103 protein-coding genes and 1 pseudogene are annotated in these 96,845 nt (G+C 71.6%); 40 read left to right on the forward strand and 64 right to left on the reverse strand.

Annotated features, from left to right (window positions below; genetic code table 11):
• From ACFQBR_RS27175 to ACFQBR_RS27190, 4 genes are all read right to left on the reverse strand, one after another.
• Nucleotides 1-4,262: nSTAND1 domain-containing NTPase (locus tag ACFQBR_RS27175; protein WP_378554759.1), on the reverse strand; the 4,262-nt coding region annotated here is incomplete at its 3' end.
• Entirely contained in the window at nucleotides 4,259-4,597 is a 339-nt protein-coding gene (locus ACFQBR_RS27180; protein ID WP_344181267.1) for a CU044_2847 family protein, read from the reverse strand. The genes ACFQBR_RS27180 and ACFQBR_RS27175, both read right to left, overlap by 4 nt.
• A gap of 440 nt (nucleotides 4,598-5,037) precedes the next feature.
• The gene (locus tag ACFQBR_RS27185) at nucleotides 5,038-6,102 is read right to left on the reverse strand and encodes an outer membrane protein assembly factor BamB family protein (protein ID WP_378554762.1); all 1,065 of its coding nucleotides are present in this window, start codon (nucleotides 6,100-6,102) and stop codon (nucleotides 5,038-5,040) included.
• A complete protein-coding gene (locus ACFQBR_RS27190) occupies nucleotides 6,099-6,833 on the reverse strand; it encodes a DsbA family protein (RefSeq protein ID WP_344181271.1) in 735 nt (244 codons plus the stop codon). The genes ACFQBR_RS27185 and ACFQBR_RS27190 overlap by 4 nt, the downstream gene beginning before the upstream one ends.
• 275 nt (nucleotides 6,834-7,108) lie before the next feature.
• On the opposite strand from ACFQBR_RS27190, the gene ACFQBR_RS27195 reads away from it, so the two are divergent.
• Nucleotides 7,109-8,287 carry an oxygenase MpaB family protein gene (locus tag ACFQBR_RS27195; protein ID WP_344181272.1) on the forward strand — a complete coding sequence of 393 codons (1,179 nt, stop codon included), beginning with the start codon at nucleotides 7,109-7,111 and terminating at the stop codon, nucleotides 8,285-8,287.
• Nucleotides 8,288-8,489: 202 nt separating this feature from the next.
• Here the strand turns inward: ACFQBR_RS27195 and ACFQBR_RS27200 are convergent, their stop codons facing one another.
• On the reverse strand, nucleotides 8,490-9,335 hold the full coding sequence (locus ACFQBR_RS27200) for a helix-turn-helix domain-containing protein (protein ID WP_344181273.1): 846 nt from the start codon (nucleotides 9,333-9,335) through the stop codon (nucleotides 8,490-8,492).
• Between the two features lie 135 nt (nucleotides 9,336-9,470).
• On the opposite strand from ACFQBR_RS27200, the gene ACFQBR_RS27205 reads away from it, so the two are divergent.
• The 3 genes from ACFQBR_RS27205 to ACFQBR_RS27215 all read left to right on the forward strand — a co-directional run bounded on the left by ACFQBR_RS27205 (nucleotide 9,471) and on the right by ACFQBR_RS27215 (nucleotide 11,243).
• The gene (locus ACFQBR_RS27205) at nucleotides 9,471-9,905 is read left to right on the forward strand and encodes a hypothetical protein (protein WP_344181275.1); all 435 of its coding nucleotides are present in this window, start codon (nucleotides 9,471-9,473) and stop codon (nucleotides 9,903-9,905) included.
• Nucleotides 9,906-10,000: 95 nt separating this feature from the next.
• Nucleotides 10,001-10,462 carry an SgcJ/EcaC family oxidoreductase gene (locus ACFQBR_RS27210; RefSeq protein ID WP_344181277.1) on the forward strand — a complete coding sequence of 154 codons (462 nt, stop codon included), beginning with the start codon at nucleotides 10,001-10,003 and terminating at the stop codon, nucleotides 10,460-10,462.
• 205 nt (nucleotides 10,463-10,667) lie between these two features.
• A complete protein-coding gene (locus tag ACFQBR_RS27215) occupies nucleotides 10,668-11,243 on the forward strand; it encodes a YciI family protein (RefSeq protein WP_344181279.1) in 576 nt (191 codons plus the stop codon).
• Between the two features lie 123 nt (nucleotides 11,244-11,366).
• On the opposite strand, the gene ACFQBR_RS27220 is transcribed toward ACFQBR_RS27215, so the two are convergent.
• Nucleotides 11,367-11,921, reverse strand: coding sequence for a GNAT family N-acetyltransferase (locus tag ACFQBR_RS27220; RefSeq protein WP_344181281.1), 555 nt, complete (start codon nucleotides 11,919-11,921; stop codon nucleotides 11,367-11,369).
• A gap of 145 nt (nucleotides 11,922-12,066) precedes the next feature.
• Here ACFQBR_RS27220 and ACFQBR_RS27225 point away from each other — a divergent pair, with 145 nt between their 5' ends.
• The 3 genes from ACFQBR_RS27225 (at nucleotide 12,067) to ACFQBR_RS27235 (ending at nucleotide 13,531) form a co-directional block, all read left to right on the forward strand.
• Nucleotides 12,067-12,225: a hypothetical protein gene (locus tag ACFQBR_RS27225; protein WP_378554767.1), complete on the forward strand. Its 159-nt coding sequence runs from the start codon at nucleotides 12,067-12,069 to the stop codon at nucleotides 12,223-12,225.
• 52 nt (nucleotides 12,226-12,277) lie between these two features.
• Nucleotides 12,278-12,721 (forward strand): nuclear transport factor 2 family protein, encoded by a 444-nt coding sequence (locus tag ACFQBR_RS27230; RefSeq protein ID WP_378554769.1) that lies wholly within the window; start codon nucleotides 12,278-12,280, stop codon nucleotides 12,719-12,721.
• 204 nt (nucleotides 12,722-12,925) lie between these two features.
• Nucleotides 12,926-13,531: a TetR/AcrR family transcriptional regulator gene (locus tag ACFQBR_RS27235; RefSeq protein ID WP_344181285.1), complete on the forward strand. Its 606-nt coding sequence runs from the start codon at nucleotides 12,926-12,928 to the stop codon at nucleotides 13,529-13,531.
• A 138-nt stretch (nucleotides 13,532-13,669) separates the two neighbouring features.
• Here the strand turns inward: ACFQBR_RS27235 and ACFQBR_RS27240 are convergent, their stop codons facing one another.
• The 4 genes from ACFQBR_RS27240 to ACFQBR_RS27255 form a co-directional block, all read right to left on the reverse strand.
• A complete protein-coding gene (locus ACFQBR_RS27240; RefSeq protein WP_267944735.1) occupies nucleotides 13,670-14,386 on the reverse strand; it encodes an ABC transporter permease in 717 nt (238 codons plus the stop codon).
• Between the two features lie 75 nt (nucleotides 14,387-14,461).
• Nucleotides 14,462-15,346, reverse strand: coding sequence for an ABC transporter ATP-binding protein (locus ACFQBR_RS27245; protein WP_344181287.1), 885 nt, complete (start codon nucleotides 15,344-15,346; stop codon nucleotides 14,462-14,464).
• Nucleotides 15,347-15,564: 218 nt separating this feature from the next.
• On the reverse strand, nucleotides 15,565-16,443 hold the full coding sequence (locus ACFQBR_RS27250; RefSeq protein ID WP_378554772.1) for a cytochrome c oxidase assembly protein: 879 nt from the start codon (nucleotides 16,441-16,443) through the stop codon (nucleotides 15,565-15,567).
• Nucleotides 16,383-16,877 carry a DUF2243 domain-containing protein gene (locus tag ACFQBR_RS27255; protein ID WP_344181291.1) on the reverse strand — a complete coding sequence of 165 codons (495 nt, stop codon included), beginning with the start codon at nucleotides 16,875-16,877 and terminating at the stop codon, nucleotides 16,383-16,385. Before ACFQBR_RS27255 ends, ACFQBR_RS27250 begins: the two co-directional genes overlap by 61 nt.
• A 251-nt stretch (nucleotides 16,878-17,128) precedes the next feature.
• Here ACFQBR_RS27255 and ACFQBR_RS27260 point away from each other — a divergent pair, with 251 nt between their 5' ends.
• A complete protein-coding gene (locus ACFQBR_RS27260) occupies nucleotides 17,129-17,875 on the forward strand; it encodes an SDR family NAD(P)-dependent oxidoreductase (RefSeq protein WP_352986216.1) in 747 nt (248 codons plus the stop codon).
• 145 nt (nucleotides 17,876-18,020) lie between these two features.
• On the opposite strand, the gene ACFQBR_RS27265 is transcribed toward ACFQBR_RS27260, so the two are convergent.
• On the reverse strand, nucleotides 18,021-18,413 hold the full coding sequence (locus ACFQBR_RS27265) for a VOC family protein (protein WP_267944740.1): 393 nt from the start codon (nucleotides 18,411-18,413) through the stop codon (nucleotides 18,021-18,023).
• Nucleotides 18,410-18,721 (reverse strand): ArsR/SmtB family transcription factor, encoded by a 312-nt coding sequence (locus tag ACFQBR_RS27270; RefSeq protein WP_267950409.1) that lies wholly within the window; start codon nucleotides 18,719-18,721, stop codon nucleotides 18,410-18,412. The genes ACFQBR_RS27265 and ACFQBR_RS27270 overlap by 4 nt, the downstream gene beginning before the upstream one ends.
• Before the next feature lie 266 nt (nucleotides 18,722-18,987).
• Between ACFQBR_RS27270 and ACFQBR_RS27275 the strand changes: the two genes are divergently transcribed.
• The 3 genes from ACFQBR_RS27275 to ACFQBR_RS27285 all read left to right on the forward strand — a co-directional run bounded on the left by ACFQBR_RS27275 (nucleotide 18,988) and on the right by ACFQBR_RS27285 (nucleotide 21,023).
• A complete protein-coding gene (locus ACFQBR_RS27275) occupies nucleotides 18,988-19,791 on the forward strand; it encodes a hypothetical protein (RefSeq protein WP_344181295.1) in 804 nt (267 codons plus the stop codon).
• Nucleotides 19,792-20,086: 295 nt separating this feature from the next.
• Nucleotides 20,087-20,818: an alpha/beta fold hydrolase gene (locus ACFQBR_RS27280; RefSeq protein ID WP_378554776.1), complete on the forward strand. Its 732-nt coding sequence runs from the start codon at nucleotides 20,087-20,089 to the stop codon at nucleotides 20,816-20,818.
• 22 nt (nucleotides 20,819-20,840) lie between these two features.
• Nucleotides 20,841-21,023, forward strand: coding sequence for a hypothetical protein (locus tag ACFQBR_RS27285; RefSeq protein WP_267944743.1), 183 nt, complete (start codon nucleotides 20,841-20,843; stop codon nucleotides 21,021-21,023).
• A gap of 125 nt (nucleotides 21,024-21,148) precedes the next feature.
• On the opposite strand, the gene ACFQBR_RS27290 is transcribed toward ACFQBR_RS27285, so the two are convergent.
• From ACFQBR_RS27290 to ACFQBR_RS27315, 6 genes are all read right to left on the reverse strand, one after another.
• A complete protein-coding gene (locus ACFQBR_RS27290; protein WP_344181298.1) occupies nucleotides 21,149-21,910 on the reverse strand; it encodes a hypothetical protein in 762 nt (253 codons plus the stop codon).
• A 499-nt stretch (nucleotides 21,911-22,409) separates the two neighbouring features.
• Nucleotides 22,410-22,970, reverse strand: coding sequence for a hypothetical protein (locus ACFQBR_RS27295; protein ID WP_267944745.1), 561 nt, complete (start codon nucleotides 22,968-22,970; stop codon nucleotides 22,410-22,412).
• 17 nt (nucleotides 22,971-22,987) lie between these two features.
• Nucleotides 22,988-25,636, reverse strand: coding sequence for a hypothetical protein (locus tag ACFQBR_RS27300; protein WP_344181299.1), 2,649 nt, complete (start codon nucleotides 25,634-25,636; stop codon nucleotides 22,988-22,990).
• Nucleotides 25,633-26,004, reverse strand: coding sequence for a DUF6507 family protein (locus tag ACFQBR_RS27305; protein ID WP_267944747.1), 372 nt, complete (start codon nucleotides 26,002-26,004; stop codon nucleotides 25,633-25,635). The genes ACFQBR_RS27300 and ACFQBR_RS27305 overlap by 4 nt, the downstream gene beginning before the upstream one ends.
• The gene (locus ACFQBR_RS27310) at nucleotides 26,001-26,327 is read right to left on the reverse strand and encodes a cell envelope biogenesis protein TolA (protein WP_344181301.1); all 327 of its coding nucleotides are present in this window, start codon (nucleotides 26,325-26,327) and stop codon (nucleotides 26,001-26,003) included. The genes ACFQBR_RS27305 and ACFQBR_RS27310 overlap by 4 nt, the downstream gene beginning before the upstream one ends.
• Before the next feature lie 522 nt (nucleotides 26,328-26,849).
• The gene (locus ACFQBR_RS27315) at nucleotides 26,850-27,707 is read right to left on the reverse strand and encodes an NmrA family NAD(P)-binding protein (RefSeq protein ID WP_344181303.1); all 858 of its coding nucleotides are present in this window, start codon (nucleotides 27,705-27,707) and stop codon (nucleotides 26,850-26,852) included.
• Between the two features lie 159 nt (nucleotides 27,708-27,866).
• On the opposite strand from ACFQBR_RS27315, the gene ACFQBR_RS27320 reads away from it, so the two are divergent.
• Nucleotides 27,867-28,463 carry a TetR/AcrR family transcriptional regulator gene (locus ACFQBR_RS27320; protein WP_267944750.1) on the forward strand — a complete coding sequence of 199 codons (597 nt, stop codon included), beginning with the start codon at nucleotides 27,867-27,869 and terminating at the stop codon, nucleotides 28,461-28,463.
• A 213-nt stretch (nucleotides 28,464-28,676) separates the two neighbouring features.
• Here the strand turns inward: ACFQBR_RS27320 and ACFQBR_RS27325 are convergent, their stop codons facing one another.
• The 5 genes from ACFQBR_RS27325 to ACFQBR_RS27345 all read right to left on the reverse strand — a co-directional run bounded on the left by ACFQBR_RS27325 (nucleotide 28,677) and on the right by ACFQBR_RS27345 (nucleotide 34,724).
• A complete protein-coding gene (locus ACFQBR_RS27325; protein WP_267944751.1) occupies nucleotides 28,677-28,850 on the reverse strand; it encodes a hypothetical protein in 174 nt (57 codons plus the stop codon).
• A 37-nt stretch (nucleotides 28,851-28,887) separates the two neighbouring features.
• Nucleotides 28,888-31,506, reverse strand: a complete 2,619-nt coding sequence (locus ACFQBR_RS27330) for a DUF7824 domain-containing protein (protein ID WP_344181306.1) — start codon at nucleotides 31,504-31,506, stop codon at nucleotides 28,888-28,890.
• Nucleotides 31,503-32,897 carry an SWIM zinc finger family protein gene (locus ACFQBR_RS27335; RefSeq protein WP_344181308.1) on the reverse strand — a complete coding sequence of 465 codons (1,395 nt, stop codon included), beginning with the start codon at nucleotides 32,895-32,897 and terminating at the stop codon, nucleotides 31,503-31,505. The genes ACFQBR_RS27330 and ACFQBR_RS27335 overlap by 4 nt, the downstream gene beginning before the upstream one ends.
• Before the next feature lie 429 nt (nucleotides 32,898-33,326).
• On the reverse strand, nucleotides 33,327-33,932 hold the full coding sequence (locus tag ACFQBR_RS27340) for a hypothetical protein (RefSeq protein WP_378554782.1): 606 nt from the start codon (nucleotides 33,930-33,932) through the stop codon (nucleotides 33,327-33,329).
• Nucleotides 33,933-34,115: 183 nt separating this feature from the next.
• Entirely contained in the window at nucleotides 34,116-34,724 is a 609-nt protein-coding gene (locus ACFQBR_RS27345; protein ID WP_344181310.1) for a dihydrofolate reductase family protein, read from the reverse strand.
• Between the two features lie 563 nt (nucleotides 34,725-35,287).
• On the opposite strand from ACFQBR_RS27345, the gene ACFQBR_RS27350 reads away from it, so the two are divergent.
• Together ACFQBR_RS27350 and ACFQBR_RS27355 are read left to right on the forward strand one after the other, a co-directional pair.
• Nucleotides 35,288-35,686, forward strand: coding sequence for a hypothetical protein (locus ACFQBR_RS27350; RefSeq protein ID WP_344181312.1), 399 nt, complete (start codon nucleotides 35,288-35,290; stop codon nucleotides 35,684-35,686).
• Between the two features lie 17 nt (nucleotides 35,687-35,703).
• Entirely contained in the window at nucleotides 35,704-36,450 is a 747-nt protein-coding gene (locus ACFQBR_RS27355) for an SAM-dependent methyltransferase (protein WP_344181314.1), read from the forward strand.
• 153 nt (nucleotides 36,451-36,603) lie between these two features.
• On the opposite strand, the gene ACFQBR_RS27360 is transcribed toward ACFQBR_RS27355, so the two are convergent.
• Together ACFQBR_RS27360 and ACFQBR_RS27365 are read right to left on the reverse strand one after the other, a co-directional pair.
• Entirely contained in the window at nucleotides 36,604-38,019 is a 1,416-nt protein-coding gene (locus ACFQBR_RS27360; protein WP_344181316.1) for a DUF6177 family protein, read from the reverse strand.
• A 148-nt stretch (nucleotides 38,020-38,167) separates the two neighbouring features.
• Nucleotides 38,168-38,734, reverse strand: coding sequence for a hypothetical protein (locus ACFQBR_RS27365; protein ID WP_267944760.1), 567 nt, complete (start codon nucleotides 38,732-38,734; stop codon nucleotides 38,168-38,170).
• A 201-nt stretch (nucleotides 38,735-38,935) separates the two neighbouring features.
• Between ACFQBR_RS27365 and map the strand changes: the two genes are divergently transcribed.
• Nucleotides 38,936-39,712 (forward strand): type I methionyl aminopeptidase, encoded by a 777-nt coding sequence (gene map, locus ACFQBR_RS27370; protein WP_267944761.1) that lies wholly within the window; start codon nucleotides 38,936-38,938, stop codon nucleotides 39,710-39,712.
• A gap of 211 nt (nucleotides 39,713-39,923) precedes the next feature.
• A complete protein-coding gene (locus ACFQBR_RS27375; protein WP_267944762.1) occupies nucleotides 39,924-41,204 on the forward strand; it encodes a hemolysin family protein in 1,281 nt (426 codons plus the stop codon).
• 235 nt (nucleotides 41,205-41,439) lie between these two features.
• Here ACFQBR_RS27375 and ACFQBR_RS27380 read toward each other — a convergent pair whose 3' ends face one another.
• The gene (locus ACFQBR_RS27380) at nucleotides 41,440-42,198 is read right to left on the reverse strand and encodes an SDR family NAD(P)-dependent oxidoreductase (protein WP_344181319.1); all 759 of its coding nucleotides are present in this window, start codon (nucleotides 42,196-42,198) and stop codon (nucleotides 41,440-41,442) included.
• 148 nt (nucleotides 42,199-42,346) lie between these two features.
• On the opposite strand from ACFQBR_RS27380, the gene ACFQBR_RS27385 reads away from it, so the two are divergent.
• Together ACFQBR_RS27385 and ACFQBR_RS27390 are read left to right on the forward strand one after the other, a co-directional pair.
• Nucleotides 42,347-43,000, forward strand: coding sequence for a TetR/AcrR family transcriptional regulator (locus tag ACFQBR_RS27385; RefSeq protein ID WP_344181321.1), 654 nt, complete (start codon nucleotides 42,347-42,349; stop codon nucleotides 42,998-43,000).
• Nucleotides 43,001-43,229: 229 nt separating this feature from the next.
• Nucleotides 43,230-43,706 (forward strand): hypothetical protein, encoded by a 477-nt coding sequence (locus tag ACFQBR_RS27390; RefSeq protein WP_267944765.1) that lies wholly within the window; start codon nucleotides 43,230-43,232, stop codon nucleotides 43,704-43,706.
• Between the two features lie 432 nt (nucleotides 43,707-44,138).
• Here ACFQBR_RS27390 and ACFQBR_RS27395 read toward each other — a convergent pair whose 3' ends face one another.
• The 5 genes from ACFQBR_RS27395 to ACFQBR_RS27415 all read right to left on the reverse strand — a co-directional run bounded on the left by ACFQBR_RS27395 (nucleotide 44,139) and on the right by ACFQBR_RS27415 (nucleotide 47,224).
• Complete coding sequence (locus ACFQBR_RS27395; protein ID WP_344181323.1) at nucleotides 44,139-44,900, reverse strand: ABC transporter permease; 762 nt, start codon at nucleotides 44,898-44,900, stop codon at nucleotides 44,139-44,141.
• A 10-nt stretch (nucleotides 44,901-44,910) separates the two neighbouring features.
• Nucleotides 44,911-45,717 (reverse strand): ABC transporter ATP-binding protein, encoded by an 807-nt coding sequence (locus tag ACFQBR_RS27400; protein WP_344181325.1) that lies wholly within the window; start codon nucleotides 45,715-45,717, stop codon nucleotides 44,911-44,913.
• On the reverse strand, nucleotides 45,714-46,100 hold the full coding sequence (locus tag ACFQBR_RS27405; RefSeq protein WP_344181327.1) for a DUF1048 domain-containing protein: 387 nt from the start codon (nucleotides 46,098-46,100) through the stop codon (nucleotides 45,714-45,716). The genes ACFQBR_RS27400 and ACFQBR_RS27405 overlap by 4 nt, the downstream gene beginning before the upstream one ends.
• A gap of 2 nt (nucleotides 46,101-46,102) precedes the next feature.
• The gene (locus ACFQBR_RS27410) at nucleotides 46,103-46,432 is read right to left on the reverse strand and encodes a PadR family transcriptional regulator (protein ID WP_344181329.1); all 330 of its coding nucleotides are present in this window, start codon (nucleotides 46,430-46,432) and stop codon (nucleotides 46,103-46,105) included.
• Nucleotides 46,433-46,834: 402 nt separating this feature from the next.
• Nucleotides 46,835-47,224, reverse strand: a complete 390-nt coding sequence (locus ACFQBR_RS27415) for a VOC family protein (protein ID WP_344181331.1) — start codon at nucleotides 47,222-47,224, stop codon at nucleotides 46,835-46,837.
• 108 nt (nucleotides 47,225-47,332) lie between these two features.
• Between ACFQBR_RS27415 and ACFQBR_RS27420 the strand changes: the two genes are divergently transcribed.
• Nucleotides 47,333-47,785, forward strand: a complete 453-nt coding sequence (locus ACFQBR_RS27420) for a pyridoxamine 5'-phosphate oxidase family protein (protein ID WP_344181333.1) — start codon at nucleotides 47,333-47,335, stop codon at nucleotides 47,783-47,785.
• A 251-nt stretch (nucleotides 47,786-48,036) separates the two neighbouring features.
• Here the strand turns inward: ACFQBR_RS27420 and ACFQBR_RS27425 are convergent, their stop codons facing one another.
• Nucleotides 48,037-48,726, reverse strand: a complete 690-nt coding sequence (locus ACFQBR_RS27425; protein ID WP_344181335.1) for a nitroreductase — start codon at nucleotides 48,724-48,726, stop codon at nucleotides 48,037-48,039.
• 99 nt (nucleotides 48,727-48,825) lie between these two features.
• Between ACFQBR_RS27425 and ACFQBR_RS27430 the strand changes: the two genes are divergently transcribed.
• The gene (locus tag ACFQBR_RS27430) at nucleotides 48,826-49,416 is read left to right on the forward strand and encodes a TetR/AcrR family transcriptional regulator (RefSeq protein WP_344181337.1); all 591 of its coding nucleotides are present in this window, start codon (nucleotides 48,826-48,828) and stop codon (nucleotides 49,414-49,416) included.
• A 210-nt stretch (nucleotides 49,417-49,626) separates the two neighbouring features.
• Here ACFQBR_RS27430 and ACFQBR_RS27435 read toward each other — a convergent pair whose 3' ends face one another.
• From ACFQBR_RS27435 to ACFQBR_RS27445, 3 genes are all read right to left on the reverse strand, one after another.
• Nucleotides 49,627-51,546, reverse strand: a complete 1,920-nt coding sequence (locus tag ACFQBR_RS27435; RefSeq protein WP_344181339.1) for a S9 family peptidase — start codon at nucleotides 51,544-51,546, stop codon at nucleotides 49,627-49,629.
• 136 nt (nucleotides 51,547-51,682) lie between these two features.
• Entirely contained in the window at nucleotides 51,683-52,423 is a 741-nt protein-coding gene (locus ACFQBR_RS27440) for a MerR family transcriptional regulator (protein ID WP_344181341.1), read from the reverse strand.
• The gene (locus ACFQBR_RS27445; protein WP_344181343.1) at nucleotides 52,410-52,730 is read right to left on the reverse strand and encodes a hypothetical protein; all 321 of its coding nucleotides are present in this window, start codon (nucleotides 52,728-52,730) and stop codon (nucleotides 52,410-52,412) included. The genes ACFQBR_RS27440 and ACFQBR_RS27445 overlap by 14 nt, the downstream gene beginning before the upstream one ends.
• 235 nt (nucleotides 52,731-52,965) lie before the next feature.
• On the opposite strand from ACFQBR_RS27445, the gene ACFQBR_RS27450 reads away from it, so the two are divergent.
• Complete coding sequence (locus tag ACFQBR_RS27450; protein ID WP_344181345.1) at nucleotides 52,966-53,736, forward strand: hypothetical protein; 771 nt, start codon at nucleotides 52,966-52,968, stop codon at nucleotides 53,734-53,736.
• Here the strand turns inward: ACFQBR_RS27450 and ACFQBR_RS27455 are convergent.
• Nucleotides 53,733-54,470 (reverse strand): annotated as a pseudogene (locus tag ACFQBR_RS27455) (transposase); the annotation flags it as partial. The gene ACFQBR_RS27450 and the pseudogene ACFQBR_RS27455 overlap by 4 nt on opposite strands.
• A gap of 132 nt (nucleotides 54,471-54,602) precedes the next feature.
• Here ACFQBR_RS27455 and ACFQBR_RS27460 point away from each other — a divergent pair.
• The 3 genes from ACFQBR_RS27460 (at nucleotide 54,603) to ACFQBR_RS27470 (ending at nucleotide 56,025) form a co-directional block, all read left to right on the forward strand.
• Complete coding sequence (locus ACFQBR_RS27460; RefSeq protein ID WP_378554795.1) at nucleotides 54,603-54,899, forward strand: hypothetical protein; 297 nt, start codon at nucleotides 54,603-54,605, stop codon at nucleotides 54,897-54,899.
• Nucleotides 54,899-55,249 (forward strand): hypothetical protein, encoded by a 351-nt coding sequence (locus tag ACFQBR_RS27465; RefSeq protein ID WP_344182707.1) that lies wholly within the window; start codon nucleotides 54,899-54,901, stop codon nucleotides 55,247-55,249. The genes ACFQBR_RS27460 and ACFQBR_RS27465 overlap by 1 nt, the downstream gene beginning before the upstream one ends.
• Nucleotides 55,250-55,380: 131 nt before the next feature.
• Complete coding sequence (locus ACFQBR_RS27470; protein WP_344182705.1) at nucleotides 55,381-56,025, forward strand: hypothetical protein; 645 nt, start codon at nucleotides 55,381-55,383, stop codon at nucleotides 56,023-56,025.
• On the opposite strand, the gene ACFQBR_RS27475 is transcribed toward ACFQBR_RS27470, so the two are convergent.
• The 10 genes from ACFQBR_RS27475 to ACFQBR_RS27520 all read right to left on the reverse strand — a co-directional run bounded on the left by ACFQBR_RS27475 (nucleotide 56,018) and on the right by ACFQBR_RS27520 (nucleotide 64,769).
• Complete coding sequence (locus ACFQBR_RS27475) at nucleotides 56,018-56,743, reverse strand: GIDE domain-containing protein (RefSeq protein ID WP_267944779.1); 726 nt, start codon at nucleotides 56,741-56,743, stop codon at nucleotides 56,018-56,020. The genes ACFQBR_RS27470 and ACFQBR_RS27475 overlap by 8 nt on opposite strands.
• Nucleotides 56,744-56,797: 54 nt before the next feature.
• On the reverse strand, nucleotides 56,798-57,151 hold the full coding sequence (gene mnhG / locus ACFQBR_RS27480) for a monovalent cation/H(+) antiporter subunit G (protein WP_267944780.1): 354 nt from the start codon (nucleotides 57,149-57,151) through the stop codon (nucleotides 56,798-56,800).
• Complete coding sequence (locus ACFQBR_RS27485; protein ID WP_267944781.1) at nucleotides 57,148-57,405, reverse strand: MrpF/PhaF family protein; 258 nt, start codon at nucleotides 57,403-57,405, stop codon at nucleotides 57,148-57,150. The genes mnhG and ACFQBR_RS27485 overlap by 4 nt, the downstream gene beginning before the upstream one ends.
• Nucleotides 57,402-57,782 (reverse strand): Na+/H+ antiporter subunit E, encoded by a 381-nt coding sequence (locus ACFQBR_RS27490; protein WP_344182702.1) that lies wholly within the window; start codon nucleotides 57,780-57,782, stop codon nucleotides 57,402-57,404. The genes ACFQBR_RS27485 and ACFQBR_RS27490 overlap by 4 nt, the downstream gene beginning before the upstream one ends.
• A complete protein-coding gene (locus ACFQBR_RS27495) occupies nucleotides 57,779-59,323 on the reverse strand; it encodes a monovalent cation/H+ antiporter subunit D family protein (RefSeq protein ID WP_344182700.1) in 1,545 nt (514 codons plus the stop codon). Before ACFQBR_RS27495 ends, ACFQBR_RS27490 begins: the two co-directional genes overlap by 4 nt.
• The gene (locus ACFQBR_RS27500) at nucleotides 59,320-59,628 is read right to left on the reverse strand and encodes a sodium:proton antiporter (RefSeq protein ID WP_267944784.1); all 309 of its coding nucleotides are present in this window, start codon (nucleotides 59,626-59,628) and stop codon (nucleotides 59,320-59,322) included. The genes ACFQBR_RS27495 and ACFQBR_RS27500 overlap by 4 nt, the downstream gene beginning before the upstream one ends.
• The gene (locus ACFQBR_RS27505; RefSeq protein ID WP_344182698.1) at nucleotides 59,625-62,450 is read right to left on the reverse strand and encodes a DUF4040 family protein; all 2,826 of its coding nucleotides are present in this window, start codon (nucleotides 62,448-62,450) and stop codon (nucleotides 59,625-59,627) included. Before ACFQBR_RS27505 ends, ACFQBR_RS27500 begins: the two co-directional genes overlap by 4 nt.
• A gap of 271 nt (nucleotides 62,451-62,721) precedes the next feature.
• Entirely contained in the window at nucleotides 62,722-62,850 is a 129-nt protein-coding gene (locus ACFQBR_RS27510; protein ID WP_344182696.1) for a hypothetical protein, read from the reverse strand.
• Nucleotides 62,851-63,226: 376 nt separating this feature from the next.
• A complete protein-coding gene (locus ACFQBR_RS27515) occupies nucleotides 63,227-63,850 on the reverse strand; it encodes an NADPH-dependent F420 reductase (RefSeq protein WP_344182694.1) in 624 nt (207 codons plus the stop codon).
• Nucleotides 63,851-64,034: 184 nt separating this feature from the next.
• Nucleotides 64,035-64,769 (reverse strand): SDR family NAD(P)-dependent oxidoreductase, encoded by a 735-nt coding sequence (locus ACFQBR_RS27520; RefSeq protein ID WP_344182692.1) that lies wholly within the window; start codon nucleotides 64,767-64,769, stop codon nucleotides 64,035-64,037.
• Between the two features lie 138 nt (nucleotides 64,770-64,907).
• Between ACFQBR_RS27520 and ACFQBR_RS27525 the strand changes: the two genes are divergently transcribed.
• Nucleotides 64,908-65,549 (forward strand): TetR/AcrR family transcriptional regulator, encoded by a 642-nt coding sequence (locus ACFQBR_RS27525; protein WP_344182690.1) that lies wholly within the window; start codon nucleotides 64,908-64,910, stop codon nucleotides 65,547-65,549.
• Between the two features lie 417 nt (nucleotides 65,550-65,966).
• Here the strand turns inward: ACFQBR_RS27525 and ACFQBR_RS27530 are convergent, their stop codons facing one another.
• The 7 genes from ACFQBR_RS27530 to ACFQBR_RS27560 all read right to left on the reverse strand — a co-directional run bounded on the left by ACFQBR_RS27530 (nucleotide 65,967) and on the right by ACFQBR_RS27560 (nucleotide 73,543).
• On the reverse strand, nucleotides 65,967-66,458 hold the full coding sequence (locus tag ACFQBR_RS27530) for an SRPBCC family protein (RefSeq protein ID WP_344182688.1): 492 nt from the start codon (nucleotides 66,456-66,458) through the stop codon (nucleotides 65,967-65,969).
• A 211-nt stretch (nucleotides 66,459-66,669) separates the two neighbouring features.
• Nucleotides 66,670-67,581, reverse strand: coding sequence for a MerR family transcriptional regulator (locus tag ACFQBR_RS27535; RefSeq protein WP_344182686.1), 912 nt, complete (start codon nucleotides 67,579-67,581; stop codon nucleotides 66,670-66,672).
• 175 nt (nucleotides 67,582-67,756) lie between these two features.
• The gene (locus tag ACFQBR_RS27540) at nucleotides 67,757-68,185 is read right to left on the reverse strand and encodes a hypothetical protein (protein ID WP_344182684.1); all 429 of its coding nucleotides are present in this window, start codon (nucleotides 68,183-68,185) and stop codon (nucleotides 67,757-67,759) included.
• Nucleotides 68,186-68,311: 126 nt separating this feature from the next.
• A complete protein-coding gene (locus tag ACFQBR_RS27545; RefSeq protein WP_344182682.1) occupies nucleotides 68,312-68,704 on the reverse strand; it encodes a hypothetical protein in 393 nt (130 codons plus the stop codon).
• A gap of 49 nt (nucleotides 68,705-68,753) precedes the next feature.
• Nucleotides 68,754-72,374: a DNA/RNA non-specific endonuclease gene (locus ACFQBR_RS27550; protein WP_344182680.1), complete on the reverse strand. Its 3,621-nt coding sequence runs from the start codon at nucleotides 72,372-72,374 to the stop codon at nucleotides 68,754-68,756.
• A gap of 222 nt (nucleotides 72,375-72,596) precedes the next feature.
• Complete coding sequence (locus tag ACFQBR_RS27555) at nucleotides 72,597-73,118, reverse strand: hypothetical protein (protein ID WP_344182678.1); 522 nt, start codon at nucleotides 73,116-73,118, stop codon at nucleotides 72,597-72,599.
• Between the two features lie 50 nt (nucleotides 73,119-73,168).
• Complete coding sequence (locus ACFQBR_RS27560; RefSeq protein ID WP_267944791.1) at nucleotides 73,169-73,543, reverse strand: DUF6507 family protein; 375 nt, start codon at nucleotides 73,541-73,543, stop codon at nucleotides 73,169-73,171.
• A 494-nt stretch (nucleotides 73,544-74,037) separates the two neighbouring features.
• Here ACFQBR_RS27560 and ACFQBR_RS27565 point away from each other — a divergent pair, with 494 nt between their 5' ends.
• The 4 genes from ACFQBR_RS27565 (at nucleotide 74,038) to ACFQBR_RS27580 (ending at nucleotide 78,662) form a co-directional block, all read left to right on the forward strand.
• On the forward strand, nucleotides 74,038-75,555 hold the full coding sequence (locus ACFQBR_RS27565; protein ID WP_344182676.1) for a DUF6177 family protein: 1,518 nt from the start codon (nucleotides 74,038-74,040) through the stop codon (nucleotides 75,553-75,555).
• Nucleotides 75,556-75,812: 257 nt separating this feature from the next.
• Nucleotides 75,813-76,280 carry a hypothetical protein gene (locus ACFQBR_RS27570; RefSeq protein ID WP_344182674.1) on the forward strand — a complete coding sequence of 156 codons (468 nt, stop codon included), beginning with the start codon at nucleotides 75,813-75,815 and terminating at the stop codon, nucleotides 76,278-76,280.
• A 719-nt stretch (nucleotides 76,281-76,999) separates the two neighbouring features.
• Nucleotides 77,000-77,596, forward strand: coding sequence for a TetR/AcrR family transcriptional regulator (locus ACFQBR_RS27575; RefSeq protein WP_344182672.1), 597 nt, complete (start codon nucleotides 77,000-77,002; stop codon nucleotides 77,594-77,596).
• 331 nt (nucleotides 77,597-77,927) lie between these two features.
• Nucleotides 77,928-78,662, forward strand: a complete 735-nt coding sequence (locus ACFQBR_RS27580) for an SDR family NAD(P)-dependent oxidoreductase (RefSeq protein ID WP_344182670.1) — start codon at nucleotides 77,928-77,930, stop codon at nucleotides 78,660-78,662.
• A gap of 388 nt (nucleotides 78,663-79,050) precedes the next feature.
• Here ACFQBR_RS27580 and ACFQBR_RS27585 read toward each other — a convergent pair whose 3' ends face one another.
• Nucleotides 79,051-79,521 carry a MarR family winged helix-turn-helix transcriptional regulator gene (locus ACFQBR_RS27585; RefSeq protein ID WP_344182668.1) on the reverse strand — a complete coding sequence of 157 codons (471 nt, stop codon included), beginning with the start codon at nucleotides 79,519-79,521 and terminating at the stop codon, nucleotides 79,051-79,053.
• Between the two features lie 119 nt (nucleotides 79,522-79,640).
• Between ACFQBR_RS27585 and ACFQBR_RS27590 the strand changes: the two genes are divergently transcribed.
• Nucleotides 79,641-80,519, forward strand: a complete 879-nt coding sequence (locus ACFQBR_RS27590) for a dioxygenase family protein (protein ID WP_344182666.1) — start codon at nucleotides 79,641-79,643, stop codon at nucleotides 80,517-80,519.
• A 79-nt stretch (nucleotides 80,520-80,598) separates the two neighbouring features.
• Entirely contained in the window at nucleotides 80,599-81,534 is a 936-nt protein-coding gene (locus tag ACFQBR_RS27595) for an NADP-dependent oxidoreductase (RefSeq protein ID WP_344182664.1), read from the forward strand.
• Between the two features lie 103 nt (nucleotides 81,535-81,637).
• Here ACFQBR_RS27595 and ACFQBR_RS27600 read toward each other — a convergent pair whose 3' ends face one another.
• From ACFQBR_RS27600 to ACFQBR_RS27610, 3 genes are all read right to left on the reverse strand, one after another.
• On the reverse strand, nucleotides 81,638-83,200 hold the full coding sequence (locus tag ACFQBR_RS27600; protein WP_344182662.1) for an MFS transporter: 1,563 nt from the start codon (nucleotides 83,198-83,200) through the stop codon (nucleotides 81,638-81,640).
• Nucleotides 83,197-83,754 (reverse strand): TetR/AcrR family transcriptional regulator, encoded by a 558-nt coding sequence (locus tag ACFQBR_RS27605; RefSeq protein WP_344182660.1) that lies wholly within the window; start codon nucleotides 83,752-83,754, stop codon nucleotides 83,197-83,199. The genes ACFQBR_RS27600 and ACFQBR_RS27605 overlap by 4 nt, the downstream gene beginning before the upstream one ends.
• 315 nt (nucleotides 83,755-84,069) lie before the next feature.
• Nucleotides 84,070-84,288 (reverse strand): hypothetical protein, encoded by a 219-nt coding sequence (locus tag ACFQBR_RS27610; RefSeq protein ID WP_344182658.1) that lies wholly within the window; start codon nucleotides 84,286-84,288, stop codon nucleotides 84,070-84,072.
• A gap of 875 nt (nucleotides 84,289-85,163) precedes the next feature.
• On the opposite strand from ACFQBR_RS27610, the gene ACFQBR_RS27615 reads away from it, so the two are divergent.
• The 5 genes from ACFQBR_RS27615 to ACFQBR_RS27635 all read left to right on the forward strand — a co-directional run bounded on the left by ACFQBR_RS27615 (nucleotide 85,164) and on the right by ACFQBR_RS27635 (nucleotide 88,433).
• The gene (locus ACFQBR_RS27615) at nucleotides 85,164-85,373 is read left to right on the forward strand and encodes a hypothetical protein (protein ID WP_344182654.1); all 210 of its coding nucleotides are present in this window, start codon (nucleotides 85,164-85,166) and stop codon (nucleotides 85,371-85,373) included.
• A 166-nt stretch (nucleotides 85,374-85,539) separates the two neighbouring features.
• A complete protein-coding gene (locus ACFQBR_RS27620; protein ID WP_344182652.1) occupies nucleotides 85,540-86,727 on the forward strand; it encodes an FAD-dependent monooxygenase in 1,188 nt (395 codons plus the stop codon).
• Nucleotides 86,728-86,737: 10 nt separating this feature from the next.
• Nucleotides 86,738-87,340: a TetR/AcrR family transcriptional regulator gene (locus ACFQBR_RS27625; protein ID WP_344182650.1), complete on the forward strand. Its 603-nt coding sequence runs from the start codon at nucleotides 86,738-86,740 to the stop codon at nucleotides 87,338-87,340.
• 409 nt (nucleotides 87,341-87,749) lie between these two features.
• A complete protein-coding gene (locus ACFQBR_RS27630) occupies nucleotides 87,750-88,004 on the forward strand; it encodes a hypothetical protein (protein WP_344182649.1) in 255 nt (84 codons plus the stop codon).
• A gap of 12 nt (nucleotides 88,005-88,016) precedes the next feature.
• The gene (locus ACFQBR_RS27635) at nucleotides 88,017-88,433 is read left to right on the forward strand and encodes a P-loop nucleotide/nucleoside kinase family protein (protein WP_344182647.1); all 417 of its coding nucleotides are present in this window, start codon (nucleotides 88,017-88,019) and stop codon (nucleotides 88,431-88,433) included.
• Nucleotides 88,434-88,553: 120 nt separating this feature from the next.
• Here the strand turns inward: ACFQBR_RS27635 and ACFQBR_RS27640 are convergent, their stop codons facing one another.
• The 3 genes from ACFQBR_RS27640 to ACFQBR_RS27650 are packed head-to-tail and all read right to left on the reverse strand — an operon-like array spanning nucleotide 88,554 to nucleotide 91,028.
• Complete coding sequence (locus ACFQBR_RS27640; RefSeq protein ID WP_344182645.1) at nucleotides 88,554-89,837, reverse strand: glycosyltransferase; 1,284 nt, start codon at nucleotides 89,835-89,837, stop codon at nucleotides 88,554-88,556.
• A 1-nt stretch (nucleotide 89,838) separates the two neighbouring features.
• A complete protein-coding gene (locus ACFQBR_RS27645; RefSeq protein ID WP_344182643.1) occupies nucleotides 89,839-90,453 on the reverse strand; it encodes a TetR/AcrR family transcriptional regulator in 615 nt (204 codons plus the stop codon).
• A 32-nt stretch (nucleotides 90,454-90,485) separates the two neighbouring features.
• Nucleotides 90,486-91,028 carry a hypothetical protein gene (locus ACFQBR_RS27650; RefSeq protein WP_344182641.1) on the reverse strand — a complete coding sequence of 181 codons (543 nt, stop codon included), beginning with the start codon at nucleotides 91,026-91,028 and terminating at the stop codon, nucleotides 90,486-90,488.
• Between the two features lie 218 nt (nucleotides 91,029-91,246).
• On the opposite strand from ACFQBR_RS27650, the gene ACFQBR_RS27655 reads away from it, so the two are divergent.
• Together ACFQBR_RS27655 and ACFQBR_RS27660 are read left to right on the forward strand one after the other, a co-directional pair.
• Nucleotides 91,247-91,708, forward strand: coding sequence for a GbsR/MarR family transcriptional regulator (locus ACFQBR_RS27655; protein ID WP_344182639.1), 462 nt, complete (start codon nucleotides 91,247-91,249; stop codon nucleotides 91,706-91,708).
• The gene (locus ACFQBR_RS27660; protein WP_344182637.1) at nucleotides 91,705-92,931 is read left to right on the forward strand and encodes a glycosyltransferase; all 1,227 of its coding nucleotides are present in this window, start codon (nucleotides 91,705-91,707) and stop codon (nucleotides 92,929-92,931) included. The genes ACFQBR_RS27655 and ACFQBR_RS27660 overlap by 4 nt, the downstream gene beginning before the upstream one ends.
• A gap of 150 nt (nucleotides 92,932-93,081) precedes the next feature.
• On the opposite strand, the gene ACFQBR_RS27665 is transcribed toward ACFQBR_RS27660, so the two are convergent.
• On the reverse strand, nucleotides 93,082-93,465 hold the full coding sequence (locus ACFQBR_RS27665) for a YybH family protein (protein WP_344182635.1): 384 nt from the start codon (nucleotides 93,463-93,465) through the stop codon (nucleotides 93,082-93,084).
• A gap of 63 nt (nucleotides 93,466-93,528) precedes the next feature.
• On the opposite strand from ACFQBR_RS27665, the gene ACFQBR_RS27670 reads away from it, so the two are divergent.
• A complete protein-coding gene (locus ACFQBR_RS27670) occupies nucleotides 93,529-93,885 on the forward strand; it encodes a winged helix-turn-helix transcriptional regulator (protein ID WP_344182633.1) in 357 nt (118 codons plus the stop codon).
• A gap of 129 nt (nucleotides 93,886-94,014) precedes the next feature.
• On the opposite strand, the gene ACFQBR_RS27675 is transcribed toward ACFQBR_RS27670, so the two are convergent.
• Nucleotides 94,015-94,962, reverse strand: coding sequence for an MmyB family transcriptional regulator (locus ACFQBR_RS27675; RefSeq protein WP_344182631.1), 948 nt, complete (start codon nucleotides 94,960-94,962; stop codon nucleotides 94,015-94,017).
• A gap of 118 nt (nucleotides 94,963-95,080) precedes the next feature.
• Between ACFQBR_RS27675 and ACFQBR_RS27680 the strand changes: the two genes are divergently transcribed.
• Nucleotides 95,081-96,298 (forward strand): MFS transporter, encoded by a 1,218-nt coding sequence (locus ACFQBR_RS27680; protein WP_344182629.1) that lies wholly within the window; start codon nucleotides 95,081-95,083, stop codon nucleotides 96,296-96,298.
• 92 nt (nucleotides 96,299-96,390) lie between these two features.
• On the opposite strand, the gene ACFQBR_RS27685 is transcribed toward ACFQBR_RS27680, so the two are convergent.
• Together ACFQBR_RS27685 and ACFQBR_RS27690 are read right to left on the reverse strand one after the other, a co-directional pair.
• Nucleotides 96,391-96,567: a DUF397 domain-containing protein gene (locus ACFQBR_RS27685; RefSeq protein ID WP_344182627.1), complete on the reverse strand. Its 177-nt coding sequence runs from the start codon at nucleotides 96,565-96,567 to the stop codon at nucleotides 96,391-96,393.
• On the reverse strand, nucleotides 96,560-96,845 hold a 286-nt coding region (locus ACFQBR_RS27690), incomplete at its 5' end, for a Scr1 family TA system antitoxin-like transcriptional regulator (RefSeq protein WP_378554814.1). The genes ACFQBR_RS27690 and ACFQBR_RS27685, both read right to left, overlap by 8 nt.

A 96,845-nucleotide genomic window follows, 5' to 3' on the forward strand; every position in this document is an offset into this window, starting at 1 on the left:
AGGGTGCGTAGCTCTTGGCCGGTCTCGGGGTCCCATACCCGCACCGTGCCGTCGTCGCTCGTGCTGGCCAGCTGGTTCCCGTCCGGGGAGAACACCACGGACCTCACCCAGTCGTCGTGGCCGGTGAGGGTGCGTAGCTCTTGGCCGGTCTCGGGGTCCCATACCCGCACCGTGCCGTCGTCGCTCGTGCTGGCCAGCTGGTTCCCGTCCGGGGAGAACACCACTGACGTCACCGTGCCGTCGTGGCCGGTGAGAGTGTGCAGCTCTTGGCCGGTCTCGGCATCCCATACCCGCACCGTGCCGTCTGCATTCGCGCTGGCCAGCTGGTCCCCGTCCGGGGAGAACACCACGGACCTCACCCAGTACTCGTGGCCGGTGAGAGTGTGCAGCTCTTGGCCGGTCTCGGGGTCCCATACCCGCACCATGCCGTCGTCGCTCGTGCTGGCCAGCTGGTTCCCGTCCGGGGAGAACGCCACTGACGTCACCGTGCCGTCGTGGCCGGTGAGAGTGTGCAGCTCTTGGCCGGTCTCGGCATCCCATACCCGCACCATGCCGTCTGCGTTCGCGCTGGCCAGCTGGTTCCCGTCCGGGGAGAACACCACTGACGTCACCGTGCCGTCGTGGCCGGTGAGAGTGTGCAGCTCTTGGCCGGTCTCGGCATCCCATACCCGCACCATGCCGTCTGCATTCGCGCTGGCCAGCTGGTTCCCGTCTGGGGAGAACACCACTGACGTCACCGTGCCGTCGTGGCCGGTGAGAGTGTGCAGCTCTTGGCCGGTCTCGGCATCCCATACCCGCACCATGCCGTCTGCATTCGCGCTGGCCAGCTGGTCCCCGCCCGGAGAGAACACCACCGCATTCACCCTGTCATCGTGGCCGGTGAGGGGACGCAGCTCTTGGCCGGTATCGGGGTCCCACACCCGTACGGTGCCGTCGTCGCTCGTGCTGGCCAGTTGGTCCCCGTCCGGGGAGAACACCACCGACCACACCGTGCCGTCGTGGCCGGTGAGGGTGCGCACTTCCTGGCCGGTCTCGGCATCCCATACCCGTACGGTGCCGTCGTCGCTCGTGCTGGCCAGTTGGTCCCCGTCCGAGGAGAACACCACCGCATTCACATTCACCCATTCGTCGTGGCCGGTGAGGGTGTGCACTTCCTGGCCGGTATCGGGGTCCCACACCCGTACGGTGCCGTCGTCGCTTGCGCTGGCCAGTTGGTCCCCGTCCGGGGAGAACACCACGGACCTCACCCAGTACTCGTGGCCGGTGAGGGTGCGCACTTCCTGGCCGGTCTCGGCATCCCATACCCGTACCGTCTCGTCGTCGCTTGCGCTGGCCAGTTGGTCCCCTTCCGGGGAGAACACCACGGACCTCACCCAGTCGTCGTGGCCGGTGAGAGTGTGCAGCTCTTGGCCGGTCTCGGGGTCCCACACCCGTACGGTGCCGTCGTCGCTTGCGCTGGCCAGTTGGTCCCCTTCCGGGGAGAACACCACGGACCTCACCCAGTCGTCGTGGCCGGTGAGGGTGCGCAGTTCTTGGCCGGTATCGGCATCCCATACCCGTACCGTGCCGTCGTCGCTCGTGCTGGCCAGTTGGTCCCCTTCCGGGGAGAACGCCACCGACAACACCGACCCGCCGTGGCCGGTGAGAGTGTGCAGCTCTTGGCCGGTATCGGCATCCCATACCCGCACCGTGCCGTCTGCGCTCGCGCTGGCCAGCTGGTCCCCTTCCGGGGAGAACACCACCGACCTCACCCAGTCGTCGTGGCCGGTGAGAGTGCGCACTTCCTGGCCGGTCTCGGGGTCCCACACCCGCACCATGCCGTCTGCGCTCGCGCTGGCCACCTGGTCCCCGCCCGGAGAGAACACCACCGACAACACCGGGCCGTTGTGGCCGGTGAGGCGGTGCTGCAGGCCCAGGCCGCCGGCGCGCAGCAGGCTGCCTCGGGCCTCGTCGGTTTCAGAGGTGCGGTAGGCGTGGACAGCCAGCAGGGAGGCCGTGTCGGGGTCGCGTTCGATCAGGGCATCGGACTGGGCGGCGAGCTGGCGCGACTGCGCGGCGGCTTCACTGGCCTGTGCCTCCTCCCGGGCCTGTTCGGCGTTTTGCCACTGCCACACCGACAGCGCCCCGGCGACCAGGACCAGGACCAGCAGGCCGGCCAGGACCGTGTTCAGACGTCGGGATCGGCGGGCGGTGGCGTGCTGGTGGCGGTCGCTGGCTTGAAGGAACGCAGAGATCCGGGCGGGAAGGGGCCGCTGCGTGGCCCATTCGGTGCCCTCGGCCAGGGCAGTGCCCGTCAGCAGGTCCCCGGGTTTGTCGCTGTCGGCGTGGATCTTGGCCTGTTTGAAGGCCTCGTGCCGCCATACCTGGAACTTGCGGTCCTGGTCCACCCAGGTGCGTAGTCTGTGCCAGTCGCGGATGAGCGCGTCGTGGATCAGTTCCGCGACGGGTTCGTCGGCAGGGTCACCACTCGGGTGGGCGGTTGGGCTGGTGGTGGTGATGATGCGGGCCCCGCTCAAGAAGACCAGGACCTGGTCGAAGCCGGTGCCGGCGGCGCTCTGGGGGGCGGAGGTGTCAGCTGTCAGTTCTCTGAGCTCGGAGAGGGGGACTTGGCGGCGGGTGGCGGGGATGGCCGAGTCCTCGTCGGCCGGGTGCACCAGCGCTGTCAGTATCCGTTGGGCAATCGGGCGCTGGTCCTTCGGGAGCCGTGCCATCGCGTTGTCGCACCAGGCCGTCAGGCTTCCCGAGACCTTGCCGATGCGCTCGTAGGCCTGGTGGGTCAGGCGCCCGTGCTCGCGCTGGTCCCAGAGCTGTTGCAGTGCCAGCTGCAGCGGCGGCAGCAGGGTGGCCGCCACCCGGCCCTCCGTGCTCGCTTGGCGCAGGTCCTCGATGATGCGCGCGGGCAGGCCGTCCTCGAAGCGGGCGCCGGCGTCCTGGGCGGGCCGGGTGATGATGGCGTCCAGCTCGTCGGTGGCCAGGTGGGCGGGGATGTCCACCGTTCCGGGTTTGGCGGCCTGCAGTAGCCGGGGGGCGGCTTCGGCCAGGCGGTGGTAGAAGTCGTTGCGCATGATCAGGACCACGCTCAGGGGCAGGTCGTCATCGGCGGCCTCGAGGAGTTCTTCCACCAGGTCCAGCCCGGGGGCGGGACCGGCCTGGTCGCCGGGGTTGGCGGGTGTGTGGGTGAGTAGTTCCTCGAACTGGTCGATGACCACCACCAGGCGCTCACGGCCCTGCTCGACGTGCAGGCGGCGTTGCACCGCGGCCTTGAGCCCGCCCTCCTCCTGCCGGGTCAGGCCGGCCCGGGCCAGCTCCGCTCCCAGGTCCCGTCCCGGGCGGAGCAGGAGGGGCAGCCACCGGTCGCTGCGCGGCAGCCGGCCCTGGGCCAGGGCCGGTAGGACACCGGCCTGGATGAGGGAGGACTTGCCCGCCCCGGAGGGGCCCAGCAGCAGCACCAGCCGTTGCCGGTCCAGCTTTTCCAGGACCTCGGCCACCGTGCTGTGGCGGCCGTGGAACCAGTCGGCGTCGGCGGCGGTGAAGGAGTCCAGGCCCGGGTAGGGGGACAGGTCCTGCTCGGTCAGCTCCGGAACGATGTCGAGCAGTACATCGGCTGGGGTGGCATAGGCGATGCCCTGGCCCCGCTGGTAGCGGTCGGGTCGGGTGATCTCGGTGACCATGCCGATGACCAGGCCGGTGACCTTGTCCAGCACGGGTGCGCCGCTGAAGCCGGTGGTCAGGTCGTTGGCGCCGGTCAGCTGCAGGCGCGGGCCCGTCTGCGCGTCGGGCAGCAGGTCCCCGGCGGTGGCGTAGCCGTAGTGCCCGCCGGCGGGGGCCTGGTCGGGGAACCCGTAGGAGGACACCTCGTGCCCCTCACACCCCTGTGCGCTGCCCACCCCCAGAGGCTGCGCTGCGGCCGGTACCTGTCCCAGTAGGCGGATCGCGGCCACGTCCTCGCTGTCCCGGTCGCGCCAGGCCTCGGCCAGGACCTGACCCTGGACCACCGGGGCGCCGGGTTGATGGACAAAGCACAGGTCCACCGGCCCACCCCGGGTGCTGCCTGCGCCCTGGACCACGTGGGCGCAGGTCAGTACCAGGTCCGGGCCGGCCAGGAACCCCGTCCCGGCCACCAGGCCCCGGCTGTCCAGGACCTGGACCACCCCGGCGAGCACCTGTTGGCCCGGCAAGGTGCCCGGAGCCGCGCCCCCGCCACGGTGGCGGCCCGTGCCCGCACCTTGTGATTGCGGGTCGTGCGGTCCGGGTGTGCTCACGCCTGGTCCTGCTTCCAGAGCACGCGCACCCTCAGGTTGGCCTTGCCCTCACCCCGGGTGATGACGGCGTCGACCTTCGCCGACAGGTCCACCCCGAAGGTCACCTCGACCTCGGCAGGTTTGGCCTCGCGCAGCTGTTCCAGGACCGTTTCGGCCATCTCCCGCACCGGCTGCAGCATCTCCACCAGGCTGTGCGGCAGTTCACCGACCGCGTCCGATATGCGCCCGGCCTTGACCGGGCCGCCCCCGACCAGCTCTTCTGCTTCGGCCAGCGGGGAGGCTTCGAACAGGATTTCCCCGCCGCTGCCCAACGGCAGACGTGTCACCGATTCCATCGGCCCTCTTTCCCGTCGAAGAATGGGTCACCCATTACAGCAGGCCAGTTTCTGTGATAGCCCGAACCCGGATGACAACCGGCCCGGGCCCGGTTCTTCCCAGACCCGGGTCGCATCCCCAGATGCCCTGCGGGGCCGGCCTTGCCTCGCGTGCGACCGAGGGCGACATTGGCACAAATGCGCTCTTTGAGCAGGTATTTTCCCTCGACCAGCAGCGCACAGCACCCCGGGGGTTGAGAAGAGCGGAGTACGATAGCAGCGGGCGTGGTCGGCTGCCAGGTGTTTCCCGCCTTTCCACCTGCTCGGCCACATGTGGCCGGATGGCTCGGGAAACCCCGACCGGGCGAAACGAAGCGGGAAAGAAGAAGCCGCCGCGCGCCGGCACAGAGCACTTTTCAGGTGAGGGGTAACCACAAAACATGGCTTACGTCTCCCGCGTATCAGGCGGTGAGCCCGGTGCGCCGCGCGAGGCGGTCGAACAGGTCCTTGGCGTTGGCGTAGCTCATCGCCCGTCCGTGCTCGTCGCCCACCGACACGGGCGGAGCCCCCGTGAGGGGCTCCGCCAGGGCGCGGCCGTCCCTCAGGTCGTGGACGGTGAACGCCGTGGTCTCCCCCCGCTCCCAGGTGATGACCGCCCACGGGGCGGAGCCGCTGGCGGGACGGGGTCCGTAGGTGAGGGAAATCTCCCCGGGTTCCCCTTCCAGGGTGTCGGGGACGGGCAGGTCGGCGTGGTGCCAGAGTTCGTCCCCGGAGCGGGCGTCGACCGCGCGCAGCGCGCCGTCGCGGTGGAGGACCACGGTGCCCTGGTACTCGTGCAGGACCGCCCCGCCCCGGCTCTCGTCCGCGACGACCTCCCCGGTGTCCGCGGACAGGGCGACGGCGGGGCCGGTGTCGGCGCTCATGACGGTGTGGGCGACCTGCGCGAAGACCAGCCCCGGCCCCACCCAGGTGCCGGGCACCTCCGTGGGGCCCCACACCCTGCGTCCGGTGGAGGGGTCCAGGGCGGCCGCGGTGGTCCGGGCGGCCAGGAGTCCGCGGTCGGGGGCCGCGTCGCTGTCGAGCAGCACGACTAGGTCGTCGCCGCCCTGCGTGCGGGTGAGGGTGAACCCGGTGCAGCTCGGGTTGCGTTCGGTGGTCCAGCGGGTGCGCCCGTCGGCGTCCGTGCCCACGAAGTGGAGTTCGCCGCCTCCCTCCGGCGTCACGGGTCCGACGAACCCGGTGTCGGTGCCGCGGGGTTCGGAGGAGTAGGGCGTGGCCCGTCCGGCCGCTCCGTCGAGGACGCCGGGGAGCAGGTCCGGCTCCACCGGCGCGGCCGGGGCCGGGCCCCCGTCCAGGGGCAGGGCGTCGGCGGGGTCCGCGAGTTCGGGCCTGCCGCAGGCCGCGAGGGCCAGGAGCAGGCAGAGGGCCGCGGCGGCGGGCGGGCGGCGGACCGCCGTCCCCCAGCGGGGCGGGGCCGCGTGGGAGGGGCGGCGCGGGCGGCGGGGGCCGTCCACGACGGGGCTCACGGCCGGCGTCCCGCGTCGCGCAGGGCGAGGTCGACGGCTCCGGTGAAGGACTCCAGCGGCTGGGCCCCCAGGACGGGGTCGCCGTTGACCAGGAAGGCGGGTGTGCCGCTGATCCCCATCGCCTGCCCCTCGGCGAAGTCCTCCTCGACCGCCTCCTCCGCGTCGGCACTCTCCAGGTCCCGTGCGAAACGCTCCGTGTCCAGGTCCAGCTCCCGCACGGCTCCCTCCAGCCGTGTGCGCAGGGCCGCGTCGTCCCCGGTGAACTCCCGCGGGGCCTCGTAGACGAGGGCGTGGTACTCCCAGAAGGCGTCCTGCTCGGCGGCGGCCGCGGCGCCCAGGGCCAGGAGGCGGGAGTCGTCGCCCAGGTAGGGGAACTCCCGCCACTCGATGCGCAGCAGGCCCTGCGCGACGTAGGTGTCGGTGAGCTCGGGCTGGACCCGGCGCACCCATTCGCCGCAGTAGGGGCACAGGTAGTCGGAGTAGGCGACCATGACGACCGGTGCGTCCACCGCTCCCATGGCGCGGGGGTCGCCGGCCTGTCTGCGGGCGAGCTCCTCCCCCGCCTCCCTCATGTCCTCGCTGACGGTGGCCGCCGGTTCCCCGTCCTCCCCCGCGGAGGGGTTCCGGAGCAGCTCGGCCCTCACGAACAGGAGGACGAGGGCCAGGGCAACGCAGGCCGCTCCGGTGAGCACCAGTGCCGGTGCGATCGGGCGTCCGGACCGTTCCGGCATGGAGGGCACCTCCGGTGTCGCGCGCTGGCGCGGGGTCGCGTGGTTCTCGTCCTGAGTGGTGCGGCTCCTCCCGCACCACGCTCTTCTATGGAAGATAGAAGTTATTCTATGCAGGATAGAGAGAGGATGGAACAGCGGGGACCGCTCCCCCGTACGACGGGGCCGGTCCGCCCCCGAGCCCGGGCGGGCGCGCCCCGGGGAGCCCGCCTCCGCCGGGGAAGGGGGGATCGGCAGGCCGTGGCTGCCTCCGGGCACGGGAGGATAGAAACGACCTCATGACCGATGTGAACCACACCCAGTCCGTGCCCGAGCGGCTCGTCGACCTCGCCGCCGCGCGGACCCGCCACGGCGACCGTGTCGACTTCCTGGTGCCCATGCTGCAGGTGGGCGACCCGCTCGCCGACGCCGTCGTCGCCGAGTTCGACGAACACGGCCGTTCCGCCCGCGCCGCCCTCCAGCGCGGCCTCGCCGAGGGCCGTGCGAGCGTGCCGGACGCCCCGCCGGCGGTCGACGCCCTGCTCGCCCACGCGGAGACCGTGCCCGCATGGGTCTCACAAGAACTCCTGGAGCAGGGCGACCGGCCCTCGCTCGCCGTGCCGTTCCACTGGAGGAGCCTCGCCTTCTCCGTCGGATCGCTGACCCACACCTACAGCTCCCCCTCGATCGCGCGACTGCTCGTGGGCACCGGCCGGCTGACCTCGACGGCGCCGCGCCGGCTCGCCGAGACCGGGTTGTGGAACGCCTCGGCGATCCTGCCCGGCGGCCTGCTCCACGGCGCCTCCGGCCTCGTGCAGACCGTGCAGGTCCGGCTGCTGCACGCACGCGTCCGCGCCACGGCCACCAAGCACGGCTGGGACTCCGAGCGGTGGGGGGTGCCGATCAACCAGGCCGACGTCGCACGCACATGGCTCGACTTCACCGTCGTGCCGTTCAAGCTCCTGGAGGGCATCGGCTACCGGCTCACCGAGGAGGAACAGTCCCTCCTCTACCGCTACTGGTGGTACGTGGGCCGCCTGCTGGGCCTCGACGAGGAGTTCTTCCTCGGCATCGAGGACCACGAGCAGGCCGGCGAGCTGCTGGACCTGCTCGACTCGACCTCCGCCGCACCGGACGAGAACAGCAGGCAACTCGTCGGGGCTCTGTTCGACGCCGCCGGCGCCAATCTCGCCTCCGCCCCGCAGTCGCCGATGGACGGGGCGGGCTGGCGCGACCTGATGCACGCACTCGCCCACCGTTTCCACGGCGAGAAGGCCACAGCCATGGGCATCCCGGAGTCACCCCTCACGGCGGTGCTGCCGTTGATCGCGGCGGGCGAGGCCAAGGCGCGCAGCTACCAGCTACAGGTCCCCGGAGCGTTGCGGCAGGCCGAGGAGGTCGGCATCTCCGCGATCCGCGGCCTCGCCGCCACCCTCACCGACAGCACCGCCTACCAGGACCACGTCTCGCCCTCCTGAGCCGTGGCGCCGCGGCCGGGGGCGTCGACGGCGTCCCCTCGAACGCCGCCACGCTCCCGCCCGGCGGATCAGGCGACCCTGTGGTGGGGGCTCGAGGACGTCCCCGCGGTCGGCGGGCCCGGCGCCGCGGCTCAGGCGCGGGTTCCCGGAGCGCACCCGGCGGCGGTGCGTTGCCGGTGCCCCGTCACGACGTGTCGTCGGGCTAGGGGAACACGTTCTCGGGAGCGGCGGAGTTCTTCGAGGACGCCGGCGCCAGGGCGCGCAGTGTGTCGGCGGTGAAGCCGTCCAAGGGGTAGAACAGCTCGATCGCCAGCTCCGACAGCGTCACGTCGGCCGGTGCGCCGAAGGTGGCCATGGTGCTGAACAGCGCCAGTTCTCCGAAGGGGGTGCGCAGGCGCAGCGGCACCCGGATGGGGTTCGGCCCGTCCGCCGGACCGGTGCCGGCGTCGGCGGGCTCCTCGGGGGCGGGATAGCGCGACACCTCCTCGTAGAGGGCCCGGAGGTCGGCGTCGGCGGTGGTGTTGACCTGGTGCAGCAACCGGTCGAGGAACAGCTCGCGCACCTCGCCCAGGTTGACCAGGCGCGCGGCGAGGCCCTCGGGGTGCAACGCCAGTCGGAACACGTTCGGCCGGGGCTCCGACAGGTGCGCGGGAACGCCCTCCATGAGGACGGACATGGCGGAGTTGCCCCGCACCACGTTCCACAGCCGGTCCACGACGACGGCCGGGTACGGCTCGTGCGTCGCCAGGACGGTCTCCAGGGCCGAACTGACCGAGGCCATGTACGCGTCGTCGAGGCTGCTCTCCCGGTAGGCGGGGGCGTACCCTCCGGCCAGCAGCAGGGTGTTGCGCTCGCGCAGGGGGATGTCCAGCGCGGCCGACAGCCGCAGCAGCATCTCCCGGCTCGGGCGGGCCCGCCCGGTCTCCATGTACGACAGGTGCCGCGCGGAGGTGTCGGCCAGCAGGGACAGGTCGAGCTGGCTGAGCTTGCGGCGTCGGCGCCAGTCCCGCAGCAGGGGGCCCGCGGTCGACGGCTCTCGCGTTTCCATGCCCGGAAGCATAGGTCCTCGGTCTGCGGGGGAGCCGCCGCCATGACCTCGGAGGTTATTGAGGCGCTGAGCGGACGGTGGGAGTCTTTCTCCCCACGCGGCCCGTACGGGCCGCACGAAGGAGAAGGAGCCGGTATGAACGCATCGATCGTGGCGGGTTCTGCCGCGCGCACGGCGATCGGCGGCAGGGCGGCGGAACAGCTGCGCACCGTCCTGCGGATCGACGGCTGGAGCACCGCGGTCTTCGGTGTGGTCCTGCTGGCCGCCGGTCGGCCGTTCGTCGAGGTGCTGGGACTCCCGCTCGCCTGGTCGGTCCCGTTCGGTGTCGCCATGCTCGGCGGCGCCGCCGCCCTGGGACTGATCGCCGGTTACCCGGCCGTCCCGGTCCGGTACACCGCCCTGGTCGTCACGGGCAACGCGCTCTCCTGCGTGGCTCTCGTGGTCCTGGTATTCGCGGGACCGATCCCGCTCACCGGTCCGGGGACGGCGTTCCTGCTGAGCGGAGCGGTGGTCGTGGCGGTCTACGCGGGACTGGAGTTCCTGGCTCTGCGGAGGGCCATGACGCGGTGACCGGCAGGACGCCCGCGGAGGCCCCGGCGGATCCACCGTCGGGGAAGCGCACAGGACGGCCCCCTCGGAGGGCCGTGGACGGGAGGAGAACGATCATGACCACGGAGGAGGAACGGCCCGTGCGAGGAGACGACGCGCAGGAGGCGGCGCGGGAGGAGTTGCGCGGCCTGGTGGCGGCCCAGCAGCGGGCCTGGGCCGCGGGCGACGGGGCGGCGTTCGCGGCGGCCTTCACCGAGGACGCCGACTTCGTCGCCGTCGACGGCTCCCACCTGCGCACCCGGGCCGGGATCGCAGCAAGCATGCAGGAGGGGTTCGACACCTTCATGGCGGGCACCCGTCTCACCGACCCGCAGGCATGGCACATCCGTTTCGTCGGTTCCGACCTGGCGGTGGTCGTCACCAGCGGTGTCTGCGTGCTGTGGCCGGGCGCCCGCACCGGCCGGCCCGAGGACCTGTCCGTCCAGACACGCGTGGCCGTCCGCGAGAGCGGAGCATGGCTGTTCACCTCCTTCCAGAACGGCCGCATGCGCCCGCCGGAGCCGCCCCCGGCCCGCTGAGCCTGCCCCGGTCACCGGTCACCGCGGACGGTGGCCCCGTACCGGCAGGGAATCCTGACGTGGCGCGGGGCCGCCGTCCGATCGCCTTCGGGCCGGTCGGTCCCGTCCCCGCAACGCGGGCGCCCGGGCACCGGAGTCGTCAGCGCGGGCCGCCGGCCCTGCCCCGGCCCGCTGCCCTCGGGGGGCGTGCCGGTACCTTTCACCCATGCTGTTTCACGTGCACGCCGAGGACCGCCCCGGGCTGGGGTCCGAACTGTACGACCTCGCGGAGGAGCACTGGTCCTACATGGACCGGTTCGAGGACCGGTTCGTCCTGCGGGGCCCCACCCTGGACGATGACGGTGAGGAGCACACGGGGAGCGTCCACGTGGTCGAGGTCCCCGACCGCGCCGCCGCGGAGCGGTTCGCGACCGAGGAGCCCTACTGGTCGGCCGGGCTCTACGCCGGGTACACGGCCCTCCGCGCGGTTCTCCTGTTCGACCACGGGCCGGACACGGATGGGGCGGAGGCGCCCCACACGCTGGTCACCGGTGCGTGGGCCCCGAGGCCCCGTTCGGGGGGCGGGTCCGACCTGCTGCCGTCGGATGCCGGCCCAGGTGGCCGCCTGCTCTTTGCGGCGCTCCTCGTCGACGACGACGGGACCGCCACGACCGGGATGATCGCGGTCGTGCGGGCTCTGCCGGACGAGGCGGTGGAGGTCGTGCGGCCGTTCGCGGATCGGCTCGCGGACGCCCCTGCCGCGCTGTCCGCACAGCGCTGGTGCCGCGGCGGACGCAACTAGGTCCCGGGTTGTTCCGGGCCCGCTTCCACCGGCGAACTTCCCCTCGCCGCGCCTCCGCGCCCGTGAAGCCCGGACGGGCTGTACACCGCACGTCGTCGTGCGAGTGATCGCCCGGACGACCGCTCATCGACCGAAAGCCTTCGGAAAGCACTCCCCGGAGCCGGGGGAGGTCAACGGCATGTGGAAACGGGTGTAGGTCGGGAACTCCTCGACCGGGGCGAATCCGAGCCTGCGCAGTACGGCGGCGCTCGGGTCGTTGCCATGGGTGACGCCCGCGAACATGTCGGTGGCGCCCAGGAGGGTGAAGGCGCTCCCGATGAGAGCGGCGCAGGCCGCGCCTGCCCGGCCCTTCCCCGTGGCGGCTCGGGCGAGCCAGTAGCCCAGGCCGTAGTGCGGTGGAGCGGCCGCGATGATGCCGACCTGGCCCACCAGGCTCTCGCGCAGTCGTATGCCGTAGGCGCGTTCCTTCCCGGCGGAGTGGGCCAGTGCCTCCTCGATCTCCTCCACGGAAGCCCGGACCTGTGCGGTGAAGTCGCCGTGGCGGGTCAGATGGGCGGTGTCGGCCTGCAGGAGGTCCCGGATGTCGGTGGCGTCCGCGGGGGTGAGCACGCACAGGGACACGTCGGGGATCCGGGTGGGCAGCGTCTCCGGCAGAGTCTCGAGCGGGGGGTGGATCATGGCGGCCACGATAGAGGGGCCCGGGTCCACGAGCGACGGGATATCGTGCGGGCCCGCTCCCCTGTCGGCGGGTGCGCGGTGACGACATCCTGGGACGTCACCGGTGGGGGCGGCCCTCTCGGGCCGGGGCTCCGTGGGAGGAGCGATGGCGCCGACCACGCGCGACGGCGGGTTGCGGGTTCTGGAGCCACCGGCCGACAGCCGTGCGCGACCGGGGGTCCGCCTGGGCGCCCCGTCCGGGAGCGGGCCGGGGCAGCCCCGGGCCCCGGTCGTGGAGAGTTCGATCGTCCTCGCCACGGGCTAGGTTGGGGCCTTCGCCGCCCGAGCAGGAGGCGGTCCCTACGGAGGAGCCGACCATGTCGACAACAGCAACCGCGAACACCCGTGCAGCGGTGGAGGAGTTGCTGCGCAGGATCGGCGAGGGCGACCCCGAGCGCATCGCCGAACTGTACGCCGAGCGGGGCGACTGGAAGCTGAGCTGGCCGCAGGCCGAGCACGGCCGCGCCGCCACGCCCTGGATCCGCCACCGCTCCACCCGGGCCGACGCGGCCGCCCACTACCGCGAGATCGCCGAGCACCATGTGCCGGAGCAGGTGGGGACCGAGATCGAACGCGTCCTGGTCGACGGGGACGACGCGGTCGTGTTCGGGGAGATCCGCCAGACCGCCCGTCCCACCGGACGCGCGTACCGCGCCCGGTTCGCCATGCACCTCACCTTCGAGGACGGCCTGGTCACCAGGCACCACGTCTACGAGGACAGCCTCGCCGTCGCCGAGGCCTTCGACGCCGACGACCGGTGAGGGCCGCCCGTGAGGGCTTCCGTCGGAGTCGGCCCCTGACGTAGGACGCCCTTTCCGGGGCGCGGTGCGGGCGCCCGCCCACGCGGGCGCGTCCGCGCCGGTACCGCCCGGGCGGCACCGGCGCGGGGCCGGGCGGAGGCCGGGGGCCCGCCCGGCCGCGGCTCCTCGCCCCGGGTTTCTGTACCGACCGGTTAGGATCGTGGCATGGGTGTTTCCCGGAGTACTGTCATCGGCCGTCCCAGGGAGTTCGACGTCGACGAGGCGCTGGAGTGCGCCATGCGCGTCTTCTGGGAGAGGGGCTACGAGGGGGCGAGCCTCGCCGACCTGACCGGTGCCATGGGGATCACCAAGACGAGCATGTACGCGGCCTTCGGCAACAAGGAGCAGCTGTTCCGCAAGGCCCTGGAGCGCTACACCGAGGGGCCGGCCTCCTACGCGACGCGCGCCCTGGAGGAGCCGACCGCCCGGCAGGTCGCCGAGGCGCTCCTGCGCGGCTCGGTGCGGACCACGACCCTCCCCGAAGGCCCTCCCGGGTGCCTGGGCGTGCAGGGCGCGCTGGCGTCGGGCGAGGGGGGCAGGCCCGCGCACGACATGCTCGTCGCCTGGCGCAACGACGCGACGCTGCGCGTGGAGGAGCGCTTCCGGCGGGCCGTCGACGAGGGCGACCTCCCGGAGGGCGCCGACCCGCGGCGCCTCGCCAGGTACATCATGACGGTGGCGTTCGGCATCGCCGTCCAGGCCGCCAACGGCCTCGGCCGCGACGAGCTCCAGGACAGCGCCGACATGGCGCTGCGGAACTGGCTGCCGTAGCGGGCGCCCCTCCGCGGCGGGCTCGCGGGCGCCTGCCCGAACGCTGCCGCTCCCCCACCGTTCCCGGTGCGGACGCCGTCCGCGGCCCGCAGCGCCGCCCCTCGGCGTCCGCCGTCCGCGCGCCCACGGCTCCTCGGCTCAGCGGCGCGGTTCCCACCGGAAGATCCGGGTTGCCAGGGTGACGGCGACGACGACCCAGGCCAGGGTCGGGGCCAGCAGGAACAGCGACTCCGAGAGCGGGACTCCGCCGTTCCAGGCGTTGACGACCAGCTCGGAAGCCGCACCGCCGGGGAGCAGCCGCTTGAGCAGGGTGAGCTCCTCGGTGCCGGTGAACCCGACCCAGCCGGACACGGCGAGCACGCCGATGAGGACGGGCAGGGTGGTCACCTGGGCGTGCTCGGGAGAGTTGGTCACCCCGGCCGTGGCCAGCGCCAGTCCGATCATCATGACCACCGTCGCGAGGGTGGCCGCCCCCGTGAGCAGGAGGTCGGCCGGCGGGTCGGCGACGACGGACAGCACGACCAGGACCACGCCCACCTGGGCCAGCGTGATCGCGGTGACCGGGAGCAGCAGCCCGGCGAGGATGCGGGTGTCGTCCACCGCGGTGGAGCGCAGCCGCTTGAGGAACAGGTTCTGGCGGCGGGAGGCCAGCGTGGTGACGGCGGTGGTGTAGAGCCCCATCGTCACGACGAGGAACATCAGCACCGCGGCGACGGCCCCGAGGTCGAGGGCCGGGATGCGGTCGTGCAGGTACATGTAGAAGGCGCTGGACGCCGCGGGCATGACGAGCATGGTGACCAGGATCAGCCGGTTCCGGAAGATCTGGATCAGCTCACCGTGAGCGATCGCGAGCATGGCGGGGATCCTTTGACTGGAAGTTGCGGAAGAAGGGCGGCCGGCGACGGCCGGGTCCGGGAGGGACCGCACGGCCTACTCGCTGCCGATGGCGCGGAAGACGTCGTCGAGGCGGGTCGGCCCGGCCTGGAGGTCGCGCAGTTCCGCCCCGTGGTCGTGCGCCCAGTTCAGGAGCGCGCGCAGGTCCTCCTGCAGGCCGGTTGTCTCGACGAGGAACGTTCCGTCGCCCTGGGGCACGGCGGGCAGCGGCAGCGCCGGGGCGGAGGGCGCGAGGGAGAAGCGGACCGTGGCGGGCAGCGTGCGCGTGAGCTCGGAGACCGTCCCCTCGCGGTGGAAGACGCCCTGGTGCATGAGCCCGATCCGGTCGGCGCGCTGCTGGGCCTCCTCCAGGTAGTGCGTGGTCAGGACGACGGTGGAGCCGTCCTCGCGCAGCCGGTCCACGGCCTCCCACAGGGCGTCCCGGGACTGGATGTCCAGGCCGGTGGTGGGCTCGTCGAGGAAGACCAGCTCCGGTGTCCCGTAGACGGCGGTGGCGAAGTCCAGCCGGCGCTTCTCGCCGCCCGAGAGCTGGGAGACCTTGGTGCCGGCCTTGCGGGTGAGGTCGACGACGCCGAGCAGGCGGTCGACGCTGTCCGTGCGCCTGCTGAGCCGGCCGATCAGGCGGACCGACTCCCGGACCGTGAGGTCCGGGGAGAAACCGCTCTCCTGGAGCATGATGCCCGTGCGGGGCCGTACGCCGCGGCGGTCGCGCGGGTCGCTCCCGAAGACCCGCACGGTGCCGGACGTGGCGGGGCGGTGGCCCTCGACGGCCTCCAGGGTCGAGGTCTTTCCGGCCCCGTTCGTTCCGAGCAGCGCGTAGAGCTCCCCGCGCCCCACGTGGAAGGACAGGTCCTTCACGGCGTGGAAGTCGCCGTACTTCACGTTCAGGTGCTCGACTTCGATGACTGGTTGCGTTGGCATGTCCCCATTCCAGCCGTCGGCGCCGCCGTCCGGCAGTCGCACCACGTCACTGATGCACCATGACGTTCGTACGGGTGGGGATGTGACGTGGTGTCACTGTCGGCGCGGAGGGACCGGGAGGAGGGCGGGCCGGGCACAGCCGTCGGCGGCGGCCGACCCCTCGTGTCCGGGGCCACCGTGCCCGAGGCCCCGGACGCGTAGGCGCCCCGGGCACGGCGTCAGGTGACCTGTGCGGAGCCGATCCCGGGACCGTCCGAGGCCCTTCGGCGCGGCAGGATCCAGGGGCGGCACACCAGGAAGATCAGCGCGATCTCCACCGGCGCTCCCGCGTAGTACATCAGTTCCGCGCCCGCGCGGGCCTGCTCGGCGGGGACTCCCCCGGGCGGGGCCGCGTAGAGGGTCTTGGCGAGGATGTTGTGCGCGGCGATCGCCAGGACCAGGGCCGCTGCCCGCCACGGCGGGGAGGGGCGGTGCGGCGCCGGGTCGGGGCCGCCCAGGACGGCGAAGGCGAACAGGTACCCGGCGGCGAACACGTGCGCGTGGACCAGGGCGTGCAGGAGCGGGTCGGTGTGCGTGAGGGCGTACAGGCCGGTCCGGTAGAGCGCCCACAGGCCGCCGACGCTGAGCGCACCCGCCACGAACGGGTCGGTCAGGACGGCCGCCGGGGGCGAGGACAGTATTCGGGCGAGGGGACGGGCCGCGCGCACCGGGAGGGTCCGCAGGGCCAGGGTGGCCGGGGCCGCCAGGACCAGCAGGAGCGGGCCCAGCATGCCCAGCAGGACGTGTCCGGCCATGTGGGCGGTGAAGTCGTGGTGGGCGCGTTCGGCCAGGGGGCCGACCAGAGCGGCGCCCGCGCACAGGCACCCGGCCGCCCACGACGCGGTGCGGGACGCCGGCCAGGCGGTACCGCGCCTGTACAGGGCCGACACCGCGGCCGGGTAGGCCGCCAGGGCGGCCACCAACAGGATCGCCGTCGCCCACCCGCCCGGGCCGAGCAGAGCGGCTTCGGTCCCGTGGTGTCCGTGGTGGTGCATGCTCAGGCCCCGGCCCCGGTGGTTGCGGCGGACCGGCCCGCGCGTCGTGCGGTCACGGTCCACAGCACGATCCCGGCCACGAGCAGGACGGCGGCGACGGCGTTCCAGGTCACGTCGTAGGGCACCAGGTCCACCCCGTAGCGGATCTGGTGCAGCCCCAGGACCTTGTGGTGGACCAATCCGTCGTAGAGCTGGAAGAACCCCGCCCCGGTCAGCCATCCCGCGGTGAAGGCAGCGCCCCGGAAGGCGCGTTCGCGGCGCAGTGCGGCGACCATCAGCAGCGAGGCGACGGTGGCGAACCAGCTGAAGGCGTGGAACAGCCCGTCCGATACCAGGCCGACGTCGCTGGTGGACAGGTCGTAGAAGTGGTGCCAGTGCAGGAGCTGGTGGAAGACCACCTCGTCGACGAAGGCGACGGCGCCCAGCCCGAGCAGGATCCCGGCGGTCAGGTTGCGGCCGTGGCGCGGGCGCGGCTGCGCCCGTGTCGGTGTGGACATCGGCTCCCCTCCCCCGGCCCCGGTCGCGCCTCTCGGTGGGCCTCGCGCACACGACTACCCGGCGGCCGGGGGCGAAAACGCAGGTCCGCCGCGGCCCCGCCGACCGGGGCCGGCGGGTCGGCACGGACATGGGGACGCCTGGTCCTTCCCCGGCTCCGAGCCGTCGACCCGCACCATTGGTACCAATCGGTACAGAAGTGCTAGGGTCTGGTTCTGTACCACTCGGTACCTAAATTTTCGGGAGAGCACCCATGGGACAGCTGGAAGGCAGAACCGCCGTCGTCACCGGCGGCGGCACCGGGATCGGCCTGGCCACCGCCGCGCGGTTGGCGGCCGAGGGCGCCCACGTGTTCATCAGCGGCCGGCGCGAGGACGTGCTGGCGCGGGCCGCGGAGTCGATCGGCCCCGCGGTGACCGCGGTCGCGGGCGACATCTCCGACCCCGCCGACCTGGACCGGCTGTACGACGCGGTCCGGGAGCGCGGCGAAGGCCTGGACGTGCTGTTCGCCAACGCGGCCGCGGTCTCGTTCGCACCGCTGGAGAAGGCCACCGGGGAGCAGTTCGAGCGGACCTTCGGCGTCAACGTCCGGGGCACGCTGCTCACCGTGCAGAAGGCCCTGCCGCTGCTGGGCGAGGGCGCGTCGGTGGTCCTGAACGCCTCGATCCGCGCCGACGACGGCTGGGAGGACTACGGCCTGTACGCGGCGTCCAAGGCCGCGGTGCGTTCCCTGGCGCGGACCCTGGCCAACGAGCTGAAGGGCCGGGGCATCCGGGTCAACGCCGTCTCGCCGGGCGCCATCGACACCCCCGGCATCGACGGCGCCGTCGGCGAGGAGAACGCCGCCGCCGCCAAGGCGGGCCTCGCGGCGGGGGTCCCCCTCGGCCGCATGGGGCGCCCGGAGGAGGTCGCCGCGGCCGTGGCCTTCCTCGCCTCCCCCGACAGCAGCTTCATGCTCGGCACCACCCTGTACGTCGACGGCGGTGAACACCAGTTCTGACGCCCCGGGCACGGGACCGGGCAGGGCCGCGGGCGGGTCGCCGCCCGCGGCCCTGCGCACGCGGCGCACCGGCCCGCCCCCGCCACGGCCCGCCCGGCCGCCCGGAGGCCGATCAGGCCGGCGGGCGTCGCACGCGGATCGCCGCCTACTGCGGCACGGTCGCGATCTGGATCAGGTTGCCGCAGGTGTCGTCGAGGACGGCGGTGGTGACCGGGCCCATCTCCAGGGGATCCTGGGTGAAGCGGACGCCGAGGCCGCGCAGGCGCTGGTATTCCGCCTGCACGTCCTGGACGGCGAACTGGGCGAGCGGGATGCCGTCCTTGACCAGGGCGTCGCGGTAGGTCCTGGCGGCCGGGTGGGCGGCGGGCTCGAGGAGGAGCTCGGTGCCGTCGGGCTCGTCGGGCGAGACGACGGTCAGCCACCGGTCGCTCTCGCCCACCGGGACGTCGTGCTTCTTCACGAAGCCGAGGACCTCGGTGTAGAACTGCTCGGCCTGGGCCTGGTCGTCGACGAAGACGCTGGTCATGTGAATCTTCATGGGGTGTTCCCCTCCGGTCCGGATGCGTCTGGCAGGGGCCACCGCTCGGCGATGTGCCGCAGCGGGGCCGTGTTCAGGTCGTGGAACTTGTAGCGGCCCTCTCGCCTGGTCTCGACGAGCCCTGCGGACTCCAGCACGGCGAGGTGCTGGGAGACCGCCTGGCGCGAGATGCCGAGCCGGTGCCTCATGCTCAGCCGCGAGCAGATCTCGAACAGCGTCTGCCCGGACTTCTCCGTGAGCTCGTCGAGGATGGTGCGGCGAGTCGGGTCGGCCAGAGCTTTGAAGAGTTGGTCGGCCACGGCCACCATAATAGGCAAGTAACCACTTGCTTGTCGAGTCGGGGCGGCGTGTCCCGTATCGGCCTGCCCTCCGAGTGCGCAGGTCAACCCGGTTGTGGTCGTGTGCGGCCCTGGATCCGGTGTCGGCCGGCGACACGACCGCTCCTCGCCCGCAGCACAGCGGACGCCTTGCGAACGGGGCTCTCGACCGGTGGCCACGAGACCGTCGGGGAAGCCGTCGTGACGTGGGTCCGTGCGATCCTGCTCCGCCCACCGAAAACCCCCAGGAGGCGAACGTGTCCCACTACCAGGTCGTCGTGGTCCTGCCGAAGCCGCCCGACACCTCGGCAGGCGCCGCCCCGGGCGAGGCGCTCCTGCGGGAGCTGCTGCCCCTGCTGGGGGAACCCGACTACGCGGGCGAGGACACGGACCCGCCCGGCCGCTGGTGGGACCGGTGGATGATCGGAGGCCGGTTCGAGAACGCGTTCCTGTGCACGGACCCCGACGACCCCCGGGTCCTGCCCGCCGAGGACGGCGCCCCCCGCATGGTGACGGCGGCGCCCGCATCCCTGCTCGACCTCGACGCGCAGCGCGAGGCGGCGGCCGGGAGGGCGGCCGACAGGTGGGACCGCGCCACGGGGATACTCCGGCGCCACCCCGACGCCGAGACGCTCCGCGCGTTCCTCCTGCGGGGCGGGGAAAGGACCGAGCGCACGCGTCCCGGGGCGACGGCCGCGCACGTCCGGACGCCGGCGGGGAGGACCGCCCAGGCCGAACGGACGGCCGCCATGAAGGCCTACCACGCCCAGGACGCCGTCCGGGAGCTCACAGGAGCCGGACTCACGCACTTCGCCGGGTGCGCGGTCGAGCACTACTCCACGCCCCGGGAGGAGTTCGTGGAACAGGCACGTCGGGGCGCGGTGCCGGGATGGGCCCTCATCGACACGGACGGAACCTGGTACGCCGTGGAACACCTGCCCGGGGCCGGTGACGACCCCGCAGCACGGCAGGCACGGCGCGAGTACCTGCGCCGCACGAACGCGCTCCTCGACGCGTTGCCCGGCGACGCCTACCTGGTCATGGCCGACCTTCACGCGTGAGGGGTCGACGGGAGCGGCTGTCCGCCCCGGAAGGCGCACGACCGGACGGGCCCCGGCCAGTGCCTGCGTCGGCGCCCCCGCGGACGGCGGCCCGGGCCATCACCACGTCCACGGGACCGTACCGGTCCTCCGGGCACTCCTTCGAGGGGCGAACGCCCCCTCGTGATCAGAACTCGGGACAGGTCCTGGTCCGGCAGTGCGGCTCCGACGCGATAATGGCCGCGACCTTCGAGCCCGGCGGATCACCCCCGGCGCCCGACCGCTCCGCCCTCCGGGAATGAGAACGCACGTGTACATGAGGACATTCGGCCGCGTAGAGGACAGGCCCGTGCTGCTCCTGCACGGCGGCGGCGTCGCAGGGTGGATGTGGGAGCCCCTGAGAGCGCACCTGGACCCGGGGCTCCGGCTCCTCGTACCGGATCTTCCTGGACACGACCGCAGCGCCGACACGGCCTACCGCTCGCACGAGCAGGCGGTCGCCGAACTGGCGTCGCTGCTCGAGAAGGAGACGGCGACGCCCGCCGCGGTCGTCGGGTTCTCCCTCGGCGCGCAGTTGGCGGTCCTGCTCGCCGCCCGCCGGCCGGACCTGGTCGACCGGGTCGCGGCCGTGAGCGCGCAGGCCGTCCCCTCACCGGCGCCACGCTTGCTCCTCGCCCTGCTCGGTGCGACCGCCGGGCTCGCCAAGCACGAAAGGTTCGCCCGGCTGCAGGCGAAGGAGCTCTTCATCCCGCCCGAGCTCCTCGACGACTACCTCCGCACCTCCTCGACCGTGTCCAGGGGCACGCTGCTCGCGGCCGTCGGCGAGAACATCCGCTTCACCGTGCCCGCGGGGTGGTCGGCCTTCCCCGGTGAGTCGCTCCTCCTCGCCGGGGCCGGGGAGCGCACTCTCATGAAGAAGTCGGCCGAGACGCTGCGCCGGGCCCTCCCCCGCAGCGAGCTGGAGATCGTCGAGGGATGCGGGCACGGTCTCCCGCTGCAGAACCCCGCCTGGCTGGCGAACCGCCTGCACACCTGGCTCGGACTCTGAGGGCCGCCCGCGATCAGTGGTCATGCCGACGAACCCGGCCGTGCGCGACGCGGGGCACGACGAGAGGAACAGCGGCACATCCTACGAGCAGGAGGCCTGCTCCTACCCGTGGTGCAGGTCCACCGCACGGACGCCCCCGGTCGAGGACCGAGCTGCCATCGGCAACGGAGAGCCGTGGAGTTCGGAGCAGGCCCGCGCGGCCTGAACCCCTGGCCACCCCTGAAAATCAATATCCCAGGACCAAGACCCAACCTCAATGGGATCACGAAACAGCTCGCCCACCATTCACCTTCCACCTTATGGGCATGCCTGCGGATATAGGAGAGTTAACTATCCGTTCGTGGCCATCTCCCACCACCAGTGACTCACGGGAACGCCTTCGGGGACCGCGGTGCCAGCACCTCGCACGCCTGACAGGTTCGTCCGGAGCTCCTCGTCGGTGTCGTCAATGTCTTCGGCGTCCAGCAAGGTGAAAGTCAGACTGCCGAGATAGATCTCGAACAGGTTCTCCAGAGCCGAGCGATACAGGCAGGCTCCGTACCAGCCCTCTCCCTCGGACATCAGCGCGTAGGTGTCGGTCTGGCCGAGGTAGGCGTTGATCTCCCCCGTTCGAGCCGCGGCGAGTTCGGCAATGCGAAACCTCTCGCCCTGGGTAGGCGTCCCTCCCTGGAGCGTGGCTCCCCAGAGAAGGAGAAGTGCCCGGTCGAGCGGGACGTGTTGGTCGGCCAGATCGGCTGCGGCTTGGAAGATCAGCTCGTGTCCGCTTCCGCTGAAGGTGTGCACGGGCTCGGTGGGGGGCGCCGGCCAGCCGTAACCGTCCAAGTTGGCCGCCCCGTCGGTCTCCACGCGCACCCGTGCCGACAAGGTCACGGCAGCCAGCTCGGTGTCGGCCGCCGCTCGGTGGAAGGTCAGGACGCGTGACCCGTGGGAGTCCGCAATGTCGCTGACCACAGCTCCTTCTCGCACTGTTGTGGACGCCGACGCGTGGAATGCACGGACGGGCGTGCCGTCCCTGCGTTCCGTAAAAGGCAGTTCAACAAGTCGGCGTTTGGTCTGCGTCGCGGCGTTGACGGGGGAATCGAACGTCAGCATGTTCGCGTAAGAACGAAGCTTCTCACACACAGCAGCCGAATCTGCGTCGGATTCTATACGCACTCCGCTACGTCCGAGCGTTGCTATCGCAGCCAGATCCTGGTCCAGACGTCGCTGTACCAGGCTGGGGTCTGCACGCAACCGCGCAGCGGCGATCTCTCCGGGAGTGGGGTCAGAAGACAAGGAAACTCCTGAGCAGTAGAAGGTCTTCGATCACAGCGGCGACTTCTCATAGTGGCGCCTACAGAGCTGTTCCGGTTCGCTCAAGACCTGGAGTGCGGGCATACCACCAACAGGGTGATCCAAGCAATCAATCGAGGGTCTCATCTGCGCAGATGGAAGGTGACTACGATAAATATCGTACGCATCCTTACTCTCCGATACGTCTGCTCCGCGCTGAATATTTCGATATGACTTCACCTGCACCGACCTCAGACCGGGGAACACCAAAAGAGAGCAGGAAGAAAGGGGATAAAATTCAGAGAAAAATCAGACATTGTCATTCATCGTACACACCATCGAGATGGTCATATTCAAGCCGTGTTCTTTTTTCTTCTTCACTCATATCTTGTCGAACTGGGGAACTCCACCACCAGTACCCTTCGGGAACCCAGTCTGGAATATCCGAACTCCGCACAGGCGGAGCTTCATCAGAAACATCCTTGATAATTTCATCTATATCTTCAAGATCCTCATGGAAGGTAACTTCTACACTTGTTGGACCAACACTATCCCAATCCATGAACTCATCGTCGAGTATTTGCAGCACAGAGCGCATCCAGCACGCCACTTCAAAACCATCTAGGCGACCACGCTCGGCATAGTTGGAACACTTTCCAACATAGGCCCTCAAGCCCCCTAGGTTATCCTCATTCACCAAAAGCCTGGAGAAGGAAGCCCTGAAGCCTTCTGAAATATCAACAGAAACGGGACTACTCTTCAATTCGACATAGACAGAAGGCAGAGAGTCGAGCACCGAGCCGACTTCCAACACCGCCTCTTTTTTGCCTTTTTTCTTTTCAAGTTTTTCAATAATTTTTATCATGTCTTCTTGAGACATAAACTCCCCCAGTTGAACTAGTCTTTGAAGACCGTGTTGCCGTATGTCGGCATGACTATAGAACCGTCTTCCTTGACAATCACTATCGCCCTCAAGAATACTTCTTTTTTCTTTCTCTTGTCGATTGCCTGATTCCCGTCCAAGTCAAGCTTCGGTCTTACTATTTCCAATCTCTCACCACCACCGTCAAGTGGCTCCCGGCTACGAATCTCTCCGTTCCGGATCGTCTCCTCCGCACTGTCCATATAGTCATCTACAATACTACCTCCCTGCTCCCACGGCTGAATCTCATCATAGTGCTTCCGCGCATGGTAGGCAGTGGACGTCTGGTGACCCATGCCGATATTGCCAGCCTGACCTCGGATTGCCTGCTCGAATTCTTCGGGCGGCAATTCTGTATCTACTCGAGCTGGCTGATCGGGCCTTTTCTGTTCGACCGCAGCATGGTCCTGCTCCAGGCGTTGAGCAACAAAATCATCTGTCATCTCGGACGCCACATTTCTCTGCGAATCCCTCTTGCTTACTCCACTTTCCTGGAGTTCAGTTGCCAATTCGTCAAAAGTGGCCTTGAAGTACTCGTATCGATAGGCGAATTCTCGCGGGTTTTCGGCGCCCTCCATGGCAAAGCGAGTGGCTCTCGGATGCATATCGTTTGCCACACCTCCCCCAAACTTCTGACTGAGAGCCGATGCGACACGCTGCCACTGGTCTCCATCACGGGGATGATCTCCACGGAGGGCAAGAATCTCCTCTTCAGACAAATTCGCATCACGAAGACCATTCTCGGCTTTTTCTGCCTTATCGAGCCTTCTTTCCAAGTCTGGATCAGAGGGAGGAGAAATATTCTCCTCACCTGAGTCAGCATTTTCGCCATCATCCCCACCGGTGGCGGTGCGGTCCCGGGGCGGCTGGTCTCCGCCGCCCTCACCACCGCCGGTGGCGGTTTCCGGACGTGCGGGTTCTTCACTCGGAGCGTCGTCACGCCGCACGGGGCGGTCGTCGCCCTGACCGTCGGTTCCTTCATCGTCCGTACGACTCGTAGGACGCTGTTCGGGACCGTCCTCGGCTCGTTGCTCGGCGTTGTCGCCGCGCTGTCCTTCGGTGTCCGGGAGGGTGGTCGGCGCGAGGGCTTCGGTGTCCTGGTCAGGCCTTCTGGGAGTGTCCGTGTCCTCGGCACGGGGGCGGTCGGGCGAAGGGCCCTCTCCCTGACCCTGCGGGGTGTCGCCGCGCTGGTGTGCGGTCGGGGAGGGCTGGTCGCCGCCGTCGCCGACCACCGGCCGGTTCGGGGACGGGGAGGGCGCATCCGGCCGGGGTGCGGGCGTGTTGCGGTACTGGTCAGGGTCCAGGAGCGATTCCCGGAGCAGGGTGAGGTCATGCCGGAAGCGCTCGCCGATCGGCGTGCTTCCTTCTTCCAGGCGCTGGGGCAGCGGGCTGCTCGGGCCCACCGGGAGGCGCCCGCCGGTCTGGGAGGACTGGCCGTTGCCGTCGGAATAGGAGCCGTCCCGGTTGGAGGGGGTGATCGCCTCTCCGCCCGGCCCGAGCGTCAGCACGGTCGTGCCGATCTTGAGCGGGATGCCCACGGTCATCAGCGCGGTGTTGAGGACGCTGGTGGAACCGGTGTACTCCGGGTCCTCCTCACGCCTGGACCAGGCCGTGTGCCCCTCCACCGCTTGGTCCCAGCTGGCGCCGATGTTGGTGGTCCAGCGGTCCCACCTGGTGCCCTCGGCGCCATCGGCCACCCATCCCTGTTCGTCGTGGACGCCGATGAAGGTCATCGCGTCCATCCATCCGTCCTTGACGGTGTTCTTGGCGTTCTCCCAGCGCCCGCTGGGGGTGATCTGCCATCCGCCCTGGGGGTGCCACAGGCCGGACAGCGAGGCCAGCCCCACCGCAGACCCCCACAGTCCGTCGACCACGAGGATGTCCCAGGCGGCCTGGTCGGTGCTGTTGGAGAAGCTCGCCATGGAGGGGTGGAATTCGGTGCCCAACCACGCGGTGAAGTCGTTGGCCGGGTCCATGAAGGTCTCGTCGAACCCCGGGGCCTCGCGCTCACCCGCGTCGGTGGGCAGCCCGTAGACGAGCACGTCGTCCCCGCCCGCCTGATCGGGCGAGGCGTAGGAGGGTCCGCCGAAGAGGGCGGAGATCCGTGTGGCGCAGGCGTTCTCGGCCTCGTTGAACGCAGCCCAGGCCGTGTTGACGCCGTCCTTGAGCCGGATGTTCTCCTGGAGGGCCCACTCGTCGGTCTCGTCGTCCTTGTCCAGCCACCACACCTTCTTGTCGTGGTGCTTGTTCCAGAACGACTGCGCCTCGATCCTGAGGGTGTTGAGCGAAGAACGCGCCGTCGAGGCGGCCTCGGCCAGTTCCTCCAGGGCGTCGGCGACGGTGGCCAGGTCGCTCTGGATGTCCTCGCCGCGGGTCACCACCGGGTCCATGGCGGCGAAGAGCGTCTCGCTCTCCGGCGCGACGTAGTGGGCCTGTAGTCCTGCCCAGGTGGAGTGCATGTCCTCGGCGCCGCCGAGGAGGTTCTCCCCGCCGGTGCGCAGTGTCTCGGCGGCGTAGTTGAGCGACCAGACGTCGGTCAGGGGGTAGGGGATGGCCTCGGGGTCGATGAGGGTGAACATGTTCGGGTCCACCCCGTCCTGGGGCTGGGTGGGCTCGAAGGTCACCGCGGTCCTCCGGGGGTGGCGGGGGCGTCGGGTCCCAGGTCGAGGTTGAAGCCGGTGCCGGCCTGGCTCTGGGCTTCGGCGGCCATCTCCTCCTGTCCCTGGTCGTAGGCGAGGGTCGCGTCGTTGGCGCCCTGCAGGCAGGAGAGGCTGCGGGTGAACATGGCGTTGGTCTGGGTCGTGAAGTGGCCGAGGAACCCGCCCAGGGCCGCTTCGACCGGGGGGCTCTTGGCGTTGGTCAGGGCCATGTCGATGCCGTCGGCGGTGGTGTCGATGGTGGCGGAGAAGCCCTCGCCGTCCAGGCCCAGCTGGGTGCTGAAGTCGGTCAGGGTCAGCGCCACACCGTGGACGTCGATGTCCCACCGGCTCATCGCTCACCCGCCTGTGTGCGGGCGGTGAACCGGTGCGGGTGGAAGGCGGTGCCGGCGTCGGCGTCGCGAACCTGGGCAGCCGCACGTGCGGCCTCGGCCATGCTCTTGTCCGCGACGCGGGCCCTGAGCTGGTCGAGCGAGGCGCGGACGCCTTCGACCGCGGTGTTCATGCGTTGCCTGACCGGTGGGAGGAGGGTGTCGTGGTGCTCGGGGGCCGAGGAGGACGCGGCCTGTTCCTGCCGGTCCTGGCTCGCGGCGGAGGGGCCGGGGAGTTCTCCGGGGGTGGGGGGTTGCTCTGGGGGGTCTACCAGCTCGAACTTCATTCGCCCGGCTTTTCTCCTCTTTGTCAGCGCTGCACCTGCCTTTGAGGGTTTGCAGTTGCAGTATGCCTACATGCAGTGACTTTCCTCAGGGGCTTTGTTCCACCTCGAACGCCGTCCCCACGGCCACCGGAATCGACCTGAGCAGGCCGGATGTTCTGCATTGTCACCACATGAACCAAGAGGGTGTCTTGAGTCACTCTTGTTGATATTTGGCGAAGACGAGCCCTCTCGCCACTACCCCGGGTCGCACCGCTCGTCGAGGACGGAGCCGCTGCACGGGAAAGGGCCTGTGCGCGACCTCGGATGTCAAAGAACCGTCTCGGGGCACGGCTGTCCCGTGACGCAGTGGCACCGCGAAGGGACCTCGGACCGATGGACCGGCTCCGCACCGGGCACGCCGGAGCACCTGCGCGCTCGACGACGTGGTCCGGCGCTCTGGCGGACACGGGCTCCCCGGTCGCCCGCGGCCGGCGGCCGGGGAGCCCGGTCCACGACGTCCTCCTCGGCCCCGCTCCGAGCCCTTCAGGCCCCGATCTGCTCGGCGAGCCGGTCGGCGACGCCGCGGGGTTCACGGCCCAGGAGTTCGGCCAGCAGCGGGTCCTGTTGCGCGAAGTAGCCCTCACGGGTCGCACGGAACATGGTGAGCATGAAGCGGGCCGCCTGCTCCGGAACACCGTCCGCCGTCTGGTCGGTCACCCACTGTTCGTCGTCGACGACGACACGCTCGACGGAGCGGCCGCTGAGTTCGGAGGCGATCCCGGCGAAGTCGTCGAGGGTGACGGCCTCACCGGCGATCAGGGTGACGGCTCCGTCGAAGGAGCGCTCACCGGAGAGGAGGGCCGCCGTGGCCTCGGACAGGTCGGCGGGGGCGGTCCACGGGACGGGTCCGTCGGCCGGTGCGGCGATCACCCCGGTCTCCCGCCACGGCCCGAGCAGGGGGGCGAAGCTGTGGGAGAAGAAGCCGTAGCGCAGGGAGGTCCATGCGACCCCCGCATCGGCGAGGATCGTCTCGGTGGCGGCGTGAATGGCCGCCGGAGGGTACGGGCCGTCCGTCGCAACGCCTTGCTGGCTCGTGTACAGGATCCTCCGGGCGCCGGCCTCGACGGCCGCCTCGATCGCGTTGCGGTGCAGACCCACCATGTCGGCCGCCGGGTCGTTCCCGGACACCAGGAGCACCTGGTCGGCGCCGGCGAAGGAGTCGCGCAGAGCGGCCGGATCCTCGTAGGAGCCCTGCCGTACGCGCACGCCGCGGTCGGCGAAGTGCTGGGCCTTGGCGACATCGCGCGCGCTGACGCCGATCCTGTCGGCCGGCAGGCGCTTGAGGAGGTGCTCGACTGTGGCTCCGTTGAGGGTGCCGGTGGCACCGGTGACGACGATCATGTTCGTGGCCTTCCCTGGGCGTCAGCGCTGGTGTCCGACCCGGTGGCGGACCGTCGCATAAGTTGACCAGCGCGGTCAGTTTCGCGTCCGCCGTCGACCGTAGATAAACTGACCCCAAGAGTCAACTTACGGTGGCGTCAGCGAGGAACGGCAGGGACCATGACCGGTGCGACACCCGCGAGGCCTCGGCTGCGCGCCGACGCCCGGCGCAACGCGGAGCAGATCCGCCGCGCCGCGATCGGTGCCTTCCAGGGGCGGGGACTGAGCGTGCCGCTGGAGGAGGTGGCCAGGGCGGCCGGGGTGAGCAAGGCGACGATCTTCAACCGGTTCGGCGGCCGGGTCGGACTCATCGAGGCCGTCATCGAAGAGGTCGTCGCGAACGAGCTCTACGCCGCCATCGACCGGACACGGGCCCTCGACGGCGCCGGGGAGAGGGTCGCGTACTACATCACCGCGATCCGGGACCTGCAGTACCGCCAGCCCACCGCCAACGACGTCCTGCTGCAGGAATTTCCCCATTCACAGCAGCTCATGGACATCTGCCGGGCCGCGGGCGAGATCAACGGCGAACTCGTCGCCGCGGGTCACGCCTCCGGAACCCTGCGGCCCGAGTTCACGCCGGACGACCTCCACGCGCTCGTCGTCGACAACGCACTCGCGCTCAAACACGGCGCCCGCCCGCCCCGGGACGCGTACGACCGCCGCACCGCCTTCCTCCTCGACGGAATCCGCGGGCGACAGGATCCTTCCTGCTGATGAAGGGGTGCGCAGGGGTCTGTGCGTGTCCACCGGGCCCCCCGGTCCGGGTGGGCAGGGCGCGACCCGGCGGTCGGCCGGGAAGGAACACGCGGGGGCAGGGGTTCCTCTCGGCACCGGCCCCGGAGCCGGGTGCGCCCGGTGGGCCCGGCCGGCGGGTGTTCCCCCACGGACCCGCAGGGGCTGCGGTCCCCCACCCCCGCGGGGCGGGTCCTACACGTACCCCGTCACGTCCAGCAGGAGCATGACCAGGACGAACAACGCGAGGAACAGGAGCAGGACGCCGACGACCACCCGGGCCGGCAGAACGGGGTGCCGCTCGACCCACGACAGGACGTGTGGACGGGTCCTGGCCGGCTCGGCGTAGGTGACGGGCCCGCTGGGCAAACCGCCTTCGGTCCCGCCACCCCCGCCCGAACACGCGCTACGGTGCCGTGATCATGTCGCGGATGCGCCGGGCCTGTTTGACCAGCTGCGATGATCCCGGGCGGAACGCCAGTTCGGTGATACACGGTATCTCGGGGCCCTTGGCCCCGGAGAGCTCCGCGCAGTCCGCCGCCAGGGTGATCACGGCCGCCAGGCCGGACGGCGGGGCACCCCGCAGCAGGACGGGCAGGGACGCCGACAGGAGGGACCACACCAGGTCGTGCCCCCCGCCGCGGGAAACCTCACGCAGGACCTTCGCGTAGCGCTGCGCCTTGAGCCGGCGCAGGACGGTGAGTTCGCCGACGTCCTCGCCCAGGCGCTGCGTGTCCAGTTGGCCGCGGGCGGCCAGGGTGAGGATCGCGTCCACGGCGTGCATCTGCGACTCCGGGCGGCGGGCTCCCAGACCGTAGGCCATGATGAGGTGGGTCGCGGGCCCGGCCTGGCCGCCCGACTCCGCGAGGGCGGGCAGCACCGGCGCGTGCTCGTCGAGTCGGTCGTACTCGGCGAGGATCGCGACGGACACCAGCATGCGCCCCGCGATGACCTCCCGGTGCTGAGGCAGGATCGCCAGCGCCTCAGCGGAGCACTCCCCTCCGCCGTGGCACCTGCACGGGCTGCCGACGGGGTCGTGCCCGGCGAGCAGGGACTGGAACGGCTCGGGCCATTCGGCGTGCCCGGGGAGGGCCGCGGTACGGACCAGGACGCCGGGGCGGGGCGAGCGCAGGCGCAGCGGTTCGGCGGTGCGGGTGAGGACGGGATCGGGCAGTCCGCCCGAGGCGAGCCAGGACGCGAGCCGACGCCCCGCCGGGGACGTGAGGCGCCCGGCGGCCGTGTGCGCCTCCGGCGAGACGTCGCGGTCCAGACGCAGCAGCGCCTGCTGGAGGTCGACCGGCCCGGGTTCGGCGCCGGAGCGCTCGTAGTCGGCGATCCGCGCCGCCAGGTCCGCGGGGTCGATCGTCCCCGTCGACCAGGTGGGCGTGGCCAGCAGGCCCGGCGGGGGGTCGCGGTGCAGCCGTACGGCGACCTCGTCCGCGCGCAGGAAGCGGATGGATCCGGTCGCCTGGTGCGGGCACTGGTGTCCCTCGACCAGGGAGCGGATGTAGTCCAGGTTCCGCGGCGGGAGACCGTACACGGCGGTGTGGACGACGAACCACAGACCGTCGGAGGCGTTCACGTACGGCACGCGTTCGCGGTGGCGTGCCGCGACCGGTTCGAGGGCCGCGCGCAGGCCGTCCGCATCGGCGCGGGCGTGCACCACGAGTGCGTTCAGCGCACGCTCCTCCTGGGCCGGGGTGCCGTTGCCGTGCAGCAGCGCCGCCACGTCCTCGGCGAGCTCGGCGGTGGGCGCGGGCGGCGCCAGCCGCTCGGGCTCCGGTGCGGGCGGCAGCGAGGCATCCCCGCTCTCCTCCGGAGCCTCCGTGGGAACGGCGTCGCCGAACGCGTCCGCGGCCCGTCGGCGCAGATCCAGGGCGAGCCTGCCGGAGTCTGCGGCCAGCCCGGCGAGCACGGCGGCGTCCGCGTGCCGGCTGTGGCGCACGGCCAGGGCCAGGGCGCGCTCCTGGAGGCTGTGCTCCTCCTGGCCGAACGCCTCGGCGACGACGGGGAGCAGGACGTCGGCGCGTGACCGGTCGCGCTTGATCGCCTTGTCGAGGAGGGTCAACTGGGTCCGCACGATCTTCTTCTCGGGACGGACCAGGGCGGCCAGCGATGCCTCGATCAGGTGCTCGTCGTCCAGTCGGCCCGCCTCGTCCAGCACGGCCAGTGCCTGCTGGGCGCGCGCCGCCGCCTGCGGGTGCGCGTCGGGCAGTATCCGTACCCATGTGAGGAGGCGTGCCGCGTGCTCGTCCTCGGTCGGGTCCAGCGCGGTCAACAGGGCGAGGAAGCCCCGCACCGTGCCGGTCCGGGGCTCGCGCAGCAGCCGCGACAGGCAGCCGTCGAGCAGCATCGCCCGGTCGAGCAGTCCTTCCCCGGCGAGCCGGGCCAGTGCGTGCGGCCAGCCCGCATCGTTCGGCCAGGAGTACTGGAAGCTCGATCCGGTCCCGGGCACCTCGAACAGCCGCGGGACCATGACGGTCAGCCACGGGTCCTTGCGCAGGTCGTCCTCGATCGAGCGGCCCCAGCCGCCGATGCTCTGCTCCCAGCCCAGGACGACGCCGTCGGTCGCGGGAAGCTCGCAGCCCGCGGCCCGTGCCAGCAGGGCGATCAGGGGATACTCCTCCTCGGCCACGGTGCGGCGTTCCGCCAGCCGGTGGACGACCTTGGCCAGCCACTCCGGTCCGCGATGGGCGACCACGGAGACGACCAGCGCTGTGTCGCGGTCGACCCAGCGCAGATCGGGGCTCGCGATCCATTGCGCCGCGTCGGCCGTACCGGTGGAGCATCCCGCGCCGGCGTAGAACAGAGCCGTGCGCACCGCCAGGTGCTCGGGCCCCCAGTTGTTGCGCACCGACCTGCGCCAGGTCTTGAGCACCGGCAGGCATGTGCGGCGCTCGGCGTCGGCGAGGGGCTCGAGCAGTCGGCAGACGTCTTGCCCGCGGCCCTCGCGTACGGCGTGCAGCACGGCTCGCACGCCCGGGGTGGCGGTGTCGGGGATGTCGTAGGCGGGGCGGTCGGTCATCGGGGCTCCGGTGTGTGGTCGGCAGGGGTGAGGGGGCGGGCGATGCGGACGGCGAGGACGTGCTTGCACGGGCCGCGTCCTCCGCGGTACTCGGCCCACCACTGGCAGGTGCACGTCAGGCGCCCCTGCGCGGACCGGACCCGGTGGACGCGGCCGTCGACGGTGACCGTGGCGGGCTCGTCACCGTCGAAGCGGACCGAGCCCGCCTCGACCAGGGCCCGGGCGGCCCTCAGCCGGGGGTTGTGGCGCTCGGCCCGCCCGGTCTCGTAGGGCAGTTCGCGGTGGAAGTACGCCGCCTCCGACACGTCGTAGCCGATGCGCCCGGCCGTGCCCAGGCGGGTGAGCGCCGCCCGTACACGCTCGGGGGTGAGTCCTGACTGCGCGGCCAGGTCTCCGACGTCGACGGTGGGTTCCCAGGCGAGCAGAACCGACACCAGGTCGGCGTCGTCGGTCGAATCCTCCGCCGCCAGGGCGTCGAGGACACCGCCCTCACCGGAGAACCCGCGTGCGGTGTCCGGGGACAGGGTGAGGGTGAGGCGCATCCCGGGGAGGAGGACCTCCCACGCGCTCGCCACGGGGGCGCTTCCGGCGGCGACGCGGGGGCCGTGGATGCGCAGTCCCGTGGCGTGGCGCAGCACGCGCGTCAGCGGGGCGAGCCGTTCCGGGCCCGCGAGACACACGGCCCCGGGGACCGCGCGCGCGGTGGTGCGCAGCGTGCGGCCGGACGGCACCGCCCAGAGGGCCCCGCGCGACGCGCCCCGGGCGGCGTTGGGGCGGGGCAGCGAACGGAGGAAGCGGACGGCGTCGGCGGCGGCGAGTTCGGCGCGCAGGTCGAACCCCGAGGCGATGACCTGTGTTTCGGCGAAGCCGCGCAGCCAGCGGTCGGGCAGCGGCACCTTCTTCTCCACCACCGGCCCGTCGAAGGTGGTGACGGCCAGCTCGTCGGGGCCGACCTCCAGGTACAGCGGGTCGCCCGGTCCGACGCGGCCCAGGGCGTCGGCAAGGGGGGCGTTGACGTCGACGTTGGTCGTGCCGTGCCGGACGTCGTCGCCGTCGAGGGCCTCGTCCAGCAGGTCGAGCCGTGCGTACACCCCGCAGCAGCCGGAGAACGACTCGAACCGGAGCCGGTCGCCGTTCCCGGTGACCACCGGGTCGAGCGACGCCCTGTTCTGCGGCCGGTGGTAGCGGGCGGCGGCGGTGTCGGCGACGCTCAGCAGACCGGCCGCGGCGACCTGGGGGTTCGTCAGGAAGCCTGCGAAGAACCGCGGACGGCCGGCCCGTCCCGCAGGGGTGGTCCCCCCGGAGGTCTGGAGGCTGAGCGTGTCCCCCGTCGCGGTGCTGTGCACCGCGGAGGGCCGCAGATAGGCGTAGGTGTACGCGGTGTGCGACATGGGCGCGACGCTACTGAGCCCCAGTGACAAAGGGCGTCCCCGTCCCTCCCGTCGACAGGGCCTCCCGCCGTGCTGCGCCCCGCCGACGGCGACCTCGCCGACAGGATCGCCCGGGCGTTCACCCTGATCGTCGCCGACTCCCGCGGGAGTCGACCTACCGGCCGTCCCGGTCGGGCAGGGGCTGAGCGGCGCGGTGCTAGGCGGGGCTGGGCGGGCGGCCGTAGCGCCCCGCCGCCCCCCGCACCGCCGTCGGTCGGGGCGCTCCCCGACCGGGGAGGCGGACGAGAGGGGCCGGGAAGGAGCAGGGGCCGAGGCCTCCGCGCTCCCACCGTCTCGATTCCCGTGCGTGACCGCCGGGGGCGCCCTGCCCCGCGGTGTGCCCCGCGGCCCCGGCCGGCCTTCTGGTCGCGCGCCCTTCCCGGACCGGTCCTACACGTACCCCGTCATATCCAGCAGGAGCATGGACAGGACGAACACCGCGACGAGCAGGAGCAGGACGCCGAGGATCGTCAGGGTCATCAGAACGGGGTGCCGCTCGACCCACGACAGGACGTGCGGGTGGGTCCTGGCCAGTTCGGCGTAGGTGACCGGCCGGTCGGGGCCCTCGCACGGCACGGCGAGCGCCTCCACCAGGCGGTCCATGTCCTGGGACGTGTAGTTCGCGCCGTACAGCCTGATCACCACGTCGTTGTCGGCGTCGAGCACGTACAGGGTCTCGTTGGCACCCGAGCGGGGCACGACGACGTTCGCGCGGACCAGGCGGGCGATGCGGCCCCTGGGACGGCGCCGCTGGAAGCCCAGCCCCTTCTCGATGAACTCGTACGGGGTCAGGACGATGCTGGAGCGGCGCGTGTGCAGCAGGAGCAGCACGACCATCACGGCGAACAGGGCGCCCGCGATGAGGCCGGCCACGGGCCCGGCCTTCACCCAGATGCCGATGGTCGCCGTCACGAGGGGCACCGCGGCGACGGCCAGCCTGGTCCAGACCCTGCGACGGCTCGGGGTCAGCACGAGTGCGTCCTGCATGTGGCTCACGGGGCCACCGCCTTCTCTTCAGTTCTCATCAAAGGCTTGTGACGCTGTGGCTCAGGAGTTGGTTCCGCGCCGTTCGGTCCGACAGGTGCCCGGCTCCGGACCCCGGCGGTCGTGCTCCATCGCGGTGCGGGTGCGCCGGGTGGCCGGGCGCACGCCGCGCCGCTCGCGGAGGGACCGCGGCCTCTACACGTCTGCCCGCTCACCGGACGAGGGGTCCTCGTGGTGGCGCTGACGCACCACGCGGTAGCGGACGTACACGACCCCCGAATCGAAGGTGCGGTTCTCGACGAGTTCGAGATCCACCCGGCGCTCGCGTCGGGGGAAGAAGGGGATCCCGCCACCGACCAGCACCGGGTGGACCCTGGCCCGGTACTCGTCGATCAGACCCAGTTCGGCCGCCTCGGCCGCGAGCGTCGCGCCGCCGATCGCGATGTCGCCCTCTCCAGGCTCGGCCTGCCACCGCTCGACCTCCTCCGCCAGACCGCCGGAGGCCAGGCGGGCACGGCCCTGTACCGCCGACAGCGTGGTGGAGAAGACCACCTTGGGGAGGGACGTCCAGAGCTCGGTCCACTCGAGCGTCGGGGCGTCGAGCGATGGATCCCGGTCTGCGGTCTCCCAGTACAGCATCGTCTCGTAGAGCCGCCGCCCCAACAGGTAGACGCCGATCCCGCGTGTCTCGTCGGTGACGAAGCGGAAGACCTCGTCACCGGGCTCCGTCCAGGCGAAGCCGCCGTCCGGCCCGACGATGTAGCCGTCGAGTGAGACGCCCATCGAAGAGATCACGCTGCGCATCGGAGGTCCTCTCGGTGGGGCTGCCGTGTCGGGCGTTGCGTCAGGAGGCTCTCCGGGCGGCCCGATCGGCCGTCATCGTCGCACGCACGAGCACGATGACCTCGCAGGCCATGCCGCACAGCCCCGCGACGAGGGCCCGGGGCGCTCGTGGGCGCCTCCGCCGACGACGCCGAGAAGCTCCGGGCCCTCGCCGCCGAGAAGGGGGAGACCTGTCCGACGAGCTCCCCTGGCCCGGCCGCCGGACAGGCCGGTGCGGGACGACGGAACCGGTGGACGCTCCACCGGGTACGGGTCTTCGCGGGCACGTACCGGAACCGGTGACGGAACTCCCCTCCGGGCTCGTCGAATCGGATGCTACAGTTTCTGGCGCAGCGACGACCTGTTCGCTTGCGGAGACCGAAGGAGGTGAGTTGATGACTGTCGTGGAGACCACCGCTGTGCGCGGTGCCCGGACCATCCTCACTTCCCGGGCCTCGTCCTGACCTTCGCCTGCCTTCCTCCCCCGTAGGGGTGGTTCCGGCACGCCTGCCGTCCGGCGGGGCCCCTTTCCAAGGGTCTCCACTGTGTTTCATCAACACGCTTCACACCGCTCTGCTCCCCCTTCGCCCGAGCGCGTCCTGACACCGGCCGACTACGGCTGGGAGGCGGAGCGCGAGCGCTCCTTCTCCCCGTCGCGGGCCGGCGGACCGGTCCCGGGCCGCGTGGTGCGGGCCGCACGCGGCCTGTGCGACGTCGTCGCCGAGACCGGGCCCGCCCGCGCGGTGCTCGTCCCCCCGACTGCCGCCGTCGAGGACGGCCGGCTCACCGGGCGGCGCCCCGACAGCTGTCACCGGCTGCTTCGCGAGAACGCCCATGCCGCCTCCCGCACCGACGCGCGGCTGCGCGCCGAGATGAACCGGCAGGCCAAGCAGGGCGCGCGCCTGCGACGCGCCATCAAGCAGTCCCCGAACTTCAAGGCATGACGGAAAGGAATCAGGTCATGGACCTTCCCCGTATCTTCACCATCCGCGAGAGCAGCCACCGCATCCACAACCCGCTGACCCCGGCCAAGTTCGCCGCCCTGGGTCAGGCGCTCCACCTGGACCCCGGGACGCGGGTGCTCGACCTGGCCAGCGGCTCGGGCGAGATGCTGTGCACCTGGGCACGCGACCTGGGCTTCACGGGCACGGGCGTCGACATCAGCACGGCCTTCACCGCTCAGGCCCGGGCCCGCGCCGTCGAGCTCGGCGTCGACGACCGCGTCGAGTTCGTCCACGGCGACGCCTCCGGCCATGTCGCGGACGAGCCGGTCGACCTGGCCGCCTGTGTCGGCGCCACCTGGATCGGTGACGGCGTCGCCGGGACGGCCGAGCTGCTCGGCCGCAGCCTGCGCCCCGGGGGCCTGATGTTGATCGGTGAGCCGTACTGGCGGCGGACCCCTCCGGACGAGGAGACCGCCAGGGCCTGCAACGCCGCCGGCATCGACGATTTCCTGTCGCTGCCGGAGCTGATCGGGCAGTTCCAGGGTCTGGGGTACGACGTCGTGGAGATGGTGCTGGCCGACCAGGACAGCTGGGACCGGTACGCCGCGGCGCAGTGGCTCAACCTGCGCCGTTGGCTCGACCGGAACCCGGACGACGAGCTGGCCCCCGAGGTGCGGGAGGAGCTCGACGCGGAGCCCGCCCGCTATGCGCGCGCCACACGTGAGTACCTCGGTTGGGGGGTCTTCGCCTTGATGGAGCGCTGATCCCGGCTTCCCGTGCGGGACCCGGGCGTCACACCGGCCGGGCCCCGCACGGGGCATGTCCTCCGCACCCGTGTCCGCCGCCCGCCCGGCGCAGCCCGTGAGTGACGCCGCCAACCGTCTTGGCGGCTGTCGGCGGCGGCTCCGGCCCGCCCCTCACCCCGGGGAGGCCGAGGCGAGGTAGTCGGTCTGGCGCTGCATGAGCCACAGGCCCTTCAGGGGCGATGCGGCGTCTTGCACCACGGGGTACCAGAGCGCCCGGTCCTCGCCCTCCCCCACGAGCGTGCCCCTGACGGGTCCGGCCTGGGCGCGGCCGAGGCCGATCGCGCGCAGGCGGTCGGGGCCGATGGCCACTCCGACCGGGGTCGGGGGTCCGGCCCACACGGGTCCGCAGGTGGTGTCGCTGTGCCCCGGCACATGGCGTACCCGCAGGCTCTCCAGGAGTCCTTCCGCTGCAAGGGCCCGCACCAGGTCCGGGAGCGCGCCGAAGGGGACGCTCTCCCGTTCCTCGAACCCGGCCACGATCGAGACCCGTTCCAGGAGGCGGCCGCCCCGGTGGGTGAGGCTGATCTGCCCGGCGAGCGGCTGCCCCCGGCCGAGCGGCCCGGCGAGGTAGAGGATCGACGCCCTGGGGCCGCGCTCGGCCGCGAAGCGGGCGATGCGCTCGCGGTCCCACTCCCGGAGCGCGGGCTCGTGGGGGCCCCAGGCCGCCGGGGCGTGCCCGGCCAGGTGCTCGGCGACGATCTCCGCGGCGCGGCCCGGGCGCGGGGCGGCGGGGCCCGGGTGGAGGGCGGACACGTCCACGACCACCTGTGTCCCGGCGCCTTCGGCGAAGCCGACGAGGAACCCGGGCTCCGGCGCGGCGCCGGGTTCCCTCGCCGCCCAGTTCGGCCCGGAGGGCTCCTTGTCGGCGAGGAACCCGTAGGTGTGGTCCCAGTGCACGGCGAGTCCGGTGAGGCCGTCGTAGTGGCCGCCGTCCTGGCCGCGCACGACCCAGCGGCCCAGCGGCCCGGCGAGGAAGGTGCGCACGCCGTAGGTGAGCCGTGCGGTGGGCGGGGTGAGCACCTGGAGCGTCTTGCGGCCGGCGTGGGTGGCCACCGCGTCGCTGAGCCAGGAGGAGAAGGGCACCACGTCCCGGTCCTGGGCGACCAGGACCGCCCTGGCCGCGGCGCGCTCGGCCGCCGGGTGCTCGGACTCCTCCCACAGGCCGAAGTCGGCCGCTCCCGAGGTCCACACCGCTCCCCCGAGGGTGAGGGCGAGCCGGTCGGCGAACCGGTGTGCCACCTCGCGGCCCTGCTCGTCGGGACGAGCCCGGGTCTCCGTCCACCAGAACCGGTCGGGCAGACCCGCCACGACCTCCGCGCCGAGCAGGCGCTCGACCTCGCCCGCGGCCTCCACCGGCCGGCCGGGTTCGAGGGTGGCCAGCAGTCGGCCGTCGCCGTCGCGGATCTGCAGGACGCCGGTGTCCTTGTGCCGGTGCAGCCGCAGTTCCGGGTCGACGCCTCGAAGGGCGTTGATGATCGCCGGCTCGTCGGGCCTTTCCGCGACCAGGGCCACCACGTCGTAACTCAACAGTTCTCCTTGCCGGGGGTGTGCGGGAGAATGCCGGACCCGCCGGGGAGGGCCGAGGCGGTCCCTCCCCTCGCACAGGGGTCCGGCCACGGCGCCGTTCGGCCGTCGCAGGCGCGTGAGCGCGGACCGGCGTCCCCCGCGGACTTTCTCAGGTGGGGACGGTGCCGCTGAAGTACAACCCTTCGGAACCCTCGGGGACGATCTCTATCAGCACCTGTTCGTGGTCGGGGTACACGCCGAACCCGTAGGTGACGGTCGCCTCCTGCCCGTCGGGGATCGGTGCGTCGAAGTGGGCCAGGGTGCCGTTGCCGCTCTCGTCGACCTCCAGGATGGCCGGCAACGCCTCCTTGCTGTCGGGGCCGTGGAAGACGAACACGGCGACGCCGGTGGCGTCGAAGGGTTGGCCCGTGGCGTTGGTGAGTGTGAGGTCGAATGCCAGGGAGGGGGCGCCCCTGGAGTCCGGGGTGCGCTCGACGTTCCGCACGGCCGCGGTGAGCCCTTCGACGAGCTGGGCCTGCGTGGTGAAGTCGGCGTTCAGGCTGGTGACCCGGGAGGATTCACCGGCGTCGGCGGAGGACGCCGGCTCGCCGGAGGCGGCGGGACCCGGTTCGTCCTGGGGGGCGGGGGGAGAGCAGGCGCCGGCCACCAGGACCGCGGCAGCCAACGCGACGGCCCGGAGCGGGCCGAGGGGGCGGGGGGAGGATGAATCCTTCATGCGCACCAGTATGGGACACTTTCCGGCCGCTGCCGGGGGTGAGGAGCTTCGGAACCAAGCCCCGCTCCCGGCGCCGGATCCTGTGGCCGTCCTCCCCGCAGCCGTTGTCCGCGGGCGTGCGGAACGGCCTGGCCTCGTTCGGACCCCGAAGTCGGTATAGTACGGACGGTATAGTTATTGGTTGCATGAGGAAGGCGCCGCATGATCGAGATCCTGGACCCTGACAAGCTGCCCCAGGCCAGAGAGACAGGGGCCCTGGTCGGCCACATCCTGCGGACGGTGAGGGACCGCAGCACGGTGGGCACGAACCTCCTGGAGATCGACCGGTGGGCCCAGGAGATGATCACCGAGGCCGGCGCGCAGTCCTGCTACGTCGACTACGCGCCGTCCTTCGGACGCGGACCGTTCGGCCACTACATCTGCACCGCCGTCAACGACGCGGTGCTCCACGGCCTCCCGCACGACTACGCGCTCGCCGACGGCGACCTGCTGACGCTCGACCTCGCCGTCTCCCTGGGAGGGGTCGCCGCGGACTCCGCCATCAGCTTCGTCGTGGGCGGCTCCCGGCCGCCGGAGAGCGTCGCGCTGATCGAGGCGACCGAACGCGCACTGGCCGCGGGCATCGCCGCCGCCGGGCCCGGGGCCCGCATCGGCGACATCTCCCACGCCATCGGCAAGGTGCTGCGCGGGGCGGGGTACCCGATCAACACCGAGTTCGGGGGCCACGGCATCGGCTCGACGATGCACCAGGACCCGCACGTCCCCAACACCGGGCGGCCCGGCCGCGGGTACAAGCTGCGCCCCGGACTGCTGCTCGCGCTGGAGCCGTGGGTCATGGCGGACACCGCCCGGCTCGTCACCGACGACGACGGGTGGACGCTGCGCAGCGAGACGGGCTGCCGGACCGCGCACAGCGAGCACACCATCGCCGTCACCGAGGACGGGGCCGAGATCCTCACCCTGCCGAAGCCGGCGTAACCGCGAGGTCGCCCCGCGGTGCGTCGACGCGCCGTGGGGCGGGGGCGCGCTGGGGTGTGGGGGCGGACGGGGCGTCACGGCCCCGCCCGCCCCGTCTCCGGAGGTTCGCGGCGGTCCTTCTGGGCCGACTGCTGTTTGTGGGAGGCTTGTGCGGCCCGGAACCGGGCAGGAACCACACATTTCACCAGCAGCATCGGAGACGACAGCAGTTATGGAGAGCTACGGGGTTCAAATCGGCCTCGTCCTGGTCCTCGTCGTGGTCAACGCCCTCTTCGCCGGCAGCGAGATCGCCCTGATCACCCTGCGCGAAGGACAGATCAAGCAGCTGGCGGAGCGGGGGCCCGGCGGCAGGGCCGTGGCCCGCCTGGCCAAGGACCCCAACCGTTTCCTCGCCACCATCCAGATCGGCATCACCCTGGCCGGCTTCCTGGCCTCGGCCACTGCGGCCGTGGCCCTGGCCCAGCCCCTGGTCGAACCGCTCGGCTTCCTCGGCTCTGCGGCCGCGCCGGTCTCGGTCGTCCTGGTCACCATCGTCCTGACCTTCGTCACCCTGGTCTTCGGCGAGCTCGCGCCCAAGCGCATCGCCATGCAGCGCGCCGAGACCTGGGCCCTGGTGGTCTCGCGCCCCCTGGACCTGCTGGCCGCGCTCTCGCGTCCCGTGGTGTGGCTGCTGAGCGCCTCCACCAACCTGGTCGTGCGCCTGACCGGCGGTGACCCCACCGCCGCCAAGGAGGAGATCGGCGAGGAGGAGCTGCGCGAGATGCTCGCCACCCAGCGCGGCATGACGGCCGAGCAGCGCACCATCATCTCGGGCGCCTTCGAGATCGACGACCGGCGGCTGCGCCAGGTCGTCGTCCCGCGGGGCGAGGTCTTCACCATCCCGGCCCGCACCCCGGCCGGGGAGGCCGCCCTCATGCTCGCCGAGCACGGCCACTCCCGCGCCCCCGTCGTCGCCGACGACGACCTCGACGAGGTGCTCGGCGTCGTGCACTGGTCCGACCTGGTCCGCGGGGAGGGCGCGGCCGGTGAGCTGGCGCGGGAGCCGATGCTGCTGCCCGACTCCCTGGTGGTCTCCCTGGCCCTGCGCCGGATGACCGCCGAACACCAGCAGCTGGCCGTGGTGGTCGACGAGATGGGCGGCATCGACGGCATCGTCAGCCTGGAGGACCTGCTGGAGGAGATCGTCGGGGAGATCTACGACGAGACCGACTCCGACATCCGCACCGTGGTCTCCAACGACGACGGCACCATGACGCTGCCGGGCACCTACCCGGTGCACGACCTGTCCGACCTGGACCTGCCGCTGAACGATCCCCCCGAGGGCGACTACGTCACCGTCGCCGGTCTGCTCATCGCGATCCTGGGCCACATCCCCAGGACTCCCGGGGAGAAGGTCTCCTTCGGCGACTGGGAGGCCGAGGTCGCCGAGACCAGCGGGCGCACTGTCACCGCCGTGAAGGTGCGGCGCACCGCGACCGCCGAGCCCTCCTGACCCGCACGCCCGGCCGCCCGTGGCGGGCGGCCGGGCGTAGTGGGCGGCGCAGGCCACCTGGCCGCCCCGTCCCCAGGGCCGGTGCACCTTGGGTGCATCTTGGAACAGGTCTCGCCCAGGGCAGGAACGGGGCGGGAGGGACCGCCGCTTCGCAGGAGGCGGCGGTCTTGTCGTACCCGGCCGGGAGTGAGCCGGGGCCCGCTGCCTGCGTCTTTCCAGGCCGTCGCCCGGCCGCTCAGAGGAGGGCGCCGCCGGAGACCTCGATGCGCTGGGCGGTGACCCAGCGCAGGTCCTCGGAGGCCAGCGCGGCGATGGCGTCGCCGATCTCCTCGGGTTCGCCGACGCGGCCGAGCGCGGTCTGTCCGGCCAGGCCCCGGCGCATCTCGGCGTCGTCCCGCATCGCTCCACCGTTGAAATCGGTGGCGGTCGGCCCCGGGGCGATGGAGTTGACCCGGATGCCGCGCGGGCCGAGTTCTGCGGCGAGGGTGCGGCTCAGGGCTTCGACGGCGGCCTTCGAGGCGGAGTAGACCGAGGTGGCGGGGCTGGTGTGGCGGGTCAGCGACGTCGAGACGTTGATGACGCGGCCGCCCTGGGCCAGCAGCGGCACGAGTGACTGGACGAGGAAGAACGTGCCCCGGACGTTGGTGCCCATCACCGTGTCGAAGTCGTCGACCGTGACGTCCTCCAGCGGCCCGAAGATCCCCACTCCCGCGTTGTTGACCAGGATGTCGAGCCGCGAAGCACCCCAGCGCTCCAGCTGTTCGCCCAGTTCGCCGGTGAAGGAGGCGAAGGAGGAGACGTCGCTGATGTCGAGCCGGAGAACTGCGGCGGTCCCGCCCACCGCCCGCACCTGTTCCACCGTCTTCTCGGCCCCGGCCGCGTCACCGCGATGGGTGGCCAGGACCCGCACCCCGCGTCTGGCCAGAGCGATGGCCGCTCCGCGTCCGAGGCCGCGATTCGCACCGGTCACCAGAGCGATCTTGTCGATCGTCATGAACTGTTCCTCCACTGCGCGGCCACCGGGGTTCACCCGGGCGCCACAGATAAGATGCGAGTCACTCGACTCGCCTTGCTCTCGCATCGTAGGCAGGGCCGAGTGGCGAGTCAAGTGACTCGCCTCGGGTCTGCGGCATACTGTCCGCATGGCAGCAGAACTCTCCGCACACCACCGCAGGCTCGCTCAGCAAAAACGCGAGGCGATCATCACCGCGGCCACAGAGCTGTTCCTGGATCGCGGCTACGACGGCACCTCGCTGGCCCGGGTGGCCGAAGCGGCCGGGGTCTCGAAGTCCACCCTGTTCAAGCGGTTCCCCACCAAGGCGGCCCTCTTCGAGGCCATCGTCACCGAGTCCTGGCAGCGTGACGCCGGCGACGCCGCCGCGCGGCCGCAGACCGGAGACCTGCGATCCGGACTGGCGACCATCGGCCACCGCTATGCCGACCTGGTCGGCCGACCCGGCATGACAGCCCTGTTCCGGATCGTCATCGCCGAACTGCCCCGCTTCCCCGAACTGGGACGGATGCAGTTCCAGCTCGGCAAACTGCCCTACTTCACCTCCGTCCAGCACTACTTGGAAGCCGAGCACGAGGCGGGCAACGCCGATGTCCCGGACGCGGTGAGCGCCGCGAACCAGTTCCTCGGCATGATCGCCAACTACGTCCTGTGGCCCCGCATGCTGCTGACCGACTGGAACCCCGCGGCCTCCGACATCCACGACGCCGTCGAACAGGCCGTCCAGACCATGCTCGCCAGACACACACCGGGCCGCCGACCCGACCCGAAGCCGGAACGCTGACACCGGCGCACGCACCCACCCGCACACGCGCCTCGACGTACGGCGACACGCTCGCAGGAAGGGAACCCTGAGGCACGCGAGAATGGCGTGACACTGACTCCACGCCATCCACCATGGCCGGGATCGGCCATTGTTCGAGTTTCCCAGTGGATATCCCCCACGCATGGGAAGATTGTTGTCAACGACGTTTACCCCCAATGTCACCACTGGGACGGAAACGATGAGAAAAATGACGAGAATCCTCCTTGTCGCGGCAGCGCTGGCCGGGAGCATCGCCGCGGCCGGGCCCGCCAGTGCGGCACAGGGGTGCTCCGGCGCAGGGCCGACCGTGGTCGATCACCACGGAACATCCTGGTCAACGACGTATTGCAACGCATGGCTCGGCGGCAACCTCGAAAGGGGTGTCGGCAGGGACAACCCCAGTGAAATTTCTGGATACCTCTACGCGAACAGGGCATGGTTCGTCTGCCAGCAGCAATTCACCTACCTGGAGAACCCTCCGGCCGGCGAGTACCGCAACAACTGGTGGCTTTACACCCAGGGCGATGAGGCTTATCTGGACCAGGGATGGGGCTGGTTCCCGGCGGTGAACGTTTCCGGGGGAGGAAACTACGAGCCCATTCCCGGGCTGCGCAACTGTGGTTTCCCCGAGACCCTGTCCGCGGAGACGGGTCCCTCCGGACAGGTCGACGCGCCGGGCCGTTGAGGTCTGCGGCCCCCCTGGGGTCGAGGGGCATCGGCACAGGATCCAGAACCAAGGGGCCCTGGCCTCCAACACCCCGGCGCCCTCGCCGGCCGCCGTGGAGCGCCCGGCCTCGGCGGAGCCACCTCGGAGACCGTGTTCTTCCGTGGTCGGACGTGCGTGTGAGGGTGCGCCTGCCTGATTCCCCCCGCCCCGTACCGACACCCCTCCACCACGGCGGCCCCGCACCGGCACGAATCCGGTGCGGGGCCGCTGGGCCGTCGGCGTCTCCGCATGCGGCCTTGGTCGCCTTGCGCGTCTGGGCGATCTCACAGGGTCACGGTGCGTGGTGGGGCGTGTCCGTGGAGGCCGGGCTCCTGCCCGGCGCGCCGTGCCGCCCCTGGCGCCGCAGGTCCGCGCCCTTCGTCCCCGACGGACGGCCTGGCGGGGGCGCGCTCAGCTGATCTTGCGGCGGTACGTGGCCATGGCGAAGGCGTAGGCGACGACGAGGATGCCGACGCACCAGGCCAGGGCGGTCCAGACGTCGTTGCCGACCGGTTGGCCGGTGAGCAGGTCGCGGATCGTGTTGACGATGGACGTCACCGGCTGGTGTTCGGCGAACCAGCGCACCGGGCCGGGCATGGTGTCGGTGGGCACGAACGCCGAGCTGAGGAACGGCAGGAAGATGAGCGGGTAGGAGAAGGCGCTCGCCCCCTCCACCGAGGTCGCGGAGAGGCCGGGGATCACGGCGATCCAGGTCAGCGCCAGGGTGAACAGGATCAGGATGCCGGCGACCGCGAGCCATGCCCCCACCCCGGCCCCCGACCGGAAGCCCATGAGCAGGGCGACGCCCACGACGACCACGAGGGAGAGGACGTTGGCGACGAGCGAGGTGAGGACATGGGCCCACAGCACTCCCGACCGGGCGATCGGCATGGACTGGAAGCGCTCGAAGATCCCGCCCTGCATGTCGGTGAAGAGGCGAAACGCGGTGTAGGCGATCCCTGAGGCGATGGTGATGAGCAGGATGCCGGGCAGCATGTAGTTCACATAGGAGACCGATCCGGTGTCGATCGCGCCGCCGAACACGTAGACGAACATCAGCATCATGGCGATGGGCATGACGGCGGTCGTGATGATGGTGTCCGGGCTGCGCGTGACGTGGCGCAGGGTCCGTCCGGTGAGGGCGGCGGTGTCGCCGATGAAGTGCGTTGCCATGGTCGGTCCCCTACTTCTTCTCTAATGCGGTCCGGCGGTCTTCGCCGTCCGTGTCGGAGCCGCCGGTGACCGCGAAGAAGACGTCCTCCAGGGTCGGCTGCTTCTCGACGTATTCGACCTCGGCGGGCGGCAGCAGCGCCTTGAGCTCGGCGAGGGTGCCGTTGACGATGATCCGGCCCCGGTGGAGGATCGCGATCCGGTCGGCGAGCTGTTCGGCCTCGTCCAGGTACTGCGTGGTCAACAGGACCGTCGTGCCGCTCCCGGCGAGGTTCTTCACCGCCTCCCACACCTCGACGCGCGCCTGGGGGTCGAGCCCGGTCGTGGGTTCGTCCAGGAAGATGACCGGCGGGTTCCCGATGAGGCTCATGGCGATGTCCAGGCGGCGGCGCATGCCGCCCGAGTAGGTCGACACCCTCCGCCCGCCCGCCTCCGTCAGCGAGAAGCGGGAGAGCAGGTCGTCGGCGATCGCGCCCGGCTCCTCCATGTGGCGCAGCCTGGCGACGAGCACGAGGTTCTCCCGACCGCTGAGGATCTCGTCGACGGCGGCGAACTGTCCGGTGAGGCTGATGGACTCCCGCACGTTCGCCGACTGCGCGGCGACGTCGAAGCCGTTGACCGCGGCGGTTCCCTTGTCGGCCTTGAGCAGGGTGGACAGGATTCTCACGACCGTGGTCTTGCCCGCCCCGTTGGATCCCAGCAGGGCGAAGATGCTGCCCGGCGCGACGTCGAAGTCCACCCCGCGCAGCACGCGCAGGTCCTTGTAGGACTTCTCCAGGCCCCGCAGGCGGATCGCCGGCTGCTGCTGTGTCCTCGTCACAGGGGTCCCTCTTCCTTTCCGGTGTCTTCTCCGGCGGCGCGTTCGATGGCCCTGGCCAGGCGTTCGCGCTCCTTCTTGATCCACTGGCCCTCCGAGTAGTTCGCCAGGAACGTCTCGGCGAACTCCACGGGGTCCTCCCCGACGATCTCCCGGATCGGGGTTCCGACCGCCGCGCTCTGCTCGAAGAGGTCGATGAGGTCGTCCAGCATCTCCATCAGGATGTCCCCCCTCGTGATCGAGCCGAAGTACATCAGGTATCGGTCGAGCGCCTCGACCGCCGTGCGGTAGTTCTCGGGAAGCTGTTTCGTGCGCGCCTTGTACTGCCGGTACCGCTTCTTGTCCTCGAACGATCCCGTGACCTGTTCGATCCAACTCGGGGCCATTTTCACTTTCCTCCTTCTCGGAGCTGTTCAAGTCGTTCTGTGAGGAAGCTCCAGGTCCTCCAGAACTCTTCGAGGTATGCACGCCCCTGGGAATTGAGCGAGTAGACCTTGCGCGGCGGCCCCTTCTCGGACGGGACCTTCTCGACGTCGACGAGGCCGCGCCGCTCGACCCTGACGAGCAGCGCGTAGACGGTGCCCTCGGCGATGTCGGAGAAGCCCTGGTCCCGCAGCCACGCCGTGATCTCGTAGCCGTAGGCCGGTCGGTCGGACAGGATCGCGAGGACGATGCCCTCCAGGACCCCCTTGAGCATCTCCGTCGCCTGCTTGCCCACGGAATGCCTCCTCTGGCTACTCATCATCACTGACTACTGGTGCATAGTAATACTGACTACCGGTACATAGCAACACCGAATACCGATGAGGGTTGTCCGCGCTGCGAACACGTGGTGGGGCGCGGCGCGGCCCTGGTGGCCCACCCGAGGCGACGCAGGTGGCCCCGGGCCGGGGCGTCCGCCCCCGCGGCCGGATGCCGTCAGGCGGATCCCCCCGACGGGCTCCGCCCGCCGGTCGGCCCGTTTGCCCCGGGCAACTTCGCCACGTTCAAGGCGCTGGTCGCCGGGCAGCCCTGCCCTCCGGCAGGAGGACGTCCCCCGGGACGGCCCCGGCTCCGGTCCCGGCGGCACCGCCCGCGGGGGCCTTCCCTGGGCGGAGAGGCCGCGACGTGCCGAGCGCGACTACTCCGCGGGCAGGACGTCGAACTCGTTGCCCTCGGGGTCGGCCATCGCCACCCAGTCCTCGATCCGGGCCTTCCTGGTGGCGCCCAGTCGGACGAGCCGTTCGGCCTCGGCCTCGACGTCCTCGGCCCACAGGTCCAGGTGCACCCGGTTCTTGGCGCTCTTCGGTTCGGGGACCTTGTTGAAGAACAAGCGGGGCGCGGCTCCCGAGACCGGCCGGACGAGCACCGAGGGATCGTCCTCGGGGTCCTCGATCCCCTCTCGTCGGAGTCGTTCGAGTTCCCCGTCGTCGTAGGGGGCGACCTCGTACCCGTCGAGCGCCGCCGCCCAGAAGCGGGCCAGGGAGGCGGGGTGGGAGCAGTCGAACACGACGTCGCGCAACACAGCCATGACGCCAAGGTAGTCGGCGCTCCGCCCGAGGGGGCGCCGGGCCGAGGGCCCCGTGTGGACGGGGTTCGAGCTCGACCGCGTGACCTCCGAGCTCTTACCCTGGAGGGGATGAGTTCCTTCTCCGATACTCGATCCCCCCGTCCCTTCGATGTCGAAGCCTTCCTGGAACGTCCCCTGGTCGCCAGAGCGGCCACGGTCGACTCCGCCGGTGCACCTGTGGTCAGACCGGTCTGGTTCCTGTGGGAGCAGAACGCCCTGTGGTGGCTCACAGGCTCCTACTCGGTCGTGGCCAAGCACCTGGAACGTGACGCGCGCACCTCCGTGGTGGTGGACACCTGCGATCTGGAGCGCATGGAATTCCTCCAGGTGACCATGCACGGCAAAGCCGAGGTGGCGCCCTTCGACCAGGTTCTGGCCAGACGTCTGCTGCGCCGCTACCTGGGCGATGACGAGGAGGTATGGCACCCGGACTTCCGGCACTACGCGGATGACGGCCGCCTGGTCCGCTTCACACCCGACCGCACCGTCGTCAAGGACCTGTCCAAGAACGGCCAGATGTAGCCCCCGGGCACGGCAGGGCGGGCAACACCCCGGAACGCGAGGTCCCGACCGGTGGCGGGAACGGTGTCGAACATGTCGTCGGCAGGCCTTCTTCTCTGTTGTTCCCCTCCCTGCCGGTACGTCTGCCTGGTACGCCTTCCCTGATCCTGCGGACCTCACTCCCCCGCGCTGTCGCGAGAGGCGGTGTCCGCAGCGCTCCTGCGCCGAGCCGCCGGCATCCCGGCGACCGGACCCGCTGCCGTCTCCGGGCTCTAGCCGTGGAAGGTCGTGGTCTCCCCCAGCGCGGCACGCCCGGTGCTGATGTGGTTCACCGGCGCGGTGTCGTCGGCGTATCCGAACGAGATCCCCACGAGCAGCTTCCCCGTGGTGACGCCGAGTTCGGCGCGCACGTCGTCGGCGTGGAAGCTCAGCAGGCCCTGTGGGCAGCTGGCCACGCCGTAGGCGGTCATCGCCAGCAGCAGGGTCTGCATGTAGGCACCGACGTCGGCGGCCAGGCGGGCGTTGTCCTCACCGGAGACGAAGAGGAACGCGACGTGGGGCGCACCGTAGAACCGCAGGCTCTCGGCGTCGTACGCCGCACGTGCGGCGTGGTCGTCGAAGCCGATGCCCAGCGTCCCGTAGAGCCGGCCGCCGAAGGCGGCCCGCCGCTCCTGCTGCACCGGCGAGTACAGGTCGTCGCTGTAGGGGAAGTCGACCGACGTGCGGCCCGCGGCGTGGGCTTCCCGGAGGGCAGCGGCCAGTCGGTCCCGTGCGGGGCCGCTGGCGACCTCCACCTGCCAGGGCTGTGCGTTGGAGTTGGACGGCGCCGCCGCGGCCAGCGAGAAGATCGCGCGCATCGTCTCCTCGGGCACGGGTTCGGGGCGGAAGGCGCGTGTCGCGCGTCGACCGCGGATCAGCTTCTCCGCGTGTGCGCTCAGCTCGGTGTGTGCGGGGTGGTTCATGGGGGCTCCTCGACGACGGTTCAAGTAAACGCTTCCGTTTACTTGGGTCGACCATAGCGACACCCGCGCCGCAAGTAAACGCAGACGTATACTTTGCGCATGACTGTGGCGAGTGACACGACACGTAAGGGACGCGGGGCGAGGGAGCGCATCCTGGCCGCCGCATCCCGGCTCTTCGCGAGCGGGGGGATCACCGCGACCAGCATGGAGCAGGTCGCGGCGGCGGCGCCGGTCTCCAAACGGACCCTCTACGCCCACTTCCCGACCAGGGACGAACTGGCCGTCGCCCATCTGCGGGCGCTCGTGGACTCGGGGGACACCATGGAGGGCGTGCTGCTCCGGGAGGACCTCGACCCCCGCGAACGGCTCCTCCGCCTGTTCGACCGGCCCGACACGGACACGCCCGTGGTGCGCGGGTGCCCGTTCATCGACGCCGCGGCGGAGTTCCCCGACCCGGAGCACCCGGTCCACGCCTACGCCCGCGAACAGAAACTGCGCATGGTGCGGCTGGTGGCCGGACTCGTGACGGAACTGGGGTGCCCCCGCCCCGACGCGCTCGCCGAGCAGCTGGTCACCCTCGCCGACGGGGCGGCCAGCCGCGCCATGGTCCTGAACCAGGGGGACTACGGCCGACACGGCAGGACAGCCGCGGACGCCCTGCTGGAACAGGCCCTGGGAACCCCGCCGTGACCCCCTCCCGGCCGCTCCCCCGCCTTCTCCGGCGAGGGCGATCCACACGGATCCCGCCGACGGCACCGCGAGGGCCGGGGCCGTGACAAGGCCCTTCGTCGGCCGGGCCTCCCCGGACCCGGGCGCGGGGCGGACCGGGCGGGCGACGCGTCCCCGCCTCCGGAGCGCCCGGGCCGGGAGGGAGCGCGGCCCCCTCCCGGCCGCTCCGGCTCAGGCGGTGCTCGAGGAGCGCCCGCCCAGGTGCCGGGCCAAGAAGCGTTCGAGCGTGCGGTACAGCTCGATGTTGCTGTCCGTGTTGACGAACCAGTGGCCCTCGTTCTCGTTCAGCAGGTACTCGACCTCGGCGCCGCGGGCGCGGAGCGCGTCGAAGACGCGGTCGGAGTTGCGGCGGTGGACGCGGACGTCGTTGGCGCCGTGGATGAGCAGCACCGGCGCGGTGATGTCGTCGACCCGGCCGATGGGAGAACGGGCGAGCATGTCGGCCTCCTGGCGGGGGTCGTCCGGGTCGCCGATGTAGCGCAGGTAGCTGTTCTCGACGGCGCGGCGGGCGAAGGGGACGACCGACCGGACGAGGTCGACGAGGTCGGACATCCCCGTGTAGCTGACCGCGGCGGCGAACCGGTCCGGGGTGAACGCGGCCCCGACGAGTGCGGCGTAGCCGCCGTAGGAGCAGCCGTAGATCGCGACCCGGTCCGGGTCGGTGATCCCCTGCTCGACCACCCGGTCGAGGGCGTCGAGCAGGTCGTCGTGCATCTTGCCCGCGAACTCGCCGATCGCGGCCCGGGTGTGGGCCTTGCCGTAACCGGTGGAGCCGCGCATGTTGACCTGGAGTACCGCGTAGCCGCGGTTGGCCAGCAGCTGCACCTCCGGGTCGTAGCCCCAGCTGTCGCGGTACCACGGTCCGCCGTGCACCAGCAGCACGGTCGGCAGGCCGCGCGGCTCGACCCCGACCGGCAGGGTGAGGTGGCAGGGCAGGGTCAGGCCGTCGCGGGCGGTGACGGTGATCGGGGTGACCGGTGCGAGCCGGGCCGGGTCCAGGTGCGGGAACGGCCGGAACAGGCGGCGGGCCCGACCCGTGGCGTGGTCGTAGAACCAGGTGACGCCGGGATCGCGGTCGTGGGTGAAGTCCACCACCCAGCGTTGCGCCGCGGCGTCGCAGGACACGTGGGCCAGGTCGCCGTCGGACAGCTCGGCCAGCCGCGGCAGCACCGCGGCGAAGTGCGTGTCGAGCGCGTGGATCTCCTGCCTGGCCCCGAGGTAGCGGGCGCCCAGGAGTTCTCCGGTGGCCGGGTGCAGGATCAGCGAGGACGGGAAGCGCGGATCGGCCTCGGGACGGGGGGTGTCCAGGTCGAACACGGGGTGGCTGTCCACCCCGGTCTGCTCGCCGGTGTCCAGGTCGACCCGGACCAGGCGGGTGCGGTCCGAGCCGCGCGAGGAACCGATCCACAGCCCTCCCCCGTCCGGGGTGGGCGCGGCCGGGAGGACCCCGAAGAGGGCGTCCGCGCCGGGGAACCGCGCGATCGGGCGCCGCTCACCCGCGTCCCACTCCGACAGCACGTGGTCGCCCCCCTCCTCCATGGTGAAGGCCAGCAGCCGGTCGGGGGTGCGCAGCCAGGAGAGGACGTCGCCGGGGTTCTCCGCGGCCGTGGTCAGGCGGCCGGTGGCCAGGTCGAGCTCGAAGAGGTCGATCAGGTCGGGGCGGCGCATGTTGAGCTGCACGAACGCGGTGCCCGGCCGGTCCGGCGGGAGTTGCGCGCCGAGCAGCCGCACGCCCTCGAAGGGGGTCAGGTCGACCACGGGCTCGTCGGGCCGGTACGGGTCGGCGCGGTGCAGGTGCCAGTTCTCGTCGCCGTCGGTGTCCTGCTGGAACAGCAGGTAGCGGCCGTCCGTGGTCCAGAAGAAGGCGTCGATGTCGCGCCGGGGGTCGGAGGTGACACGCCGGGAGTCCGGGGCGTGGGCGTCGTCGGGGGCGGTCCAGTCCGAGTCCAGGTCGCGGACGAACACGTTGAGCCGTCCCCGCCACGGGGCGAGGTAGGCGACCTTCGCGCCGTCCGGGGACAGCAGGGCCCGGCTACGGGCGGGCGGGCCGAAGAACTCTTCGACGGAGATCAGCTTCGACTGAGCGGTCATGGCGAATCCTCGGGGTCGGTGGATACGGCGCCCCCGAGTCAAGACCCCGACGTCGCGTCGTACGCAAGCCCGCGGGAGATGTCCTGGGTCACAGTGCCCCTCAGAGTACGGACCGGCGCGGGGCCGCGGAGCCGGGTCAGGCCCCACCGGGCCGGGCCAGCCGCTGTTGGACCCGGCGCAGGACGCGGTGTTGCACGGGCCTGAGGTTCTGCCGGTTCAGTTCATCCATCAGCTCTTCGGCCTGCGCGTCGAGCGGGGGCAGGCCGTCCAGCCGCTGTACCAGCGGCTCGAGGTGCTCGACCAGCTCGTCGATCAGCGAGGAGACCTCCTCGTCCGGAGTGTCGGGCCCGAGTGCGTAGAAGCGCGCCGTGAGCGGCGCGAACGCGGCCGTGCCGCTGTCCGCCCCGCCGAACAGGGCGGCGAACCCCGCCGTGCCGTCCTCGCCGAGCAGGTGGCCGACCAGGACCAGCTGTTCGTGCTCGTAGCGGACCATGTCCTCCGGCACCTCCGCCGCGGGACCGGAGCGCCATGCCGAGACTTCCGGCGGCAGGTCGGGCGGGGCGCCGCTGCGGCGCAGCGCGGCGATCCCGGCCCGGCGGGCGAGAAGCCGTTCGATGTCGGCGGCGGCCTGGCGGTCGAGCTCGTCGAGCAGCTCCTCCGCGGCCTCGGGATCGTCCAGCACCGCGGGGAGCGCGGACAGCGGTACGCCGAGTGCGGTCATCCTCGTGATGCGCAGGAGGCGGACGAGGTGGTCCACACCGTAGTCCCGGTAGCCTCCGGCCGAGCGCGGCGGCTCGGGCAGCAGTCCGATCTGGTGGTAGTGGCGCAGCGTGCGGACGGTGACGCCGGCCAGCTCCGCGAGCTCACCGCTGAGCATGGGACAGCTCCTTCGGTTCCAGGTCGCGCAGGGCACGTGACACGATCATGGCCAGCAGCACGAGGATCCGCACACCGGCCCCGGCCAGGACCGGGGGCCCGTGGTCCGCCGTCACCCCGGCCGGACCGGTCCCCGCCGGTGCGGCGATCATCAGCGGGGCGGTCTTCACGCCGAACACCCTCCCACGTACAGCGCCGGCGGTCCGTTCGACCTGCGGCAGCGCCACCGCCGCGATGCCGTTGCCACGCGGACTCAGCGGATGCGGGGCGGGACAGGGGACGACGACGAGGGAGTGTTTGAGCGGCATTCGACCAGGAAAGACCCGGACGCTGCGTCAGGGTCAAGGCGGTCACAGCCGACGGGGCGGTGATCCGGGCCACCGGTCCCGGCCGGGACGGACGCCGCCCCGGTTCCGCCGGGCGGCGGAGGGCGCCGTCGCCGCGTGACACGGGAGGCGGACCACGTCTGCCGGTGGGCTCCGCGAAGGAGGGTTGAGTGCGCGTACTCATGCCGCCGCGGGCCCCGGCCCGCACGATGGACCCATGACCTTCCGGCAGAAGCACACCCCCCTCTCCCCCGTCCTCGCCACGGCCCTCGGCGCCGTGGCCGTCATGGTCGCCACCACCGCGTGCGGAACCGCCCAGGCGGTGGAGCCCAGCTCCTCCTCGGAGGAGGCACTCCCCGAACTGAACCCGGACGGCAGCGCGCCCTCCGAGCGCATGTCCCTGGAGGAGGCCGCACCGTTCCTGGAGGCCCAGGGCTACTTCCCCGCCGAGGGCGACCTCAGCGGCTACGAGATCGGATACCTGCCCGACGCCGTGGAGGGCACCCCCTACGACCACGACGTCAGCGCCTGGATGTCCCGGCAGCAGCAAGGGCAGGAGGAGGTCGTCCTGCCCGACGCCGAGGAGGTCGAGCGGTCCTGGCTGCCCGACACCGTGGACGTGGACCACCTCGTCGACGACGACGGCCGGGTCCTTCCCGAGCGCGAGGTGTTCGCCCCCTCCGACGTGTACGTCACGATCCGCCGGCACGCGGACTTCACGGACGTGGACGCCTACCTGGGGCCTGATACCGAGGGCGGCATCCCCCTCGAGGAAGCCCTGCCCGGAGGTGGCATCCGGGAGCTCCCGGACGGCACCGGCCACTACAACGGGGCCGGGGCGCTCTTCTCCCCCGAACCCGGTGTGGTGGTCGAGGTCTCCTACATGGACGACACCGTCATGGACGAGTTCCTGGAGGACCCCGACGGCGCCGTGGAGGGCCACCCCGAGGAGGTCCTGCTGATCGTGGAGGGCATCGGGCCCGCCTAGACGAGTAATTCCAAGGAGTCAGTGGTCGTAGCCGTCAACGAGCGTAGGACCGGCTGGCCGGTGCGGTCGTTGTGCCAGATCACGGCGGTCAGCGCCAAGATGCGCTGGAGCACCCGAGCGATCACCCCGCCCGGAGTGCGCCCACCGTGCCGCTCCAGACCCAACTGGCCCTTGAAGGTCTGATTGATCGACTCGATGACCTGCCGCAACGCCCGGAACAGCTCCGCTCCGGCCCGTGGGCGCTCGCGCCTGCGGGCCAGACACAGCAGCCACAGGCCCGCCCGGGCCAGCGCCTGTTCGACGTCGCGCCCGTAGGAGTTCTTGTCCGCGATCAGCGTCTGCCCCGGGCGTTGGGCGGCCGGGCCGGGGTCGTCGGCGAGTATCCCCAGCAGGGTCGTGCGCTCGTCGGCCTCGGCGCCGGTCAGGGCGAAGGCGGCCGGGAACCCGCTCAGGGTGCACACCAGGTGCAGGCACAGTCCCCAGAAGTAGCGCGTGTGGGAGGCGCAGTACCTGTATTGGGCCCATCCGGCCAGGTCGGAGCGTTTGACGGTCTCGCGGGAGCTGGCGCACTCCACGGGGATGGAGTCCACCACCCACACATCGTCGGTCCACGCGCTGGTGTCGGTGGCCAGGTGGCGGGTCAGGGTGGAGGCCTTGCGCAGGCGTTTGTTGTAGCCGGGCTGTTGGGGCAGGTAGGGGAACTGGTCGCACAGGTGGGTGCGGGCATAGCGCAGCCTCGGAAGCCGATCTCGGGGCGCCTGTTTCGTGCCGGGTGTGATGGAGGCTGGTGTGTCCTGCGTTTTTCGGAGTCGGTTTTCTGGATCCTGGGACCACGTGACCCTTGAAGGAGGGCATCGTGGGACGTCGTGGATACCCCGCCGAGTTCCGCCGCAAGGTCTTGGACCTGGTCCAGGCCGGACGCAGCGTCGCGGACGTGGCACACGATCTGGACATCTCCCGCCGAGACGGTCTATGCCTGGCGGCGCCAGGACCGCATCGACCAAGGCCTGGCCCCGGGCCTGACCAGCACCGAGAAGACCGAGCTGGCCGCGGCCAACAAGCGCATCGCCGAACTGGAGACCGAACTGGCCATCCACCGCCGGGCCAGTGAGCTGCTGGGGAAGGTGGTGCCCCCACAAGACGGTTCGAGGCGATCGCGCTGATGGCCACCGAGGGACATCCGGTCCAGGTCGCCGTCCGGGTCCTGGGGGTGCCCGAGGCGGTCTACGGGCAGGTGCACCGTCTGTTGAGCGCCGACCCCGGGCCCCACGCCGCGCAATTCACCACCGGGGCCTTCGCCAGGTACACCCCCTGGGCGCACGCCTTCCACTCCTGCGGCCAGTTCCTGGCCAACCTCAACGGCCAAGGCCGTCTGGAGCGCGGTCTGCGCGCGGTCGTCGCCCACCACGTGATCTTCCATTGGAACCGGCTCGGTGTGCCGGTGGGCGCTCAATCGGTGCTCTCCCACGCTGCCGCCCGGACGCTCTTCGATCCCGAGTCGGCCGGGCTATGAACCCTCCGGCCTTGCGGTACCTGCCGATGGTGCCGCGCCCCAGGCCGGCGGCGAGGCCGCTGCGTGACCGCCTCGCTGAACTCGACCACGTCCTCGGGTAGGCCCACCAGAGCTCACACGCGCGGGAGGGGATGACGCGCGCCAGCGAGGTGATGAACAAGGCTGCGCTCCTGGCCAGCGACATCGGTGCGCCCGAGCTGGCCGCCGCGTTGTGCTGGCAGCAGTACGCGACCTTCCGGCATGCCGCTCCCCTGACCGTGGCGGCCGCGATCCTGGCGGTGCAACCGCTGGTGAACCTGGGCCGACTCGCCATCCGCACCGGGGACCCCGCCGCGGCCTACACGCTGTTGGCATCGCTCCTCGCGGCCAGCAGCCACGAAGAGGAAATCCAGGTGCTCGGCCGGGCCTGCACTATCGGCGGTCTCGTCGGCTCCGACGCCGACCGGGCCGAGCTGCGTCTGCACCTGTGGGCGGTCCTGCTCGCTGACGGCACCCGCGCGCTGTGTGCCGCCGGCCGGTGGGACGACGCCGTGGAGCATCTGCACCGCTACAACGGCATCGGGAGCAAGCTGTTGGACGGCCGCCAAGTCGCCGTGCTCGCCGCCCTGTACCGTCGCGACTTCGCCACGGCCGCCGACCTGGTGGAGTCGGCCGGCGGCACAGCGCTGTGGGAGCTCGCGGTGGCCTCGTGCTTGACCACGGCGATCAGCGCTGCTGACGGGTTGCTCTGCGGCTCGCCGTGGCTTCGGTTGCGAGAACAGGACCTTCTCAGGTGAGGGCGAGCCACACGAACCCCGCCAGCGACACCGCGAAGGCCAGGGCCGTGAAGAGGATCGTCATCCGCTGGGCGTCCCTGAACTCGGGGGCGGGGCGTGTGGAGACGAGCAGCGTGTCCTCGTCGGTGGAGCGGATCACGGTCCTGCCGTCCCTGCGCGCGACCGTCCCGTGCACCAGCAGCCGGGTCCCCGGGACGATGGCCCACTCCAGGAAGACACGCCCGCTGTCGGGGGCGACGTGTTCGGCGTGCGGGGTCCCGCCACCGCCCCCTTCCCCCGGCTCGAAGGACTCGTGGGTGAGGGGCAGCCGGTCCCCCGCGGCGCGGTCCGGTTCGCACAGCACCGCGCCGGTCCGGTCGCGCAGGGCGAACGGGGTGCGGCTCTGCCTGGAGTAGAGCAGGGTGTGGCGGATCCTCTCGTGGTAGGTGTCGGGGTTGGGGCTGCGGTCCCACACCTCGATGCGGAACCACACGCAGGAGACCCCCGAGTACGGCGCGGTGAGCAGGCCGTCGGGGCCCGTCTCGGCGTTGCCGTCGACCGCGACCTCGTTCCCGGGCGCGGGCAGGTCGCGCAGGGGCGGGGCGTGCGCCTGCTCCAGGGTGCGCAGCCGGGTGTGGGCCCGGTGCGCGAGCCGGAGCAGCAGCCCGGTGACCGCCGTGGCCACGAGGGCGAGGACCTGCAGCGAGGTGCGGACCTCGCCCACCAGCATGTCGTCCATGAGTGTCCTCCCTCCCCCGCCCCGGCGGTGGGCCGCCGGGGCGGGGCGGTCCGGTCAGTCCTGTTCGCTGTGCGGCGCCCGGTCGGCCTCGGCGAGGGCGTCGCGCCGGGTGTGCGGGGCGGCGGGGGTGCCGGCCAGGTAGCCGGCGCGGGCCAGGGCGTTGCCTCCGACGGCCGCGGTGGCCAGCTGCACGAGCAGGGCCAGGCCGATCTTGACGGCGTTCTCCACGGTGGGGAACCACAGCAGGAGTCCGAGCAGGAGCAGCGGTGTGCCCAGCCCGGCCGCGATCGAGACCCCGTGCAGGCGGGCGTAGAAGTCGTCCAGGCGCACCAGGCCCCAGGCTCCGACGGCGAAGACGGCCGCGCCGGCCAGGACGCAGAGGAGGGCGAGTCCTTCGAGGGGGGTCATCGTTTGCCTCCGGAGACGAGTCGGGCCAGGGACAGGGCGGCGAGGAACCCGATGAGGGCGCACACCAGGACGAGGTCGACCACCGCGGCGGAGTCCAGGCGCAGGCCCAGGACGATGACGATGCCGACGAAGCCGAGGAAGACGATGTCGGATCCGGCGGCCCGGTCGGCCTGGTGGGGGCCGGTCAGGATCCGGTGGACGGCGGCCACCATGGCGGCTCCGAGGAGCAGCAGGGCGATGTCGAGCGGGTTCAACGGTGCTCCTCTCCCGCAGTGGTGCGCGGGTGCGTGTCCCGGGGTCGGGTGATGGCCAGCAGGTAGTCCTCCATCTGGCGGATGTCGTCGTGGAAGGCCTGTTCGTCGTCGGTGTACAGGCCGTGGACCCACAGCGTGGGCGGGTCCGTGCGCGTGGCCACCGTGACGGTGCCGGGGGTCAGGGAGACCATGTTGGCGATGGCGGTGATCTCCGTGTCGGTGCGGCAGCGCAGCGGCACCTCCAGGAAGGCGGGCGTCGCCGAGCTGCCGGGGGTGAGGATGTCCCGGGCGACCCGGAACGAGGAGGTCACCACCCGGGTTCCGTAGAAGAAGGGGAACCACGCGATGCGCGCGGTCCTGCGCAGCAGGCCGTTCATCGGTTCGTCACCGCCTCGACGTAGGCAGAGGTGTCCAGCAGGTGGGCGGCGGCCTGTGCGCTCAGGTCGAGCAGGACCTGGGCTCCCAGGCCGACGCACAGGGTGACCGCGGTCAGGGCCACGGTCGGCAGGACCAGTCCGGTCCTGATCCGGGCCGGGGCCCGGGTGGCGGCCGGAGCGGCGGTGGCGGTGGCGGTACCGCCGGCGGCTTCGGGCGCCTGCGCCGGTTCGGGCTCCGGTGCGGGCCCGGCCCCGGGCGGTGGGCCCCAGAAGACCGAGCCCCAGATCTTGAGCATCGACATCAGCGTGATGAGGCTGACGGCGACGGCGATCGCGGCGACGGTCCACTGCCCGGCGTCCAGGGCCGCGGCGACCAGGGTCAGCTTGGCGACGAACCCGGAGAAGGGCGGCAGTCCGGCCAGGGACAGGGCCGCGCCCAGGAAGGCCAGGGCCAGCAGCGGTTGCCCGCGGGCCGCGCCGCGCAGCCGTTCGAGGTCCCCGGTGCCGTGGACGTGCTCGATCGCGCCGGTGGACAGGAACAGGGAGGCCTTGACCACCATGTGGTGGACGAGGTAGAAGATCCCGGCCATGAGGCCGAGCTCGGTGAACAGGGCGACGCCGAGCAGGATGTAGCCGATCTGGCTGACCATGTGGAAGACCAGGATCGAGCGGGTGGTGGTCTCGCCGACCGCGCCCAGGACGCCGACGGCCATGGTCGCGGTGAACACGACCAGGCCGATCCACAGCAGTGAGGCCTCGCCGTCGAAGACGAGGGCGTACAGGCGGTAGATCACGTAGATGGCGACCTTGGTGTGCAGGCCGGAGAACAGGGCGGTCACGGCCGGGGAGGGCGCGGTGTAGGTGCGCACCAGCCATCCGTGCACCGGGACGACGGCGGCCTTGACCGTCATCGCCAGCAGGACCAGGCCCATGGCGACGGCGACCACGGGCGAGTCCTGGGCGGCGCCGGCGAGTTCGCCCAGGTGGACGGTTCCGGCGGTGCCGTACACCAGGGCGACGCCGGCGAGGAAGACGGTGGAGGTGAGCAGGTTGGCGGTGACGTAGGTGCGTCCGCCGCGCAGGCCGTGCAGGGTTCCGGCGATGGCCATCAGCCCGTAGGAGGGCAGCAGCATCACCTCGACGAAGACGAACAGGTTGAACAGGTCGGCGGTGAGCAGCGCCCCGTAGACGCCGGCCGAGAGCACCAGGACCAGCGGGGCGAAGAAGCGGCGTTCGGCCTCGCCGGTGGCGATGGCGAAGGCCGAGCACACCAGGACGAGCAGGGCCGTGGTGGTGACCATCAGGGCGCTGAAGGTGTCGGCGACGAACGGGATGGCCACCCCGGCGGGCCACAGGCCCACCTGGTGGGCGTACACCTGTCCGTCCCGGGTGGCCGCGAGCAGGGCCAGTCCGGCGGCGAGCGCGCCGGCGCTGGTGCCCAGGAGCAGGAACCGGGCGAGCCGTCCGGTGGGCAGGACGGTCAGCAGGGCGGCGCCGAGCAGGGGCGCCGCGACCAGGAGCGGGAGGAGCACGGTGTTCATGAGGCGTCCTCGGTGTCGTCGCCCTTGCCGGTGGCGGCGAGGGTGAGCATGTAGATGGTGATGGAGAAGGCGATGACGATGGCGGTCAGGACGAACGCCTGCGGGAGCGGGTCGGCCAGGGCTTCCCCGCCTCCACCGGCGAGGAGGGGCGCCTCCCTTCGGGAGACACCGCCGGCGGACATCAGCAGGAGGTTGACGCCGTGGCTGAGCAGGACGAAGCCCAGGACGATGCGGACCATGCCGCGTTGCAGGACGAGGTAGACGGCTCCGGCGATCAGGACGCCGATGGTGATGGCCAGGGTCATCGGGTGCCTCCGGTGGCCGTGTCGTGTCGTTCGGGAACGGCTGTGCGTTCGGGCGCGGCGCCGGTGCGCGGCAGGCCCAGCTGGTTGAGGGCGGTCAGGATCACGCCGACCACGGCCAGGTAGACGCCGACGTCGAAGACGAGCGCGCTGGTGAAGTGGTAGTGGCCGCCCCACGGCAGCGGGATGTCCGCGTGCAGGGGCCGCAGGAAGGAGCCGTCGGCGAGGCCGAGCAGCCCGGAGGCCACGGCGGTGACCACCCCGGCGGCGATGAAGACCGGGTAGGCCAGGCGGATGCGCGCCACGGAGGCGCTGGGCGCCACCAGGTAGGCCAGGGCGAAGGCCGAGCCGCCGACCAGTCCGCCGATGAACCCGCCTCCGGGCGCGTTGTGTCCGCGCAGGAGCAGGTAGGCGGACCAGACCAGGAGCAGCGGGATCAGCACGCGGGCGACGGTGCGCATGATGACGGTGTTGGCGTCGGCGTCCCGGACCGGATTGGTGCGGGCCACTGTCGGCTGGGGCCCGCCGTTGGCGGTGAGCCCCGAGGAGTGCAGGACGGCGATGATGATGAGCCCGGCCACGCCCAGGACGGTGAGCTCGCCCAGGGTGTCCAGGGCCCGGTAGTCGACCAGGATGGTGTTGACGACGTTGGTGCCGCCGGTGTCGGCGGGCGCGTTCTCCAACAGGTGGGTACTCACCGCCGAGGGTTCCCGGCGTCCGGTGAGCAGGTAGGCGCCCAGCCCCGCGGCCGTGCCTGCGGCGACGGCGATCAGCGCGGTGGCGGCGGTGCGCGAGGGTCGGGCGCGGTGGAACCGGGCCGGCAGCCGGCGCAGGACCAGGACGGCCACGACCACGGTCAGGATCTCCACCAGGAGCTGGGTGAGGGCCACGTCGACGGCGCCCAGGAACAGGAACCAGAGGGCGACGGCGAACCCCGCGACACCGGTCAGGGCCAGGGCCGCCAGCCGGGACCGGGTCACCACGGCGGTGAGCACCGAGACGGCCACGAGGGCGACCATCATCCAGTCGAGGGGCCGGGAGGTCCCGTCCACCGGCGTCCCGTAGTCCGGGCCCAGGACGGCCACCGCGGCGGCGAACACGATGATCAGGACGAACGGCACGGCCAGGTGCCGGGCCGGTGCGTCGCTGCGGGTCGGGTCGCCGGTGCGCGCGCCCAGGGCGATGAGCCCGGCGTGGACGCGCTCGAAGACGCCCGTGCCCGTCACCGGGAGCCGCAGCCGGGAGGACGCGGGGTCCCGCACGGTGGCGCCCCAGGCCACGAGGGCCCCGAGGAGCAGGGCGGCCGCCGACATCGCCAGGGCCGGGTTGACGCCGTGCCACAGCGCCAGGTGCGCCTGCGCCTGTTCGCCTGTGGCGTCGGCCGCGGCGCGTTCGGCCATGGGGTTCAGCAGCGGCGCCGCCGGGCCCAGGGCCAGGCCGGCCAGTGCGGCTACGGCCGGGGCGGCCAGGAAGAGGGCGCCCGCCTCCCGGGGACGGTCCGGACCGGGGTGGCGCACCCGGGCTCCGCCGAAGGTCCCGTACACGAACCGGAAGGCGTAGGCGACGGTCAGCGCCGCGGCCAGAACCGCCGCGACGGCGGCGAGCGGGCCGAGCCAGGCGGGGCCGGGCGTGTGCAGCAGGGCCTCGAAGAGGTTCTCCTTGCTGACGAACCCCAGCAGGGGCGGCACCCCCGCCATGGACAGCGCGGCCAGCGCGCTGACCGTCGCGGTCACGGGCATGGCACGCCGGAGGCCGCCGAGTTCGCGCAGGTCCCGGGTCCCGGTCTGGTGGTCGACGACGCCGACCGCCATGAACAGCGTCGCCTTGAACAGGGCGTGGGCCAGGGTGTGGACGGCGGCGGCGATGAGCGCCTGGGTGGTGCCCACGCCGATGACGGCGATGAGGAAGCCGAGCTGGCTGACGGTGGAGTAGGCGGTCAGCTTCTTGAGGTCGTGGCTGCGCAGGGCGAGCGCTGCTCCCAGGAGGGCGGTGGCCAGGCCCGTGACGATCAGGGTGGTGCCCCACACGGCCGTGTCGGCGAAGGCCGGGGAGAACCGCATCGCCAGGTAGACGCCGGCCTTGACCATGGCGGCGGCGTGCAGGTAGGCGCTGACCGGGGTACTGGCGGCCATGGCGTCGGGGAGCCAGTAGTGGAAGGGGAACTGGGCGGACTTGGTGAACACCGCGACGATGACCAGCACCGCGACCGCGGTGGTGAAGCCGGTGTCCTGGGTCCAGGACAGGTCGCCCAGGATGGTGCTGAGCCGGGTGGTGCCGGTGCGCACCCACAGCAGCACGACCGCCGCGAGCAGGGCGAGTCCGCCCAGTGCGGTGAGCAGGAAGGTGCGCACCGCGGGCCGGGACGCCGAGGGGCCCGACAGGCCGATCAGGTAGAAGGAGCAGATCGTGGTCAGCTCCCAGAAGACGAACAGCAGGACGATGTCGTCGGCCAGCACCAACCCCGTCATCGCCAGGGCGAAGGCGCTCATCAGCACGTAGAAACCGGTGCGGCGCCCGGGCGGGAAGTAGCGGGCGGAGTAGGCCGTGACGAGCGCGCCCACGCCCAGGACCAGGACGCAGAACAGCCAGGCCAGGCCGTCCATGCGCAGGGACAGCCCGATGCCCAGGGCGGGCATCCAGGGCAGGGAGGCCTCCAGCGCCGGGCCCCCGTCCCAGAGGTCGGGGCCGCGGGCCAGGACGGCGGCGGTGAGCAGCGCGAGCACCGCGGCCAGGGGCCACCCGGTGGCACGGCCCAGCAGGCGGTCGAGCACGGGAACGGACAGTACGGTCACTGTGAGTACAGCAAGGAGGAGGAGCAGCGGCACGCCGCGTCCTTTCACGGTTCCTCGCCGGTCCCCGGGCATGCTGGCGCACACCGGGGGGCGGTCGTGCCCACGGGCACGGGACCACCGGCGATCAGGGAGCGAGGATGGTGTGGGGCACTCCGGGAGTGCCGCGCGCACGACCGGGACGGGGCAGGCCCGTCCTACCCGCTACGGGTGTGTGCTGCCCGGGTACGCCGAAGCGGCCCGTGCGCGCACGTGCGGCGGGAGAGGTCGTTGCGTGAAAGAGAGAGCCCTCTGGCGAGGGAACGGGTCAGCTGCGTCCGGGCGGGCAGGCGCTGAGCTCACCGTGGGCGTTGGTGCCCCACGAGGTGGAGTAGCCGTTGGTGCCCAGGGGGCGGGGGTTGCGGACCGAGATCTTGTGGCGCTCGGCGAAGCGCATCCGCCCGGTGGCTGCGAGGGAGGGCCGCGCGCAGAGGGGCGGCCGAGAGGAACGACGGCTCGGCGAGGACGACGTGAACGGGGAAGGCGACGACTGCACGGCCAACTCCCCTCCCGTCTTACGCAAAACCGACAACGGCACAGACCCTACCAGCTGCTGTTCCGTGAAAAGGGGCGGGGTGCCCCACGACACACCCGCGCCTCCGGGAGGACGCCCCGTCCGGCGGATCCGGTCCGTAGGGGTACCGGGGTCGGGGTCGCGGCGGCTCCACGCGCGAGGGCCCGGCCGCGGCGGGAGCTGCGGCCCGGGGCGGACGTCCTCGAAGACGCCCGCCCCGGGCCTCGAGCCTGTGCGCCGACTGCTCGGCCCCGGGGGCTCAGCCGGTGGATTCGTCGGCGCCGAGGGCGAAGTCCCAGTGGCCGACCCCGTTGCCGGCGAGGCCCACCGTGACCACGCCCATTCCTTCCAGCCAGTGCGCCATTCTCAGGCCGCCGACGTCCAGCGGGCGCAACCCGAGGCTCTCGACGAATACCGCCACGTCCGCCTTGGCCTGCGCGTCGTCGCCCGCGATGAAGACGTCGGGCCGACCCTTCTCCAGGACATTGCGGAAGATGGTGTTGAATGCCTTCACCACGCCGGCGCCGGCCGGGGCCACCCTGGCGACCTCCTGCGCGATCGAGGTCTCCTCGCTGTGGGCCAGGCCGTCGAACGTGGCGTTGAAGGGGTTGCTGATGTCTACGATGACCTTGTCCGCGAGGGCGTCTCCGTACTCGGTGACGACCGGGACGACACCGTCGTACAGCAGGGCCGTGATGACGATGTCCCCGGCCGGGACGGCGCCCCACTCGCCCGTCGTCGCGCCGCCGCCCAGGGCCTCGGCCAGGTCGTCGGCCTTGGACTGATCGCGTCCCATGACCTCGACGGTGTTGCCGCCCGCCACCGCGAGCGTGCCGATGGTGCGGGCCATGTTCCCCGTACCGATGAGGGTGATGCTGCTCATGAGGTGTGCTCTCTTCTTGTTCTCGAGGTGTCGCCCTGTCTCGTACGGGCGGTGTCCGTGCATCGTCGGCAGCACGTGAAGGCGGTGCCCGCGCGGCACTTCGCCGTGTTGCGGATGTCCGCGTTCGGGACCGGTTCGTCGTGGAGACCGGGTTGTCGCGGCCGCGGCATTTCCGGTGTGCGGTTCACAGGGCGGTGGTGCCGCCGTCGGTGACCAGTTCCAGGCCGTTGACGTAGCTGGAGTCGTCGGAGGCGAGGAACAGGGCGACGGTGGCGATTTCCTCGGGGCGGCCCATCTCTCCGCGTGGGATGAGGGACTCGAATGCGGCCCTGGCCGCCTCGTCGAACAGCTCTTCCTGTTTGGCGGTGGCGACCTGGCCGGGGGTCAGGACGTTGACCCGGATCCTGCGGTCGCGCAGTTCGTTGAGCCAGACGCGGGCCCAGGCCTGCTGGACGGCCTTGCTTCCCGCGTAGAGGCTCCAGCCGGGGAAGGCGCCGAGGGAGGCGTTGGATCCGGTCATGAGGATCGAGCCGTTGTCGTTGATCAGCGGCAGTGCCTTCTGCACGGTGAACAGGGTGCCGCGCGCGTTGAGCCAGAAGGCGCGGTGGAACTGTTCCTCGGTGATCTCCCCGAGGACGGCGGACTCCCCCGTCCCGGCGCTGGCCCACAGCACGTCGATCGAGCCCTTTTCCCGCTTGACGGTGTCGTACAAGCGGTCCAGGTCGTCCAGTTCGGCCGCGTCACCCCGGACGGCGGTGACGTTGCGGCCGATCAGCTCGACGGCCTCGTCCAGTACTTCCTGCCGCCGGGCCTGGATGAAGACGTGCGCGCCTTCCTCGACGAACAGTTTGGCGCCCTCCAGTGCCATGCCGGTGGACCCGCCGGTGATCACCGCTACCTTGCCATCGAGCTTTCCCACGATCACTCCGTTGCATTGACGGCTATCCGGAACAGTTCGACCCTTAAGTACACCAAGCTGTGTACGTAACGTAGCCCAATGCCGGACGGAGCACAAGCTATGTAGACCGGTCCGTACCGAACGGCCTATGCTGGAGACATGACGGAGTTGGAGAAGGGCCCCCAGGGCCGGCGCCGCGGCAGGGGCGCACGCGAGCGCATCCTCAGCGCGTCACAGCAGCTGTTCCGCGATCAGGGCATCAACCGCACCGGCATGGACCAGCTCTCCGCCGTCGCCCAAGTGTCCAAGCGCACGGCGTACCAGCACTTCACCAGCAAGGACGAACTCGTCGCCGAATATCTGCGCGGATTCGATCCCGACGTCATGCCCGGAGTGTTCGACCGCACCGACCTCACACCCCGCGAGCGACTCCTCGCCGCCTTCGAGATGCCCGCGTCCACTCCCCTGTGCCCCTACATCGCGGCGGCCGTCGAACTCCACGACCCCCAGCACCCCGCGTCCCAGTACGCACGCGACTACAAGGCCGCCATCGCCGCGCGGCTCACCGAAACCGCCCGCGAAGCCGGCGCCGCCGACCCCGAACAACTCGGCGAACAGCTCGCGCTGCTCATCGACGGCGCCTCGACCCGCACCCGGGTCCTCGACAGCGACTCCTTCCCCACCGCCGCTGCCATCGCCGCCGTCCTCATCGACAACGCCATCCCTGCGTCGTCTCCCCGGCAGCCCGGGGAGGACCGCGGAACCGCCGGGACTGCTCCCGTTCCGGCGAGAGAGCGATGACGGCCCGGTCACGCCTCGACGGCCGGAAGACGGCGTCGGGTCCGGCGCGGCCGGAGCGGTAGCTCCCGGGGCTCGGGGGTGGGGAGCGGGTCGCGAGATCTGGCCGCGGCCATCCGTACGCACCGTCGAACCGGAGCCTTTTCCCCTCGTTCGGACGTGTTGACGGGCAGGGCTTCCCGCTCGTCGGACGAGACCGGGCTACAGGATGCGGCCGGACGGATCGATGGCGGACTAGCACGCGAAGCTCCCGGCGGACCGGTGAGGTGGTCGTGGACCCGTCCACCAGGGGCTTTCTTCCTGTCTGCCGCCGGGGGCGCCGGCCCGACCACCACCCGTCGGGGCGGAGGGGGTCCAGCGGTCGGCCCGCCGTCGCGTCGGCCGTTCCGCACCCCTCGGAAGACGAACGCCGACCGTCGATCAGCCCTTCGCCTCGCGGACGTCCTTTCCCTGCTCGGCGAAGGCTTTGAAGTCCTGCATGTGCTGGTGCGACTGCTTGCGGAAGGCACCGGGCATCAGGAACCCCACCAGCCGCATCATCACACCGCTGAACCGGTACTCGTTCTCGCTCTCCCAGAGGGTCGCCTCCGGACCGGCTTCGGTCAGCCGGTCGCGCACCGCGCTCCACATGCCCTCGCCGACGATCTCGCGGTCGAAGTGAACGACCTGCTCTTTCGGGATCCCGCGCAGGTTGGCCGGTTCCCGGCGCGTGATGGTCTCGGTGCACTCCATCTTCTGCTTTCCCGCCTGCATCACGACCCGCGAGGTGGTACCGACCTGCCCGTGCACCCCGCTCAGCGGCTCGTGCAGTACCAGGCCCCGCAGCCACTTCGACATGTGTGCCGGGTCCGCGAGCAGCTGTGCCACCCTCTCCCGCGGTAGGGCGACCTCGATCGAGACGGTGTACTTCATGGCCGAGCACTCCGGTTCCCGAGTGGTGTGGCATGCATGTGCAGCCTCACCTCATGGTATTCAGCCACGCCATGTGCCCGACGTGTGAACGACTCCCCCGGTCCGCGTGGTCATGGCGCCTCTCGCCCTGTCAGCGGAGGGCGAGGGCGCGGGAACCGGCGCGGGGCAGGGGGCCGTCCGGCCGCTTCCACGACACGGCCTGGGCCGTGTTCTAGGTGGCGGGCGAGTCTTGGACGGACAGTTCCAGGGCCAGTTCCATACAGCGCCATTGGGCCGGGGAGACGTCGTAGGGCATCTTGCGGACGGCTTCGACCGCGCTCATGGAGCCGGCCTCCCGCCTGCCGGAGCCGAGGCCGGCCTCGTCCTCGCCGTCATCGGCGGGAAGGGGGTGCAACGTGTCCCAGGCGTCGAAGAGGGCATCGTCCTCTTTCTCCAGGCCGGTCTCCTCGATGACGGTATGCAGGGCGCTTTCGAAGGCGTGCCGTTCGGCGGCCACGTGAGCCACCCGCGGATCGTCCACGGCGACACTGTCGTCGAGTGCCTCCTCGGCGCCATCGATGCGGTCGGACTCCTCCCGCAGAGCGGGATGCGTGGCCAGGGCGATGAAGCGGGTGGCCTGGACGGCCGCGCCGAGCGGGCCGAAGATCCGCTCGGTGACCAGCAGAGTGTCCAGGTCCGCCTGGCGCAGGGAGCCCTCGGGCAGGCTCTTGAGACGGTCGGTGACGAAGTCGGAGAGCAGGCCCATCCGGCTGCCTTCGGTGCGCATCCGCTGCACGGCGGTCCGTTGCCGCCCCAATTCCGCCTCCTGCTCGGCGAGGGTCTCCTCCAACCTCTCCAGGATGCCCGGGATACCGTCCCCGCTGCCGGCGCCGGCGGAAGCCGTGCCGGTGGTGAAGGCGTCACGGATGTCGTCCAGGGCGATCCCGGCGTCGGCCATCTTGCGAATCCACAGCAGGCGGATCATGTCCTCGTACCCGTAGCGGCGGCGGTCATCGCTGCCCCGCTCGGGCTCGGGGAGCAGCCCGATCTCGTGGTAGTGACGGATCGCCCGCGGCGTGGTGCCGGCGAAGGCCGCCGCGTCACCGATCTTGACCTGGCGGGGCGGCATGAAGGACGAATGCATGGGCAGGGACCTTTCCTCGAGGGATCGGGACGTGAGACCACCAGACCACATACCGCTACGGAAGGTGCAACCCGCAACGGCTCCGGCACCGACCACTGCCGATCAGAAGGATCCCCTCGCCCCACGTCTTGGTCATCACCGTGCAGGGCGCGCATACCCGAACCTCGAACAGGCCCTAGCCCTGCGCCTGGGCGATCTTCTCCCTGAGCCAGTCGGAGAGCGCGTCGTCGTCCCGGGGGAACTTGGCCAGCTCGAAGACATAGCTGTCCGGCGACGGAGGAATCGGGTGGACCCCCAGATCCCTGTCGTAATGGAATTCCGCCTTGAACTTCTCCGGACGGGTCACCAGGATCGACATGGCGAGCCATGTCCCCTTGCCCTCCTCGTACATCTCACTCTTGAGGAACTTGGCCTTCTTGTCGACAGGGCGCGGGTGGTCATTCCTCTCCGTTTTCCCGCTCTCGAAGGTCACGAGGTTCTCCATGGCCGCAACGCCCCCGATGTACTCATACCTGTAATTCATCGAGGTCCAGCCGCCCGGGGCGGCCTCGACCAGCTCAAGAGCCATGGCGCGCACCAACTCCTGCTGCCGGACAAGATCCATCGAACTTCCTTCCACTAATTCCTCGGTGACTGCGTGGTCATGGCGTCTGCCGCCCTGTCAGCGAAGGACGAGGGCGCGCCGGGGCCGACGCGGGGCAGGGGAATCCAGCCGCTTCCAGGACACGCCCTAGCCCTGGGCCTGGGCGATCTTCTCCCTGAGCCAGTCGGAGAGCGCGTCGTCGTCCCGGGGGAACTTGGCCAGCTCGAAGACATAGCTGTCCGGCGACGGAGGAATCGGATGGACCCCCAGCTCCCTGTCGTAATGGAATTCCGCCTTGAACTTCTCCGGACGGGTCACCAGAATCGACATGGCCAGCCATGTCCCCTTGCCCTCCTCGTACATCTCGCCCTTGAGGAACTTGGCCTTCTGGCTGACGGAATACGGGTGACGCTTCCTCTTCGTCTCTCCGCTCTCGAAGGTCACGAGGTTCTCCATGGCCGCAACGCCCCCGATGTACTCATACCTGTAATTCATCGAGGTCCAGCCGTTCGGGGCGGCCTCGACCAGCTCAAGAGCCATGGCGCGCACCAACTCCTGCTGCTGGACAAGACCATCGAACTTCCTTCCACTAATTCCTCGGTGACCGTGTGGGGTGGTTGTCATATTCCAACCTCGTCTGCTTCACGCCATTAAGCCGCCAGTCTACCACGATTTCCGAAGGCGGAGCCCCCAGAGTATTCATTTCCGTGGGACGGTCATTGTCATACCGATTCGCATAGCTATTGAGGTTGTCCTGCCTCGCCTGGAATTCATCCCGGTCGAAATCCGGAAGCGAGTCGTCGTGTTCGAGTTCCACCCGGAACGTGATCGAGGGATTGTCGCCGGCGAGGTCGCGCCAGTGGTCGACGAGCGCCGGCTTCCCGCCCGGCTGGCCCTCCGCGTACTCGGTGCTGTACGCCCGGCCCAGGCGCCCGTCGTCCCCGGAGAGGATCCCGTTCCAGAGGTATTCGAGGCGCCCCCAGTTCTGGAGGAAGGTCGCACCCCCACCGGTGTGGTTCAGGGATTTGAGCATGGGGATGATGTTGATGCGCTCCCCGGGGCCGGCGAAGAGGTTGCTCGCGACGACGTGCCCGCCCTGCCAGGTGGAAGTGTCGTAGACGTACTCCGCGTCGTCGCGCGCGTTGTACTCCTCGAAGTAGTTCCTGCCCTCATGGCCGATGGCGGTCTGCTCGTTGTTGCGCGACTCCCTCCCCGGCCTGAGCTCGCCTTCGATGGAGACCGTCCTGGACTTGGCGTCGGTCTCGTAGACGAGCTGCCCGCCCGTCCTGGGGCTGTCGACGTAGTACGTGGCGTTCGGCCTGGGGTAGACGAGTTCGGGGTTGCCCTGCGTGTCCGTCCCGGCCCGGGTCTCGACGTGGGTGATCCTGCCGTCGGAGTCGGTGATGAAGACCCCCCGGCCCTCCACGCGGTAGAGGGTGTCGGGATCCAGGTGGGCCTCGGCCCCGTTCGACCCTGTTCCGAACCGCTGATTCTCCCCGGGAAAACGCGGGTCCCCCGCGTCGATCCTCTGGGTGTGCTCGAAGGAGGGCCGGTTCGCCGCGCCGTCGTAGGGGTTGCGGTCACGCCACCAGTCCAGCGCCGAGTCGACGTACCCGTCCAGGTTGGACAGGTCGTCGGAGATCCGGAAGTCGGGGTCGGGTGAGGGGATGCCCCACTTCTCCCACAGGTTGAAGGCGTTGGGACCGCCCTCCCGGGGCGCGATGTCGTGCGCGCCGTTCCGGTCTGGGTCCGGCGTGTAGGTGTCGTCGCTCCACAGCTGCGGATCGCGCGAACGGTACGGGACGCCCTCGTCCATCAGCCGGGCCTCGACGTACTCGTGCATGACCAGGCGGCGGAAGTGGGCCGCCTCAGAGGCGTCCAGGGTGCCCGCCTCGGCCTTGCGCCACAGGTCGGCGACGTGGTCCATGGGAGCGAACCGGCCGCTGCGCTGGGTCGTCCCGTCCGGCGGGACCGGGACGTCCGGGTGCTCGCGGAAGAACAGGTGCTGCTTGATCTCGTCGAGGACGTCCGAGTCGAAGCCGGTGTTCTCGGAGATCCGGTCGACGTCGCCGTCGTTGGCGCGGATCTCGTTGTAGCGCTCCAGGGCCTCGGCGCTCTCCGGCACGTCGATGTACCGGTTGCCCTCGGCGTCGATGTAGGTGCCGGTCTCGTCCCGGCGCCCCACCTCGATGTGGTCGCCCTGGCTGTCGAAGAAGCCCGGCCCCTCCTCCAGGTTGGCCGAGGGGTTGTTGTCGCCCTCGGACCCTCCGGCCCGCTGGACGTGCTCCGGGCGCTCCCCGTCCGGGCCGTCGGCGCCGTCGGTGCGGTCCGGGGCGAGGTCGCCGTCCGGGGTGAGGTCGCCGTCCGGACGCTCCGGCAGGCCGCCGCCGTCCGCGCCGTGGTGGCCGCGGTCCGACCCGTCGGACCCGCCGTTGCCGCCCCGTCCCGACCCGGTGTCCGCGTCCACCACGGTCGTGCCGCCCCGCGGGCCGTCCAGCCCCGTGGCACCGTCCACGCTGTTGTCGAACGTGCCGTCGTCGCGGGCGTCGATCTCGTTGCCCGCGCTGTCGACCTCGACCCTCTCGTGGTCGGCCTCGAAGCGGTCCACAGGCGTGTCGTCGAGCGCGGCCGCGTCGTCGGGCACCTGGGAGGCGACCCAGCGGTTCTGCTCCCCGTCCAGCCCCTCCGCCAGGTCGCGGCGCGACTCCGGGTCCACGCCGTCCAGGAAGTCCGCGCCCGCGTCGAGCTGGTCGGCGGTCGGGTCGACGGTCTCCTCGGAGCCGGAGTCCCCGTTCCGGCGGTTGTCGTTCTCCGGCTCCGGATCCGTGTTCGTGTTCGTCGTCCCGCGCGGCACGGACCCCGTGTCCCCGGCGGGCTCGGTGTCGGACCCCGTGTCGCCGTCGGAGCCGTCGCCCGTGGTGCGCCGCCCGTCGCCGTCCGGGAGGTCCGGGGTGCCGGCGGCGTTGAGCCGCTCCAGCGCGTCGGTCATCCGCCCGAGGTCCGCGGGGCTGAGGTCCAGGTCGGCCAGGTCGCTCAGGTCCACCGGGGTGATGGACCCGTCGCCGAACCGGGGCACCCGGGCCAGCACCGACGGGTCGATGCCTCCGGGGAACTCCGACAGGTCCGGCACGTCCGGGGTGCGGCTGCCGCCGACCGCGTTGACGATGTTGGCGCCGCGCCAGGCCATGAGCGGCACTCCCACGACCGCGCCGACACCGGTGGCGGTGAGCAGCGCGCCGCCCACCGTCGCGCCGATGTTGAGGGCCGCCGTGCCGATGACGTACCAGGGCCGCTCGCCCCACTCCTCCCACGGCACGACCGCGTGGGCCGCATCCTTCCAGGCGTTGCCCGCGGTCTCCCAGGAGAAGCCCCACTCGCCGTTCTCGTCCTTGCCGACGCCCACCAGCGCGCCCAGGCCCTCGACGGTGCCGCCCCAGTACTCCCAGAGGTTGTCGCCCCAGTTCCCGGCGAACCACCCGTCCGGGCCGTGCGCGCCGACCATCCCGCCGACGTCCTCGGCGATGCCCACGAAGAAGTCGCCGACGGCGTCGCCGACGTCGTTGTACCAGGCATGGTCGGTCGCCTGCGGCGCCCCCCACTCCATGGCGATGCCCTCGAGGGGCGCGTCGAACCCGTACACGAACTCGCCGTCGCCCGCCGTGACCGACCCGTCGGCCCTCTGGGCGATGAACGTGGTGCCGCCGAACAGCCCGGTGATGGCGTTGGCGCAGGTCCGCTCCGCCTCCTCGAACTCGTGCATCAGGCCCGCGGCCCGGTCGAGGAGGTCGTTGTGCTTGGTGACGTTCTCGCTCTCCTCCTTCCACCAGAGGAAGCCGCTGCCCTCGTCCCAGTCCTCCTTGTTCCCGTAGTCGATGCTGCTGAGGAACGCGTAGGAGTCGGTCTTGAGGGTGGCCCAGCGTGCCTTGATGTCGCGGACCTTCTCGGCGAAGTCGATGAGCGCCCCGGAGGCGCTGGACAGCGCGCCGGACACGTCCTCGGCGTCGCCGGTGAGCGGGTTGAGGACGGTGAAGAGGTCCTGGTCCTCGGGGGCGGTGTAGATGCCCTGCAGCCCGCCCCAGGCGCCGGTGATGTCGGCGGTGGTGTCGGTGAGGTCGGTGCCGTCGGTCTTCAGCTTCGCGGCCACGGCGTCGAGGGCGTACGTGAGGGTCTCGGGGACGGGAAAGCCGCTCGGATCGATCAGGTCGGACAAGGGGGACCACCGTTACCAGTGCCGGGGGAAGGTCGCGGGCGGTGCGGGGCCGCGGTGCTTCCCGGGTTCCGTACATGTCTGCGCGGGGCGGATCCGCGTCCCGGTCCGAGGGGGTCGGGCGGAGCGGGTCCGGGCGGCCGGTGGGGGCTGGCACCGGTGGGAGGGGGCGGGGGAAGGGTTCAGCGGCGGTGCCGTGCGCCGGGCGCACGGCACCGGGGAGGGTCAGGCGCCGGCGCCGTCGAGGGCGTCGAGCCCGGCCTCGGTCTCGGGGGCCCTGGGCTCGTCCCCGAGGTGGGTGGGGAGCGTGCCCCGGTACAGGCCCGCGGCGTCGATGTCGATCGTGCCGGTGGTCGACAGGGAGAAGCCGCCGCCGCGCTCGTACATGCGGATCAGCGGCTCGAAGGGGTCGGGCAGGTCCGGCAGGGACACCCCGGCGTCGCGGGCCGCCGCCATGTGCAGCGCCCACACGCAGCTCTTGCCCACCGTCGGGTACTGCTCAACGATCACCGGGCTCCCCAGTACGCCTTCGACCACCTCGTCGGCGGCGCGCACGCCCGGCGCCGCGAACTCCGCGATGTCGTAGAACGGCCACCCCTTGGCGCCCAGGGCACGCGTCCACACGGCCGAGCGGCGCAGGTACTCGCGCATCAGCGCGACCCGCGACCGCGTGTGCTCCAGGTCGCCGTCCCAGTCGATCGCGTGGATGCGGACGGCGAGGTCGCTGACCGCGGTGGTGGTGCTCATCGTGATCCCTTCACGTCGGGGGCGTCGGGGTGCGGGGCGGGGGGTGGGCGTCAGACGGCCTGGTTGGGGCCGTTCGAGGGGGGCGGCGGGGGCGGGGGCGGGATCACTCCCGCGTTGGCCTGGGCCTCCTCCGCCATCTCGAGGTTGCCGTTCATGTAGTGGGTGGTGGCCTCGCTGGCGCCGGTGACGGCGGCCATGGTCAGGCCCGCGATGTCGCCCATGATCCCGAAGTAGTGCTCGGCGAACTCGCCCAGGGCCATGCCGATGATGCCGCTCTTGGCGTATTCGCCGCTGTCCACCAGGTGTTCCTCGACGTTCTCCATGACGCCGACCAGGCCTTCGCCGCTGCCCTCCTCGCCGAGGTGGCCGGCGACGGCCTGGAGGACGCCGCCCACGGCCGCGGGCTGGATGTTCCACTGCGACACGGACTGCTCCTTTCGCGTGTGCGCCGGTCGGTGTGCGGCCGGCGCGGTCCGGACCCGTCGGTCCCGGGGTGCGGGTCGTCGAAGAGTGCGAGCGGGGGGCGGCGCGCGGGTCAGGCGTCGCGGGAGGAAAAGGTTACCGGTCGGACGTCGCCCGGGGCCACGGCAGCCGGCGGGGCCGGCTCCCGGGACGCGGACACAGGTGTGACGTCCTCTCCGCGTTGAAGGTTTCACCGTCTTCGGACGAAAGGAAACCACCCGCGCGCGAGGGTTTCGGGGGCGCCCGCGACCTGCGGCGGCACGGACCGGAGGTCCGTCCACCCCCTCCGGCACCGGGCGCCCCAGGGGTCCGTCAGGAGCGGGTTCGGCGACGCCCCCGCCGCCGGAGGCGTCGCCGCGGCCGCTCCGGGAACACATGGACGTGAACCTTCCGGACATCCCGGGTATCCCACCCGGCACCACTCCGCCGTCCGACCCCCTGTGTTGAGGAGACCCCCTTGAGCCACGACGCGGTCGCCCTGCTGGCCGACGCCCCCGACCGCCGCGCCCTCATCGACGCGCTCGCCGCAGCCGGGCGCGACCTGCGGGTGCGCCTGGTCGCCGACGGAGCCCTGGTGGAGCTCGTCGACGAGGGCGGCCGGGTGGTCGCCGCCATGCAGGCCGCCCAGAAGCTGGCCCTGTCCGCCGAGGCCGAGCGCCTGCTCGCCGACGGCATCGCCGACGACCTGCCCGCCCAGCCGTACTGGGTGGAGGCCCGCGGCGCGGACCTCCCCGGCGCCGACACCGCCGGGGTGGTCGGCCGCTTCGCCCGCCGCCTCGCCGAGCGCCTGGGCGGCTCGGTGTGGGAGCCCGCCCCCGGGCTGGACCGGCGCGATCCGTTCCTGGAGGGCGCCACCGGCCACCCCGCGGTCACCGCCCTCACCGAGCAGGCCGCCGTCGTGGTGCAGGACCGCCCCCTGGTCCCGCTCTCCCCCTGGATCGTGGACGTCCTGGCCCGCCACGGCCGCAGGGGCCTGCGCCTCCAGGTCGTCACCCCCTCGACCTCGCGCATCACCCACGCCCTGCACTCCTTCCTGATGTCCCCCGCCGCCCGCTGGGTGGTCCAGGCCCCCGGGGGCTCCTACTACGACGGCTTCTCCGGCGTTCGGCTGCGCTGGGACGAGCGCGAGGCCTTCACCGTGGACGGGGACGCCCGGGCCGACGGCCCGCCGGAGGCGTTCCGCGCCGACGACGCCGACCGCGGCTGCCAACTGCACGTGGACCTCAACGTGGAGCACCCCGCCGACAACGGCCTGGTCCTGGGCCGCTCCGTGGAGCTGCTCGCCGAGCGCCTGGGCGGCGGTCCGCCCGCCGTGTGGGGCACGGCGGAGCCCCTCCCCCAGGAGTGGAGGCGGGCCGTGTTCACCCGGACCGTGCGCAACCGAGCCCCCGGCCGGACCTGGGCGGCGTTCTCCGGCCCGCCCGGGGGTGCGCGCGAGGACGGCGTGCGCCCGTTCGCGGGCACGGTGCGGGTGAGCCGCACCTCGTTCGGGGTGCGCGAGGCGATCACGTTCGCCGTCGGGTACCCCGAGGGCGCCGAGCCCGACCTGTCGGTGCTGCCCTCGCTGGTCGGGGAGCTGACCGAGCGGGACGTGCTGCGGACCATGACGGTGCGCCGGGTGGGCGGCCGCGCCGATCTCACCTACGCGCCCCACTGGGCGGGTCTGCCTCTGCCGGTGGGCATGGCCCTGGGCCAGGAGGCGGTGGCCGTCATCGGCACCGCTCGGGCGCTGGGCGCCCCCGTGCGCCCGCTGCCGTTCGGGCCGCCGCTGACCCCCGCGTTCTGGTACCAGGTGGGTACCGGGGTGGAGCACGACTCCTGGGTGCGGTTCCGGGGGCTGATGGCCCACCTGCACCCCGAGGGCCGCCCCGGCGCCCCCGGGGACGCCCCCGGCCCCGGACAGGCGACCGATCACGGGGACGCGCCCGCCGACAGCGCCCCCTCCCCCGGCGACGCTCCCGCGGCGGCTCCGTGAGCCACCGCGTCCTGACGCGCCGAGACGCCCGCCGCGCCCGTGGTCGGCGGGGTTCCCACGGGCCTGTCGGCGCTGCCGGCGGCCACCGATCGCACGGGGAGGGTCATCGGCTGTGCCCTGACCATCCCGCCGGGCCGAACGACCGCTCGGCGCATGAGGCGTTGGACCTCGGCCGGGGAGAGCGCCCGAGTACGTGACGGCCGACGGCAACGCCGTCGAGTTCCGACACGATGACACATCTGAGCAGGAGCGATGCGATGCGTGCAACCGATGCCCCCGACGGGTCCGTGACCCTGGACATGTCGCAGGCCGAGGCGACGGTTCTACACGAGCTGATCGCCTTTGCAGAGTTCGCGTACGACCTGAGCTCGATCGAATCGGCGAGACCGGTCGAGCAGAAGGTGCTGTCCGACGTACAGCAGGCGCTCGCGCCGCTCATCCTCCCGGAACTCGGCGCTCACGGCTACGACGCCGTGATGAACCGCGCTCGCGCCGCCATCGACCTCAGCTCCTTTCGGGCTCCCTGTCCACCCGGCGCAGAGGAAGAGGGTGCGATGGACAAGCGCGCGGTCGCCCGCGCACTCGCCGCTGTGATCGCGGACGAGATCGAGGCGCAACTCGGGGTGTGCCGCCCGGTCGGTGAGATGCCTGCGCTGATCGCCGACGCGGTCTTGGACGCCTTCCGTGTCGAGCGCGTCGACCAGGCCGACCCGCCTGTCGGTTGACCCAGGACGCCGACGGGCGGGTGCTCATCCGGCTCGGCGACCCACCGGCCCCGGTCCCCGAACCCTTCGCTGACCCGCCGCTCCAGGCCAGGGACCGACGGACCGACATGAACACGAACAACCGGGATGCGACCTGGCTGTTTCCCGGACGCAGGGCCGGACGCCCCCTGTATCCGCACAGTCCCGCCGAGCTGATCCGCGACATCGGTCTTCCCGGAACGGCGGTGCGCGCCTCCGCGCTGCGTCAACTCGTGCTCCAGGCCCCGCACCGGTCCTCGCCCAGGCGCTGGGGTTCCATTCCACGACCACCACCCGGGCCGTTGCCCGGGCGGGCGGGCGGGCGGGACCTGGAGCCGCTACGCCTCCAGCGACCACACGCAGTGATCACGGCGGCCGGAGCCACGGAGAACGCAGATCACTCGATCTACAATTCCTGACTGTCTCGACCCCCGGCATCGGCGGTCGCGACGCCGGCCTTCTGGCAGAGCGACGGGATCGGCGACCCGGCGGGCCCTCATCGCCAGGAAGAGGCCGATGTGCCGACCGGTCTTGCGGTCCAGCGTCTTCGGCCACTGCGGCCGAGGGTCCTGTCATGCCCCAATCTCAACGCGGTCCACGCGGTGGGCGTCGTCTTCGCTGTGCGCGCCGGGCACAAGCCGTCGGACGACGCGGAACCCCTCGTTGTGGCCCGCGTAGTCCAGAACCAGTACGCTGGGCGGATGGCGCGACCTCGTGAGTTCGACGAAAACCGCGTGCTTCTCGCTGTCCGCGACGAGTTCTGGGACAAGGGGTACGCGGCGACGTCGATGGACGACCTGCTGCGCGTGAGCGGGTTGGGCAAGGGCAGCCTCTACGGGGCGTTCGGGGATAAGAGAAGCTTGTTTCTCCGGGTGCTGCGGGAGTACGACGACGCGAACCTGCTGGCACTGCGCGAGCGTCTGGCTTCTGCCGCCAAGGGGGTCGACGTGGTGCGCGAGTTCGTCCTCGGCCTGACCGGTGACCCGACCGGGGCGGCTGCGCGCCGGGGCTGCCTGCTGGCCAACAGCAACGCCGAGCTTGCCGCTAGCACCCCGGACGTCGCTGCCGAGGCCCGCCGCAGCTACGACGCGATCACCGCCGTCCTCACCACGGCGCTGGAGCGCGCCCGGAGCGAAGGCGACCTCGATCCCGGTGCCGATCCTTCCGAGACCGCCCGTGCGGCCCTTGTCGCGCAGCTCGGTCTCATCGCGCTCGGGCGCACCGGCATGGATATCGACGCGCTGAGCACGACCGCTCACTCCACCCTGGCACGACTGCTGCCCGCCCCAGCGCAGTAACAGCGCCCTACCGAGCGGCCCGTACCGCCGCAGTCCGCGGCCGGCCTGGCGCCCTGCGGCGCGCCCTCGAGCTGCGCGCCGCTGTTTCCGGGGGGAACGCGGTCCGCCTGCAGGCCCTCTGTGTGCTGCCGGCTGCCGGTCGGCCCGATCCGCGACCGACGACTTGAGCCGCCCCGGGTGGCCGGTCCGCCCCTGTGATGCCGCCGCCTGTGACGGGGTGGGCCCGAGACGCGGAGCCCCGATGTTTCGACACGAGCCACATCTTGACCGATCGGTCCATAACAGGGGTATGGTTATTGACGCACCAGTCCACAATGAAGAGGAGGGCGGCATGGCCGTCTTGGAAGGTAAGATCGCCGTCGTTACCGGGGCCGGCACCGGCATCGGGTTTGCGACCGCTCGCGCATTCCGCGACGCGGGCGCCACGGTGTTCATCACCGGTCGCCGCAAGCACGTGCTCGACGCCGCGGTCGCCGAGCTCGGCGACCGCGTGACCGGCGTCGTCTGCGACGTCTCGGTGCCCTCCGAGCTCGACGCGTTCTACAGCACCGTGCGGGACCAGGCCGGACGCGTCGACGTGCTGGTCGCCAACGCCGGCATCGGCATCGCGGCTCCGTTCGGCGAGGTGACCGAAGAGCTGATCGACTCGGTGTTCGCCACCAACGTCAAGGGAACGATCTTCACGCTCCAGCAGGCGCTACCGCTGCTCAGCAAGAACGCTTCGGTGATCCTGACGGGCTCGACCGCCTCGACCCGACCCGACCAGGGACTTGAGGTCTACGCGGCGTCGAAGGCCGCAGTTCGCACCCTCGCTCGCGGTTGGGCCCTCAGCGCGCGCACACACGGCTTCCGTGTCAACGTCGTATCCCCCGGCGGTACACGCACCGAAGGCCTGCTGGAGCTCGTCCCACCCGAGGCGCTCAAGCAGGCCGAAGCCACTGTCCCCCTCGGCCGGCTCGCCGAGCCCGAGGAGATCGCCGCCCTGACGACGTTCCTCGCCTCGGACGCGTCGAGCTACATCAACGGCGCCGAGTTCCACGCCGACGGTGGATACGCCCAGGTGTAAGTGGCCGCACGTGCGGGCCAGGGCCTCGGCCCTGGCCCGCACGTCCTCGGCGTCCCGGGCGAGGTGGCAGGAGGACTCGGCGCCGACGAGCCGGTGCAGCGGCGTGGCCCGGCGCTGGAGGCGGTCCGGACGGCTGCCGGCGGTGGAGCCGGGGGCGTTGTTCAGCGTGTGCGCCCTGCTGGTCGCCGAGGCGTGCAGCACCGGCCTTCCCCCGTGGTCGAACCCGGGACGAGTCCCCTGACGCCGGGCCGCCTGCAGCAGGTCGACCGCGCCTCTATGTGCGCCGAGCCCCTACGCGCGGCCGAAGCCCACCTCGCAGCGCCCCCCACCCCGTCACCGGCGTCGCGGGGGCGGGGCCGGCGGGAACCCCCGTCCGGGAAGGGCGCGCTCAGCCCCCTTCGGTCTCCTGGCGCACGGTGGCGGCGATGCGGGTGAGCGCGGTCCCGAGGTGGCGGCGCTGAGCGGCGGTGAGCGGGTCGAACACGAGCCGCTTCACCTGCGCGACGTGTTCCGGTGCGCTCTCGACGAGCTTCTGCCGACCGGCGCCGGTCAGGGTGGCGAGGGTGTACCGACCGTCGCCGGGGTCGGGTCGGCGGACGACCCAGTCACGGGCCTCGAAACGGTCCATCACCTTCGACAGGCGGGGCTGGGTGCTGTCGCAGAGCCGGGCCAGCTCGCTGAGCCGCATCGTGGCCTCGTCGGCCGTGGACAGCCGGGCCAGGACCCCGTACTCGAAGTTGGAGATGCCCGCCTCCCGCTGCAGCTGGCGGTCGAGGGCCGCTGGTAGGGCGATGACGACCGTGAGCAGCGCCTGCCACAGGTCCTGTTGGTCGTCGTCGAGCCAGGGTTGGGAGTCCATGACCCCCATCATACTTGCCTGGGCAACTGGCATCACTTGCACAGGCAACCCTCAACGGGCTACCTTTCACTTGCCTGGGAAAGTAAAAACGCTTTCCCAGGCAAGTGAAGGAGCTGGTTTTGACCACCACGAGCAGCCTGAACCCCTCTGTACCGCCGCGCGCACCGGCCGCGGCGTACGACGACCTCCTCGCCCGGGTCCTGCCACAGGCGCGCGGACAGCGGGTGTGGACCCCCTCCGACGGACCCATGCCCAGCCTCTTCGTCAGCCACGGCGCCCCGTTCACCCTCGACGACCCGCAGTGGCTCGACGACCTCTTCGACTGGGCCCGGTCGATGCCCAAACCCCGGGCCGTCGTCGTGGTATCGGCCCACTGGGAACAGGCGCCGGCCGCGATATCGGGAGCCGCGGCCGGCGTCCCGCTCCACTACGACTTCAGCGGCTTCCACCCCCGCTACAAGACCCTTCCCTACGCGACCCCGGACGCCACCGACCTGGCGCGGCGGCTCACCGGCCTGCTGGGCCCGACACCGGTGCACGAGTTCGCCGACCGCGGCCTCGACCACGGCGCCTTCATCCCGCTCATGGCCATGTACCCCGCCGCCGACGTCCCGGTCGTGCAGTTGTCGATGCCCGGCCTGGACCCCGGCGCCCTGCTCGACCTCGGCACACGCCTGCGCCCCCTGCGCGAGGAAGGCGTCCTCGTCCTCGGCTCGGGCTTCATGACGCACAGTTTCGCCGTCTTCCGCCGGCCCGAGCTCGCCGCCGCCACCGCGGCCTTCGACGCATGGGCCGTCGATGCCCTCGCCCGGGGCGACGCCGATGCCCTCGCCGATTACCGCACCAAGGCGCCCGGCGCCGCGATCGCCCATCCGACGGCCGACCACTTCGTCCCGCTGCTGTTGACCGTCGGCGCCGCCGACGACCCCGGCAGCGCCGTGAGCGCGATCGACCGCATGGTGATGGGCAACTCCATCCGGTCGGTGCAGCTGGCCTGAGCGCCTCGACGTGCTTCACCCTCGCGCCTGATCGCCCGTCCTGGGGCGACGACACCATCACACCCTGGAGGAAAGTGTTATGAAGGCAATCCGTTTCCACGAGTTCGGCAGCAGCGAGGTCCTGCGCCACGAGGACGTCGACCGTCCGGTCCCCGGCGCCGGCCAGGTGCTGGTGCGGGTGGCGGCCACCTCGTTCAACCCGGTCGACGACCACATCCGCGCCGGCGTCCTGGCCGAGATGCTCCCGATCACCCTGCCGTACGTGCCGGGGATCGACCTGGCGGGCACCGTCGCCGAACTCGGCGCGGGCGTGACGGGCCCGGCCGTGGGCGACCGGGTCGTGGCGATGCTGCCCCTGGACTCCGCCGGCGGGGCCGCCGAGTACGCACTCGTCCCGGCCGGGTCCCTGGCCCCGGCTCCCCGGACGATCGAGCTGGTCGACGCCGCGGCGCTGCCGCTGACCGGCCTGGCGGCCTGGCAGACGGCCTTCGAGCTCGCAGAGCTGAAGCCCGGGCAGAGCGTCCTGGTCAACGGGGCGGGGGGCGCTGTGGGCAGCCTCGTGGTGCAGCTCGCCGTCGACGCGGGGGCGCACGTGACCGCGGTGGACGCGCCACAGCACGCCGACCGCCTTCGGGGCTACGGCGCGGACCGGGTCGTCGGCCCCCTCGACCTGGCCGCGGGCCCTGCCGCCGTGGGCGGTCCCTTCCAGGTCGTGGTGAACCACGTGCGCGTCTCCCCGGAGGAGCTCGCGCGGCTGGCGGACTACGTCGCCGACGGCGGGGTCGCCGCCAGCACGGCCGGCCCGGTCCCCGAGGACCCCGACCGGAAGGTGCGCACCGCGAGCCTGTGGGTCCGCAGCGACGGCGCGCAGCTGGCCGAGCTCGTCGCCAAGGTGGACGCCGGCAGGCTCCGGCTCCACGTCGCCGACCGCCGCCCGATGGCCGAGCTGGCCGCCGTGCACGGGGACGCCGCCTCCGGGCGGCTGCCCGGCAAGACCGTCGTGCTCGCCCGCTGACCACACCCCGACCGCGTCTGGAGGACGCCGACCGCCCCCGCACCCGTCCTGTGACGGTGCGGGGGCGGCGCCCGGTCCGCCGCCCCGCGGCGGCGGTCGGGCCTCAGTGGCCCTTGGTCACGTCCAGGTCCTTGGGCGTGAGGGCGAACACCACGACCACCGACACCAGCATGATCGCGGCGCCGATGCCGCCGACCAGCACCAGGCCGTGGGTGAAGGCCTCCTGTGCCTGGGCGGCGGCCGCGGCGCCGGCGGGGCCCAGGTCGGCCAGGACGTGCAGGGCGCCGCCCAGGGACTCCTGCGCCGCCCCCACCCCGTGCGGGCCCAGGCCCGCGGCGGCGAGGTCGGAGGCGGGCAGTTCGGCGCGGTAGAGGGCGGCCGCCGCGCTGCCCAGCACGGCCACGCCCAGGACCGCGCCCAGTTCGTAGGAGGTCTCCTCGATCGCGGCGGCGCTGCCCGCGTGCTCGGCCGGGGTCCCCGACATGATGATCGCCGAGGCGATGGCCAGGGATCCCATGCCCGCGCCGAGCAGGGTCAGGAAGATCGCGACCGGCGCGTAGGTGAGCGGTGCGGGGGCGAGGGCCAGGGCGGCGAAGCCCAGCGCCGACAGCGCCAGGCCGCCCACCAGGACGGTGCGGGCGCCGATCCGCTGGGCCAGCACCGGCGCCAGCGGGGAGACCACCGTGGCGGCGACGGCCATCGGCAGCAGCCCGATCCCGGCCTGTAGGGGCGACAGCCCCTGCACGAGCTGGAACCACTGCGCCGCGAGCAGCAGCGCCGATCCCATCGCCAGCATGGTGAACAGCGCTGCCAGCGTCCCGGCCGTGAAGGAGGGGACGGTGAACAGGCGCACCCGCAGCAGCGGCGAGTCGCTGTGGAGGCAGCGCAGCACGAACCAGACCAGCAGGGCCAGTCCCGCCGCGAGCGCCGCCAGTGCCAGGGCGTCGGCCGGTCCCTCCTTGGCGATGCGCTTGATGCCCCACACCAGGGCGGTCATGCCCGCGATCGACAGGGCGGTGGCCAGGGCGTCCCAGCGACCGGGGTGGGGGTTGCGCGCCTCGGGCAGCAGGAACAGGCTCGCGACGATGGCCGCGGCCATCAGGGGCACGTTCAGCAGGAACGCCGCGTGCCAGGAGAAGTGCTCCAGCAGCAGACCGCCCACGATGGGTCCCACGGCCGCTCCCAGGGAGGCGACGGCCGCCCAGATGCCCAGCGCCTTGGCGCGTTCGGCCGGGTCGGTGAACAGGCTGCGGATCATCGAGAGCGTGGCCGGCATGATCATCGCCCCGCCCACGCCCAGCAGGGCGCGCACGGCGATCACCACGGGGGCCGACTCGGCCGCCAGGACCAGCAGGGAGGCCCCGCCGAAGACGGCGAAGCCGGTCAGGAGCATCCTCTTGCGGCCCCACCGGTCGCCCAGGGTGCTCATGGTGACCAGGAGGCCGGCCAGGACCAGCGAGTAGATGTCGACGATCCACAGCTGCTGGGCCGCGGTCGGGGACAGCGCCGCGGCCATCTCGGGCAGGGCGACGTTGAGGATGGTCATGTCCATGACCACCACGAGCAGGCTGGCGGCCAGCACCGCCAGGGCGGCCCAGCGGCGGCCGGCGGACAGGTGTCCGGCGGTGGCGCCCGGTGCGTCGGAGGTGTGGTGTGGAGTGCTCACGGCTTCTCTTCCAGGGATGTGCTCATCAGGGCGGCGATCGCCATGCGCAGCGCCGCTTCGTCCAGGGGACGGTCGTGGAGCAGGGTGTACAGGATTACCCCGTCCAGGTAGACGGCCGTGGCCCGGGCCGCTTCGGGCGCGGCGTAGGCCTGCAGGATCTCGGTGACCCCCTGTACCCACTGCTGGGCGAACGGACGCAGCTCGGGGTTGTCCACGCCGGCGAAGTAGAGCAGGCTCTCGGCGCGCAGCCGCTCGCGGTCGCCCAGGTAGGCGGCGAACAGAGCGGCGATGCCCTCGGGGCGGCCGTCGCAGTCGTGGATCTCCTGCGCGAACTCGCGCAGCTCCTCGTCGGCCTGCTCGGCGATGGCCTGCAGTGCGGCGGCGCGCAGGTCGTCCAGGGAGTCGAAGTAGTAGGTGGTGGCCCCCAGCGGCACCCGGGCCAGTTCGGCCACCCGCCGGTGCGTCAGGGCGGAGCTGCCGTTGGCGACCATCTCCTGCGCTGCGGCCTCGACCATGGCGCGTCGGCGCCCCTCGGGGTCCCGGCGGGAGGTCATGGGCGCTCCCCCTGTGCGCGTCGCCCAGAGGTCCGGAACAGCATCTTTTTCACCCCAATGTCTGGTACGTGCGTACAAGTACAAACGTACTAGAAGGGGGATGCCGTCCGCCCGTGTCATGCGCCACCACCGCAAGGCCCCTCGTGAGGCGGACCGGGCAGGGGTTGTTGACGGCCTCGGGGATGCCAGTGGATCGGCCGCCAACTCGTCAGTACTCCTCCTCCGTCTCTTCCTGTGCTGACGGTGAGTGCTCGGGGAGAAGACTGAACCGCACAGCCGGGTCGACGGCGAGTTCGCCCTCGACGGTGACGGCCGTCAGCCCGGCGTCGGCCAGGCCCTCGGCGCCCGTGCTCCAGTCGGTGCCGTGCGGGGCCGGGCCAAGCCCCAGCAGCGCGGTGCCAGCGGCCCGGCCACCTGTGGGTGGTGCTCGTCGCGCAGGTGGGCGGCGAGCAGGGCGTGGAAGTCGCCGACGCCGCGGACGCGCTGTTCCCACGCCAGCGTCCGAGTGTGCGCGGCGCGGTAGACCTGGTCCACGCGGGCGGCGCTCCCGCCGCCGCATCCGGGCCGGTCGGAGGAATGTTCCCGACACCCCGGCAAGGGCAGCTCTGTGGTCACGAGGCCCCCGAGCGGCGTTTCGCCGTTCGGGGGCCTCCCCGCGTCCGGGCTGATTCCAGGGATTGTTGCAAAACGGCTGTCAGTTGTTTGTGGCCACGAGCTCGGCCAGGCGCTCGGCCGGGGTGGGGTGTCCCAGCCGAGCGTCTTGCGTGGGTGCCCGTTGAGCTCCTCGGCCTCAGGTTCCTTCACCGGTCGCCACTTCAGGCGGCGGGCGACCTCGCGCAGTTCCCTGATCGGGATGCGGAGCTTGCCCGAGAGCCGCGCCAGCGCGGGGGCGGGCACCGCGGTCAGGTCGGGGGGGGAGGGGTGACCGTCAGCGAACAGCCAAACGGGGAGGCTGAGCGTTGGGTTTTCCGCCAGAACTACCGCGACCCCGTGATCTCGCCGTGGCTTCGGACGGGGTCTGGCGCTAAATCGGCTCGACATCGAGATCCGCAAGCACGGCGGCCGCTGGTCGAATCACACCTGCAAATGATCGACCAGCACATCGCAGATCTGGGCATCGACCGAGAGGCCCTGCTCGAATGCCTCGCTCAGGCAACCCGCGAGGATCCGCAGCCACCGCCAGGCTGACCCGGTGCACCTTCTACGCGCCACCAGCTCCTACACCGTCATCTGTGAAGAGCCGCTAAATCCTGGAGCAATCCCCCTCGCCCCCGGCTCCCGGCTCCCGGTCCCTGAATCGCTCGCCGAGCTGCTTCGGACCTTCGCCGCCCGCCCGCCGGCCGAACCCGACCACTGCGACCAACCCCGGGGCGCACTGGCTCTGCCCCAGGCGCCGGGCCGGCCAGCCGATGGACACCAGCACGCTCGCCGGCCGGGTGCGCAGGAACGGGCTCCCGACCTTCCACGGCCGCACCGCCGCCATCCGCCAGCCCGTGCTCCAAGCCCCGGCGCCGGTCATCGCCCGGATGCTCGGCTACCACCCCGAACACATCACCGCGCTGCCCGCCGAGGCGGGAAGCCCGTGGTCCCACTACGCCCCCAACGATCACGCAGAGTGACTACACGGGGCGGGAAGAGGCGAAGACCGAGTACTCGATCACCGGCCTCCACCAGAACCGTCCCCAATGTGTGACGCAGGGCACCTACCCCTCGCGCCAAAGTTGCGACAAAACGTCGTAACTTGAAGTTGCGACAGATCGTCGCAACTTTTGGAGGGGTGTCCCGATGACACAGCAGGACAAACGCGCGCTCGTGGTGGGACTGGGCATCGCGGGGATCTCGGCGGCGATCGGTCTGCGCAGGGCCGGATGGGAGCCCGTGATCGTGGAACGCGCCCCGCAGCGCCGCACGGGCGGGTACTTCGTCGGCGTCTTCCCCGACGGCAAACAGGCCGCCGAGGACCTGGGCATGACCCCGCACCTGCACGTGCGCAACCCCACCGCCGGCCAAGACTGGAACGTGGGCCCCTCGGGCCGGGCCACACCCGGCGCCGGATTCCTCGACCAGCCCGGCGCCCCCTACGCCGTCCTGCGCGGGGACATCGAGCAAGGCCTGTGGCGCACGCTCCAGGACCTGGGGGACGTCCAGGTGCGGTTCGACACCCGCCCGGTCGCCATCACACAGACCCCGCAGAGGGCGAAGGTGACACTCGAGGAGGCAGCCACCGGCGCCCACACGGTCGAGGAGTACGACCTGGTCGTGGGCGCCGACGGGGTGCGCTCAAGCGTGCGCGAGCTGGCCTTCGGCCCGCACCAGGACTACCTGGACCAGTGGCAGGCCATCATCTGCGCCTTCGAACTCGACCGGCAGGTCCCCGGGTACGGGCCCCAGGACGGCATCATCAACGCCCGCTCCCGCCGAGCGGCCTGGGTCTTCGGCTTCGCCGACCGCACCCCCACCGTGCTGCTGACCTACCGCACCAAGGACGTCGACGCGCAGTTCACCCGACCTGCCCTGGAGACCCTGCGCGAGGTGTACGCAGGCATGGACCACCCCGCCCTGACCCACGCGCTGGACGAGCTCGGCCGGGCCCCCGACTTCCTGTTCGACTCGGTCAACCAGGTCAAGATGCCCACCTGGCGCTCGGGAAGGGTGGTCCTGGTCGGGGACGCCGCCTGGTGCCTGAACCTGTACTCCGGCATGGGCTCCACCGCGGCAATGCGCGGCGGCGCGGACCTGGGCAAGGCCCTGGCGGCCCACCCTGGCGACCTCCAGGCCGCCCTGGCCGAATGGGAGAAGGGCATGCGCCCCTTCATCACCCACCACCAGCGCCGTGCCCGCATCATGCAGCAGTTGTTCGTGCCCTCGGGGCCGGTGGCCGAACGCGTGCGCGCCCTGGTCCTGGGAACCATCGGCGCGGTCGGGCGGCTGAAGTCGCGCAAGACCGGCGCCGACGCCCCCGTGGGCGGGTGATACTGGGCTCATGGCACGTATCAAGGGCGCCACCTTCCAGGCCCACCACGAACAGGTCTGGGACGACCTGACCGAGGCGCTGGGCGGTCTGCTCGACGAGCAGGGCTATGACGGGTTCAACCTCGCGCACGTGGCCGCCCGGGCCGGGATCGCACGCAACACGATCTACAACTACGCCAAGGACAAGGCCTCCCTGGTGGCCAAGGCCGCCCAGCTCGCCAGCCGCGACGTCCTGGAGCGCGTCGACAAGATCGCCGCAGGCCCGGGGCCGGCCCCCCAGCGCCTGGCCGACATCGCGGAGGTGCTGATGCGATCGTTCACGGCCCCCGCGCTCCGGCTGATGCTGCACGCACCCCCGGACACCGTGCCCCAGGAGGTCCTCGAACTCCCCGAGGGCCCCTTCGCCCAGGTTGCCGCCGCAGTGGAGAAGGTCGTGGCCGACGGTGTCGCCGAGGGCTCCTTCCGCCCGCTGGCGGACGTTCCGCTGACCACCCACCTGCTCAGCGGCATCGTGCGCGCCGGCGCCGACCGGATGGCCCGCCGTGGGGCGGACGTCGAGGAGGTCCTGCCCGCGGTCCAGGAGTTGCTCTTGGCCGCTCTCGCCCCCCGCTGACCCTCCCGCGGCCTTGGCCGCCCCGGGCCGCAGGTGCGCAGCGCGAATCTCGGCCGAAGGGGTGCCGTTGAGGTAGCGCACGTTCTGGATCCGATGCCCCCGGCGCCTGCCGCCGGGGGCGCTCGTTTTCCTGGACCTGGCCTCCACTGAGTGAATCTGCCGGACCGCTACTCCTCCTCCCTGCCGGAGACGGCCGTCGGCCGAGCCACGATCCAAGCCACGTAGCTACTGACGGGTTGCTTTGCCCCTCGCCGCAGCTTCGGGAGAACCACCCCTACACGCTGTGCCAGGCGCTCGACCGGCCGCCCCCGCTCAAGGCCGCACTCGACCACCTCCAGGCCCACCCGGACAGGGCCGGGGCTTGGGCGTTGCGCCGCACCGGAGCACACACCTACGTCCTGGGGCCCGGATGGGCCTGCTCACCGCCGAACAGCGGGCCGCGCTGGAGAAAGCCGCCGGGCGGGTGATCCCGATCGGAGCGGAGGAAGCCGGGGTCCTGGCCGCGCTGCCGGGGTTCGGTCCCCCTCCGCGCGGCGCGAACTGGGACTCCGGTCTCCGAGGCCTGGCCGCAGCAGGTCTGCCAGCGGGCACCGTCGAGGACGGGTTCGCCGTCGCCCCGGACGTCCGGTTCAGCCTCTTCCCCGAGCACTCACCGTCAGCGTGAGAGGAAGCAGAGGTGAGCACTGACGTGTTCGGGGTCCTTCGCCCCGACAACAGCACCCCGATAGCCGAGCTGATGTTGACCGCCGCCGTGACACGCCAGCTGACCCTGGGCATGAGCGCGATCATCGACGCGACCGGACACACCAGGGCCCAGCGCCGCAGATGGCAGTCGATCACCGAGCGCCTGGGCGGGACGTTCATCGGAGTGGAATGCGTCTGCTCGGACGAAGAGGTCCAGCGCCTCCGGCTGGAGGGCAGGTCCAGGGGCATCCCCTGCTGGCCGACGACGGTCTCGTGGGAGCACGCCGAACGCATGAGAGAGCTGTGGGAGCCGTGGGAGGAGCCGCACCTGGTGCTGGACTCGGCGATCAACCCGTCCGAGGAGAGCCTGCGCCGTGTGCTGGACCTGATACCGGATGAGGACCGGTGACGGAGAAGTCGCTGTCATCCCCATGGCCGAATCGACTGTCATGTTCGCGGCCGTCAACAGGGGACCCCGCGACACGGGCCCCGGCCGCCCGGGGGCGCCCCTGGACGGCCCGGGCGGGACTCAGCCGGCCGGGCCGGGCAGCGCGACCTCCTCCAGGACGCGGACCGCCTCCCGCGCTCCGCCCTCCGCGCGGACCCGCTCCCCCAGGTCCGCGGCGCGCGCGGCGGTTCCGGGACCGGTGAGCGCCTCGGTCAGTGCGGCGGCCAGGCCGTCCTCGGACAGGCGCCGGCCGCCGAGCGGGGCGGGGGCGACCCCCGCGTCGTGGACGCGCGCGGCCCAGAACGGCTGGTCCCCCCAGAACGGGCACACGACCTGGGGACGTCCCGCGGCAGCCGCGGCCCCCGTGGTCCCGGCCCCCGCGTGGTGGACGACGGCCGAGCACCGGGGGAACAGGCGTTCGTGCGGAGCACGGTCGATGAGCAGGACGTCGCTGTCCGCCTCGGCGGCGTCGATGCCGCCGCACCCGGCGGCGACGATCGCGCGCACGCCCGCGCGGCGCACGGCTGCCGTGACGACGCGGCCGGTGGCGGCGGGATCGAGGGTGGGCAGGCTGCTGAATCCGACGAACACGGGGGGCTCGCCGGCGGCCAGGAACGCCTCCAGCTCCGCCGGGGGCTCCCACGCGGTGTCGGGCGGGGCGAACCAGAAACCGGTGGTCCGCACCTGCGGGGGGTAGTGGGCCCCGGCGGGGAGCAGGTGCCGGCTGAAGGCGTGGAGCACCGTGGCGGGTGCGCCGTCCGGTCGCAGGAGGGGGTCGTGCCGCCCGGGCCGGGACGCCAGCCCCAGTTCCCGGCGCAGGTCCTCGGCGACGCCGCGCTGGCCGCGCAGGGCCAGGGCGGCCAGCCGGTAGGTGAGCGGGTTGAGCGCTCCGGGGGCGCGCTCCGGCCAGGGCACCCCGGGGGCGGGGAAGGCGTGGATGGGGACCCAGGAGGGTTGCAGGGCCACCGGCACGGCGGGCACGGCGAGGCGTTCGGCGACGTGGGCGCCTGGCATCCCGGGGATGTGCACGACGACGTCGGCCCCGAGGTCGACGGTGGCCGCCATGTCGGCGTACACGCGCCGCATGAGCGGGGTGATCTCGCGCAGGAGGGAGACGGTGTGGGCCGCGCCGCGCAGGCCGCGCAGGCCCGTCTCCATCACCCCTTTCATCCCGGGGTCGTCCATGAGGGCGTTGGGGCCGTCGTCCACCGGGTGGTAGGCCACCGCGTGGTCGGCGGCGAGGGCGGCGTAGGACCGGGGGCCGGCGACCGTGGCCGTGTGGCCGGCGTCGGCCAGGGCGCGGGCCAGGGCCAGGAAGGGCTGGACGTCCCCCCGGGTTCCGTGGGTGAGCAGCAGGGCGTGCACGTCATTCCCTTCGTGCGGTCAGACCGCGCGCGACGATGTCGATGAGCAGGTCGAGCGTCTGCTCGTAGGAGTCGGGCGCCGCCAGCCGGTCGGCGTTCATGGGCAGCAGCATGACGGTCTGGATGACGCCGACGACGGCGGCCAGAGGGGCCGGGACCAGCTCTCCGCCCTCCAGGCCGGCGGTGACGAACGCGTTGAGCGCGTTCACGGGGTTGTCGGGGAACCCCTCCAGGCGGGCGGGGTCGGCCTTGCGCAGGACGGCGTCCATCTCCTCGGGGTGGGTCATGAGCCGCCGGTACAGGGGGTCGGTGTCCAGCACCTCCAGCGTGGCGCGCAGGAAGCGGCGCAGCGCCTCCTCTGTGTCGTCGGTGGTGGTCAGGGCCTCGTCGATGACGCGGCGTTTCACGTCGGCCATCCGGCGCAGCATCAGCTCCAGGTAGAGGGCCTCCTTGGAGTCGAAGAACACGTAGAAGCTGCTCTTGGCGATGCCGGCGGGGGCGACCAGGTCCTCCAGGGAGGTCTTGCGCAGGCCCCGTGCGGTGAACAGGGCCTCTCCCGACCCCAGCAGCAGGTCGGTGATGCGGGCCTTCTCCCGCGGTGAGAACGCCGGTGGCATGTCCGCTCCCCTCTCGATGTCGGTGCGCGCGGTCACCTGGTGACCGGTCGCGTGTCCCGGTCGCCGTGCCGGGCCCCGGTCAGGGACAGCGGCAGTCCTCGGCGGCGGGCCACGAGGACGACGGCGGCGGTCGTGATCACCATGCCCGATCCCAGCGGCAGCAGGGTGGCCAGCCCGTCCGCGCCGGAGTTGGCGACGGTCCAGGAGATCTTGGCGGCCAGGCCGCCGTTGACGACGATCAGGCCCCATCCGAGGGAGCGGTACCAGAAGGCCGCGCACAGGGATCCGAGCAGGACGGGGACCAGGGCCAGGCTGGCCCAGGTCACCCACGTGGGGTCGGTGAACAGCTGTTCCTCCATCGCCAGGACCGCGGCCATGGCCGGGTCGACCTCCTCGGGTTCGGGGAACCAGAAGAAGCTCGACAGCATCGCGGCGATGGTCAGGGACAGGGCCAGGGGTCGGCGGGTCCAGCAGAAGTAGGCGACGGGCAGGAAGAACAGGGGTCGGATGTACCAGCTCAGGGGGTTGAGGTGGCGCGGCCAGGCCCAGGCGGCGAAGTCGGCGAGCAGGTCCACGGAGATCTCCTTCGATCAACTGCATACATAAAAACACTTTGTACTTTTGTTTTCAAGAGCCCTCTGCAGCCTCCTCCTGAGCGGTGGGGCCGACACCCGCCGGTCCGGCCGGAGCGCACGCCAGGGGGATGACCTGTTCGCGGACGGGGCCTTGCCGCCAGCGCCCCATTGGGTTACTTTGTTCGGAACGATCCGAACAAAGCGATGAACGGTGGCGTATGGACGACGTGGAGGCCTTCGTCGAGGAGGCCGCGATGTTCTACGAGCGCCTGGGGCTGAGCAGGACCCAGGGGCGGGTCATGGGGTGGCTCATGAGTTCCGCCGAGGAGGACGCCGACGCCCCCCGGCTGTGCGAGGCCCTGGCCGTCGCCAAGAGCAGCATGAGCGTCGCGCTGAGTGGGCTGGAGCGGAGCGGGCTCGTGGAGCGGTTCCGGCGCCGCGGGGAGCGGCGGGACAGGTACCGGCTCGCCCAGGACGTCTTCGAGCGCGCCTTCCGCGCGAAGATGGCCGAGTTCGAGGGGTTCCGCCACCTGGCCGAGCGCGGTCTCGCGGCGGTGGGCGACGACCCCGCCCGGCGCGAACGCCTCGAGCTCATGCGCGACATGTACGGGTTCATGGCCGACCGCTTCCCGAAGCTCCTGGACGAGTGGGACCGGGTCAAGCAGGAGGGACGGCGATGAGGGCGCTGATCGTCACGACCGGGAGCAGGGGCGACGTCCAGCCCTTCGTAGCCCTGGCCCGCGCGCTCACGCGGGAGGGCCACGGGGCCGTGGTCGCGGCGCCCCGCCGGTTCGCGCCGCTGGCCTCCCGCCACGGAACGGACTTCCTGCCGATGGACGAGGGCGTGCTCGCCCTCCAGGACGACCTCGCCCACCGGGGAACCCTCGCCGCCCTCACCTCGGCCCGCGCGGTCGGGCCGCTCATGCGGGCCTGGCTGGACGACGTGGCGCGGTTGTCCGACGCCGACTGCGACGTCGTCGTCCACGCGCCCAAGGCGCTGGGCGCCGCCGACCTGGCCGACCTCCTCGGGGTGCCCTCGATCGCGGTGCTCACCCTGCCGCTGTACACACCGACCGCCGAGTTCGCCTCCCCGCTGGTCCCGGTCCTCGTGCCCCGTTTCCTCCACCGTCCGAGCTGGCGGCTGGCCGCCGCCGTGGAGGCCCCCTACCGGGGGCTGCTGCGCCACTGGCGCTCCGAGGAGCTGGGCCTGCACGGGCGGCCCGCGTCGCTGTCCGAACGCATCGCCGCCGGCGGGGCACTGCACATCTGGAGCCGGCACCTGGTGCCCTCCCCCGCCGACTGGCCGCCCGACGCCGCCCCCTCGGGCGCCCTCCTCCTGCCCTCCGAGGACGGGTGGACCCCGCCGGACGAGCTGGCCCGGTTCCTCGACGCGGGGAGTGCGCCGGTCTACGTCGGGTTCGGCAGCATGGTGTCGAGGGATGCCGCCGAGCTCACCCGCACCGTCGTCGAGGGCGTGCGCCTGAGCGGCCACCGGGCCGTCCTGGCGACCGGGTGGGGAGCCCTCTCCGCCTCCGGGGAGGCGTCGGACGACGTCCTGGTGGTGGACGAGGCCCCCCACGACCGGCTGTTCCCGCACATGGCGGCCGTGGTGCACCACGGCGGGGCGGGGACCACCGCCGCCGCGCTGCGCGCCGGTGTCCCCCAGGTCGTGCGGCCCTTCGTCGGGGACCAGTGGTTCTGGGGCGACCGGGTCCGGCGGGCGGGTGTGGGCCCCGCCCCCCTCACGGGGACGCTGACGCCGCAGCGGCTGGCCGCCGCGATCGACCGCGCCCGCGAACACGCCGACCGCGCCCGGCTCCTGGCCGGGGACGTCCGGGAGGAGGAGCGCACGGCGGCCGAGCGGGCCGTCCAGCGCGTGCTGGCGGCGGCGCACGGCCGTTGACCCGATGCGGCCCGCCGTGGCGGGCGGGCCGCGACCTCCGCCGGAACCGTGCGGGTGCCCTCGGGCCGGCTCCGCGTCCGGACCTGCGCGGGAGGATTCACCGGGCGCGCCGTGGCAGGACGCCGTTCCCCCTGCGCCGTCGGCGACGGGCTACCGGGCCCCGGTGCCGAAGGGGTTGTCGATGGCATACCGCCAGCGCCCGTCCGGGCCCCGCCGGGCGACGTCGGTGGCGGTGCCCTCGATGTGCACCGCCTGCCCCTCGCGGCCGGTGCCCTCGATGCTCCAGTCCACGATCAGCAGCGCCAGGTCTCCGCTGGTGTGGACGTGTCGCGGGCGGACGGAGACGGGAACGCCGAGCCCCTGCAGCCGGGCGTTGGCGGCGTGTGCGTCCGGTCCTGTCAGCGGCGTCCGCGGGTCCAGGACCAGCACCGCCGCGTCCTCGTAGACCTGGGCCAGCGCGTCGGGGTCGCCGCTGTTGAACCGCTCGGCGAACACCGCTGGCACGTCTTCGGGCCGTTCTGCCAGTTCTCTCATGGTCGACGGACGTCCTTCCGGTTCGGGATCATGAAGGTGTCGACCACGCTAGGAGGCGCTCTCGTGACTCACCCAACGGTTGGCCACCCGGGGCTGCCCGAGGATCCGCGCGCGGACGTCGCGGAGCCCACGCCCACCTGCCCCGTGGAGATCGCCCTCTCGGCCGTCCAGGGCCGTTGGACGACGCTGGTGGTGCGCGAACTGCTGCGCGGCGACCGCTCCTACAGCGAGCTCCGCGAGGCCCTGCCGAAGCTGTCGGACAAGGTGCTGTCCGACCGTCTCGCACACCTCTGCGCGGCCGAGGTGGTCGGGCGGGAACGGCGTCCGGGCTGGCCGCCGAGGGTGCGCTACTCGCTGACGCCCCGGGGCCGCAGCCTCGGCCCGGTCCTCCAGGCCCTGTGGGACTGGGGCAGCCTCTAGATCCGAGGCCGCGAACCGGCCCCGCCGACCGCCCGAGTCCCCCGCCCCTCGGGCCGGTGCACCGAGGGCGCGGTCGCATGGCATCCGCTGTCCGACGCGTGCGCGCGGATCCGGGTACTCGCGTGCCGGTCAGTTCCGCCGGTACGCCGACGGTGTCCGTGCCGAAGCCGTGCCGTTGGCGTTCTCCGCAGTGGGAGGCCTGCCTCCCAGCCCCTCGTCGTGCGTGAGGGTCTCCAGCAGGGTCATCGCATCGGCGAACATCTGATCGCTCGGGGTGTAGACCTCCAAGCGGTGGTCGGGGCTGTCGGCCTGGAGCCAGATCTGGAACTCCATGCTCAGCTCGCCGACCAGGGGATGGCGGAAGCGCTTGGTGCCACCGACGCACTCCCCCACGCGGCCGGACGCCCAGAGGGAGGAGAACTCGGGGTCCTTCATGCTCAGCTCGCCCACGAGTTCGGCCAGACGGGTGTCATCGAGGTACTTGCCGCTGATCCGCCGCAGGTAGGCGACGTTCGTGGACGCCTCGGTCTTCCAGTCCACGTAGGAGTCCCGCACACGCGGGTCCAGGAACAGCAGCCTCGGCATGGACGGCCGTGTCGCGGGGTCCGCGGTGCTGTCGAACGGCAGGTGCGGGGCCAGCAGGGCATGGCCCGTCCGGGTCCAGGCCAGCGCGTCGTTGCGTCGCCCCAGGAGCACGGCGGGCTGACCGGAGATGGCCTCCAGCATCGCCAGCGCCCGGGGGTGCGGTCGCTCGGGCCTGGTCCGGGGCGCAGGACGCAGTTGCGAGGGTTTGGCCAGGTCGAGCAGGTGCTCGACCTCGGTCGGCGTCAGCCGCAGCGCACGCGCCAGGGCGAGGAGCACCTCGGTCGAGGCGTTGCGTGCCTGCCCCTGTTCCAGTCGCGTGTAGTAGGCGACGCTGACGCCGGCCAGCTGGGCGACTTCCTCACGCCGTAGCCCGGGGACCCTGCGGCGCCGGCCCCAGCCGATGACATCGGCCTGTTCGGGGTCGAGGGCAGCGCGACGGGAGCGCAGGAACTCACCCAGGTTCCCCGATGGTGTGCTCGCCGAAGGTGTCATACCTACCAGGGTAGGTACTCCGGCCCGAACCAGCATGACCCTGTCAGTGGTAGGAACCCCGGGCGCACACCCGACAGGTGTCTGGCTGCCGTATCCCGGTCCGTCCAGGCTGGTGGGCATGCTTTCCCACGACAACGCCTCACGCACCCGGCTGGTGCTGCTGACCCTGGCCGCCGGCGCCTTCGGGATCGGCACCACCGAGTTCGCGATCTCCGGCCTGATGCCCGGAATCGCCATCGAATTCGGCATCTCGGTCACCACCGCGGGCTGGGCCGCGACAGCCTACGCCCTCGGCGTCTTCCTCGGCGCCCCGGTCCTGATCCTGGTCGGGCAGCGGTTCGAGAAGAAGAGATTCCTGCTCGTCCTCATGGGCCTGTTCGTGGTCGGGAACCTGCTGACCGCCTTCGCCCCGTCCTTCGCGCTGACCCTCCTGGGCAGAGTGGTCTCCTCACTGACCCATGCGGCCTTCATCGGCATCGGCTCGATCATCGCCTCGCGCGCGGTTCCCGAGCACAAGAAGACCAGCGCGATCGCGTTCATGTTCTCCGGTCTGACCCTGGCCACGCTCATCGGCACCCCGATCGCCACCTGGGTCTCCACGGAGTTCTCCTGGCGGACCTCGTTCCTGGGCATCTCGGCGATCGGCCTGGTCGTCCTGGTCGGCATCCTCGCCTGCATCCCGGCGAGCAGGACCGATGAGTCGTTCGACTTCGCCGCCGAGGTCCGCGCCTTCGTCAACCCACAACTGCTGCTCGCGATGCTGATCACCGTCCTCGGACCGGCGGGGTTCTTCACCTCCATCACCTACATCGCCCCCATCACCATGAACGCGACCGGCACCCCGGAGAGCTGGATCACGGCCTACATGCTCGTCTTCGGGCTCGGGCTGTTCATCGGCAACATCCTGGGAGGACGGCTGGCCGACAGGAACCTCATGGGGCTGCTGCTGGGAAGCCTTGCCCTGCTCACGGTCACGCTGCTCGTGTTCTGGCTCGCCGCGGACAACGTCGTGGTCACGTTCGCCGCGGTGTTCCTCATGGCCGCCGCGGGCTTCGCCACCGTCTCCCCGATCCAGCGCCTGGTGATGGAACGGGCCGAACGCGCCGGCGCCCCCAACCTCGCATCCTCGATGAACATCGGCATGTTCAACCTCGGCAACGCCATCGGGGCCTGGTTGGGCGGCTACGTCATCAACACGGGACTCGGCGACAGCAGCCCCAACCTCGCCGGCGGACTGCTCGCTACCGGCGCGCTCGTGGTCGGCGTCGTCATCTGGCTGCAGTCGAAGAAGTCCGCCCACGGCCGGCGGCCTGCCGGGCTGGCCCAGGTGGGGTGACCCCGAGAGGCAGGGCTCCGGCTCGCACAGGAGAACCGCACCCCGTAGCCGGACGGGGTGCGGTTCTTCGCGTGCAGGATGTGGGGGGGGTGTTACCGGCCGCGCACCGCGTTCACCAGCGCGATCCACTCAGGAGCTGGGGCATCGAGATGCCCCAGCTCCCGGTTCTGGGTATCCCGGATACCGGTGACCAGACCCTCTGCAACCTCGACGCAGTGGCCCTGCTGGCCGCTGTAGCTGGATTTGTGCCACACTCCATCGTCAGTCATCGAGATGCCCTCTTCTCACTTCAATGAACCGCACAGTCTCTTCGTGCGGAAGCGCCTGCGAGCGCAGCGCACCGAACTTCCTCTGGGAGTTTGCCACGGTCTGTGCATCAACGATCACGTGCCCTGCGCCCGGCACTTCAGCGTAGACCAGACTCTCGGCCTCACTCATCTCGAGTACGACGTGTTTCGTGCCGGGTGTGATGGAGGCTCTCAAACCTGGGAAGGATGAGGGACATGCCAGCACCGAGGAAATACCCCGATGAGCTGCGCGAACGCGC

The sequence above is a fragment of the Nocardiopsis tropica genome, from assembly GCF_042660575.1.
In the GTDB taxonomy this organism is placed as follows: domain Bacteria; phylum Actinomycetota; class Actinomycetes; order Streptosporangiales; family Streptosporangiaceae; genus Nocardiopsis; species Nocardiopsis tropica.

Bases quoted from the DNA above. Each gene is read 5' to 3' on its own strand.
- ACFQBR_RS27495 (WP_344182700.1), bottom strand. From the start codon at position 59,323: ATGAACACCGTGCTCCTCCCGCTCCTGGTCGCGGCGCCCCTGCTCGGC.
- ACFQBR_RS27425 (WP_344181335.1), bottom strand. From the start codon at position 48,726: ATGAACCACCCCGCACACACCGAGCTGAGCGCACACGCGGAGAAGCTG.
- ACFQBR_RS27620 (WP_344182652.1), top strand. From the start codon at position 85,540: ATGACACAGCAGGACAAACGCGCGCTCGTGGTGGGACTGGGCATCGCG.
- ACFQBR_RS27525 (WP_344182690.1), top strand. From the start codon at position 64,908: ATGACGGAGTTGGAGAAGGGCCCCCAGGGCCGGCGCCGCGGCAGGGGC.
- ACFQBR_RS27465 (WP_344182707.1), top strand. From the start codon at position 54,899: ATGGCCACCGAGGGACATCCGGTCCAGGTCGCCGTCCGGGTCCTGGGG.
- ACFQBR_RS27285 (WP_267944743.1), top strand. From the start codon at position 20,841: ATGCCGACGAACCCGGCCGTGCGCGACGCGGGGCACGACGAGAGGAAC.
- ACFQBR_RS27405 (WP_344181327.1), bottom strand. From the start codon at position 46,100: ATGGCCCCGAGTTGGATCGAACAGGTCACGGGATCGTTCGAGGACAAG.
- ACFQBR_RS27655 (WP_344182639.1), top strand. From the start codon at position 91,247: ATGGACGACGTGGAGGCCTTCGTCGAGGAGGCCGCGATGTTCTACGAG.
- ACFQBR_RS27545 (WP_344182682.1), bottom strand. From the start codon at position 68,704: ATGGCTCTTGAGCTGGTCGAGGCCGCCCCGAACGGCTGGACCTCGATG.
- ACFQBR_RS27310 (WP_344181301.1), bottom strand. From the start codon at position 26,327: ATGAAGTTCGAGCTGGTAGACCCCCCAGAGCAACCCCCCACCCCCGGA.
- ACFQBR_RS27680 (WP_344182629.1), top strand. From the start codon at position 95,081: ATGCTTTCCCACGACAACGCCTCACGCACCCGGCTGGTGCTGCTGACC.
- ACFQBR_RS27450 (WP_344181345.1), top strand. From the start codon at position 52,966: ATGACCTTCCGGCAGAAGCACACCCCCCTCTCCCCCGTCCTCGCCACG.
- ACFQBR_RS27385 (WP_344181321.1), top strand. From the start codon at position 42,347: ATGGCAGCAGAACTCTCCGCACACCACCGCAGGCTCGCTCAGCAAAAA.
- ACFQBR_RS27375 (WP_267944762.1), top strand. From the start codon at position 39,924: ATGGAGAGCTACGGGGTTCAAATCGGCCTCGTCCTGGTCCTCGTCGTG.
- ACFQBR_RS27585 (WP_344182668.1), bottom strand. From the start codon at position 79,521: ATGGACTCCCAACCCTGGCTCGACGACGACCAACAGGACCTGTGGCAG.
- ACFQBR_RS27630 (WP_344182649.1), top strand. From the start codon at position 87,750: ATGGGCCTGCTCACCGCCGAACAGCGGGCCGCGCTGGAGAAAGCCGCC.
- ACFQBR_RS27215 (WP_344181279.1), top strand. From the start codon at position 10,668: ATGCTGTTTCACGTGCACGCCGAGGACCGCCCCGGGCTGGGGTCCGAA.
- ACFQBR_RS27685 (WP_344182627.1), bottom strand. From the start codon at position 96,567: ATGACTGACGATGGAGTGTGGCACAAATCCAGCTACAGCGGCCAGCAG.
- ACFQBR_RS27530 (WP_344182688.1), bottom strand. From the start codon at position 66,458: ATGAAGTACACCGTCTCGATCGAGGTCGCCCTACCGCGGGAGAGGGTG.
- ACFQBR_RS27210 (WP_344181277.1), top strand. From the start codon at position 10,001: ATGACCACGGAGGAGGAACGGCCCGTGCGAGGAGACGACGCGCAGGAG.
- ACFQBR_RS27235 (WP_344181285.1), top strand. From the start codon at position 12,926: ATGGGTGTTTCCCGGAGTACTGTCATCGGCCGTCCCAGGGAGTTCGAC.
- ACFQBR_RS27615 (WP_344182654.1), top strand. From the start codon at position 85,164: ATGGACACCAGCACGCTCGCCGGCCGGGTGCGCAGGAACGGGCTCCCG.
- ACFQBR_RS27195 (WP_344181272.1), top strand. From the start codon at position 7,109: ATGACCGATGTGAACCACACCCAGTCCGTGCCCGAGCGGCTCGTCGAC.
- ACFQBR_RS27415 (WP_344181331.1), bottom strand. From the start codon at position 47,224: ATGGCTGTGTTGCGCGACGTCGTGTTCGACTGCTCCCACCCCGCCTCC.
- ACFQBR_RS27500 (WP_267944784.1), bottom strand. From the start codon at position 59,628: ATGACCCTGGCCATCACCATCGGCGTCCTGATCGCCGGAGCCGTCTAC.
- ACFQBR_RS27355 (WP_344181314.1), top strand. From the start codon at position 35,704: ATGGACCTTCCCCGTATCTTCACCATCCGCGAGAGCAGCCACCGCATC.
- ACFQBR_RS27395 (WP_344181323.1), bottom strand. From the start codon at position 44,900: ATGGCAACGCACTTCATCGGCGACACCGCCGCCCTCACCGGACGGACC.
- ACFQBR_RS27255 (WP_344181291.1), bottom strand. From the start codon at position 16,877: ATGTCCACACCGACACGGGCGCAGCCGCGCCCGCGCCACGGCCGCAAC.
- ACFQBR_RS27535 (WP_344182686.1), bottom strand. From the start codon at position 67,581: ATGCATTCGTCCTTCATGCCGCCCCGCCAGGTCAAGATCGGTGACGCG.
- ACFQBR_RS27625 (WP_344182650.1), top strand. From the start codon at position 86,738: ATGGCACGTATCAAGGGCGCCACCTTCCAGGCCCACCACGAACAGGTC.
- ACFQBR_RS27540 (WP_344182684.1), bottom strand. From the start codon at position 68,185: ATGGATCTTGTCCGGCAGCAGGAGTTGGTGCGCGCCATGGCTCTTGAG.
- ACFQBR_RS27570 (WP_344182674.1), top strand. From the start codon at position 75,813: ATGCGTGCAACCGATGCCCCCGACGGGTCCGTGACCCTGGACATGTCG.
- ACFQBR_RS27305 (WP_267944747.1), bottom strand. From the start codon at position 26,004: ATGAGCCGGTGGGACATCGACGTCCACGGTGTGGCGCTGACCCTGACC.
- ACFQBR_RS27440 (WP_344181341.1), bottom strand. From the start codon at position 52,423: ATGCTCAGCGGTGAGCTCGCGGAGCTGGCCGGCGTCACCGTCCGCACG.
- ACFQBR_RS27330 (WP_344181306.1), bottom strand. From the start codon at position 31,506: ATGACCGACCGCCCCGCCTACGACATCCCCGACACCGCCACCCCGGGC.
- ACFQBR_RS27430 (WP_344181337.1), top strand. From the start codon at position 48,826: ATGACTGTGGCGAGTGACACGACACGTAAGGGACGCGGGGCGAGGGAG.
- ACFQBR_RS27240 (WP_267944735.1), bottom strand. From the start codon at position 14,386: ATGCTCGCGATCGCTCACGGTGAGCTGATCCAGATCTTCCGGAACCGG.
- ACFQBR_RS27665 (WP_344182635.1), bottom strand. From the start codon at position 93,465: ATGAGAGAACTGGCAGAACGGCCCGAAGACGTGCCAGCGGTGTTCGCC.
- ACFQBR_RS27180 (WP_344181267.1), bottom strand. From the start codon at position 4,597: ATGGAATCGGTGACACGTCTGCCGTTGGGCAGCGGCGGGGAAATCCTG.
- mnhG (WP_267944780.1), bottom strand. From the start codon at position 57,151: ATGACCCCCCTCGAAGGACTCGCCCTCCTCTGCGTCCTGGCCGGCGCG.
- ACFQBR_RS27515 (WP_344182694.1), bottom strand. From the start codon at position 63,850: ATGAGCAGCATCACCCTCATCGGTACGGGGAACATGGCCCGCACCATC.
- ACFQBR_RS27645 (WP_344182643.1), bottom strand. From the start codon at position 90,453: ATGCCACCGGCGTTCTCACCGCGGGAGAAGGCCCGCATCACCGACCTG.
- ACFQBR_RS27435 (WP_344181339.1), bottom strand. From the start codon at position 51,546: ATGACCGCTCAGTCGAAGCTGATCTCCGTCGAAGAGTTCTTCGGCCCG.
- ACFQBR_RS27510 (WP_344182696.1), bottom strand. From the start codon at position 62,850: ATGCGCTTCGCCGAGCGCCACAAGATCTCGGTCCGCAACCCCCGCCCC.
- ACFQBR_RS27575 (WP_344182672.1), top strand. From the start codon at position 77,000: ATGGCGCGACCTCGTGAGTTCGACGAAAACCGCGTGCTTCTCGCTGTC.
- map (WP_267944761.1), top strand. From the start codon at position 38,936: ATGATCGAGATCCTGGACCCTGACAAGCTGCCCCAGGCCAGAGAGACA.
- ACFQBR_RS27230 (WP_378554769.1), top strand. From the start codon at position 12,278: ATGTCGACAACAGCAACCGCGAACACCCGTGCAGCGGTGGAGGAGTTG.
- ACFQBR_RS27345 (WP_344181310.1), bottom strand. From the start codon at position 34,724: ATGCGCAGCGTGATCTCTTCGATGGGCGTCTCACTCGACGGCTACATC.
- ACFQBR_RS27660 (WP_344182637.1), top strand. From the start codon at position 91,705: ATGAGGGCGCTGATCGTCACGACCGGGAGCAGGGGCGACGTCCAGCCC.
- ACFQBR_RS27295 (WP_267944745.1), bottom strand. From the start codon at position 22,970: ATGTCTCAAGAAGACATGATAAAAATTATTGAAAAACTTGAAAAGAAA.
- ACFQBR_RS27200 (WP_344181273.1), bottom strand. From the start codon at position 9,335: ATGGAAACGCGAGAGCCGTCGACCGCGGGCCCCCTGCTGCGGGACTGG.
- ACFQBR_RS27420 (WP_344181333.1), top strand. From the start codon at position 47,333: ATGAGTTCCTTCTCCGATACTCGATCCCCCCGTCCCTTCGATGTCGAA.
- ACFQBR_RS27225 (WP_378554767.1), top strand. From the start codon at position 12,067: ATGGCGCCGACCACGCGCGACGGCGGGTTGCGGGTTCTGGAGCCACCG.
- ACFQBR_RS27270 (WP_267950409.1), bottom strand. From the start codon at position 18,721: ATGGTGGCCGTGGCCGACCAACTCTTCAAAGCTCTGGCCGACCCGACT.
- ACFQBR_RS27265 (WP_267944740.1), bottom strand. From the start codon at position 18,413: ATGAAGATTCACATGACCAGCGTCTTCGTCGACGACCAGGCCCAGGCC.
- ACFQBR_RS27245 (WP_344181287.1), bottom strand. From the start codon at position 15,346: ATGCCAACGCAACCAGTCATCGAAGTCGAGCACCTGAACGTGAAGTAC.
- ACFQBR_RS27470 (WP_344182705.1), top strand. From the start codon at position 55,381: ATGACGCGCGCCAGCGAGGTGATGAACAAGGCTGCGCTCCTGGCCAGC.
- ACFQBR_RS27280 (WP_378554776.1), top strand. From the start codon at position 20,087: ATGAGGACATTCGGCCGCGTAGAGGACAGGCCCGTGCTGCTCCTGCAC.
- ACFQBR_RS27475 (WP_267944779.1), bottom strand. From the start codon at position 56,743: ATGGACGACATGCTGGTGGGCGAGGTCCGCACCTCGCTGCAGGTCCTC.
- ACFQBR_RS27580 (WP_344182670.1), top strand. From the start codon at position 77,928: ATGGCCGTCTTGGAAGGTAAGATCGCCGTCGTTACCGGGGCCGGCACC.
- ACFQBR_RS27220 (WP_344181281.1), bottom strand. From the start codon at position 11,921: ATGATCCACCCCCCGCTCGAGACTCTGCCGGAGACGCTGCCCACCCGG.
- ACFQBR_RS27190 (WP_344181271.1), bottom strand. From the start codon at position 6,833: ATGCCGGAACGGTCCGGACGCCCGATCGCACCGGCACTGGTGCTCACC.
- ACFQBR_RS27205 (WP_344181275.1), top strand. From the start codon at position 9,471: ATGAACGCATCGATCGTGGCGGGTTCTGCCGCGCGCACGGCGATCGGC.
- ACFQBR_RS27290 (WP_344181298.1), bottom strand. From the start codon at position 21,910: ATGCTGACGTTCGATTCCCCCGTCAACGCCGCGACGCAGACCAAACGC.
- ACFQBR_RS27490 (WP_344182702.1), bottom strand. From the start codon at position 57,782: ATGAACGGCCTGCTGCGCAGGACCGCGCGCATCGCGTGGTTCCCCTTC.
- ACFQBR_RS27595 (WP_344182664.1), top strand. From the start codon at position 80,599: ATGAAGGCAATCCGTTTCCACGAGTTCGGCAGCAGCGAGGTCCTGCGC.
- ACFQBR_RS27335 (WP_344181308.1), bottom strand. From the start codon at position 32,897: ATGTCGCACACCGCGTACACCTACGCCTATCTGCGGCCCTCCGCGGTG.
- ACFQBR_RS27315 (WP_344181303.1), bottom strand. From the start codon at position 27,707: ATGATCGTCGTCACCGGTGCCACCGGCACCCTCAACGGAGCCACAGTC.
- ACFQBR_RS27445 (WP_344181343.1), bottom strand. From the start codon at position 52,730: ATGCCGCTCAAACACTCCCTCGTCGTCGTCCCCTGTCCCGCCCCGCAT.
- ACFQBR_RS27380 (WP_344181319.1), bottom strand. From the start codon at position 42,198: ATGACGATCGACAAGATCGCTCTGGTGACCGGTGCGAATCGCGGCCTC.
- ACFQBR_RS27675 (WP_344182631.1), bottom strand. From the start codon at position 94,962: ATGACACCTTCGGCGAGCACACCATCGGGGAACCTGGGTGAGTTCCTG.
- ACFQBR_RS27365 (WP_267944760.1), bottom strand. From the start codon at position 38,734: ATGAAGGATTCATCCTCCCCCCGCCCCCTCGGCCCGCTCCGGGCCGTC.
- ACFQBR_RS27320 (WP_267944750.1), top strand. From the start codon at position 27,867: ATGACCGGTGCGACACCCGCGAGGCCTCGGCTGCGCGCCGACGCCCGG.
- ACFQBR_RS27555 (WP_344182678.1), bottom strand. From the start codon at position 73,118: ATGAGCACCACCACCGCGGTCAGCGACCTCGCCGTCCGCATCCACGCG.
- ACFQBR_RS27260 (WP_352986216.1), top strand. From the start codon at position 17,129: ATGGGACAGCTGGAAGGCAGAACCGCCGTCGTCACCGGCGGCGGCACC.
- ACFQBR_RS27390 (WP_267944765.1), top strand. From the start codon at position 43,230: ATGACGAGAATCCTCCTTGTCGCGGCAGCGCTGGCCGGGAGCATCGCC.
- ACFQBR_RS27605 (WP_344182660.1), bottom strand. From the start codon at position 83,754: ATGACCTCCCGCCGGGACCCCGAGGGGCGCCGACGCGCCATGGTCGAG.